Genomic DNA, 115,343 nt, shown 5'->3' on the forward strand with positions numbered 1-115,343 from the left:
CCGCAACCAAAATGGTCCGGTAGTTCAGTTGGTTAGAATGCCTGCCTGTCACGCAGGAGGTCGCGGGTTCGAGTCCCGTCCGGACCGCCATTTTTGATTACATGCAAACGAAAACATATGGTTTCGTTTTTTTTTATGTCTATTTCTTTTGATACAGATTGATCTGTCCTATGAAAAGTCAAATATTTGGCTAAACTGGTCATAAAATCGTGATGGGTTATCACAAGCCGCCTGGTTTTTTAATGCCAGGCTTTCTTTATATCATTTTTAGTTGGAACTGATTCCAACTTCCGATAAACTAATACTAAATGTAATACATAGTAAACGATTGATAGATATTTATTTACATGAAGGGACTGTGTTTGTATGGATGAATTTGACCTCATTCGTCGTATTTCTCCAACTACTTCTCATCATCGGTCATTAACAATGGGTATTGGTGATGATGCCAGTGTGTATCAAACTCATTTGGATAAAGAAGAAATTGTCTGTGTCGATACAATGGTTGAGCATATTCACTTTCGTTTCGATTATTCGACAGCGTATGAGATCGGTTATAAAGCATTGGCTGTGAACATAAGCGATATCGCAGCAATGGGTGGAAAGCCTAAATACTATCTTGTTTCTATTGCCGTTCCACCTCATTGTGATGAGGACATAATCACTTCACTATATAAAGGAATGCGCTCACTAGCTGGAGCTTATCAAATGGATTTGATTGGCGGGGATACTGTATCGACTCGAAGCGATCTAGTCATAACAGTGACGGTCATTGGTGATATTCCAAAGGGAACTGCCTGCTATAGACACACTGCTAGGCCGGGAGATATTGTGTTTGTGACGGGTGAACTAGGTTCATCTGCAGCAGGTTTAGCGCTACTCTCAGGCGAAGTGCAATCAATGAATGGAATTGATGATTCATTCTTTCTCAAGCGTCACAAACTGCCGGAGCCTCATCTTATCGCAGGCCAAATTTGCTCAAGCTTTCAACGAGTTGCCCTCAATGATGTAAGTGATGGATTAGCAAGTGAGCTAAATGAAATTGCTGAATCTAGTAACGTTTCAATCGAAATAGATCGTTTTCTACTTCCAGTCCATCCTGATTTGCCGCGCTTGAGTGAGAATTGGCAACATTGGACATTATTTGGTGGGGAAGACTTTGTTTTGACGGGAACGATTGCAGAACAGGACTGGAAAGCATTTAAACAAGAATGCCAGATGAATCAAATTGAGCTGACTCAGATCGGGATTGTTCAGCATGGTGATTGTGCAGAGGTTATCCTGTTGGAAGGAGAGCAGCGTTCAAAGCTATTAAAGAAAGGATATAATCATTTTAAGAAGTGAGGTGATTAAAGGCTATGATGTTACAATGGAAGACATCTAGTGCTGAAGAAACGAAACGTATCGCTTCAAAGGTCGCTGCACTCGCAAAGCCGGGTGATGTGTTGACACTAGAAGGTGATCTCGGTGCGGGTAAAACGACTTTTACAAAGGGATTTGCTCAGGGATTAGGCATTACACGTATCGTCAACAGTCCTACCTTTACCATTATCAAAGAATATACTGATGGCAGATTGCCTCTCTATCATATGGATGTCTATCGAATGGAAGATGCAGAAGAAGACATTGGTTTAGAGGAATATTTTGAAGGACAAGGTGTGTGCTTGGTAGAATGGGCACATTTAATAGAGCCTCAATTGCCGTCAGCCCATTTGAAAATAGAAATTTTAAGAACTGAACGCGAAGAAGAACGCACGGTTACTTTTTATGCACAAGGCGCTCGTTACGAAAGCCTTTGTAAGGAGATGAAAGATTATGACCATACTCGCAATTGATACATCCAATTATACACTTGGAATTGCTCTTGTCAGAGATGGGGACGTGATTGGAGAAACGATTACTTATTTAAAGAAAAATCATTCTGTACGAGCGATGCCAGCGGTCGAGGCACTATTACAGGAGTGTGATGTAGAAACTGCTGATTTAAGCAAAATTGTTGTAGCAAAAGGTCCGGGCTCTTATACTGGTGTACGGATTGGCGTAACAATTGCTAAAACGCTTGCTTGGTCACTGTCTATCCCAATATCATCTGTATCCAGCTTAGAAGCATTAGCTGCGAATGGGCGTTATTTTAATGGCTACATTTCTCCATTATTTGATGCGAGAAGAGGACAAGTTTATACAGGCTTGTATTCGTATGAGCAGGGAAAATTGCTGGGGATAAAAGAAGATCAAAATTTGTTACTTGTAGATTGGCTCAATGACTTAAAAGAAACGGGGAAACAAGTCTTATTTCTTGGACATGATGTGATCCTCCATCAAGAGACAATTCGCTCTATTTTAGGAGATGCAGCTGTTTTCACACAAGATCCATTGCTTAATCCAAGACCCTCAGAACTTGCTTTTATAGGTGTGGATCGTTCTCCTGAAGAAGTACATCAGCTTGTACCAAACTATATTCGTTTAGCAGAAGCGGAAGTGAAGTGGCTTGAAGGACAGAAATGAGATAGGGTCTGTTAAGGTTAGATCAATGAACGTGGAAGATATCCCAGAGGTTTATACGATTGAAGTTCATTCGTTTACTGCACCTTGGAAAAAGGAATCGTTCATTTATGAGATTCTTCATAATAAATATAGCCATTATTTTATTATTGAAAAGGACCATCAGCCTGTAGGTTATTGTGGTGTATGGATTGTACTTGAAGATGCTCAAATAACCAATATTGCGATCTTACCTGAATATCGTGGAAAAGGCTATGGAGAAGCACTACTTCGGCACGTTATGAATTTTTGCAAAGAAAAAAAGACAGAGCATCTGTCATTAGAGGTTCGGGTTTCGAATTCACCAGCGCAATCACTTTATGAGAAGCTAGGATTCAGACCAGCCTCTGTGAGAAAACATTATTATACGGATAATGGTGAAGATGCATTAGTCATGTGGGTGAATTTAAATGAATGAACAAAAAGAGCTTTTTATACTAGGAATTGAAACAAGCTGTGATGAAACAGCAGCCTCTATTGTAAAAAATGGTAAGGAAATCGTAGCAAATGTCGTGGCTTCGCAAATTGAAAGTCATAAGCGCTTTGGAGGAGTTGTACCAGAAATTGCTTCAAGACATCATGTGGAACAAGTTACCGTTGTTTTGGAGGAAGTGATGGCTCAAGCAAACATGCGCTTTCAAGATATTGATGCAATTGCGGTGACTGAAGGACCAGGATTGGTTGGTGCGTTGTTAATCGGAGTAAATGCTGCAAAGGCACTGAGCTTTGCACATCAAATTCCGATAGTCGGTGTCCACCATATTGCTGGGCATATTTATGCGAACCAGCTAGTTGCTGAATTGGTCTTTCCATGCTTGGCACTAGTCGTATCTGGCGGTCATACAGAACTTGTTTTGATGAAAGAGCATGGCTCCTTTGAAGTGATTGGTGAAACATTAGACGATGCAGCTGGTGAAGCATATGACAAAGTCGCTCGAACAATGGGTCTTCCTTATCCAGGTGGACCACATATAGATCGTTTGGCACAAGAAGGAGAGCCACGTATTAAACTCCCTCGTGCTTGGCTTGAGGAAGGCTCTTATCATTTTAGTTTTAGCGGGTTGAAGTCTGCTGTGATCAATACTCTTCACAATGCATCTCAAAAAGGAGAAACGATTGCTCCTGAGGATTTGTCTGCAAGTTTTCAAGCAAGTGTTGTGGAAGTGCTTGTTGGGAAGACGTTAAAGGCAGCTGCCGCCTATGATGTGAAGCAAGTAGTACTTGCAGGAGGAGTGGCTGCAAATAAAGGTCTCAGAGAAGCTTTACAGCAAGCATTTAAAGAACAACCAAATGTGACGTTAACCATTCCGCCTATATCACTTTGTACAGATAATGCAGCGATGATTGCTGCAGCTGGCACAGTAGCTTATCAAAAAGGAATCCGTGGCAATATGGCGATGAATGGACAGCCAGGTTTACCTCTTGAATCATATTAATTCAGCTCCTGTGGATACACAGGGGTTTTTTATCGTTTAAATGTAAACGGTTTATACACAATTTAATCATAACTATCCACAATTGTTAGAAAGTTTTGAATAAAATTCATGTGATTGTGTATAACTTCATCCTTTCGTGTGGATATGTGATTAAAACTCTGTGGATACTGTGGGTAATTGAGATGAAACTATATTCTATAAAGATAAGACTGTGGATAGTTTTGTTAATAAAAATATCTTGTTACAAATGATGATAGGTTAGGTGCAAAGATTTGAAAAAAAGCACCCATGAGGGCGCTTTCTAAGTTTCTGATAGTTCTTCCCATTCTACAAAAAATGATTCTAGCTCTTTGTTTAATTCTTCATTTTCTGTTTGAATGATCTGTACTTTTTCATGATCTTGGAATATAACAGGCTGACACAATTGCTCTTCATTTTCACTTAGTTGTTGCTCAATGGAGGCAATGCGTTGTTCAATTTCTTCAATTCTTCGTTGCTTTTGTCGCTCTTTCTTTTTGAGTTCTTTCTCCTCTGCATAAGAACGCTTCGTTGAAAGAGAGGCATCATCAGCTTTTGTTTTGACAGCTGTTTCTGACTCTTTAAGTGCGTCAAGCTCCAATTGCTCATTTTTCTTTTCTATAAAGTAATCATAGTCGCCTAGATATTCTTTAGACTCATTTGGAGAGAGTTCAAGTACCTTTGTTGCGAGTCTATTAATAAAATAACGATCATGGGACACAAATAAAATGGTGCCTGGGTAATCAATCAGCGCATTCTCTAAAATTTCTTTGCTGTCTAGGTCTAAGTGGTTGGTCGGCTCATCAAGGATGAGAAAATTTGCTTTTTGAAGCATTAATTTCGCTAGAGCGACACGTGCCTTTTCGCCACCACTTAATGCATGAACTGGTTTAAGCACATCATCTCCTGAAAATAAGAAATTACCTAGGCATGTGCGAATCTCTTTTTCGGTCATATGTGGATATTCATCCCAGAGTTCATCTACTACTCTTTTCGATGAAGTTAGCTTGGCTTGTTCTTGGTCATAGTAACCAATGCTCACATTTGAACCAAAGAGGATTTCACCTTGTACTGGTTTTAATGTATTTATTAACGTTTTAAGCAATGTTGATTTGCCAATACCGTTCGGACCAATAAGTGCCACACTTTCTTCACGATTAATATGGAAAGAAAGAGAGGTGAGAAGCGGTGTTTTGTGATCGTAGCTAATTTCTAAATCACGGACGTGTAAGACATCATTTCCACTTTGTTTGGTGATCTCAAAGTGAAAGTTTGCAGATTTCTCATCACCAAGTGGTTTTTCAATTCGTTCCATCCGCTCTAATTGTTTTCTTCTGCTTTGCGCCCTTTTCGTCGTAGATGCCCTTGCTAGGTTGCGATCTACGAAATCTTGTAGCTTTGAGATTTCACCCTGTTGTTTTTCAAATAGCTTGATGTCTCGCTCTAACTGCTCTGCTTTAAGCTCAAGGTATTTACTATAGTTCCCAGCGAATTTTTTCATAGTTGTTCTTGACACTTCGTATACATGGTTGACCACTTTGTCTAAGAAATAACGGTCATGAGAAACGATTAATATGGCACCTGTGTAGTTTTGCAAATATTGTTCCAGCCATGATAAGGTATCAATATCCAAATGGTTGGTAGGTTCGTCCAATATCAGAAGATCGGGTTTGATTAATAGAAGCTTCCCAAGCGCAAGGCGTGTTTTTTGTCCGCCACTCAAGGATTGTACGGTTGTGTTATCGTCAAATTGACTAAAACCAAGCCCATGAAGGATGGAGCGGACATCTGCTTCATATTGGTAGCCGCCTTTGTCTTTGAAATCTTGTTGGAGTCTATCGTATGTTTTCATGAGTGAATCTAATTCTGTACCAGTAGAAGAAGCCATTTTCTCTTCGATGTCTCTCATGTCTTTTTCCATTCCTTTTAAATGGTCAAAGACGGTTAGCAATTCTTCTTTCAATGTTCTGTCAGATGTGACATCTGTATGTTGAGCTAAATAACCGATGGATAAATCTTTCGGTCTTACAATTTCGCCTTTTTCATAAGACATTTGTCCTGCAATAATCTTCAAAAGCGTTGATTTACCCGCTCCATTTCGCCCAACAATGGCAACGCGATCCTTTGCTTTTACTTCTAATTTTATATTCGTTAAAACAGTATCAGCGCCAAAAGACTTTGAAAGCTGATTCACTTGTAAAATCATCATGTAACTTCACCTCTGCTATAATATGTTTAGTGTAGCTTATCAGCAGAAAACCGGCAAATCTTACATACAATCGTCACTGTCAAATGAAAGACAGATAGGAAAAAATAGTGTATTATTTGAGTAAGGGAGCGTTTTAAGATGAGTGATTTTAGCCACTTTAACGAACAAGGGAGAGCAAGGATGGTGGACATTAGTGATAAGTCATCCACAGTCCGGACTGCGACTGCTACTTCGAGTGTTCGTATGATAAAAGAAGTATTTACCAAAATACAAAATCGTGAAATTGGCAAAGGTGATGTACTGTCAGTTGCCCAAGTTGCGGGCATTATGGCAGCTAAACAAACCTCTGCCATCATTCCAATGTGTCATCCACTTGCACTGAAAGGCGTGGATATCTCCTTTGATTGGGAGGAAGACGGAAATGTGCACATGTTGAAAATTTATGTTCAAGTGAAAACAAAAGGAAGTACAGGTGTAGAGATGGAAGCGCTCACTTCCGCGTCAGTATGTGCGCTGACTGTTTACGATATGTGCAAGGCGATAGATAAAGGCATGATGATTGGCCCGACCTATCTTCTAGAGAAGACTGGCGGGAAAAACGGCGATTTTCACAGAGCATCTGATATTTAAGTTGGAGGATCTTATATGAATATAGACCAGTCAAAAATTCCGCAAGCGACAGCTAAACGTCTGCCGCTTTACTACCGTTTTTTAAAAAATCTGCATGCATCAGGAAAACAACGAGTCTCTTCGGCAGAACTAAGTGATGCCGTCAAAGTAGATTCTGCAACGATTCGTAGAGATTTTTCATACTTTGGGGCTCTTGGAAAAAAGGGATATGGATACAATGTGGATTATCTGCTCACTTTTTTTAGAAAAACACTTGATCAGGATGAAATGACCAATGTTATGCTGATTGGTGTGGGGAATCTGGGAACTGCTTTTCTCCATTATAATTTTATTAAAAACAATAATACAAAAATTTCAATGGCTTTTGACATCAATGAGAGTAAAATAGGAAGTGAGATAGGTGGCGTGCCTGTCTATGATTTGGATAAGCTTGAAGAGCATGTGAAAGAGGTAGGAGATATACCGGTAGCTATTTTAACGGTACCTGCCATTGCAGCTCAACCGATTACAGATCGTTTGATTGCTTTAGGGATTAAAGGAATCCTTAATTTTACGCCGGCTCGATTGAATGTGCCGGAACACATTCGAATTCATCATATAGATTTGGCGGTTGAACTTCAGTCTCTTGTTTATTTCTTAAAGCATTACTCAGTTTCACAAGAAGACTGATGAAAAGGGGTAAAGGGGGTGGAGCAGAATGGGTCCGATCGGTCCTGGAAGTCTTATTTTGATTGCCATTGTTGCGCTCATTATTTTTGGGCCTAAAAAGCTTCCTGAATTGGGAAGAGCAGCAGGAGACACGTTACGTGAATTCAAAAATGCAACAAAGGGTTTAACTGATGATCAGGAAGAAAAAAAGAAAAATGAAGAACAGTAGAATGGGATGAGCTTCATGAATGTGAGAGAAATGCCGCTTATGGAGCATATTGTTGAACTGCGAAAACGTTTAGTGATTGTTGCTTTGTTTTTTGTCATTTTCATGGTGGCAGGCTTCTTTCTAGCCAAGCCGGTTATTATTTATTTGCAAAATACTGATGAAGCAGCAAGCTTAACCCTTAATGCGTTTAGGCTGACTGATCCGCTGTATATTTTTATGCAGTTTGCATTCGTCATCGCTTTGGTTTTAACATGTCCAGTGATTTTATATCAGCTGTGGGCTTTTATCAGCCCTGGCTTATATGAGAAAGAAAGAAGAATTACATTATATTATATTCCAATTGCATTGGTTTTATTTTTTTGTGGTGTGGCTTTCTCCTATTTTATCTTGTTTCCGTTTGTCGTCGATTTCATGATGAGAATGTCTAATGATTTAAATGTGGAGCAAGTGATTGGAATTAATGAGTATTTTACTTTTCTGATGCAGTTAACACTTCCATTTGGGCTACTGTTTCAGATGCCAGTCGTTCTCATGTTCTTTACGAGACTTGGTATGATCACACCAATGTTCTTATCGAAAATTCGTAAGTATGCCTATTTTGCACTCCTTGTCATTGCCGCACTGATTACACCGCCAGAGCTTGTTTCTCATCTTATGGTCACCCTACCGATGCTTGCTTTGTATGAAATAAGCATTGTGATCTCCAGAGTGACTTATCGAAAGATGCAGCATATAGCAGAGGAGAAAAAAAATCATCATGTATCATGAAAAAAGCATCACCATCTGATTAGATGGCGATGCTTTTTTGTGTGTCAAAGTATCTGCTGGATGATATGGAACAGCTGATCGAAGTAAGCAGACTCGTGTGGAACAAAATGACTAGTGTCTGCTTCCTTTAGCTGATCGTGCCTCATGCCATTTTCATCTATCTCAAAACCATGTAGGGTCAAGGTTTCACGTTCACCTGTAAAGAGTCCTATGACTTCATGTAATGGCGCACGATAAAGGCCAGCCACTTCTTCCTTTTGTAAGTGGAAATCATGTTCTTGTGTACGGCTATTATAGAGATACACATGGCAAAATTCTCTGTCGAGGATATTCGCTTGTTTGATTACATCTGGCAAAACCCCTGCATAAGTTAGCTTTTCAAATGGGATGGAAATCCCAAGTTCTTCTTCTAATTCTCTAACGCCATCTTGAGGTGATTCCTCTGCTAAAAGGTGACCTGCTGCGGTGATGTCAAGAAGCGCTGGGAAGTCTTTTTTTGTGTTGCTTCTTAATTGAAAGTGTAGATATGTGATGCCGCTCTTCTCTGTTAAAAGCCAAAAATGGAATGTTTCATGCCATAGCCCTTTTGCATGTACGTCTGATCGTGAGGCGATGCCGATTGATTCATGCCGCTTGTTAAAGATATTCAAGTACTCCTGTTCGATGATGGTTCTCTCCATTCAAAAAACCATTTTCCAATCAAAAAGGAAAATGGTTGTGGTTTTATTTTTGCTGCTTTTTGAGCTTGACTGAGAAGGCAAACATTTTAAAAGCGATATTGATATTATAGGCTGCAAACACCATGAGTAATATGCTATAGAAAGACCACATATCACCAGGATTTTGTATCGCCATATATGTGAAAGCCGCTCCCACGGCAAAATAAATCAATCCCCATACGACAGGGTTTCTCATAAGAAAAAGCCTCCAATAATCATTTGCAATGCTGCAGATTGTTCATCTATTATTTTTTTCACTGGTTCAAACTGACCAAGGATTACGAGCGAGTTCATTAATATGTGTGCACCGATTGGCACGATGATTCGTTTGGTCTTGGCATATAAGAAGGCAAACGAAAAGCCCATGGCTGTATAGAGTAAAAGATGAGCGGAATCATCATGAACAACGGCGAACATCACTGAACTAATGAGAGCGCCGATGAAGAAATTCGTTTTTTCATATATCACACCAAAAATAATTTTCCGAAACACGATTTCTTCTGAAATCGGTCCAAGGACAGATATGACAATCACCAACAAAGGGATTGATTCCATAATAGACAAAATGTTTTTTGTATTCTCTGACTCGCGTCCAATGCCGAATAGTTGTTGTTCAATGGTTGCGGCGAAAGTTTGAGCGAGAATGGATAAGAAAAACCCAGCGATAATCCAAACGATGGCCGAGCGAACCGATACAGGTGTTTCTTGCCGAAGTGATGTTTTCGGTAATGTCCTGAGAATGAGTAAGATAATCACAACACCAATGGGAAAGCTAATGATTGTCCATACGCCTGAAATGTGAGTGAGCTCCTGCTTTGTAAAAGGAGGTTCAAATATCCCTAGCCACTTCATGATCATCACATAAGGAAGTATAGAAAACTGCACCACTATATAGGTTAAAATGATGTACCAATACTGTTTTTTCAAGTAATGAAAACTCCTTTGCTAAACGAACTAGATTTATTGTAACACAAGACGTCTTTTTCGTTGAAAAGGAAAGAATCATCATGAAAAAAAGAAAATGAAAGCGTGAAAAATTTTAATGCGTTTGACTTGAAATTACAGCAGACATTCTTTATTATAGAAAATGTGTTAGCACTCGTTATGGTTGAGTGCTAAAAAAGACTACATATAATAAATTGAGGAGGTTGTTTCTTATGTTAAAGCCATTAGGCGATCGCGTTATCATTGAACTTGTTGAATCTGAGGAAAAAACCGCAAGCGGTATCGTTTTACCGGATTCTGCAAAAGAAAAACCACAAGAAGGTAAAATTGTTGCAGCTGGTTCAGGGCGTGTGCTTGAAAGCGGAGAGCGCATTGCGTTAGAAGTGAAGACAGACGACCGCATTATCTTCTCAAAATATGCAGGCACTGAAGTGAAATATGATGGAAAAGAATATTTAATTCTTCGTGAAAGCGACATTTTAGCTGTTATTGGCTAATCACATAAAAAATAAACAAAAATGGTAAAATAATTGAGGAGGTTTCGTTATTATGGCAAAAGATATTAAATTTAGTGAAGAAGCCCGTCGTGCGATGCTTCGTGGTGTAGATGCACTTGCGGATGCTGTAAAAGTAACTTTAGGACCTAAAGGACGTAACGTGGTTCTTGAGAAAAAATTTGGTTCACCGCTGATTACAAATGATGGTGTGACAATTGCGAAAGAAATTGAATTAGAAGATGCTTTTGAAAACATGGGCGCAAAGCTTGTGGCAGAAGTAGCAAGCAAAACAAATGACGTTGCTGGTGACGGTACAACAACTGCAACAGTTCTTGCTCAGGCTATGATTCGTGAAGGCTTGAAAAACGTGACTGCTGGTGCTAACCCTGTTGGTGTTCGTAAAGGAATTGAAGAAGCTGTAAAAGTAGCACTTGAAGGCTTACAAGAAATTTCTAAACCAATCGAAGGTAAAGAATCGATCGCTCAAGTGGCAGCAATTTCTGCAGCAGATGAAGAAGTAGGAAGCCTGATTGCTGAAGCGATGGAGCGTGTTGGTAACGACGGTGTTATCACAATTGAAGAATCAAAAGGATTCACAACTGAGCTAGAAGTGGTTGAAGGAATGCAATTCGACCGTGGATACGCTTCTCCATACATGGTAACGGATTCTGATAAGATGGAAGCAGTTCTTGAGAACCCTTATATCTTGATCACTGATAAGAAAATCACAAACATTCAAGAGATCTTACCAGTTCTTGAACAAGTGGTACAACAAGGTAAACCACTATTGCTCATCGCAGAAGATGTAGAAGGCGAAGCACTTGCAACACTTGTTGTAAACAAACTTCGTGGTACATTCAACGCTGTAGCAGTGAAAGCACCTGGATTCGGTGACCGTCGTAAAGCGATGCTTGAAGACATCTCTGTTTTAACTGGTGGAGAATTGATTACAGAAGACCTTGGTCTTGACTTGAAATCTACTGAAATTGGTCAACTAGGTCGTGCTTCTAAAGTTGTAGTGACAAAAGAAAATACAACGATCGTTGAAGGTTCAGGTGATTCTGCGAAAATTGCTGCTCGTGTGAATCAAATCCGTGCACAAGTGGAAGACACAACATCTGAATTCGATAAAGAGAAATTACAAGAACGCCTTGCAAAACTGGCTGGCGGCGTAGCTGTCATTAAAGTCGGTGCGGCGACTGAAACAGAATTAAAAGAGCGTAAACTACGTATCGAGGATGCGTTGAACTCAACTCGTGCAGCAGTTGAAGAAGGTATCGTATCTGGTGGTGGTACAGCGCTTGTGAATGTATACAACAAAGTATCATCAATCGAAGCAGATGGTGACGTTCAAACTGGTGTGAACATCGTTCTTCGCTCTCTTGAAGAGCCAATTCGTCAAATCGCTCACAACGCTGGTCTTGAAGGATCTGTCATCGTTGAGCGCTTGAAAAACGAAGAAATCGGCGTAGGCTTCAATGCAGCGACAAACGAGTGGGTAAACATGATTGAAAAAGGTATCGTTGACCCAACAAAAGTAACACGCTCTGCACTTCAAAACGCAGCTTCTGTTGCAGCTATGCTTCTTACAACTGAAGCAGTTGTAGCTGACAAACCAGAAGAAGGCGGCTCAGGCGGCGGAATGCCAGACATGGGCGGCATGGGTGGAATGGGTGGCATGATGTAAGGAAAACTCTAAGCCCTTGATATGTGACAAGGGTTAGAGCACTTCTCATCACACCGTGGTCATTTTATTGGTCATAAGCGCCGAAATCACTCTAAATATGGAGGTCTCTCAGTAATTCAGTGAATTTTTGAGAGGCCTCTTTTTCTAATATATTGGAAGAACTAGAGGAATCGTAACCACATTTATGCCGATTTTGAGCCTGCAAATGGAATACATGCAATCGTAAATGTTAATGGGCTATTTTTGTCGATTGACTATTTGAAAAACAAGTTACACGTGGACACGAAACAAATAAGAGAAGAATGGAAAAAATTAGTAGTTCACAGTACGGCAAAAGAATAACGCTAAAGCAGTAAATTATTTATCAATCACTCATAAAGGGACAATCGTTTCGTATCGTGCAAGTTAGTCCGCAGTTTTTAGAAGAACAGAGCTTCAATTTTTCTAGAAACCATTAGTAAAATAAGGTAGGTTGTAATGTGTATTTATGTAATTTTGTAATTGGCCTATGATGAAGCTAATATTACCAAGGGGTTGGGGAATTACAAAATCAATGACAAAAAACGTTTTATTAAAAAATGACAAATGAAATGTAAGAGGATTACAAGTGAAATGATAACTTGTAATCCTCTTTTTCGTTAGAGTAATAATGTTTATGAGTGGAAATTACAAAATTACAAGTTTTTAATTGTATGCATACAATTATTTTGAAAGAAGTGACATAAAGGAATGGTTCATTTCCTTGTTTAACCTTTTTTCCATTGGTATCATTGTAATAGGTTCTTTGGTTTATTCAATTGTATATACTTTCATTATTAAATATGAAATGGGGACATTTAGTTGATTATATCTAGATTACAAATTAAAGGGTATAGAAATTTAAAAGATATAGATATCGTATTAAACAGATTGTCTATTTTTATAGGTGAAAATAATGGTGGTAAAAGTAATTTGCTGAGAGCTATTACATTGCCATTTTTGAATGATGAGATAGGCACTGTTAGTAAACATTTGGGGTGGCATGATATTAATAATGAATTAAAGCTAGAATACTTTACTTTTATTTCTGCGAATTTAGCTAGATTGAAAAGTGGTGAGGTGGAAGTCGATGAGTTTGTAAAATACATCCCTTCGGTTACCGTGAATGTTACATTTAAGCCAGATGGTGCTGACGAATACTATGTTCATAAGTGGGTTAATTCAATTGTTGAAGAAGATCCGCTATTTAGTATTAGGTACAGATATTGTATTGAGAATCCTCAAGAGTTATTAGCACATATAACTAGCATTTTAACGGACAGGGATGAAGACTCTATAGAAAAAATAAAAATGAATTTACTTCCTATAGAATTATTCAAATATTCAATCGTTGTTCCTTCTACTGATGAAGAAGTAGCTTTTAATGATTTAATAAACTTTAAATATAACGCCTTAGCAGCAGAGCGTGATGATTTCTCAAATAAAAATACACAATTAGGTTCGAAATCATTAGTAAATTTACTTCATAATAAGCTCACTAATGAACAAAAAGTACAGGTAGAGCAATCATATGAAACATTCTTCAAAGATTTAAAAGAGATAAGTGATCTAGAAGGGGTACTCAATTGGCAACAAGATTCAACTCTAGAGAATGCCAAAGATTTTTTTGATCAAATTACACTACTTCCAAACATGCCTAGTATGAATTCTTTATTAAATAATGTGCGTTTAGGTTTTGGGGAAGACTATTTGCAAAATCAAGGGTTGGGGTATAGGAATTTAGTTTATTTACTTGTAATGATGAATTCATTAGAAATTAACAATGAAATTGCTTTAAATATCCTAACTCTTGAAGAGCCAGAGGCCCATCTTTGTGTAAGTAATGAGCGATTATTTGCAAGTTTTATTAATTCAATAATTAATTCAAGTAGTAAGACGCAGTTATTTATTTCTACTCATAGTTCCGAGTTTATAAATAAACTAGAGTTGAAAAATATTACAGTAGTTACAGAAGGAAATGCGTTTTCTTTAATGTCTGTTGCTGAAGAAGAAGAGTTGGATTACTTGGCTAGAAAACCAAACTTAGATTTCCTTAAGTTTTTATTTTCGAGAAATTGTATTTTAGTAGAGGGACCAACTGAAGAAATGTTAATTAAATCTTATTTGAGTTTGCAGAATAATATATTGCATGATATTGAGGTCATTTCATTACATAAGGGCTTCACTAAAATGTTAGATATTTGGTTGAAAGTTAACAATTTGACATCTCATAGAATAGGGATAATTAGAGATTATGACAATGAACCTGCTGCGGAAGAGAGACATTCTGATTATAATTCAAATAGCAATATATACGTTACTACTACTTCCAAATATACTTTAGAACCTGAATTTGTTAGTACAGGTGAGAACTTTGAAAAACTTAAAACTTACTTTGGTAAAATCCATAATTGGCGAGAGGAAGATATAAACTCCCCTCAAGCATTGTCTGATAAATGGAGAAACGCTAAAGCTGTTACAATGCTGAAGTTTTGTCAGGATTTTGGTTCAGGGCATTTAGAAGAGATTGAATTACCAGGACACATTGGTAGAGTGCTAAATTTTTTACAAACGGGCGTTAAAGAATGAAGATAATAATAGCAGGTGCTGGTGCGGGTAAAACTACTTCTATGGCACAAAAGGTATTAGAAAGATACAACACAATTACTGATGGGAAAATAATATACGTAATTACCTATACTAACGTTGCTAGAGATCATATAAGAAAGAAAGTAATTGAATTAAATGGAAGTATTCCTAGAAGAGTTAGAATAGAGACATCACATGTTTTTTTGTTACAAGAAATAATCTTTCCTTTTCATCATCTATTATATGAACAACAGTATAATCAAGTATCCCTTATAAAATTGCCAGAAAATCATGGCTATAGAGCTAATAAGTTAGGAGAACTTCGGGAAAATAATACGATTCATGTACAAGAAGCTACGAAGGTTGCTAAGTGGATAATAAGTGGGAAATCTGATGATAGAAAAATAATAAAAAACAAAAGAGAGAAAATTCTTGCCATAATTCAAAGATATTTAGATTGTGTTTTTATAGATGAAGCCCAAGATATGGACCAATATTTATCAGGAATTATCGAAATGTTGAATAATAAGGAGATTGGGGTAATAGTAGTTGGGGATCCTAAACAAGATTTAAGAGGGAGGAATGAATTAAGAAAATTAATTGAAAAATATTCACATAATGTAGAATATAAAAAAGAAAATCACCGTTGTCCTATTTCGCATGTTAATTTTGCTAATTCTTATATTTCACCGGAGGAGAAACAGGTGTGTCAGCATGAGGAAATGGGAGAGATAAGTCATATCTATGAAAATGACATATCTATCAAGAGCTATGTGGATGAAGGGGATTGGTGTTATTCTTTTATTTTAAAAAAAAATGAGCGATTTGTCACTCAATCTGATGAAATGAATTCGGCAAAAAATAACTTGAGGTACGAATTAAAAGCATTAGTAAGAAAAACTGATATAGAAGATAAGAAAGTTGACCAAAAAGTATATTTAATATTGGAGAAAGTACTACAAGACTTTGATAATACCAATCATTGGGCAATAATTAATAGATTAGGTACGGAACTATCCATAGGGTTAACTCGACAAGATAAGGCAAGATTGTTCGCATCCTTAAAAATGAATGAAGAGAATAATAATGAACAAAACGGGATATTAGTCCAGTCTATTGACAAAATAAAAGGTCTAGAGGGCGAAAATTGTTTATTTATATTAACAACCGATTTGTCAGACTATATTTTCAAGAAAAAAACTGAAATGAATAAAATGATAAATTATTTGTATGTTGCACTTACTAGAGCGAAGAAAAAATTAGTGATTATGGTTACGAGTGAAGTGGAAAATAAATATGGTCGAGCATGGATTGATTGTAAGTTTGAAAGTTTATTTAGTGGTAACAAGCCCGGTGGTGATACATGATGGTGCCAGTATGGACTACTTGCAGGTTGAATCAAAAAATATTGAGAACTTAGATGATATTGAGGTTACTAAGTTACTACCGTCGTGGCTTTATAACGAAGAGAATAAATTTAATCTAGTGAAAAACTCTTTACTTGTAGTATTAAATATTACGGAAGTCATGGTAGTGAGGATGAAGATTTTAAATTGAAAAATGCCTTTGGAAAAACACCTTTAATTCCAAAGTAGAAGCATTATTTGCTCCGTAATCATGGTTACATCCTGTTGTAAACAGTGCTATACTAAAGGCTAGAAAAGCCCATTTAATTACTTTCATTGTTGAGTCTTCCTTAACGATTTGAGTTCCTTCTATACAAGTTGTTCTTCTTTAAACTGTGGTCACACACTTGGTCATTATTTTGGTCAGGAGAGAGTTTGAAATCGTTCGACTGTATTTTCTGATTTTCTTTGAAATGCTGATTTGAATGGGTTTCTATGTAGCTGTTTTCGAGGATTTACGTGGCGAGCTTATGGGCGGAATGATGTAACACCCTCGAAAACCCCTTGAAATATAGGGGTTTTTGTTATGCTTCTTTTAATTGGTCTCCCGCCTACAAACTGAATCTTTAAAGAGAGATCATTTACAAATGAATTGAACTTTTCTGATGTTCTTTCTCTCGCTTTTTTTGTAGTATGCAAATAAACCAATCGAGTAATTTCAACATTTCTATGACCAAGTATTTTTTGGTTTCTTCGAGCGGTACATTTGTTTCGGTAGGGTTTGCATAATACGTTGTACAGTCTTGTGGTTCATTTTTGTAAGAGGGCTGTTATTTTACGATACCCATACGTATATTGATGTGTTTGACAGAGTGATGAAATAAGGTCGATCAACACCTTTTTTTTTGACTGATGACCTCGTTTTTTCCAACGATAAAATGTTGATTTTGCAATCTCAAATATCTGCCAGAATGTGATCACAATGACTTTGTTTTTGACCGTTTCATAAATAGACACTAATGCTTCTTAATATCACAATTTGTTGTTTTAAGTAGCGAATTTCCGTTTTCAATTTCTCATTCTCATCTTGATATTCAGGCCCTTTCCCGTACGAATACTGTTTGCCCACTGGCTGTCTTAAACGATGAATGTCTCCAGATTTATACCATTTCATCCATGTTTTAAGTTGAGTCACATTCCGAATATTTAATTCCTCCAACGCTTTTTTAACTGGTACTCCCGCCAATCGTATTTCAATTGCTTTCATCTTCACTTTAATTGGATAACTAACTTTTGAGCCGATAGAAAAACACCTCCAAATTGGTTTCAGGTATTCTATACCCGATTTTCAACTTAAAGGTGTTTTTTATTTATCTCACTTTATGGGGTCAGTCCCGATTTTGAGGGGCTTTTTTTGCAGATAGAGCCACAGTGCATAATGCTTTCTTGTAGCGATAGGTATAATTGCTGGTATGGCTGCCGTTGTTGATACTGATTATGCTGATGGTTGCTATTACATTAAATTAAAAAGGCCCTCTTTCAAGAGCTCTTAGATTATATAAATTCCAACTTAGCAATTGTTATTCATCACTGTCCATTTCCCATAATTTCTGACCGGTTGCTAAATATACTGCATTTGGTGGCTCTTCATAAAGAGAGATTTCTACTAATGAGCTTTTTCCTTTATTTAACCAATCATATATACTACTTTCATTATGAAAAGGAGGTGTTAAAATTTCTTTTACTCTAAATGCAACTGCATAATATTCTGTGTAATTTACATCATCGTCTTCTAACCTATTATCTGTTTCATAGAGTGTGTCTGGTTTACCCACAATCTTTAATCTATTTTTCCATTCTAATCTCAGTTCTTTTCCCCCATTTTCATCTAATGTTTTTATTAAAGAGTTATATTCCATAGTAATTCATCCTTTTACTTCATTCTATTGGTTTTGCAGGTACTATATGAGCACCGTCTTTTGAATAATGTATTGTTCCTCTTGTAGTCTCTATATATTTCCCGGTTTTCATGTCATAAGCCTTTCCTATTTTTTGACCGAAGTTTACAACTTCTCTTCCGTTTGGTAGTATTTCTCATCTACCAGCATATTTATCAAGCAATTCTTGTGCTTTTTTATTATCTCCATTGAAAATGCTTTTATTTGTACGACCATTTGCAACTTCTTGTTTATAGTTAGGTGCATCAGGATTATGTTTTTCTTGAGCTCCTGATTTTACTTTTGCAGGGAAACCATTTACTTCACGATACGGACCTTTTGGTACGGAGTGTTTGCCGAAGGAAGGTGTTTTTACAATCTTCTTGGCTATTTTGGGATCAAGTCTAAAAAACTAGCTGTTTTAAGAGAAACAAAAATGCCAGCGATTTTGACGGAGAACCTTTTTATTGATCTTAAAGAAGATGCTACGCTGCTAAAACAAAAATCATTTCTTAATCTGTTGGCCGAGGGCCATGTGGAAGGCATTGCAGCAGCCGTCGGTTTGAAAAAGGTATCTTGATTATCTCTAAAACCAGCCCTAAAAAAGAAACTTCACCAAAAGGCGTTAAAATGGCCGTGGTGAAGCCGAATGCCGATGGATCTAAGGGTCTATGATAAGCCCGTGATAGTTAACGGATCGAAAATGTACAAATTGAAATCAGGTCTTTTTATTACAGCTGTCTCAAAATATGTTGAGGTAAAGAAATAAATGAAAAGCCCTTCCAATTTGGAGGGCTTTTCATTGTTATTCATCGCTGTCAAATTCCCATAATTTTTGACCGTCTCCTAAATATACAGCATTAGGTGGATCATCATAAAGGGAAATTTCCACATAAGAATTTCCTTCTTGTATTACCCAATCACATACTCTTCCTTCGTTATGAGTTGGGTGGGCTATAATGTTCTTGACAATAAAGGCAACTGCGTAATATTCTGTGTAATTTATATCATCGTCTTCTAACCCATTGTCTGTTTCATAGAGTGCATCTGGTTTTCCGCTAATCTGTAATCCGTTTTTCCACTCTAATCGCAATTCGTTGGCACCATATTTATTTAATATTTTGATTAAAGAGTTATATTCCAAGAGTATCAATCCTTTTTATGGTATTGGTTTTGTTGGAACTATATGAGCACCATCTTTTGAGTAATGTATTGTTCCTCTATTGGTTTCTATATATTTTCCAGTTTCTAAGTCATATGCTTTACCTATTTTGTGATCAAACTTAACAACTTCTCTTCCTTTTGACGGGACGTGTCCTGTGCCAGCATATTTATCAAGCAATTCTTGGGCTTTTTTATTGTCCCCGTAGAAGATGCTTTTTTTCTTGCCGTTAGCTACCTCCTGTTTATAGTTAGGTGCATCAGGAATATGTTTTTCTTGAGCTCCTGGTTTTACTTTTGCAGGGAAACCATTTACTTCACGATACGGACCTTTTGGTAGGGAGTGTTTGCCGAAGGAAGGTGTTTTTACAATCTTCTTGGCTACTTTCTCTCCTTTCATTTTTTTAAAAACATATTTTCCAACTTTAACGATTTTAGCTCCTGGTATCATGTACAAGCTTGATACTAGACGATCCATGTCAGCGACTTTATCACCTGTTACAGGGTCTCTCCCTGTAATGACTCGAATTGCATCATTTATTCCTGTAAATTCAACCGATGTATTTAAGATTTTTTGAGGTTTGTCGCCTATTTTCACATCAGAAATCGTTGTGATGCTCTCAATCGTTACTTTGTTTTTCTCAAATATTCGTAAGCGATACAGCATTCCATCTCGAATAACTTCAACTGTTTTGGCATTTGCGAAGTCAATTTTTTCATTTGTATTATATACTTTTCCATTTACGAACACGGCGTTTTGATTGATTTTATTAGACGGTTTCCTATTTACAATCGTATCCACATTTGATCGCTCTTTATCATTCAGCTTCTGCAGCATGATTTTCATCGGATTTTCATCAGGATTGGCTACTTTTTTATCCAATTCGTTTAGGTTACTACTGATTCTTTTGTCTTCCTCATCTTTGAGAATGGATCCTTTTTGATAGGTGGTAATTCCGATCTTCGCACCAGTGAACATCGTGCCTAGAGTGTCTATGTATTCCTTCATTGTTTGGATGGAATTCTTGGTTTCATTCAAAGCACTGGCTTGTTCTCTGTCAAAGGCATGGAGCGTTCCGATGGTTTTTGAGATGTTCAGCCATGCTTTTTGGTAGCTGGCTTGAAAAACAGACTCGTCCACACTTGGTAAATGAATGATATGGCTTACCTTGCCGATGGCGCTGCTCACATCTGACACGATATCGGATACGGCTCGTTCGGCATTTTTCAAACCATGATCAAGCTCATGCTCGAGAAATGATTGTGAGATAAAGCCATTTTCATTTGATTCAAATGCATGAAGTGCATTCTGAACCTTTTGGAGTGCGGCGCTGTATTCTCCAATCGTGACTTGAAAGAATTGCAAGAAAGGGATATGGCACTTGTGTAAAACGCTCGGATGGCCTCTCCAGCCTCACCCTTTAGTGCGCCATCCAGTGAAATGATTCGATTGATTTGTATTTCAATGGATTTTATATGTTGTGATTGTTGTTTTAACTGTGTCAGTGTTTGATCAATTGCATGATGCAAAGCCTGAACATCTAAAGTTTTCATGGCATTCTCCTTTAAAGCTTGGTCGCAATCAATAGAGATTTTACCATTATACGGAGAATGATTGGTAAATAAATACTTACATTCCTTGAAAATGAAACGATTGACATAAGTGTTAAAGGCTAGATTTTGAAATAACGAGTTTGGAACAGTCCGAGAATGTGTTCGTTCTCACAAAAGACATAGAAGAAGGGCGGAAGAAATACCGATCTTATGACTAGAATTAAAATTCCCATTCTCTTTTTTTATTATCCCATGTTAACTCTTTTCGAGTAATTAGGTTTTTTACGTTTTAGTAGGTATTTTGTGTTGTGAGTTTATTCATATTCCTTTGTTTGCCGTAAATTACATACTTTATTGCTAAACTCCCCGTTTTACAATCGGTTATTTGTGACTATGGAAATTATTGTATAATTCGAGTTATGCTTGATTTGTATTTAAAGGAGGGTTATTTTTGAAGAAAAAGTTCATAAGAAGAATTTCAATGATCGTGGTTGCTTCAATTGGTATTTCCTGTACTCTTGGGGAGTTTGCGGATGCAAAAGAAAACAACTCAAATGTTCAGTTGGTGACTGAACAAAATACGACAGGGGAATCTTTCATAAAAAATGATCCGGAATTGTATCAAGGTGCTTTAGAGCTTGGTCTTACTGACAAAGACATCTTTACACTTGACAGCCTTTTCTTAGATCGGGTTACGGTACATAACCCAGTCGTTGTTGCTCTGGGCATAATTACTGGCATGGCTGCTGTTGTTGGGACTGGTTACGGTGCTGGTCGCTATATGGCAAATCAACTTTACAAGCGCAAACAGTTAAGCAAATCAACATATAAAAAACACAGATGGACATTTAGAGCCGCACTAGTTCCTGTAATAGGTTTAGCAGCAACATTCGGCTTTGATGACTATTATATGGACATTTAAAATGTTTGAGTATATTTTGATTTTACTCATATTGGCAACGTTGTTATTCACCGTGGTTGAGGTTATAAAGATTAAACGAGAAAATAAATCACTTAGAAGTGAGATAGAAGAGATAAAGAAAAACATTAACAAGTAAACGAATCATGTTGGTCGTCCTTTATGGGGCGGCTTTTCTTATAATGGGGAAAAATCCATTAAAGGAAGGTGTCTTTTTTATATTCCACGGAAGTGAAAACTGAAAAAGAAATTCGTCAGCCTCTGGAAAACACAGCTTTATAAAAAAGAAAACATAGAATGAAGTTTTGCAGATTCAAAACAACTACTGCTGATTAGTGAAAAACAGAACTTGAGTGAGCAAATTCTTTAAACATAAATATTTTTAAAATAAAAAGCTTGTCGAAAAACGTGAGTTTCTCTACAAGCTGAGAATAGATGACTGCTATTTTTAATCTTTTGGTTTATACCCATAGTTTTTGTAAATTTTCTCTAGTCTAGATAGAGAATTTTCAATTGAGCTAATTATAGATGAAGTGGTTACACCCTCAATGCCCGTTTCTAAATTATCTAGCGATATCTTAATGAGTTGATAATAAGTTATAAGTAATCCTTTCTCATTCGATCCGTCATTTGGATCATAGTTCGCATCAACCCAGTCATTAAATTCAGATTGTTTTTCGAAATTTGATTTAATTGCTTTATCAACTTCTTCACCATCTTTTATTGATTTAACTAACGATTTAATTGATTTAAAGTAACCAAAGGATTCTTTAATGTAATCTGGAGAATGACTTTCAACACTTTCAGATGAACAGCCAACAAGAGTAAATAACAAGGTAATCAATATTATGAATGACTTTTTTTGCATAAAATTCCTCCTAGAGGTCATAATATGGGTTTGTAACGTAAAAAAGGAAATGACTTTTATACATCTTATCGTAAAAGTTGAATAAGTCCAATAAGAAAGTCAATTTTCTCCAACATTTGAAATCAATTTAAATGGTAGTCCTAGCGGTTATTGATACAAAAGAAAAACATAAAAAGTTTACATGCTATTTGAGGTTTATATCCAGAATACATCTATCGGAAGAGGCTTATGTCATTTTATGGACATAAGTCTTTTCTTATGGTTACCAAATCATTAAAGATATCTCTCATTGTATGGAAATTTCAGAATCCACATTATCTCCAATTTTAAAACGACTAGAACAACACAAATATGTTGAGACATACTCCCAAGAGCATAACAGTCGATTAAGAAAATACTACCGAATAACGAAAATCGGAAAGGCACATATTTCACAGTTTTTAGATAATTGGAATCAAGTGATGGCTATTTATGATTTTATTTCTGGAGGTAAGGAAAATGAATAAAAATGAGTTTTTGAGTAGCTTAGAGAAGCAATTGCTTTATCTAGGTGAAAAAGATGTTCATATATGAACAGCGTAATCTTTAACTTTGTTTAAAATTACATAAAATCATCCAGATATTCCATAAAAATAAATGTCGCTTCCTTATAATAGATGTATGAGATGAACAAGGAGAGTGAGAGACGTAATGGATCAAATGTTATTGAATACAGGTCAAAAGAGATTTCAAACAAGGGCTGGGACGATAAAGGATTTTGGGGAATGGAATATATCCCCGAATGACATCGGGGCATTATCTAAGGAAACAGTGGAGCGAATTTTACAGGAGCGGAATACGGATCAAATTCATCAAATCATGTATGTTCCTTTGAAAAATACAAAGGATTTAGCTTGGTTGATTCATAGCGTGAGAGATGTGTTAAAAGAAGAGAAGGATGAAGAGGTAGCGTTGGAGTTAGCGGATGTACTATATTTTTTTGTTGTTCCTCATTATAAGAAAACGATTGTGGCGAATGAATCGGTATCTCAAGATGTTGACATCATTTTCAGCATTTTGACCAAGTGGGAACATCCAGGTATTGATGAATTAGTAGAGGACATGAAAGAAGTGTTAAAGAATTAAGTACAAATAAAGCTTGTAGAGAAGACTCTACAAGCTTTTGGCATCCATGCAACCAGCAATTATTGGACAGTATCCCAAGTGATTTTGCTTTCGCTCGTTAATTTTTTTCCTTTGGCTAATGGACGACCATCTTCCTGTTTTACGATGACATTAAGGTCATAGTATGAGTAAAGGGCGCCAAGACTATCATTTTCAGGTTTGGATAAGTTATTGTCTTTATCAGTTGCCGCACCAATTGCCAATGTTTTGGCGAAATTTAAACCAATGACTTCTGCATAATCTTGATTTGTTTTTGATGTGGAAACGACTGTCAGTGTAATGTTTCTTTTCTTTTCGTTAATAGAAATAGTCGTTTCTTTGACTAAGTCTGACTGCTTGATGGTTTGATTTGTTTCGTTTTGGATTTTGTCACTGATTTTTGGTAGTGCGAGTGGTTTTGATGGTTCCTTCGTATTCGAGCAGGCTGTAAGAAACACGAGCACTACAGCCAAACTGATCAAGGCCAATCTGCTTCTTTTCAATGTTCGTTCTCCTTTTTCTTTAGATCAAGGTAGGTCTTTTCTTTTATGTTAACACGAAACAGCTATTTGTATGAAAGAGAAGTGTTGAAAAGCTGTGAATGAGAAAAACAACCATTTCAAGAGTTGTTTTTCATCTATATTGTGATGGAGAAAGTGTTGTGTCTAGTGCAATAGAAAAAAGGAGAATTTTGGGTGTTTGTAAGTAATAGGGCTTTGAAATCGACTTTCTCTTTTGTTGGGTTCTTCTTTATTATACGGATGAGATAGATTAGGCTACTTATCTTGTTCTGGATTTTTTTGGTGAAATTCATGAACGATTTCGGTCATAAAAGTGGTCAACTTGTATCCAAATTGTAATGTCCCTGTAAAATAACTGGGGGCATCTTCATGTATAATAAGTGACAGAAACCAAATACGGAGGATTTTTTTATGAATAAAAAGCTTATAGCGACAATCGTAACAGTAGCTAGTTTATTTTTAGCGTTTAGTTTTTCACATGGAGCAAGTGCTAAAAAGGTAAGTGGCAATATTACTTGGTATAATGGTGTCGGGAAAAAAGGCGCAGATGGAAAAAAACTCGGTCATTGGGATGCAGCGACAAAAATGGGATTTGATGTACCTAAAAAGGGAACAAAACTAAAAGTGACAACAAAAGCGAAACCACATAAAGTGATTACAGTATATAAATATGATGTAGGAAGAATGCCAAACGCTGTTTTAGATGTTAGTCCAAAGGCATTCAAAGCACTTGGCTATTCAACAAGCAAAGGTGTTGTAAAAGGACATTACACCTACTAATACATAGTCAGGAGAAGAAGCGAGAAAAGTTTATTTTCTGGCTTCTTTTCATGTAGAGAGGGACTGAAAGAAATGAAGAAGTCAACATGGTGGATCATCACAGTCATTACAGTAGCAGCGATTGCGGCTATTTTTTTCATGTTAAAAACACAGGAACAAACAAGCGGTGAAAAGGTGAAAACAAAAGATGACGCAAAAGATAAGTTACTCGTGTCCTTTACCGATCAAAAATTAAACAATACGTATTATCTTCATGGTCAAGCGCTTGATACGGAGAAACTAACCGCTTATCCGTCCATTGCATTTGATGCAAAAAAACGCCTCCTTTACTTCACATCAACGGATGAAGCAACACAAAAGGTGAGTATACAGGAGTTACATGTCAAAACAGGCAAAAAAACAACTATTTATACTGGTGAGGACTCTGTCGATAGCATGCGGCTTTCAGCGAATGGAAATGAGATTTATGTTCGTTTTAACAAAGATTCGGGCGAACAATTTTATGTCGCAATGTTTGATTTAAAAAAGAAACGTTTTGACACTTTATATCCTGAAAAAAATAATGATGATGATACAGTGAGTTCGTTTGCTTATGATGTAAAGACAGGCAATATTGCGATTCAGCATTACTCTTTAAAAGAAGATTATCGAAAAACAGATGAGGCGAATGAAAAAGGGGTAATGCCTGAACCAACTACAATGAAGATTACACTACAGGAGAATGGAACATTAAAGGATGTAGCGAAGATTTCTGCTGTGATCAATGACATTTCTCTTTCTCCAGATATGAAACAGCTCGTCTATACAGTAACAGAGGTGCAAAATAATAAAGAAACATCATCAATACAAGTACTAGATTTGGTAACTGGGCAAAAGAAAACCTTGGTGAAAAACCAATCCTCTTATCAGATTATAAGCGCAGCTCAGCCACAGTTCTCATCTGATGGACACTCGATCTATTTTATGGGAATTGCGAAGGGGGCAAAACAGTTGAAGGATGATACAGGACGAAAGGCGAAGGTCCGAACGATTTTTGAATACGATGTGAAAACAAAAGAAGTAGAAGTGGCTTGGGAAAAAAGCGGCGGTATTATTAATAATTTTACGGTCAGTGAATAAGAAAGTGCGTTCAGTTATGTCATGTAACTGAACGTTTTTTAATTTTAAGCGAATGATTTAGTAAAAAGACTAAAATGGAAAGTGGATATGTTGAAAATGGCGATTCAAATGTTAAAGAAAAGTGTTTTTACGTTTGTGACACCTATTTTTGTTTATGATAGGATGTCCTCATCAATAGAAAAAAACGAGAGTACATGATTACTTTCTCGTTTTTAATCTTCATCTAATAAATTTTGAAAAATAAACAGTGCATTAATTGAATGAGGGAGCCCTGCAATTTTCGAGCAATGTTTGAGGACTTCCATGATTTCAATAACAGACAGTCCTATATGAAGTGCTTGTTGAAACTGGGCTCTCAGCTCGTCATCGCAACTTCCTTTTGTAATCAGAGCAGATAGTGTACTGATCGACTTTTGTTTTTCATCTAATATGAGGTGATTGAATTCTTTTTGTTCACTGAGTTCAATTGTAAGTTTTTCAATGTTTGACCGGAAGCCCTCGTTCTCTTGGATAGAAAGCTTTTCTATTTTGCTTGCCATTTCCCTATGTTTTAATTGGCAAGTCTGTTTTTCTTCATTCAAAATTGAACTCCTCCGTTTTTTGTTTCATGCATTTGATCATGTCTATACTCATATGTTTGATGGGTATATAGTAGTATTATCGGTTTGTTACGTCAACTTTTTAATCATATTGAAGTTTCATAGCGTGCTGTAAAATATGTGAAAAACAGCTTGAGATAGGCCTCAAGCTGTTTATAAAGTTTTATTGCATAAAGTTAGTCAGTTGTAACGGGACTATTGGCATGAGATGAGTTTCTTGCTCTTGTCGCTTGATTGATGACATGTAAGTGATGAGAAATGCTTGCTTCAAGCATGCTAGGTGTTCCTTGTCTTTCACTCATCACAAGTAAAAACGCCGTCTTGACGTTAACATCTTTGTACCACCTAAATGCCTTTTTTGCGTTCAACTGTTCAATGGTTTCTACGATCATTGGCAAATCGTGTTGCTTTTCATCTATATACGTGAAGAGCCCGATATCAGGATAATGGATGGCTTTCGGTTTTTTGTAAAGTCGTGTGAGTTCGTCGAATATTTTTACGCAAGCTGAAGTGGGTTCCATATTTCCATTTAACATGAGAAGATGGCTCATCGTTTGCAAGTCATTTCCTTTTTTAAATCCATTCTTTGATAGTTCTTGATAAAATGTTTCAGCAATCACGATGGCATTCTTTTCTGTCGTTTCTTTTAATGCTAGCATTGTTGCAAAGGGATAGTCGTGGGTAGATGTTAAAAAGAAATGATGGTTTCTCATTTCTTGATACATGTGCATAGCTTTATCTATCAATGAATCATGATGAGATGAATCATTTGTCTTTTTATACAGAATAAAAGCAGATAAATAGGTGAAACAGTCTTTTTTAAATCCAGATTGAATCATACGTTGATAAATGGTACGAATACGTTGGAAGGCTTCGTCCGGATTCTGAACATATACGTCTAAAAGTGCAGCTAGAATAAAACGGTGATCTGCATTAAGAGGTGAGAAAAAACCAGTTTGTTTCTTCAGAATGTGCTGAATAGATAGTAATTGGTTTGATTTATAGGGTTTGTTTTGAATGACATAAATAGATGCGATCGCCATTAGCACTTGTGTAGATGAAACCTTCCACTTCAGATTAGATTTTAGCATTTGAAAGTTTGTTTCATATTGATCGACTTTATCCTGTAGTGACTGAGTAAGCATAGTTGGTCACGACCTTTCCGTCTGTTCATCTTTTTACGATTTTTGACGGTAAAGGGTTTCATTTTGTTTTAAATAATGTCCATTGGCCGCATCATGTCATAGTCTTCATGCTCTAGTATATGACAGTGCCATACATATCTGCCGCTGTATGGTGTGAAATGTGCAATGATCCTGATGACCTCACCAGCGTGTGCTTGAATGGTATCTTTATAGCCTTGTTCATGAAGTGGTGGTGCTTCGTTTGGCCCTGTATACACAAGCTCGCCTGTTTCCTCATAAATAGCCATATCAAATGGTCTTCTGTCAATCACTCTAAATTGGACAAGGTGGAGATGGATTGGATGTGTAACTCTTGTCGGATTGATGATCGACCAAACTTCTACACTCCCTAGTTTTGGTGTTTCTGTAACTGGATCATTCCAAAATTGATTGTCTAGTAGTAAGATAGGTCGGCCATATTCATCTTGAGTACCACCGAGCGTAAGAACACGTTCTTTGTCTGCACGGCTAGGTCGTAGCGTCGGGAGCGGTTTAAAAATTGGTCGTAATGTTTTTGGTGCTTTTCCTTTCAATGGACGTGTTACTTTAAACTGCATGATATTTGCATCTGTATCAGGATTGACCTCTTGCCCGCACCCAGCACTATTTTTTAGAATGATCGTTTGATTCTTATACTTTGAAAAATCTATGATCACATCAAAACGTTCAGCAGGTGCAATGCTAAAGGATTGATGTGTGACAGGTCGGGGTAAAAAGCCGCCATCAGAACCTATTTGTAAAATGGGTGCATTGTTCTCTAAGCTGAGCTCGTATGTCCTTGTATTTGATGCATTTAAGATACGAAAGCGATATTTTCGAGGTTCTACTTCTAGATATGGCCACACTTTGCCGTTGACTAAAATGGTATCCCCACAAAAAAATGGGACGATGGATGGGAAAGGAAGATCTCTATTTTCTTCTGCATTATTTGGTTCGCTTGGATAAAATAGCGCTCCATCCTCATCAAAGGATCGGTCCATAATCATGAGTGGAATATCATAATCGTCCTTTGGCAGCTGTAAGGACTTTTCAAAGGAGTCGGAAATCAGATAAAAGCCTGCAAGTCCTGCATATACATTCAATCTCGTAAGTGCCATCGCATGATCGTGATACCATAGTGTACATGCCTGTTGCTTGTTAGGATATTTATAAATTTCCCTCTCGAAAAATGGGCCTGTTGCTTCAAAATCGTGTGAAAACCAGGCCTCTGGGTATCCGTCACTACTTGCAGGAGTTACTCCGCCATGAAGGTGAACAACCGTCTTAACCTCTGGTTCATCATGGTGTTCGGCGTGAATTGTATGATCGACTGGGAGAAAGTGTTTTAAAGGCAATTTGTTCATCCATTTGATATATACTCGTTCATTACGATCAACTTTAAATGTTGGACCGGGCAAGCTCCCGTCATACGTCCACATTTTTGTTGCCGGAAGATCCCTGTGAACGTTTAAAAATACCTCCTTCATGGGAATTTCATAATAGGTTTGTTTTGGATTTTTTTTGACGGGCTTTGCTATTTTTGGGATGGGTAGCTCGTCAACGAATTTTTCAAGGGCCATGTTCATCTTTCCTCTCTTTAAACAACAATTTGATACAGTATAAGTGCGGACATACAAATAGGTGAGTAAAATATAAAAAATCCCACATTCAGCGGGATGAGTTAAGGATGTTTATTTTTTATTGAAGTGCTAGCTGGTATTTTCTTATTAGGTTTAAAGAAAAAATAAGAGGCAATGACGACAAAGGTAATAATGCTCGTCAGAAGAAGCTGTGGTCTCATGGAATCAATAAACAGCATCGACAGAAGGATGACGCAAATTGCAAATATCGTGAAATAGGTTAAGTAAGGGAATAACCACATTTTTATTTTTAATTGTTCTGGGTTTTCTTTTTCTAACTTACGTCTCGTTCTTAATTGAGAGATGGCGATGACCAAATAGACAAGGAGTGCGATTGCACCTGAGGCGTTCACTAAAAATAAGAAGATCGTTGCAGGGTAAAAGTAATTCATCATAACAGCAATATAAGAAAAGAAGGTTCCGGCGACTGTTGCGGCAACTGGAACACCACGCTTATTTAATTTCATAAACCGTTTTGGTGCTTCTCCTCTTTCTGCTAGTGAATATAACATCCTTGAGGTTGTGTATAATCCGGAGTTTAGGCAGGAGAGTACGGCTGTTAAAACAATGACATTCATCACTTGTGCGGCAGCGGGCACGCCAATGTATTCTAAGACCGCCACGAATGGGCTTTTTAAAATGTTAGCGGAATCCCATGGGAGTAGTGTGACGACAACAGCGATTGAGCCAACATAAAACACGATGATACGCCAAACAACAGATCTTGTAGCAGTTGTGACTGATTTGACAGGATTAGCAGACTCTCCAGCGGCAATGGCCACAATTTCAGTTCCCATGAAAGAAAAAATCACGACAACAATGCCTAATAGAACAGAACCAAGACCATTTGGTAAAAAGCCTCCGTGGCTTGTGAGGTTGCCAAAACCTTGTGTATGTTGCCCACCAAATCCAAAAATAAAAGCAAAACCGATTAGTAGGAAAAGAATGATACTCACGACTTTGATTAAAGAGAACCAATATTCGAATTCACCGAAAGATTTAACAGAAAAGATGTTTGTTAAGGTTAAGAGGATTGTGAGGATAAGACTAGTTAGCCATACTGGTGCATCACCATACCAATATTGAATAATGGCAGCGCCAGCAATCGCTTCAATTGCGATGACGATAACCCAGAAGAACCAATAAAGCCAGCCAATTGTAAAGCCTGCCCATGGACCGATTGAATCACTTGCATATTGGGAAAATGATCCGCTTGTTGGATAAGCAGTTGCCATTTCACCAAGCATTCTCATAATAAAGATAACTAAAAGTCCAGCAAACGAGTAGGAGAGTATGGAGCCTGGGCCTGCTGAATGAATAACCGCACCACTACCAACAAATAGACCGGCACCAATCACTCCGGCAATCGAAATCATTGAAATATGTCTCGTTTTTAAATTTTTTTGAAGACCGTTTGTCATATTGGACATTGAATTACCTCCAAACTTTTTTTCAATAGGAACTTTTGTTTTTAGAATATTTTAAATTTTATCACACCAGATGACTCGTAGCATTGGACAGGCTATCAAACCGACATATGTAAGCGCTTAACACGGTGTCAAAAAATACAGAAGATTTGAGAGGTTATATTCCCTCCTTACAACCATTTTCCTTCTATAAAAGAACAAATCCGAAAGAGAAATAATAGATGATCAAAAAAAAAATATTCAGATAATTAACCGATTTTCGCTGCCTCTTCTGTTTCACTCATTTTTCATTTTGAAGAAAATGTTGATATTTGTTGAGTTCTGAGGTCATTTGAACGTGTAAAAATAAGTTGACTTTGGTCAAAACATTTCAATAACTGCTATTTTCCTGACATAAGCGAATCATGTTGCTGTAGACCCACACGGGCTTTGCTCTGTAAGATGAATAATAGAAATGATATGAGTAAGGAGGCTCTCGTGAAGATGGAGCGCTACAATGAATTAAAGCAAGGGGAAACTGGTGCGTGGGTGAGTATTATTGCGTATGTCATTTTGTCAGCTGTGAAGCTGATGATTGGTTATACATTTCATTCAGAAGCTCTTTCGGCTGATGGACTGAATAATACAACTGATATTGTTGCCTCGCTTGCTGTGTTAATCGGGCTTCGTATTTCACAGAAGCCACCTGATGAGGATCACCCGTATGGACACTTCAGAGCAGAGAATATTGCGTCGCTCGTTGCTTCCTTCATCATGATGCTTGTTGGATTGCAGGTACTTGTGAGTGCAGGGAAATCTATGTTCTCTTCAGAGCATCATACGCCTGATTTAATCGCTGCTTGGACAGCGGCAGCAAGTGCTGTCGTCATGTATGGGGTATACATTTACAACCGCAACTTGTCAAAACGAATTAATAGTCAGGCATTATATGCGGCTGCGGCTGATAATAAATCAGATGCTTATGTGAGTATTGGTACGTTTGTTGGGATTATGGCGTCTCAATTACAGCTTGCTTGGATTGACACAGCGGTTGCATTCATCATTGGTCTCATTATCTGTAAAACGGCTTGGGAGATTTTCAGAGATGCTTCCCATTCGTTAACAGATGGGTTTGATATAAAAGATATGTCAAAGTATAAAGAGACGATTGAAACAACGCCTGGTGTCGGTGATTTGAAAGATATTAAAGCACGTTATCTTGGTAGTACAGTTCATGTTGATGTAGTAGTAGAGGTAGAGCCTCATTTGAATATATCAGAAAGCCATGATATTGCAGATGAGATTGAACGTAGAATGAAAGAAGAGCATGACATTTTACATTCGCATGTCCATATGGAGCCAGCAGAGGGTTCCAAGGAGAAAAAGAAGTCTTTTCCGTCGTGAAAAGGCTTCTTTTCATATGTAATGAGTAGTTTGTTGTTTTATGCTTTTGTGCGTTGTATGGTAAAGTTAGACTATATGAAAATCGAGAGAAACGTGTTAGGAGGATCAGAATGGCATTTGAAGAACCTTTGCACTCCGATTTACAAAAAATCGTAGACAATATTAATAAAGTAATGGTTGGGAAAAAAGACATTGCGGTTTTAAGCCTCGTGGCCATTTTGGCGAAAGGTCATGTTCTACTTGAGGATGTACCAGGTGTTGGAAAGACGATGATGGTTCGTTCTTTGGCTAAATCCATTGGCTGTGACTTCAAGCGGATACAGTTTACGCCAGACCTTTTGCCTTCAGATGTAACAGGTGTTTCCATTTATAATAAAAAGACGAATGAATTTGAATTTCGCAAAGGGCCCATTATGGGGAATATTATTTTAGCAGATGAGATCAATCGTACGTCACCGAAAACACAATCTGCGCTTCTTGAAGCAATGGAAGAAGGAAGTGTAACGGTTGATGGCGAGACGATGACATTGTCTGATCCCTTCTTTGTTATGGCAACACAAAACCCTGTGGAATACGAAGGGACTTATCCTCTTCCTGAGGCACAAATGGATCGTTTTTTGTTCAAGCTTCAGATGGGGTATCCGACGATGCTAGAGGAGCTTGAAGTATTAAACTTGCAAGAGAAGCACTCACCCATTGAGGCGCTTGCTGCTGTGATGACGAAGGAAGATGTACATCAGCTTCAACAAGCGGTACAAACTGTTCATGTAGATGTATCAATGAAGGAATATATTGTTGAGATTGCGCAAATGACAAGAAATCATCCAGCGATCTATTTAGGGGTGAGTCCTCGTGGTTCGATCGCTTTGATGAAGGCAGCGCAGGCCTATGCGCTCTTGAATAATCGTGATTATGTGATCCCCGATGATATTCAATATTTGGCACCATATACACTTCCGCATCGTATGCTCCTAAAATCAGAAGCTATTTATGAAGGGAAGAAGGCAGAAGAACTGCTCTTAAATATGCTTGATCATATTCAAGTTCCTGTTCAAAAGTCGATGAGTCAATGATGAGAAATAAACGCATTTCCTTTTCATTCTGGTTTCGCATGTTCGTGTTGCTGTTGCTCTGTGTCGCTTCATTTGGCTATGCCATGTTTCAAGGCGGGTTTGTGAGTTGGTTCCTTTTTTATGCATTCTTACCGTTTGTTGTGTATGCACTCCTGCTTGCATGTATACCACTTCGTTTAACAGTTGAACGAAACCTGAGCCAAGAGCGTTTCAGTGCTGGAAATTCTTTATCTAGTGACATCATCATCAAGCGAGATATTCCTTTTCCGCTTTTTTATGTAGTTGTTGAGGATGAAGCACCAGAGACCTTTCATCTAAAAGAGCGAGTGGAGATGAAACAGCTTATATTTCCTTGGTTTCGGAAGACGTGGCGTTTTGCTTATGAACTGAAGGACGTTGCGAGAGGAGAGCACCATTTAACGGCTGTTCGTGTGAAAACGGGTGACTTCTTTGGTTTTATTGAAAAAGAAGTGGTCATTCCTTTAGAAAGAAAAATATTAGTATACCCACGCATCATGGATATTTCTTTGCAAACGAAGAAATCGGTCAATGAAAATGGCACGAGGGCTATTCATTCTTTTTTGAATGAACCAACGAATGTGTCCGCAGGTGTCAGAGAATATCAGCAAGGTGACCGTTTTGCTTGGGTTGATTGGAAAACAACAGCTAGAAGAGGTCAGCTCATGACAAAAGAATTCGAGCAGAATCAAACGCAGGATCTCATTGTTTTTTTAGACCATCACAATCCAGTCACTTTTGAATTAGTGATTTCGTTAACAGCTTCTGTGCTACAAGCGGCAATGAAACGTGGTATTCCTGTAGGACTGATTCCGCTTGGCGATCATTCACACGCTTTTAAGGTGGGGGAAGGTGAATCTCATTTGCATGAGATCCTCTATTATTTGGCTAGGATGTCATTGAAGCAGGCTGCTCATCCTTCTGTCGAACTGATGGCAAAGAGTGAATATATGCATACGAGTAAATATGTTGTGACAGGGCACTTACATGAAGGGCTTGTGTCTAGCCTTCAAAAAACAGGGAATCGAAAGAATATTTCTGTTCTTGTTGCCAAACCAAATGTGGACCATTTAACGACGAAAGAAAAACAGCTAGTAGACCGCCTCAAATCTTTAGGGATATGGGTCACTGTGATATTTGAGGATCGGCTGCATGACGTGACTGTGAGGTGATGACAAGACATGTTAGATACTCATCAGCGGCAAAGCCGATTTGAGTTGTTGACCTATTATATTGTGGCTTTTCTCCTGCTTTGGGAATGGCTTCGTCCACTACAGGATTTTACAGAGACGAGCCACACTTCTTATTTTCTGATCTTTATCGGCTTGACTTGTTTGTTTATTTTTTTCCGTATTCAGTGGTATGTGACGTTTCCGGTGGGGATAGGTTTAGTCCTGTTTGCCTTATATCTCATTTTTTATCAATCAGAGCCTCATTTTTTCATAGCGCTCCTTTCTGACTTACAGGACAATTTCACATTGATTCGATTAGGTATGTGGAGTGAGATGTACCCTTCGTTTCGCACCTTATTGTTTTACATCCTGCTTTGGCTATTGGTGTATTTACTGCACTATTGGGTCGTTTATCAGCAAAGAATCTTTTTCTTTCTGCTGATGACCATTATTTATGTCGCGATCTTGGACACGTTTACTCCTTATGATGCAACGTTTGCGATTGTTAGAATTATGATATTTGGCTTTTTGCTTTTGGGTCTGCTTTATTTTGATCGCTTGAGATCAACGGAAGGGATCAGGTTAGATAAAAAGGCGCGTTTCAAATGGATGCTGCCGATGATGGCTATCATTCTTGTTTCTGCAACGATAGGGGCTACATTGCCAAAATCGGACCCGAATTGGCCAGACCCTGTGCCGTTTCTTAAAGCTGTCACGAATCAGGATGGAAAGTCGGGGCAAAATAAGGTTGGTTATAGTACAGATGATTCTTCTCTTGGCGGTCCGTTTAGTGAAGATCGTACGCCAGTGTTCAAATGGAGCGGTAAAGAGTCTTCGTACTTCCGTGTCGAGACGAAAAGTATTTATACCGGCAAGGGCTGGGAGGATGCTTCGAATGATACGAAATCTGTGAAATTGGAAGGTCATCGTGTCGGTAATCAATGGTTTACCGATAGTGTGGACACAAAGACATATGAAACGAGGGTAGAGATTGAAGAGGACTACCAGTTTTCACATGCGCTATATCCAATCGGAACAAGTGATATTTTGTTAGCTGATCAGGTTCCGCTACAAATGCTAGGAAAAACAGAGAAAATTGTACCAGCTGTTGAGGAGCCGCCTCGGAATTTAGGGAGCTATCAGGTTAGGTTTCAGTCACCTACTTTTATACTTGAGGATTTAAGACGAATTCAAGTTCCTTCAAGTCAGCAGGTAGAACGTCAAGTTGGTGGTGAATATTTACAGATTCCACCCTCATTGCCTGAACGTGTTAAAAACCTAGCCAATAGCCTAACAGAGACAAAGGATAATATGTATGACAAAGCGAAAGCGATTGAAGATTACTTAGGGTCATCCAAGTTCTCCTATGAAACACAAAATGTTGCTGTTCCCGCTCAAAATCAGGATTACGTCGATCAATTTTTATTCGATACAATGCTTGGTTACTGCGACAACTTTTCAACGGCAATGATTGTCCTGCTTCGTTCGGCAGGAATTCCTGCAAGATGGGTCAAGGGATATACGTCAGGTCAATTTTATGAGGCGGAGACTGGTGGAAATCATGTTTATCAGGTGACAAACAACAATGCGCATTCATGGGTGGAAATTTATTTCCCGAACCGTGGATGGGTCACCTTTGAACCGACAAAAGGCTTCACGAATCCTACTGAATTCTCTAACGAAGAAGCTGACGTGAATCAAAATGGTCAACAGAATGAAGAGGAAGAGAAGACATCTTCTGACGAAGCAGATGAGCAAACACCTCAGCAAGAAGAAGTAGAACAGCCAAAACAACAAGAGGAGCAGGCTGCACAAGCAAGCAATGCTGATTCGAAGAATGTGGGAGCAGTATGGGGCTGGATGGCGGCAGTGATGATGGTTCTGTTAGCCACTTGCGTCCTTCTTTATCGAATGAGAGCGAGATGGCTTCCGTTTGTGATTGTCCGAAGCGTGAGAAAGCGTGCAGATGATGAAGTGTTTTTCTTCGCATATGAAGCTCTTCTAAAACAACTAGCAAGACGAGGAATGAAGAGAGGGACAGGTGTGACCTTACGAGAGTTTGCCGTTTTTGTGGACGAGCAGCATGGTGACGATCAAATGAAGGAGCTTACTCTTTTATATGAGCGTGCATTGTATCGAAAAGAGAATGCTGTGGGCCTTTGGAGTCAAGCAGAGAAGTTATGGGAAAATTTAATTAAAAGGAGATAGTCTTGACCACTTACCGTCCTGTTGTTAGAATAGGTGAATACTAAAAACCTTCTATAATACATGAAATGAAGCGTTCGGATATACGTCTGGGCGCTTCAAAAGCGTTACTTCATTCTGAGAGCAGAGATATGATGCATCAGATAAACCTTCTCCTCTCATTTTTTCTGCGCGTTTATAAAAAAATATATAGGACATAGAGGTGACACCATGACGAATTTAGTAAATGAAATGATTTTGGTTCTCGATTTCGGCAGTCAATACAACCAGTTGATTACGCGCCGTATTCGTGAATTTGGTGTGTACAGTGAGCTTCATCCACACACTTTAACTGCTGAAGAAATTAAAAAAATGGCGCCAAAAGGAATTATTCTTTCTGGTGGACCAAACAGCGTTTACGATGAAGGCTCTTTCCGCTGTGACGAAAAAATCTTTGATTTAGGTATTCCTGTCCTTGGTATTTGTTACGGCATGCAGCTGATGACACACTATCTTGGTGGAAAAGTAGAAGCAGCAAGCCAACGTGAATATGGGAAAGCGGATATTCAAATCAATGGAACACCTGCGCTATTTAAAGACCTTCCAAGCGAGCAAGTGGTTTGGATGAGCCATGGTGACCTTGTGGTTGAAGTGCCAGAAGGCTTCACAGTTGATGCAACAAGTACACATTGTCCAAACTCAGCCATGAGTCTGCCAGCGAAAAATTTCTATGGCGTTCAATTCCACCCAGAGGTTCGTCATTCAGAGTATGGAAATGATCTATTGAAGAACTTCGTATTTGGTGTGTGTGAATGCGATGGCAAATGGTCAATGGAGAACTTTATTGAAATTGAAATGCAAAAAATCCGTGAAACTGTAGGCGACAAGCAAGTGCTTTGCGCACTTAGTGGCGGTGTTGACTCATCGGTAGTTGCAGTATTGATCCATAAAGCAATTGGCGATCAGCTCACATGTATTTTTGTTGATCATGGTCTTCTTCGTAAAGGCGAAGCAGAAGGGGTCATGAAGACATTTAGCGAAGGTTTCAACATGAACGTCATTAAAGTAGATGCGAAAGATCGTTTCTTAAACAAGCTAAAAGGTGTGTCTGATCCCGAGCAAAAACGTAAAATCATTGGAAACGAGTTTATCTATGTATTTGATGATGAATCGGACAAGCTAAAAGGAATCGACTATTTAGCACAAGGAACACTTTATACAGATATTATCGAAAGTGGTACAGCAACGGCACAAACAATCAAGTCACACCACAATGTTGGCGGACTACCAGAAGACATGCAATTTGAATTGATCGAACCACTGAATACACTGTTCAAGGATGAGGTCCGTGCACTTGGTTCAGAGCTTGGCATTCCTGATGACATCGTATGGAGACAGCCATTCCCAGGTCCAGGACTAGGCATCCGTGTACTAGGTGAAATTTCAGAAGATAAGCTTGAAATTGTCCGTGAATCCGATGCAATTCTTCGTGAAGAAATTGCAAACTTTGGTCTAGACCGCGACATTTGGCAATACTTCACTGTCCTACCTGATATCCGCAGTGTTGGTGTCATGGGTGACGCAAGAACATATGACCACACAATCGGTATCCGCGCTGTCACATCCATTGATGGCATGACAAGCGACTGGGCAAGAATCCCTTGGGATGTACTTGAAAAAATCTCAACACGTATTGTGAATGAAGTGAAGCACGTTAACCGTGTTGTGTATGATATTACGAGTAAGCCACCTAGTACGATTGAGTGGGAATAGTAAAAAGAAAGCCTCAAACTCTTATTTAAAAGGGTTTGAGGCTCTTTTTTAAGCGTGTGCAAACAAAAAATTCATTTTAATCATTATAATTTGTTACAATTTGATTGATGTTATCTAATAAAGGTCTAAAGTTTTCGAAATTTATATCCTCATAGTTCTTCCATACATATTTGGAAAAAGCTCTTTTTCCATAGTTTTCAGAGGGATTATACTTTTTTTCACATCGTTCAAATGTTTTCCCGTTAAGTTCTGTTTTTAAGATATCTAATTCGAATAAATCTTCTATTTCACATTCTTTTAGTTCGTTAACCAATGGATTAGTAACGATATAAAGGTTCGAAGTAATCTTTAAATAATTTTTATCGCATAACTCATCAATTTTTCCTTCTTTTAAATTCATATAGTTTGTTAGAGTTTTTAATGGTTTCTCTTTATTATTAACTTCATTATCTAGTATAAATATACAGGGATTTTTAGAATTCACATTCATGTTTTTGAAAATTTCACTATAGTTTGGACAATCTTTTTTCTCTTTATTAGAAACATAGAAATTATAGATTTGTTTCATGGTATCCGCACCATCTTTCTCTAACCCAAAGAAGTATTGCAATTTTGATGTCTTCTTTCCTTTTATTTTTTTGTTTGCTTTTGATGCTTTTGAATCTTCGCCTCTCTTCAAAAAGGAAATTTTGAATATAAAATCATCATTTACTTTTTTAATTAAATTTGGATAATCTGTATAGAGATTTTTGAGGGCACTCTTTAAGTAAATAATATCTGTAGGGCCTTCTGTTAAAATACAAGGTTTTTCATTATTGAAGAAATATTTATAAAACAGAAATTTTTGATATTCTTTTTCTTGTCCATTTAAAAGTCTGAAACTTAATTTCAAATTTTTATCATTTTTTTTCTTTTCTTTATTATTCTCTTTGTTTATATGATTTATAAATGAAAAACGACCTTCGAGCTGTTTGAAACTACCCTCTACCCCATTTATAGTGAATGATCCATTTTTATATAAAGAGTTTGCCATTGCCCGAGTGTTTTTATAAAAGTTTCTGGGCACATTCACTTTTTTATTTACGACTAGCCCCGTTACAACTTGTCTAGATTGCTTATATTGAAGTCGAGTTTTTTTTTGATTAATTTTAAAGCCAGATTGTTTAATAATGATTTCTAATTGACTTATAAATTCTTCTGACTTTTCATCGAAACTTTTATAGTTTGTTGAAAAAGTTAAATCGTCAGCATATCTTGTGTAATCTAATTTATATTTTTTTGCAATTTTTAATAATTTCATATCTAAAATATTGCAAATTAAATTAGTTATTATAGGGGAGGAAGGAGCACCTTGCGGTAAAGAACCGTTATAGCAAGTTAATTGAGCTAATACTGTTGCTATATTTTTGGGAAACAAATAATTTTTGTTTTTTTCAAAGTAACCTTGTACTCTTCCAAAATGAAAACTTTCAAAGAAATTTTCTAAATCTATATTAAGAACAAAACGTTTGTTTTTATGTATTTTAGCGTTTGTTATAATGCTTTTTTCTTTGGTAAAAGCATGAGCAATGTTCGTCTTAATCTTATTTTGATAATTGAATATTTTTTGTTGATTTAATAACATATTCACAATACTTCTTTGAATATCCTTTAAATCTTTAGATGGAGCATTAATAATTCTCTGGCCACCACTTTTTTTGGGAATTTGGAAAGTTGTATATGAATTTTGAATTTTCTTAATATATAACATGTAAGTTAACTTTTTTTTCGGTGTTCTTAAAATATTTGAGAGATTATCTATTGATGTTATGTCTTCAAAAGTGATCATAGTTTGCCTCCAAAAAAAATAGAACGTGTGGTTACTCATTACGTTCTATTAGGAATAGATACTATACGATACCATTATACGAATAATAAGGAACAAATCTCCCTACCATTTTTGTCAAAACTTGCGAAACACAAGTTAAGAATCTAACCACACGTTCTTAATCATTATAATACTATATGTCTAATAATAAAAGTTTATATATTTCTTTTTACGTACTGGTTTGAAACCATCTTTCTATCCGCAATTTGATTATGTTGCACGTTGATAACATTTTTAAGTCTATTAGCAACTTCACGATTCATATTAGGATATAAATGTCCGTAAGTTCCTAATGTTGTTTGTATGTCCTCATGTCCTAATCTATCACGTATAAAAAGTCGATAGCATCTGCACTAAACTCAAATGGTTGAATCCGTTCGAGTGACTTGATATTATCCTCTGCCCATAGATACCAATTGTTAAGAATTTTTTTGGCTGTAATTTCAGCTATATTACTACCCATTACTTGTTTAAGCTCCCTAACAAAAGCATAAAACGAGCTATCATATTTAACACCTTTCATAATGTCCCAATTCTTTCTTTGAAAGTATCTAATCCTTGATTTGTCTATAAAAGGTATTCCATGAAGGCTATGTTCTACTTGTCGAATGATTTGTATCATTTCTTGTGCTCTCATATAAATCGCTCCTAATCAATATTAATTAGCAAAAATCAGCTTGTTATTACCTTTAATAAAAACTAATTCAACAATTTTGAGTTACCACCCCCTAAATTTAAAACGTGTTGTAGAACAACTATACAATATGAAAGGAGAATGCCATATATAATATGACATAATTATTAATTATTTGAGGTTACTTCAGAAAGATAAGCATAGACAACTAATTTAATTACAAAACTAAGTTTTAAAGGTCTCTTGCCAATTCTTTCACGATCTAATGTCATGAATCTTTTTCGGTATTCTTCTAAACCTTCCATAACATCAATATCCATATAAAGTCGAGGCGTTACCGAAGAGGTGTTTTGAATTAAATTTTTAGCTCGTGATAAGCTTTCCAATTCCCTTAACTTTTCTAACCACTGTTCATTAGATAAATTTCTTGTATTTCTATATGCCTCTTCTATAACGCTCCCATTTGAAACTTTTAAAACAACATTAAATGAAACGCCGTTTAATTTATCTGTGTGTCGCTCGAATAAATCATCTTCTAAACGTGTTACTAATCCATCTTTAATATCAGATTGTAAAAGAAGCTCCCTTCGTTCTATTAGTTGATCGATCCAATCTTTTGCTTCTGCAGATAAGCGTACTGTTTTATACTCTCTAACCATAAAGAAAAGAATCTCCCTTCCAAATATATTGTGATGTTGTTTTAACACACAATATCATAACTACAAACATTTTGCAAACAACAGTTATAAATTCATGTTCCATGAAGTATATTTAAATGATTTAAAAGCTTTTAAGACTGACAATTAACTTTAAATGAATTTGCAAAATCATCGAGTGGGAATAATAGAAAAAAGAGCCGAAAACCCTTTGATGAAAAGGGTTTCGGCTCTTTTTTCTATTGTCATTGCATTTGAATTCTGATGTAATTTTTATGTTTTTCGAGATCCATAGTTAATTTTTTTAGTTTAACATCAAGCGACTAGTTGATATTTTCGTCATCATTCTAACGATTGCCACTATTTCTACGATAATCATTAGTAGGATTAAGAAAATATTATCTAAATATACGATTGAAATAATTACTGGGATAGTCATCATACTTATAATGGCGGTAATGATGATTGCTTTGCTTTGTTTGACTACTTCTATATCATTACTCCATGTATAGGAAGGGAATTTTAAATTGACTAAAAAACCAGCAAGGCTAATGAGGACCAACGTTGAGAACATGAATGCAGTCATTGTTATTAAGTAAGAGATGCTTACATGAAATACCACATAAAATACGATTACAGTTAAAGCCATACCGGGTAAAAATAAGAGTATATTGACTAAAATTTTCGCTAATGCGATTTTGGTGATACGAACAGGAGCTACTAACATGATCCAGATACTTCGTCCTTCAAATGAAAGACTGCAAGAGGTTGTTGTTGTAAGTATTAGAAATATGAACGTTAACATGATGAATATATGTTGAGCTGTTATCGTAAATCCTATTAAATCATAAGAAAGAGAATGGATATTTGGTATGACCCCAATTAAAAGACATATATTCAAGACGACCATTGCAAGAGGAGTTAACATCGTATTACTTACGTATACGAGTGAAGAAAAATATAATTTAAATTCCTTCATTAATAATGCACTAAGGGGTGTATACAAAGCCCAAGTTGAATTCGTATTTCTACTCTTTAGCTGTTTGTTTTTTTGATTTCTAAGGAACTGGTGAAAATAATTTAATGCAAATGTTGTGATCAAGGTGGTAACAATCGCAAAAATAATTAACAAAATGAGATTCAATAAAAAGTGAAATTTTGTTATGTCATAAAGTGAATATCGCAAAATAGAAGCGTTTATCAACCATTCTTTATAACCGATGGATCCTGAGTTATATATAAAATAAATTAACGGTGCTATAAAAAGTCCTAAAGAAAGGATAGATTCTGTTACATTGTTACGAAACTTAATAAACGTGAGTAAATTTCGTGCGAACATTGAAATGAAAAAAGCCAAATTGATTGATAGTAACGGAATGATGAAACTTAATAAAACCACAAGCAAAAGTATGGTTAAAAAGTGAATATTAAAAAAATAAAGCGTTAACATATATCCAAACATCAACACAGTAAAGGATATGAAAATATGAATGATATATTTACTAAATAAGGGTAGCAGTTTGGCTTGCCAGCTTTTTATCGGCAGGCTGAAAATGAAATCACTGTCACTACTTTCTATCAGATCATCAGATCCGCTGAGAATATTCCAGATTCCAAAAGCCCAAAACAACATAGAGGATATGATGACAAAAAAAGCTTGTATGTTATGATTGATGTTTAAGTCTATAGAGATAAAAAAAACATAACCTAAAAACATTAAAAAAGCTGCAATGTAAAACGAAATAGTGTAAATAGTATGTTTTCGTACTTCTTTGTTAGAGCTATCCAAATTTGAAAGCTTCATTTGATTTTTTAAACGAAATAAAAATAATAACTTGAGATTATACAATTGATGTCACACCCCTAAATATTTCACCTAACGATGCTTCTTTTATAATATTTTGCATGGTATCATTTACAACCACTTCTCCTTTATTTAAAATCACCAATTTATTACAAACCTTCTCGGCGACTTCGAGAACGTGGGTAGAATACAAAATGATCACACCTTCTTTTGCCCTATTTTTCATTTCATTGATCAAAAAGTGAGTAGCGTTGGGATCTAAACCGATAAATGGTTCATCTAAAATAATCAGTTTTGGATTATGCATGAATAACGAAATGAGAACCAGTTTTTGTTTCATTCCGTGTGAATAACTTGATATCAACTCATGAACAGAACTTTTGAAATCTAATTCTTTTAGTAAGTATGCTAAGTTTTTATCTCGTTCACCTTCATCCATTTTATAAAGGGAAGCAATTAATTCAATATAGGCTTTTCCTGTCATGTTATTATATAAAGTGGGTGTATCAGGAGAATAGCCGATCATAGCCTTAAACTGTTCTGGATCATCTTCTAGCTTTGTATCAAATAATGTTACTTCACCATTGTCAAACGGGTGTATGCCAACAATTGATTTAATTGTTGTCGTTTTTCCTGCGCCGTTTGCCCCAATAAATGCACAGATATCTCCTTGATGCAATTCTATTGATAAGTTTTTCACCCCTTTATTAGAACCTTTATATGTTTTACTTAAATTTTTAATTGATAACATTCTCTATTCCTCCTAAACTTGATTGATGAAAAGCTTTGCTGTATAAACATTGATAATAATGTATACGATTGGTGCAATGATGAGTAGGAAGTTGGCACTGTTCGTTTGGAGAAGTAGGTTTTCTGCTAATGTAAGTACACCGCTTGGTAAGAATAAGGAAAATGTTTCATTGATATTTCCTAACATTAGCAAAACAATTGATAATAAAATCGTTGTCACACCAATAAACAACGAACTCTTTATGATCGTACTAAATAATATGACTAAACTTATGATGAAAAGAATCCATAAGCTATAAAATACAAGGAATAATAAGAAATCAGTGATAGAATAATATCCAAAAAGATAAATGGTGTAAAAATAGGAAACGAATGAACCGATTGAAATACATACCATGCTGATAAACCAGTTTCCAAAAAGTTTGGAACTAATATATTCTAAACTAGTTACGGGTCTTGTGAAGATAAAGCCTTGAACGCCACTGTTTTTTTCATTGGCTATCATCCCCATAAAACTAATGATTAGTACGATTAGTCCGATTTGATTAAACTGACCTGAAAAAGTAGCGAGGATCACTTCATTGGCTTGAGGTTCAGGGGCGTTTGGATCGATCATTATCCCCTCGATACCCCCAAAATTTTTAATAATGACTTCCATGTATTTATCAATTAATGGCTGTGTTACGCCAAGAATGGTAAAAAACAATGTTAACCAGATAAATTTAATATTCCTTACAGCCTCTAACAGTTCGACTTTTAATAGGATTGATATATTCCTCATACTTCCGACACCAACTCTAAAAATATTTTTTCTAAATTCTTTTTTTCATATGCCAGAGAATTTATCTGGATGTTATGTTGATCTAATTCTTTTATCAGATTAGAGAAAATGATGGGTTCCTTACTAGTGACTAAAAATTCCCCGGGCTTTATACATTGCAATTCGTATGGTTTATTTAGTTTCATGGTTGATGCAGTGGAATCGTCTATATTAACTTGGAAATATACATGTTTCTTATTGACCGTTTCATCTTGATTGGTTATGTTTCCAATGATTTCGCCGCTTTTTATAATCATGTATCGATCACAGAACTCACTTGCATCATCTAAGATATGAGTAGATATTAGAATTGTCGTATATGCTTTCAACTTTTTGATTAAGTTCTTGATTTCATTTCTGCCAACTGGGTCAAGCGCGGACACTGGCTCATCTAAGATTAATAGCTTTGGGCGATGTAAAATGGCTTGTGCTATTCCTAACCTTTGTTTCATCCCTCCAGATAATTCTTCCACTTTGTATTTGTTTTTGTCTTTTAACCCGACGTCTGTCAAAATGACATTTATATTGTCATTAAGGTATTCTTTGCTTAGGCCAGATAAGCTTCCAAAAAATCGTAAAGATTCTTCACAAGTCATCCACTGTTTAAAATCTGTGTCTTGTGACAAGTAACCAATATCGTTCTTAAAGTTTAAAATGTCTTTGCCGTGAAAAGTAATATCGCCGCTATTATATTGTATGATTCCAGTGATACATTTAATCAAAGTGGTTTTACCAGCACCATTTGGTCCTAATAATCCGATACACTCACCTTCTGCAATATCAAAAGTGATGTCCTTTAATATTTGTCTGCCTCTAAAAGACTTATTCACCTTATGAATGTTGATCATTTTTTAACAGCCTCCTTCCAACAATGAGATAAATAATAGGACCAGCAGTGTTTAATAATATAATGACGATTAACCAAATGACGGGATGATGAATAATATCTTTTCGACGATACAAATCAAATAAAGCAACAGCTAAAAGTAACAAGTGTAAAATGATAATCGGTATGACTAAAGGTAAAATAGTGCCCCAATCCAAATCCAATAAGAAGCTAATATCGGTATTCAAAACAATTCCCTCCTCAAATTGTTATCATTATTGATAATGATAATATTACTGTACTTTTCCATAAAAAACAAGTACTATTAAGATAAAGAAATGGTGGTGAGCAATTTGGAATTCAAAATATTTAAAAATCAAATACGTTTTAAAATAGCTTTAGAGTTAATTGATAAAGAAGAAGGCTTATCGATTAGACAATTAAATCAATTATTGGAGGACGTGCCACAGGCCACGTTATATAGACATATGAATTCCATGTTTGAAGATAAATTGGTGAAAGTTGTAAAAACAAAGAAAACACGTTCAGGTGAAGAAAAATTTTACGCGATAAACGCAGAAACGTATAAGATTGATGAGGAAGAATGGAACCAGGCAAAGTATGATGATAAGGTAAATTTTGTCACTTTTTATTTCATGTACATTTTACAGTCCTATCAGAATTACCACGAGACCATTAATGAAAAAGAAGATAAATCTACTTTTTCCATTTCAAAGTTTCATTTGGATGAGTCTAAATTTGAAGATTTCCAGTCAGAACTTAATGATTTATTTAATAAATATTATCATGAATCGCAAAATAGTAATGGTAGAGAGAAAACAGTTTCGCTGGTTATTATACCGTGAGAATCAGTTAAATCGCTTCAGCTTTTTAACTGATTAATTAGTCCCTGAAAAGCCTTTAAAATCAACGGTTTTGTTTAATATTCAGAACCCTAAAAGGGGAATGAACAAAAAGCCAAAAATCCTTTACATGGTTTTTTGGCTTTTTTTATGTTAAGAGAAAAGACGCTCATGTTTGAACGTCTCATACTTGTTTTAATCGTTTCCACTTACGAATTTGGCGGAAATTTTTAAAAGGGGCAACGGTATTCACGTGAATAAATTTATAAACTGGCCAAACAGCCTTTGCTGTAGCGTTATCTGCCCACTTTCGTTGGTGAGGTTCAAATACTTCTTCTTCACTCATATGATCCAACATATCACAAATAGCTAAAACATTCTGTTTGAGCTGACCTCTTAATCCGGCGAGTGATTGGCAGGCATATTCCTCATTGAAAAGAGAGTATAGCGCGCCGAGCTGATTCCATTTAAAACCTTCTGCTGGGGTATGAACAATTTTTCCTTCCGTTTCGTCTTGATCCCATTGGAGTAACAAAGTTGTCCAACCAACTTGATAGGCTAAATTTTCTGCAGGAGTTCGACTCACATCCTCTATTCGGTCATCTTTCATTTCTTCTGGAATGATATCAAATTCTTGATCGTATTGATTGTACGTCTTCTTTATTGCTTCTTTTAAAATGTTTTTTGACTCATAGGTTGTCATCATTTTCACCTCTAGTTCTTTTTCTGTAACAAATTGATTGATTACCAATATTTATGTATAGTCTACTTGGAACATATGTAACCAATGCTACAAATCTATTGAAGATCATGCTATGGGTTATTTTTATTGCCTCATGTTTCACTGTCTATACTACAATCAAACGCTTAATCAGGTAAAAAAGCAATGATATGCTCTGACTATTTTAGATTAAACAGAATGAACGTTAACTGGAGGTTCGTGTTTTGGGGATTTTTCTTATCATAGGTCGCTTGTATACTCAAAAAAAGATCACGTTAAAAACAATGATTAAAAGTATTTCGTTTATGGTTGCTTTGGCACTCATTTTTGTTGTTCTATTGACAAATTTCCACTCGGTGTCACTAAAAAATGAATCCATACGCCATTTAAGTATTAATCAAAAACTATCGAACCATCAAGCATTTAAGAAAGATGACCGGTTCTCTCATAAAAATGAAGTGGTATTCTCACTAAAAGGGAATGATGATGATTTATTTGTAACTGTTGACCAAAATGATCAGATTAAGTCTATTTCTAACCACTCCAAACAAGCGAATAATCAAACATCTAAGGGGATCAACATTGGGGATTCTGTTGAAGATGTCGTCAAGACCTATGGAAATCAGTATAAGAAACTTTGGTTTGTAGAAGGATATGAAACTGGTATTCAATATCAAGATAAAAAGAATCAACTTGTATTAGAGTTCTATTTTAACGATGATCAGGTGTATCTTATTGAGCTTCGTCAGCGTTGAGCTGTTACCCTAATGATACAAAAAAGCTTGTAGACAAAGTCTACAAGCTGAACACCGTTGTCAACAGGTGATGAAGCGCTCTTATTCTTGTTTTTGTGCTGTGGCATGTAGCCGAAAAGAATATTGAATAGAGATAAACGCCAAAATGATGAATAATCCACCAATCCAGCTCAAGTGTGAAATGTTTGTATATTGGATGACGAGACCTCCTAAAGCAGCACCGATCATCATGCCTACATTCATGAATGCTGTGTTAAAGCTTAAAATGATCTCAGAGAATTGTGGTTTCAATGAAATCAAATAGTATTGTTTTGCGGGGGTTGTGGTCCAAGTGGCTGCTCCCCAAATGATGATGGTGATGAATACACCGATTGTTGAATGACTGGTAAATGTGAAACATAGTAACGCTATAGCATGTATGAACAAACTAATGGAGATCGTTCGATTTGGTCCCCATTTATCTACCGCATAACCTCCGAAGCGTGAACCGATAAAGGCAGAAGTACCTAATACAAATAAGACGGCACTGATCATTCCAATTGACATATTGGCTGATGTACTTAAAAGAGGAGAGATATAGGCAAAGACCATTGTATATCCAAATATCCATAAAATTGTTGTAATAAATCCTAATATTAATGGTGTATCCTTTAACAATTGCATCTGTAGATGAAAGGGTAATGGTGATTGTCCTTTCATATTGGGTAATAATCGATATAAGAAAATGAAGAGAATCATTGTAACAAATGCAATGATAAGGAAAATATAATGCCAATCCACATAAGTCGCCAAAAGGGTTCCTATGGGTACCCCTAATACCAATGAGACTGTAAAACCGGTAATGACTGTTGCGATGGCGGCCCCACTTTCCCCTTTTTTTGCGATTTTAGCTGCGTAGTTTGTTGCAACAACGATGTATAAACCTCCACTTAACGCCATCACAATTCTTGAGATCATGAGGTACAAAGATTGATGGCTAACAAATGCGATCAGATTTCCTACAATAAACATGAACACCGCATATAATAAGATTTTTTTGCGTTCGAACTTTGCAGTGAGTAACACTAATATGAATGCACCAATGGCATAGCATAACGAATATATGGTGATAAATTGTCCTGCTAAAGCAATGGATATTTGCAAATCCATCGAAATGATTTCTAAAATGCCAGAAACCACAAATTCTGCTGTGCCTGTCACAAATGCACCTAAAGCTAATAAAATGATGGTCAATTGATTTTTCATGCGCATCTCCTTCATAATTGTTTCAATTGCTTTCATTTTAAAGGCTGTGATAACATGAGTAAAATTGATCTTTTTCATATAGGAGATGAGTAAATACTCATGAGCTTTGTTCGTTATGAGATTACCTTGAAAGTCATAGAGCTAGGAAGCTTTACAAAAGCAGCAGAATCTTTAAACATGACACAATCTGCAGTCAGCCATGCGATCTCTAATCTTGAGTCCGAATTAGGTGTTCAATTATTGATTCGTGATCGTAAAAAGGACATTGCTTTGACAGAAGTAGGACAAAGGGTTATTCCGCATATGCGAGAAGTGTTAAGCAGAGTGGAGAAAATCAATCAAGAAGCGGCGTTGGCTATTCATTTAGAAGTTGGGACAATTCGTATTGGAACGTTTGCTAGTGCATCTTCCTGTTTGTTGCCAAAGATTCTATCGAAGTTTCAAAAAAAGCACCCAGCCATCGAATTTACATTGTACGAAGGAACTTATGAAGAAATTATTGAATGGCTCAAATCAGGTGTAATTGATATTGGATTTGTTGTAAATGGGGACGAAAATCCAGGATTTGAACTTGTTTCCTTAATTAAGGATCAAATGGTCGTTGCTCTTCACTCAGAGCATCATCTTCTCGCTCAAGATACGATTGAAGTAAAGGATTTAGAAAAAGAGCCTTTCATTATGCCAACAGGAATGTATCAATCACTAGTTGAACAACTATTTGAGAAGGCGCAAGTGCGTCCATCCATCCGATTTAAGGTGCGTGATTGCAGCACGATTGCGAATATGGTTCAGGAAGGTCTTGGAGTGACCATAGGTCCTGAATTGTTTTTAAACACACAGTCCAATGTTCAAATACGAAAGTTGAATGTCACAAATCATCGTGAAGTGGCATTAGCTTGTCAATCAATTGCCGACGCAGGGCCAGCAGTAAAGGAATTTCTCACCATTGCTAAACAAGTTTTCCCTTTAGATTCAGTCATTAAAAAAGGCCATCAAACATTATGATGGCCTTTTCTATCATCTAAGTGACTTCAATCGAGTTGAAGGCAAGAAGAAACTCAATAGGGTACAAGTGATAAATCCTCCTGTGCCAAATAGATAGGCTGCGCGATACGTGTCAAAATAATCAATGAGAAAACCGGATACACCAGGACCAGCCATTTGTCCTATTCCGTAAAAAATGGAGATAAAGCTGATGGCTAAAGGCACATATTGCGGTTTGACGAGTTTGGCAACTTGAAGTTGGATTAAGACGAGGGTTCCGCCTAAAGATGTTCCCCAAAAGAAAGACGAGAATGTAAAGAATACGGTGTCCGTCAGAATTACAGGGATGATGTTTCCGAAAGCAGAGAGCGTGATGACGGTAATTAAAGCTTTCTTTATGCCAATACGATCAGCAATCCATCCCCAAAGCGGTGGCCCGAAAATCGAAACAAAGCCGGCAAACGAATAGATGGAGCCAGCGAGGGATTCGCTTACGCCTAAATCAATGAGATAACTTGTTTGATAGAGTGTGGGAATTAAGTAGACAAAGCCGATCAAAAAATAAATAATCCCAAGTAAATAAAGGGACGGTGAGCGCCAAGCCTGATTTGAAACTTCATGCTGAACGGAAGTTGTCCTATTCGGTGCGTCTTTTAAAAAGAAAAAGGTGAATAAAAGAAATACCAAAGTGAGGAATGCAAATATCCCCCAAACATGACGCCAAGCTTCAACAGGAAATACATGCATGATAAGAGGAACGATAAATCCGCTAAGTAGCATTCCAATTCCGGCACCGCTCATTAAAAAGCCCATAACCGTTCCGCGATGCTGCGGAAAGAAAATGATCACTAATGACATGAGTGGTGTAAAGACTAGTGCGCTCCCTAGCCCTAATAAAAATACGCTGACTACAGCAAATCCATAACTGTTTACAAAGATAAGACAACTAAGACCAATGAATACAGACATATTTCCAATTAACACAGTCAGTTTCGGACCTAATTTTTTAGTGAGAATGCCAGATAAGCCAACCGTTACTAAGTACCCTAGAAATAAATAGGTGCCGAGCATCCCTGCTTCAGTTGTTGTAAAAGAGAGATCAGCCTGCATGAAGGGGAGGACGACTCCGTATGCTAATCTTCCGAAACCAGTTGTTGTGATCAGTAAACCCATTCCGAGAAAAATAAAGAGATACATAGATCGTTTGTTTGTTTTGACTTGAACATGTTCCATTAGAAACAACACCTTCTTTTATGGAGCGGAGCCCCGTTTCTTTCGTTGCTAAGATAAATGATATCGATTATCATTTAGATGGACTACTCCATTCTGATCAACATAATCCATTCAATTTACAAAAAATCAGAGAAGGTGCTGTTTCATTTGACGATTGATATTTTAACTCGAAGCTATGAATTTTTATCGCCAGCTTATCTTGAAAAAAGATCCGACATGTGGCTAGGTGAAATATATGAGTATGCTGCTCATTGTGGTGAGGGAACCATTGAACGGTACAGCATTGAACCGGGAATTGAACTTGCCATTATGCGTCACTGCACACACGAAAGGCTGGCTGAGTCGCTTCCTTATCATCAACAAAATATGGTTGAGATAACTGCTCTTTCAAAAGGGGCGTTGTATGTGAGATATGCGCCTGATGCAGAGTGGATTTGTTGTGACAGACAGGAGTTGCACTACTTTAGCTGGTCAGACCCAATTTCTTATTATGATTATCGGTGTGAACAAGCGAGTGGAATTTCTCTTTATTTAAATATGGATTTGTTGCCAGCAGGAAAAGCACTGCACCAGAAGTGGGCAACGCTACTGCAAAGGTTATTTGATTCAAACAAGAGGATGTTTAAAGTGAAAAACTTGCCTGTTCATCGTTCCATGACAGCCCAGCTCATGGGGAATTTTGAAGAAAACGTGGGTGACCATTTCCTATTTAAATCGAGGGTGCTAGCCTTATTATCACATTGTGTGAATGATCTGATGGTTGACGAATTGACAGTATCTCCCCATATTCGAATCCGCAAAGTGAAAGAAAAAATAGACATAAGCTATGATCGACCATTGCAAGTCAATAAATTAGCAAAACAGTTCGATGTACCAATAGCTGTTTTACAGCATCAATTTAAACAGAGCTATGGTGTGACAGTATACCAATATATTCAGAAGAGAAGAATCGAAGCTGCAATCGAAACGTTAATGAATACAACGCAAAGTGTTACAGATATTGCGATCAAAGTTGGTTACGAAAACCCAAGTAAATTTGCAGCGGTGTTTAAAAAGCATTATGGCATGCCACCGATGCAATATCGAAAAGTACATCATGTAGTAGTAGAAAAGCGTCAATCCTAAAAAGGAGATTTATTTTCATTTGGTTTTTTTGTGTGTTATTTGCGTTACAGATGACCGGGTTAGGATTAATAAACCAAAACTGAGGCAATAAATAGCGATGAGTTGTGTCAATAATGTATGATGAATGCCTCTGGAAATTCAACTTCACATGATTTTATATGGTTGTGTGGGAGGACAAATAAAAAAATCCCGAACCCTTGTTCAAAAAGGTTTTAGGACTTTTAGTAGGGATGATGACTTTATGTACTAACTTGGAAGAGAGAATTTTCTATATAAATTAGCGAATCCTATAATCTCTATTTAATATAGAATACATATAAACATCATCGATTTCCCTTTTCCATATTCGTACTCTCTTAATAATCCCTCTTTCATAAAATCGAAGTTTTCTAATAACTTAATTGAAGATACGTTTTTAGGATCAATGAGAGCTTCGATTCTATTAAGATTTATTTCTTGAAATCCATATTGCAAAATAGCTGCTAGTGCTTCTTTCATCAGACCTTTTCGCCAGTAATGGTGGTGTAACTCATATCCAATTTCAGTGCGACGATGCTGCTTCTTCATATTGAGAAATCCACAGCTTCCAATGATGTTGGGTTCATCTTTCAAAGAAATTCCCCATCTGATGCCTGTTTGTTCTTTGAAAATATTGTTATACCATTGAACTTCTTCTTTGGTCTCCTCGATAGATTCATGGGCTTGGATCCCCATGTACTGACTAACTGTTTCATTAGATAAATAAACATGCATATCAGCAGCATCTGAAACCGTAGCTTGTTTCAATATTAATCTTTTAGTGTGAATAACAGGAAATGATTCAGGAAATGTAACCTTGTTTTTCGTCATTTTGCCCTCCAAAAGATTTTTTTCACTTTATTTCCCTACCCAAGACACTCTTTACAATAAAACTTACTACTTTCCCAAGCTAAGCGAGCAGTATCATGTTCTTATGTTCATACGTCTCCACATGAAGAGCGCAATCATCAATAAAATAAGGCATTGAATGAACAGAATGGGCATATGATGTGTGTCCGTAGTGACTTGATCAATCACATTGTGCATCACATGCCACACGATGACCCATTGAAGGCTTTTCGTTAGTGCGACAATTTCGGCTGCAACGAAACCAAATAGGAAGGCAAACACAATTTGTGAGACGGTCATTACCATGCTTTCTCCGCTAAGCAGGTTTGCTGCATGTCCGATGCCGAAAAGGACAGCGCTTCCCCAAATGGCAATTTTTACATTGAATGTTTTGAGATATTGAAAGATCAAACCTCGAAATAGGCTTTCTTCAAAAAAACCGACACACCCCATAAAGAAAAAGAGGGTGACAATGTATTCAATAGATATTTCACGTTGAATGCCTGAGATAAAAGGGATGAGCTCAATGAGCAGAAGGGGATATATCCAAATGCCAATTGAACCTTTTTGAAAACCAACTTCTTTTATTCGGAAGGGGCTTTTTTTAATGAACAGTTGTAGTAAAAAAAAGCCGAATAGCATCGCACAGCCATTGACGATATTGATCATGACTGGATCGTTTATTTCTTTTATTGATAAATAGACACCTGCTATCGTTGGAATGATTAATGAAAAAATAAGTAATAAGCCAACTTTTAAAATGGTTGTCATGGGCTTGAAGTGTTTTGTCATTGTGATTCCTCCTCTGAGACAAGAGTAGTAGAATCAACGAGATGTTCCAATGAAATTTGCCTAAGATGTATTTTTTCAAGCCTAAGATGCAGAAATTATGAGTTTGATTGTGAACGTTGCTTGATTCGTTCATTGATTTCAATTGCTGTTTTTTGATCTTTTTGATAAAGGAGCCACTTGATGCCAACGAATAAGGCAATCACCGTCAATAAATTGATGCCAATTGACCAAATACTGATTTCTAGATCTAAGATAAAACTTATAAAAAGAATGATACACATGACTATGAAGACATAAATGAACTGTTGGAATAGGATACGCCGATGGCTATGCGTTGATTTCGGATATAACAGAAAAGTAAACAAACTAGAGAAAAACGAGCTACATAAAATGGCTTTTAAAATATGGGCAGGCATGTCCCCAAATGTGGCAAAGTAAATTAAGACCAAAGCGGTGAATAGTATACAAAAAATGAAGACAATCTGATTTGCGTACGATTTCATGCTGTTCATTTCCTCCGTATTCCTAACTTTTCTTTTAGCTTTTTGACATAAAATCGTGAGATCATGACGGATTCACCGTTGTTAAGGGTTGCTCGAAAACGCCCGCTTGTCGTTGCAGCAATTGCCTGGATTTTATCTAAATTCAAAATCATAGACTTTGAGACCCTTACATAATCAAAATCTTTCAGCAAATCTTCAAGCTCAAACAGCTTTTCTTTTAATAAAAACACACCTTCATCTGTATATAAAAAAGTGCGCTTATCAACACTTTCTATATAGAGAATATCTTTGAAAAAGACTTTATGCATGCTCTCTTTCACAGGATCTTTGGCTAACACAAAGAGAGTTGATTGTTCGATTTGCTGGACAAGCCTTTCAATTTGCTCATTTAGCTCATGGATGTGAAAAGAAACATATTCAAGTTGTTGCCTATCTATCAATTCGATTTTTGTTTTCATTTATTTTCCTTTAACTGGTCATTTTAGTTAGTTGCACGTATCTGCTTTTGGTCTGTTTTCTATACAATTTTTACAATAAAACACGCCTTCAGTCCTAAGCCGAGCTTTCACTTCTGACATGTCTCGTCTTTTTGGATAGATGAGTTTTACATATATCTCTTCTTCACCTTCAATTTTCTTTTGACATTTTCTTCATTTCGGTTCTTCATTTAAAAACAAGCGGCATTCTCCTTTTCTGTGATGCTTCAATATCTCACATTATATCAATATGGGGTATTTTTGTATGTTGATTTAACCGATCTCAATCGTTTAACGAAGCAAGAAGATATACTTGTCACAATTCCAGTCAAAAAAGAAAAAGAAAAATCAAATGTGAAATCCTAATTACCAAATTAGTGTAATAAGACGAATGAAGCGAACATTTTTGAAAGAAATGTTCGCTTTTTGTATTGTGTTTTAAAAATGAAGTTGGTACAATAGACACAGAAATCAAATTGATAGAAGTCGTATAATAGCGGGGATATGGCCCGCAAGTTTCTACCAGGCTACCGTAAAGAGCTTGACTACGTCAATTCACACTCGTTTGATATAAATCATGTATTGTTCTTGTTTTATGTCATGCTCTGAGTTCAATTGTAGTCAAGCGTCCCAAACATGTTGGGACGTTTTTTATTTGACTTGATCTTGGGCAGACTATTGAGAAGAACACGAAGGGAGTCAGTTGGCTTGAAACAGTTTTTTCAGTTTGATGAATTAGGTACAAATTATCGTAGAGAGATCGTTGGTGGTTTGACAACATTTTTGGCAATGGCTTATATTTTGTTTGTTAATCCGATTACATTGGCATTAGTTGCTGTACCGGATTTTCCAGATAAACTTCGTATTGATCAAGGGGCTGTTTTTACAGCAACGGCGCTTGCATCTGCCGCAGGTTGTTTCTTGATGGGATTGATTGCTAGATACCCAATTGCCATCGCACCGGGAATGGGATTAAATGCGTTTTTTGCCTTTTCTGTTGTGTTAGGTATGGGAATTTCTTGGGAAGCGGCTTTATCAGGTGTGTTTGTCTCTGGTTTGATTTTCGTTGCGCTTTCGTTAACAGGCTTTCGGGAAAAAATCATCAATGCCATTCCAGCTGAGCTGAAGCTAGCCGTTGGGGCAGGAATTGGTTTGTTCATTACCTTTGTTGGTTTGCAAGGCTCTGGCATTATTGCAAACAGTGATGCTACGCTCGTGACAGTTGGGAATATTCATAGCGGTCCTGTGCTTTTAACAGTATTCGGTATTGTTGTGACAGTCATATTAATGGTGCTTCGCGTAAATGCAGGTGTGTTTATTGGCATGCTTGTGACAGCAATAGTGGGAATGATTTTTGGACTTGTTCCTGTTCCATCTCAGATCATTGACAGTATTCCTAGTTTATCGCCAACCTTTGGACAAGCAATCATTCATTTGCCGGAAATTTTCTCATTACAAATGCTTGTTGTCATTTTGACGTTCTTATTCGTTGGCTTCTTTGATACAGCAGGTACACTTGTCGCTGTTGCTACGCAAGCTGGGTTAATGAAAAATAATGAGCTTCCTCGCGCAGGAAGAGCATTACTTGCGGATTCTTCTTCTATCGTTGTCGGTTCTGTACTTGGAACTTCTACAACAACGTCTTATGTTGAATCAAGCTCAGGTGTAGCAGCAGGTGCGCGTTCTGGATTTGCAGCGGTTGTTACAGGGGTCTTCTTCCTGCTCGCGATGTTCTTCTCACCGCTTCTATCGGTTGTGACACCAAATGTAACAGCACCTGCTCTTATTATTGTTGGTGCACTGATGGTGGCACCTCTTGGGAAAATCGCATGGGATCGTTTTGAAATTGCGGTACCAGCTTTCTTGACAATGATTATGATGCCGCTCACGTACAGTATTGCAACAGGGATTGCGATCGGCTTTATCTTCTATCCGATTACGATGATCTTCAAAGGAAAGGCGAAAGAGGTTCATCCGATTATGTACGGATTGTTTGTCATCTTTATCCTGTACTTTGCTTTCCTAAATCATTAATGTTTGATGAAACAGTAGCTCTCTATAGCTACTGTTTTTTGATTGAAAAAATCCTAAAAACTCAATTAAGTTGTAGGAATAATATGTTTATGGTAAGAAGAAATAATTCGCTGATTGGAAAACCTAAGGCGCTTTGAATCCCTTTAATGAAGGATCAAAGTGTTTTTTCTTGAAAATAATCGGAAAAGCCACAAAGAGTCAATCACCGTTAGACATGAGAAGAGAGATGTTTGCATCATTTTTAGTAAAGGGTTAAATAATGTAAACGTGCATGTAAGCTCAAGCTAAGTAGGACGCTTTCGCTAGAAAAATATGGCGATGCAGGTCAGGTTATTAAAGCGGTTCTTGTGATCTGTTCCTTTTTCTATTTGTATTTATGGTAAATTTGATCATTTGTGTTTTTTCGCACCTTTTTAAAACCTCTTGATCCTTCGAAGCGTCTAATGAGCGTATCATTAGAATGATTTCTTGACTGACGAAAAAGACTTCGCTACTTTATATAGGAGTCTTCTGGCATTTCATCAGGTCGGGATGAAGATGTACGGCAGTCTTGGATAGGAGTTGGCTTTATATGCTAAATGAAGAGAAAGATCAAAAACAATCGAAATTAGCAAGGGAAGAAACACCCATAGATCAAGAAACAAGACAATCTCGATTAAGCCGAAGCGCAAGTAGGCAAGCGAGAAAACCGAAAAAAACACAAGCCTCAGATGATCATAAATCGACATTTCGCCGTATGGCAACAAGTGTAGGTCAAGCATTTAAACGATATGGCACGTATGCTCTTGCGATGCTAAAATCACCTGCTAAAGCAATTGAACGTTCAGATCAGTTACGAATGAAGTATGCATGGATCTCGATTGTCCTGTTTAGTGTGTTTTTTGCACTCGGCAATTATTTTCAATTAAAAGCTTCAAAGGATCGGCTATTAGGATTTGGTGTGAGTTTTCCTTTTGCAGAAGCTTTCTTTACAGTAGGTCTTTTTACATTTGTGCTTGTGATTATATTGATGCTTACAGCTTGGTTTATTGGAAAGTACATGCTGAAAGGTCCAATGTCGCTCAAGGAGATCGTCATGACATTTGGTGCGGCACTTGTTCCTGTCATGGTCTTATCAATACTGTGGTTCACTTTTGCAATCATCAATGTTCCTTATGTGACTGTGATGATCTCTATTATGATGTTTTTTGGTCTTCATTTGATTGTATTTCTTTTATTTCGCGCCATTCAGGCGAAGGCGGAAGAGCCACGCGGAGATTTGATGTATGCGATTTGGCTTGTTCTTCTCATTGAGCTTGCACTGGTTGCGGCTCTATGGAGTGTGATTGGTCCATTTGTGATTCCATCACTTATTCCGGTTCACTTTGGATGAATTTTTACACTCTCCACCTGTATTCATAGCCTCCTTTTATGATAAGGGAGGCTTTTTCATGTTGAGAAAATGAGAAAAAGGGGTAAACTCTTTGTAGCAAACATCACTAGAATTGCTTGAAAATTTTTATGCGATTCTTCACATAAGCTAGATTGTATCAGCGTTTGTTCTTTAGTAGAATATGGAGTGCTTTATTTGATTTCAAGTGCGGGGGGTCCTAAATGTGTTTCAACAACTTTTATCCAATGCTTTCACAATGGTTTTAATTATTTTAGTCATTAACATCATCTATGTCTCGTTTTCAACTATGCGGTTAATTTTAACAATGAAGGGCAGACGTTACTCGGCGGCTTTTGCCGGAACCATTGAAATGATTATCTATGTCATTGGACTGAGTATTGTACTTGATAACTTGGATCAGATACAAAATATCATGGCCTATGCCCTTGGTTATGGTATTGGGATTATTGTCGGGATGAAAATTGAAGAAAAGCTGGCCCTTGGCTATATTACAGTGAACGTCATTACAAAAGAACTGGACCTTGACCTTCCAAGACAGCTAAGGGAAAAAGGCTACGGGGTAACCAATTGGGTAGCAGGAGGTCTTGAAGGAGATCGTTCAGCGATGCAAATTTTAACACCGAGAAAATACGAACTACAATTATATGAAACGATTAAGACACTTGATTCAAAAGCGTTTATCATTTCTTATGAACCGAAATCCATTCATGGAGGCTTCTGGGTCAAGGCTGTAAAGAAAAGGAGAATTAAAGAATGACGGCAAAGCCAAAGAAAAAGAAATTCCACGTAGAAGAGAATATGACAATCGATCAAGTTTTGTCGCAAATGACCAAGGAAGGCTACATGCCAGTCCGCAGAATGGAGGAGCCTATTTTTCAGGAAAAGAAGGAAAATGGTGCGATTCAGATCATTCCGATTGGGAAAAAAATCGTATTCGAGGGGAAATTAGTCTAAATCCGAACATTAAATGGACGTCATCGTAGATTGTTCGATAATATCGTTGACATCATGATCGTCCGTTGTTAAGATAAACATGAAATAAAAACACGACCTCATATAATCTTGGGAATAAGGCCCATAAGTTTCTACCCAGTGACCGTAAATGACTGGACTATGCAGGAAAGTGGACAAAAAACTGACATGGACGAAAAAAAAAGCGAACAGCGCTTACCATGGCCCGGTTTGTGTTGCTTCCTAAACAATGCAATGCGAACCGGGCTATTTTGTTCGGCGTTTGACAAGCTACATGGTTTGGGAAGCATGTCAAATGATTCAAAATCGAATATTAGCTTAAAGGTGGGGACAAAATGAAGCCGCTTGTAGGTGTCATCATGGGAAGTACATCTGATTGGGAAACAATGAAAAATGCGTGTGACATCTTGGAGGAATTAGACATTCCGTATGAAAAACAAGTTGTTTCTGCACATCGTACACCTGATTTGATGTTTGAATACGCAAGCTCAGCAAGAGAAAAAGGCTTGAAGGTAATTATTGCTGGAGCTGGGGGCGCAGCTCACTTACCAGGAATGGTTGCAGCAAAAACAACCTTGCCAGTCATAGGCGTACCTGTTCAATCAAAAGCGCTGAATGGACTAGATTCTCTTTTATCAATCGTACAAATGCCAGGCGGTGTTCCAGTAGCCACAGTTGCCATTGGGAAGGCAGGGGCAACCAATGCAGGTTTACTTGCAGCTCAAATGATCTCAGCCTTTGATGAAAAGGTGACAGCTCGTCTTGAGCAAAGAAGAGAACAAACAAAACAAACGGTATTAGAAAGCAGTGGTCAGCTTGGCTAAGCAAACAATTTTTCCAAATGCAACGATAGGAATAATCGGCGGTGGACAGCTTGGCAGATATATGGCTGTTAGTGCGAAACAAATGGGGTATCGCGTGGCTGTGGTTGATCCTATAGTGCAATCACCCTGTGGACAAGTTGCCGATGTTGAGATTACTGCTGCCTATAGTGATCACGATGCAATTCGCAAGCTCGCACAAGTGAGTGATATCGTCACATATGAATTTGAAAACATTGATTACGATGCACTGAATCAGTTAAAAGAAGCCGCTTATTTACCGCAAGAAAGCGACCTTTTAATGATGACGCAAAACCGTGAAACAGAAAAAAAGGGCATTGAAGAAGCTGACTGTGAAGTTGCGCCATACCGTATTGTTCATGACAAAGCTGAATTAACGGAAGCGGCCCTCATACTTGGCTTGCCAGCGGTGCTCAAAACATGCCGAGGCGGCTATGATGGAAAAGGACAGTATGTCATACAGGAAAAAGATCAGCTCGATGAAGCGGCAAATCTCCTTGCACATGGTACATGTATTTTAGAAAGCTGGGTTCCTTTTCAAATGGAGCTGTCAGTCATCGTGACGCGTTCTGTCCGTGGGGAAGTTGCAGTATTCCCAGTCGCAGAAAACATTCATAAGCAGAACATCTTGTTTCAAAGCATTGTTCCGGCAAGAGTTGATAAGCGTATCCAAGAGGAAGCGAAAGAGCTTGCAGTGAAGCTTGCTGAAAAGCTAGAGCTTGTTGGTACACTTGCAGTCGAACTATTTCTCACGAAAGAAGGGAAATTGCTGGTGAATGAGCTAGCGCCACGACCGCATAATTCAGGGCACTATACAATGGATTTATGTGAAACAAGCCAATTCGAACAGCACATTCGTGCCATTTGTGGATTGCCGCTTGGTGGAACAGCTCTGCTATCTGAAGGAATGATGGTCAACCTGCTAGGGGATGAAATCTTGATTCCAAAGGAGCACCCCGAGCTCTTAAAAGACGCGAAGCTGTATTTGTACGGTAAGCATGAGGTAAAAGCCGGACGCAAGATGGGGCATATGACCTTCCTGAAAAAAAACGATGAAAAATGGATCACAGACATAACAAAGATTTGGACTGAAAGAGATGGAGGAAACGGGAAATGATCGAACGTTACGCTAGACCAGAGATGTCAGCAATCTGGACAGAGGAAAACAAATTTAAAGCATGGCTTGAAGTAGAAATTTTAGCTTGTGAGGCTTGGGCAGATCTTGGTGTTATTCCGAAAGATGATGTTGTCACAATGCGCAAGAATGCTAGCTTTGATATCGGACGTATCTTAGAGATTGAACAAGACACGCGCCATGACGTGGTTGCCTTCACGCGTGCTGTTTCTGAATCTCTTGGAGAGGAAAGAAAGTGGGTACATTACGGGTTAACTTCAACTGACGTGGTTGATACGGCGCTTTCATACTTATTAAAACAGGCAAACGATATCATACTCAAGGACATTGAGAGATTTGTTGACATACTAAAAGAAAAAGCAAAAGAGCATAAATATACGGTGATGATGGGGCGTACACATGGAGTCCACGCAGAACCGACGACATTTGGCTTGAAGCTTGCTCTTTGGTATGAAGAAATGAAGCGTAACCTAGAGCGTTTCAAACAAGCGAAAGCTGGCATCGAATATGGAAAAATTTCTGGTGCTGTCGGTACGTATGCGAACATTGATCCATTTGTTGAACAATATGTGTGTGAAAAACTAGGCATCAAAGCTGCACCAATTTCTACCCAAACCTTGCAGCGTGATCGTCATGCTGACTACATGGCAACACTTGCTTTAATCGCAACAAGCGTTGAGAAATTCGCTGTTGAAATTCGTGGTCTGCAAAAAAGTGAAACACGTGAAGTGGAAGAATTCTTTGCAAAAGGACAAAAAGGATCTTCTGCAATGCCGCACAAACGTAATCCAATTGGCTCTGAAAATATGACAGGGATTGCCCGTGTTATTCGTGGTTATATGCTGACTGCATATGAAAATGTTCCACTTTGGCATGAGCGTGACATTTCTCATTCTTCAGCAGAACGTATCATTTTACCGGATGCGACCATTGCACTGAATTACATGCTGAACCGTTTCTCAAATATCGTCAAAAACTTAACGGTATTCCCAAAAAACATGAAACGTAACATGGATCGTACGCTTGGTTTAATCTATTCTCAACGCGTTCTTCTTGCCTTGATTGATACAGGCATGGCACGTGAGGAAGCCTATGATACTGTTCAGCCAAAAGCGATGGAAGCCTGGGACAAACAAGTTCAATTCCGTACACTTGTCGAAAACGAGGAGAAGATCACATCTCGTCTGACACCTGAACAAATTGCGGATTGTTTTGATTACAACTATCACCTTAAAAATGTTGATATGATCTTTGAACGTCTAGGTCTAGTGTAAGAAATGGGCAGCCTGCTTGTCGGGCTGTCAAACCTTGAAAATTGCCAACATTCAAATTAGGAGGCCTATCTTCATGACAGCGAAACAAGAACTTCTCTATGAAGGCAAAGCGAAAAAAATTTATCAGACTGAGGACGAACATATTTTATATGTGGAATACAAGGACTCTGCGACAGCATTTAATGGTGAAAAGAAAGCTGAGATTGAGGGAAAAGGTAGACTTAACAACGAAATTTCAAGCCTCATTTTTCAAATGCTCCACGAAAAGGGTGTACGCAACCATTTTGTGAAACGCATCTCTGAAACAGAGCAGCTCATTCAAAAAGTGCAAATCGTTCCACTAGAAGTCGTCGTGCGAAATGTTGTCGCAGGCAGCATGTCAAAGCGTCTTGGCATTCCAGAAGGCACGAAGCTTGAATCGCCACTCGTCGAATTTTATTACAAGGATGATGCGCTCGGTGATCCACTCATTACCGAAGATCACATTCAGATATTAAAGGCAGCTACGAGAGAGCAAGTTGAAGAAATCAAAGTGATTACACGACAAGTGAACGAAGAGCTAAAGCAAATCTTTTCAGACTGTCATGTAAATTTAATAGATTTTAAGCTTGAATTCGGCTTAGATCATGAAAATCGTATTTTACTAGCAGATGAGATTTCACCTGATACGTGCAGGCTATGGGACAAAGAAACAAATGAAAAGCTTGATAAAGACGTGTTCAGACGAAACTTGGGCGGCTTAACGAATGCATACGAAGAAATTTTCAAAAGACTTGGAGGCAAATAAACATGTATAAAGTGAAGATTTTTGTCAGCTTAAAAGAGAGCGTTCTTGATCCACAAGGAAGTGCCGTTCAGCACGCCTTGCACAGCATGTCTTATCAAGAAGTGAAAGATGTCCGTATCGGGAAATATATGGAGCTTGTCATTGAAAAATCAGAGCGTGACTTAGACACAGTTATCAAAGAAATGTGTGAAAAGTTGCTTTCCAATACAGTCATTGAAGATTATCGATACGAAGTTGAGGAGGTTGTCGCACAGTGAAGTTTGCAGTAATCGTTTTGCCTGGATCTAACTGTGATATTGACATGTACCATGCGATTCAAGATGAGCTAGGTGAACAAGTTGAATATGTATGGCACGACGAAACAAGCCTTGACGGATTTGACGGAGTATTAGTACCGGGCGGCTTCTCCTACGGCGATTATTTAAGATGTGGTGCGATTGCCCGTTTCTCAAACATCATGCCCGCTGTGAAAAAGGCAGCAGAAGAAGGCAAACCTGTACTTGGAGTATGTAACGGGTTCCAAATTCTTCAGGAGCTCGGCGTTCTTCCTGGCGCGATGAGACGCAATAAAGATTTGAAGTTTATCTGTCGCCCAGTTGAACTCATTGTAGAAAACAACGAAACACAATTTACGAGCGGTTACGATAAAGGTGAATCGATTACGATTCCTGTCGCACATGGAGAAGGTAACTTCTACTGTGATGAAGAGACATTAGCGAAGCTGATTGAGCGCAACCAAATTGCCTTCACTTACGGGAATGATATTAACGGTAGTGTCAATCGAATTGCTGGGGTAACGAACGAACAGGGCAATGTACTCGGCATGATGCCACATCCTGAGCGCGCGGTTGATTCATTACTAGGCAGCGCAGACGGACTTAAATTGTTTCAATCTATCGTGAAAAATTGGAGGGACACTCATGTCACTACTGCTTGAACCAAGTCACAAGCAAATTAAAGAAGAGAAATTGTATCAGCAAATGGGATTGAGTGATGAAGAATTCGCTTTAATCGAGTCAATTATCGGCAGACTGCCAAACTACACGGAAATAGGCATTTTTTCTGTCATGTGGTCTGAGCATTGTAGCTATAAAAACTCTAAGCCGGTCCTAAGCAAATTCCCGACTAAAGGAGAACATGTTCTTCAAGGTCCTGGAGAAGGAGCTGGAATTGTTGATATTGGAGACAATCAGGCGGTTGTATTTAAGATCGAATCACACAACCATCCATCTGCGATTGAACCATACCAAGGAGCAGCAACAGGTGTTGGCGGGATCATTCGTGATGTGTTCTCAATGGGAGCTCGTCCGATCGCTGTCTTAAACTCTCTTCGTTTTGGTGAACTGACTTCACCACGAGTGAAGTACTTGTTTGAAGAAGTAGTGGCTGGGATTGCAGGCTATGGAAACTGTATTGGGATTCCAACAGTCGGCGGAGAAGTACACTTTGATCATAGCTATGAAGGCAACCCGCTTGTCAATGCGATGTGTGTCGGCTTGATCAACCATGAAGACATTAAGAAAGGCCTAGCAAAAGGTGTAGGCAATACAGTCATGTACGTAGGGGCAAAAACAGGTCGTGACGGTATTCATGGTGCTACATTCGCTTCAGAAGAATTTTCTGATGAATCTGAAGAAAAGCGTTCAGCAGTGCAAGTTGGAGATCCATTCATGGAAAAGTTATTGCTTGAAGCGTGTCTTGAAGTGATTAAAAATGATGCCCTTGTCGGAATTCAAGATATGGGTGCTGCTGGTTTAACAAGCTCAAGTGCAGAAATGGCAAGTAAAGCAGGTTCAGGTATTGAGATGAATCTTGATCTGATTCCTCAACGCGAAACAGGCATGACAGCATATGAAATGATGCTTTCTGAATCACAAGAGAGAATGCTACTTGTCATTGAAAAAGGCCGTGAGCAAGAAATCATTGATATCTTTGAAAAATATGATCTTGAAGCAGTCTCTGTAGGTCACGTAACAGATGATAAAATGCTGCGTCTAACACATCAAGGCGAAGTTGTTTGTGAACTTCCAGTAGATGCGCTTGCAGAGGAAGCACCGGTTTACCACAAGCCATCAGCTGAGCCAGCATACTATCGTGAATTCCTTGAAATGAAGGTAGACGCACCTGAAATGACGGATGTAGCAGCAACACTCAAGCAGCTTCTCAAACAGCCGACCATTGCGAGCAAGGAATGGGTCTATGATCAATACGACTACATGGTTCGGACAAATACAGTCGTTGCACCAGGATCAGATGCAGGTGTACTCAGAATCAGAGGCACAAAAAAGGCACTTGCGATGACAACAGATTGTAATGCACGCTATCTTTACCTCGACCCAGAAGTGGGCGGTAAAATTGCTGTAGCAGAAGCAGCACGAAACATCGTTTGCTCTGGTGCTCGTCCACTCGCAGTAACAGATAACTTAAACTTCGGTAACCCAGAAAAACCAGAAATCTTCTGGCAAATTGAAAAGTCTGCTGATGGAATTAGCGAAGCATGTCGTAAGTTAAGCACACCAGTTATTGGCGGAAACGTGTCTTTATACAATGAATCAAATGGAACAGCGATTTATCCAACACCAGTCATTGGGATGGTTGGACTCATTGAAGATACAGATCATATTACGACACAGTCCTTCAAGCAAGCAGGTGATATCATTTTCGTCATCGGTGAGACGAAAGAAGAATATGCAGGAAGCGAACTTCAAAAAATGACAGAAGGCCGTATTTACGGAAAAGCACCTGCAATTGATCTAGATGTTGAGCTTGCTCGTCAAGAAGCATTACTAGCTGCAATTCATAGTGGATTTGTTCAATCCGCACATGACGTATCAGAAGGCGGTCTTGGGGTTGCGCTTGCAGAAAGTACATTTGGTACAAACGGTCTTGGCGCTCATGTACAGGTAGACTTTAGCGAAGCGGCTGCATTATTCAGTGAGACTCAATCGCGCTTTGTGATCACAGTAAAACCAGAACATCGCACGGCATTTGCTGAAACTGTAAAAGATGCGAAAGAAGTCGGCGAAGTCACAAATAACGGTACATTAACTGTTAAAGGACATGACGGACAACAATGGATTCATGCGTCAGTTGAAGAGCTTGAAAGCGCATGGAAAGGAGCGATCCCATGCTTGCTGAAATCAGAGGCTTAAACGAAGAATGTGGTGTCTTTGGAATTTGGGGGCATGACGAATCGCCTCAAATCACCTATTACGGTCTGCATAGCCTTCAGCATCGTGGTCAAGAAGGGGCGGGAATCATCGCAACCGATGGTGACAAGCTCACTGCTCACAAAGGCCTTGGTCTCATTACCGAAGTATTTCAAAACGGTCAGCTCAAGCATTTGAAGGGAAGAGGCGCAATCGGGCATGTACGTTATGCAACTGCAGGTGGTGGCGGCTTTGAAAATGTTCAGCCTCTTTTATTCCGTTCTCAAAACAATGGAAGCCTAGCACTTGCCCATAATGGAAACTTGGTGAATGCCTCACAGCTGAAACAGCAGCTTGAGAACCAAGGAAGTATTTTTCAAACAACCTCTGATACTGAGGTGCTCGCGCACTTAATTAAGCGTAGTGGTCATCTTGAATTAAAGGATCAGATCAAAAATGCGCTTTCTATGCTAAAAGGTGCTTATGCCTTCTTAATCATGACTGAGACTGAAATGATCGTTGCGCTTGATCCAAATGGACTGAGACCTTTATCGCTTGGCATGCTAGGAGATGCATATGTGGTGGCTTCAGAAACCTGTGCATTTGATGTTGTCGGTGCTTCTTATTTAAGAGATGTTGAACCAGGCGAGATGCTCATTATCAATGACGAAGGCTTAAAGTCTGAACGTTTCTCTTTAAACATTAACCGCAGTATGTGCAGCATGGAGTATATTTATTTCTCAAGACCAGACAGCAATATTAATGGGATCAATGTTCATAGCGCTAGAAAGAATCTCGGCAAGAAGCTAGCAGAGGAAGCGCATGTAGAAGCAGATGTTGTCACTGGTGTACCTGATTCAAGTATTTCTGCTGCCATCGGCTATGCAGAAGCAACGGGAATACCGTATGAACTTGGATTAATTAAAAACCGTTATGTCGGTCGTACATTCATTCAGCCGTCCCAGTCCTTACGTGAACAAGGTGTTCGCATGAAGCTATCTGCTGTTCGTGGTGTGGTCGAAGGCAAACGTGTAGTGATGGTTGATGACTCGATTGTACGTGGTACAACGAGCAGGCGGATTGTGACGATGCTCAGAGAAGCAGGTGCGACAGAAGTACATGTACGCATTAGTTCACCGCCAATTGCGCATCCGTGTTTTTATGGAATTGATACATCCACACATGAAGAACTCATTGCCTCCTCTCATTCGGTAGAAGAGATTAGACAAGAAATTGGTGCAGATACGATCGCATTTTTATCTGTAGACGGTTTAATGGATGGTATCGGTAGAAAGTATGACGACCCGCAGCGTGGTCAATGCCTTGCATGCTTTACTGGAAAATACCCGACAGAGATATATGATGATACTGTACTCCCTCATGTGAAGGAAACAGTGCTGACGAAATAATAGAATACAGGAGCAGCAGTCAACATGCATTGATATGCTGCTCTTTCATTCTGCCAAAAATAGGACGAAGAGAAGCGGATAAAAGGAGTGAATGGGATGTCAGAAGCATACAGAAACGCAGGAGTCGACATCGAAGCAGGCTATGAAGCGGTAAAACGCATGAAAAAACACGTAGCGCGTACAAAACGAGCAGGTGTAATGGGTGCACTTGGCGGCTTTGGCGGTATGTTTGATTTATCAGAATTACCTTATCAAAAGCCTGTTCTAGTCTCTGGAACAGACGGAGTCGGAACGAAATTGAAGCTGGCATTTATGATGGATAAGCATGATACGATCGGCGTAGACGCAGTTGCAATGTGTGTCAATGATGTCCTTGCACAAGGTGCAGAGCCATTATTTTTCTTAGATTACCTAGCAGTTGGAAAAGCAAACCCAGTGAAAATCGAAGCCATTGTCAAAGGTGTTGCAGACGGTTGTGAGCAATCAGGCTCTGCACTTGTTGGCGGAGAGACAGCTGAGATGCCAGGTCTTTATACAGAAGATGAATACGATATTGCTGGTTTTTCCGTTGGTGTTGTGGAAAAAGACGAAATCGTAACAGGTAACAGCATCAAAGAAGGTCATTTGCTGATCGGCTTAAGCTCTAGCGGTATTCACAGCAATGGCTACTCACTCGTTCGTAAAGTATTGCTTGAAGATGCGGGTCTTGACTTGCATCAAACGTATGAGCCATTTGCTCGACCACTAGGGGAAGAATTGCTTGAACCAACTAAAATCTATGTGAAGCCTGTTCTTAAACAAGTGAAAGCAGGTAAAGTCGACGGCATGGCACATGTGACAGGCGGCGGCTTTATTGAGAATCTCCCTCGTATGCTTCCTGAAGGTCTTGGGGTTGAGATTGACAATGGCTCTTGGCCAGTTCCGCAAATCTTCTCTTTCATTCAAGAAAAAGGCGAGTTGAAAGCAGAAGAGATGTTCAATGTATTTAACATGGGGATTGGTTTTGTTCTTGCTGTCAAAGAAGAACATTTACATGATGTGATCAAAGGTCTTGAAGGAGACGGTGAGAAAGCATACTTAATTGGACGTGTTCAAAAAGGAGAAGGTGTCACTTTCGGTGGTGGTAACCTCTCATGAAGAAATTTGCTATCTTCGCATCTGGGAGCGGAACAAATTTTCAAGCCATTGTGGATAGTTTGAAACAAGAGAAATGGCAGGCGCAGGTTGCACTCGTAATTTGTGATAAACCAGGTGCGAAAGTGCTTGAACGAGCAGAGAAGGAAGGGATTCCTTCCTTTGCCTTTGAACCGAAATCATTTGAACATAAAGCAGCCTTTGAAAAAATGATCATCGAACAACTAAAGCTACATGAGGTCGAGTGGATCTTTCTCGCAGGCTATATGAGGCTGATTGGGCCAACATTACTTGAAGCGTACCGTGGGAAGATTGTGAATATCCATCCTTCATTATTGCCTGCATTTCCTGGGCTAGATGCCATCGGACAAGCCTACAAAGCGGGTGTAAAGGTGGCTGGCATTACCGTTCATTTTGTTGACGAAGGAATGGATACAGGACCTATTATTGATCAAGCAGCGATTCATATTGAACAAGGGGAAGACCTTGAAGCCATTGAACAAAGAATGCATGAACTTGAACATACACTATATCCAAAAGTGATCAAATCACTTTTAGAATTATCTTAATGAGGTGACGAAGGCATGACGATCAAACGCGCACTAATCAGTGTTTCCGATAAAACGAATATTGTACCTTTTGTGAAAGAACTAACAGAACTTGGCGTGGAAGTGATCTCAACGGGAGGTACACACAAACTCCTTCAAGAAAACGGCATTGATGTTATTGGTATTTCTGAAGTGACTGGATTCCCAGAAATCATGGATGGACGACTCAAAACACTTCATCCAAACATTCACGGTGGACTATTAGCTGTTAGAGGAAATGACAAGCATATGGCACAAATTGAAGAACACGGCATTCAGCCAATTGATCTTGTCGTTGTCAACTTATACCCATTTAAAGAAACGATTTCTAAAGAAGATGTCACATATGAAGAAGCAATTGAGAACATTGATATTGGCGGACCAGGCATGCTACGAGCGGCCTCTAAAAACCATCAAGATGTCACAGTGATCGTGGATCCAAGTGACTATGACACAGTCATCCAACAATTAAAAGAAGGCAGCGGCGTTTCATTAGAGAAAAAACGTGAGCTTGCGGCGAAGGTATTTCGCCATACGGCTGCGTACGACGCGCTGATCGCTGACTACTTAACAACCTTTGTTGGCGAAAGTGAGCCAGAGCAATTCACTGTAACATTTGAGAAAAAACAATCCCTTCGTTATGGTGAAAACCCTCATCAGGCGGCAACCTTCTATCAAAACGCATTGCCAAGTAAAGGATCTTTAGCAACTGCGAAACAATTGCATGGGAAAGAGCTTTCGTATAACAATATCAAAGATGCAGATGCGGCGTTGCAAATTGTGCGTGAGTTCTCAGAGCCTGCTGCTGTAGCAGTCAAGCATATGAACCCATGCGGGGTTGGAACAGGAGAGACGATTGCAGAAGCATTTGATCGTGCGTTTAAAGCAGATGAAACATCTATTTTTGGCGGAATTGTTGCACTGAATAGAGAAGTCGATAAGCAGACAGCTGAAGTCCTGCACACCATCTTCTTAGAAATTGTGATCGCACCATCCTTTAGTCAAGAAGCGCTTGATATTTTAACAACGAAAAAGAACATCCGTCTGTTAACACTAGATGTACAAGTAGATGTAAACAAAAAAGACAAGCAATTAACAAGCGTACATGGCGGATTGCTCATTCAAGATATTGATACGTATGGTTTAGAAGAAGCAGACATTTCGATTCCGACAAAAAGAGAGCCGTCTGAACAAGAATGGAAGGATTTGAAGCTTGCTTGGAAAGTCGTAAAGCATGTGAAATCCAATGCAATCGTTCTTACAAAAGACAACATGACAGCAGGTATTGGTGCGGGTCAAATGAACCGTGTTGGCTCAGCGAAAATTGCTATCGAACAAGCGGGTGAAAAGGCAAAAGGAAGTGCACTCGGTTCAGATGCATTCTTCCCAATGGCTGATACAGTGGAAGCTGCTGCAAAAGCAGGTGTGACAGCGATCATTCAACCAGGTGGTTCTATTCGTGATGAGGAATCTATTCAAAAAGCAGATGAATACGGTATCGCCATGGTCTTCACTGGCGTTAGACATTTCAAACATTAAGGGGATGACAGTGTGAACGTATTAATTATCGGCAGAGGCGGAAGAGAGCATACCATTGCATGGAAAGTGAAGCAAAGTACACTTGTCGAGCAAGTATTTGTCGCACCCGGCAATGACGGAATGACAGATTCTGCTACGCTTGTGCCAATTGATGAAGGCAATCACGGGGAACTCGTCAGTTTTGCAAAAGAGAACAAGGTGGAACTCACCATTATTGGTCCTGAGGTACCACTCATTGCAGGGATTGTGGATGCATTTGAAAAAGAAGGTATGCGTGTGTTTGGGCCAAATGCGAATGCCGCTATCATCGAAGGCTCAAAAGAATTTGCAAAAGACTTAATGAAAAAGTACCACATCCCAACAGCTGAATATGCAACTTTCACCTCGTTTAATGAAGCGAAGGCGTATGTAGAAGAAAAAGGAGCACCCATTGTCATCAAAGCAGACGGTCTTGCCGCTGGTAAAGGGGTAACGGTTGCGATGACGTTAGAAGAAGCCATAGACTGCCTACATGACTTTTTAGAAGATGCGAAGTTCGGAGAGGCTAGTGCATCTGTTGTTATCGAAGAGTTTTTAACAGGTGAAGAATTTTCATTAATGGCGTTCGTAAGTGGTGACAAAGTGTATCCAATGGTCATTGCGCAAGACCATAAGCGTGCGTTTGACGATGACAAAGGGCCGAATACTGGTGGAATGGGTGCATACTCCCCAGTGCCACAAATTTCTGAAGAGACAGTTGAAAAGGCTGTACAAGACATTCTGAAACCGACAGCTCGTGCGATGGTTCAAGAGGATCGCTCATTTACAGGGATCTTATATGCAGGATTAATACTTACAACGCAAGGCGCGAAAGTCATTGAATTTAATGCACGCTTCGGTGATCCAGAAACACAGGTCGTCCTTCCTCGCTTGGAATCAGACCTTGTGAAGGTGCTAGTTGATTTACTTGCTGGCAAAGAGATTGAACTAAAGTGGACAAATACGGCGGCTGTTAGTGTTGTTCTGGCATCAGAAGGTTATCCTGAAAGCTATGCAAAAGGCACGCCTATCGGTCAGCTTCATACAACGGTTCCACAAGTGGTGACATTCCATGCAGGGACAAAGAGAGAAAACGATCAATTTGTCACAAATGGCGGACGTGTCGCCAACGTTACCGCATTTGATGACACGTTCGAAGCGGCAAGAACGAGAGTGTATCAAGCCGTGGAGGAAATTGTTCAACCTGGTCTTTTCTATCGACGTGATATTGGCGCGCGTGCATTAAAAGCAGCAGGAAAAGTTAGTGAATAAACCGTGCTTGATTGGTAGTTGAAATTTCTTTAATAGAGTGGAGAAAATAAAAAACACCTTTAGGTTGTCATTTGGATCGTTGTTATCTAAATCAACTTGGAGGTGTTTTTTTCAATTTTGGGAGGTACATGAATCTCTCTTTCCATAAGAAGTGTAGACTATTCACACGTTACGGTCTGATGCCTTATTTTCTTTGGGCTCTTTGAAGTTTATCCAAAATTTGAAGCATTAATCTAATCCCCTTTGGACCATATCCAAAATGATTTAAGGACCCTATGATATACGCATCTGTCACAGGATGATAAAACATGAACGAACCGGTAGAACCAGCATTCCCCCAAGAGTTAAATTTTGCTGGCATTAAGACAGGAACCGTTTTAATATTCATCATTCCATATCCATAATCAATCCCTAAAGTGAACCTACCTGTATCGCTTTTCATTCGTTCAATGGTCTCTTTCTTTAAAAGTTGATGATGCACGAGTGCCTTTAGGAACTTTAACAAGTCACCTGTAGTGGAGACTATACCACCTCCAGCAAACACAATACTCATACTCTGATGATTCGTAATCTCAGTATCCCGAGCATACAATTTGGCTACATCAAATGGACTTTTTTCTAATGGTTCCGTACGATTGAAGTGTGAATGTTTCATCCCTAAAGGTTCGAAAATATTTTTTTTGAGCAGTTCATGATAAGGAAAACCAGTGATTTTTTCAATCATTAATCCTAATAGATGATATCCCGTATCGGAATAATGGAACCCCTTTTCGGGAGGGAAATGTGTTTTCATATTCTCCTTGGCCCAATGGATCACTTCTAGTGGGGTCCATGTTCTATTTGGCTCATCTAATATAAGTTCTATCATGGACTTTCCCTTTAATGGTTTATCCTCTAAGAAATCATGTAAACCCGAAGTGTTATTTAATAAATGTTTGATTTTAATTTCGTTTGTATAGTCTTTTTCTTTGTAGATATGCAGATTTGTCAAAATATCTGCATGTAAGTAACGTGAGATATTGTCATCGTATGAACAGACCCCCTGCTCAATTAATTGTCCAAAAAGAACAGCGGTAAACAGTTTACTAACACTTGCGATATAATAAGGTTGTTGGGCAGATATAGCTTCTTTTCCAGTAGCCAGCTTGATGTCAAAATCATGTTTGGCTGAATGCACAAGTAAGTAAGCATTATGAATGTTCGAGTCCTTTTTCACTTTCTTTTTGAAAAATTGTTCAATATCCCTTTGTGCTTTTATCTTATCCATTCCACTACCTCCCTCTATTTCTTTTCGTTTTCTCGTAAAAGTGCAGCAGTGATCACATCTTTACCTGTGTTTTCAAGCAGTTGAATCATTGCTTCTTCATCAAAGTTCTCTGGAAGCATGTCATTCATATCCATGACGGAGAGTCCTAATTGAAAAACTTGCATTTTAAACAAAATCCCTTGTAATTCTTCGTCAGATAAATTGTTTAAAGAGGATGAATGTTTCATTTTTTCAAGTAAATGAATGCTTAAAGGTTGAATGCGGTCTAAATAACGATTGCTGTTCAGAATGAGATCTTTAAACAAGACACTATACTCTCTAGCAAATTTAAGATTCGCAATCCCAATATTTAAGAATGGATCAGAACTGTAGGGTGTCGTAAGCATTTGCTGTGCGATATCTTGAATTTTTGCTAGGATCACGTGTTTTAACTCATCTACATCTGTAAAATTCAAATAGATAGGGGCGATAGAGCTTCCTAATTTATCTGCGACCTTTCGAACAGAAATACGATCAATCCCTTCTGTCTTCGCTATATCAAAGGCGGCTTCAATAATAGCTTCCTTTGTAAATTTTGTTTTTGGTGGTATAAAAATCACTCCATTATTTTAATAAATAACAACTGTTATATATCATACATTATATTATACTTTTTTGTAAATGATGTCATATCTGCCAAATAACTAGATGAATTTTATTCCAGCAACCATATTCTCTATCATGATAATTGGGATATATTGATTGTAGAACAAAAGATTAGGAGGAATGAAAGGATGGCACAAATACAAAAGTATGCTACGAACCAATTTACTGCAACGTTTCTCATTGACCCTTTCAACAAACGCATTCGTTTAGACGACTATAGTGGTAATGTACGTGAAGTCATTGTGGCACTACTACAGGAGGCAAAGAACAGTGACGCTTCTAAAATCATTGTGAAGGCGAGAAGTGAGCATTGGCTCCTTTTTTTAGAGAAAGGCTTCCGACTTGAAGGGGTATTTTCCCATTATTTTCGTGGAAGTGATGCGTTTGGGATGTCGCTCTTTTTAACAGAGAAACGAATGACTAGTCCTTTTTGGCTAAAGGAAGATGAGATGATCGCATCCATTCAAGAAAAACCAATCAAACGTGAATCAGAAAAATGGCATGATGATTATGTGATGAGGAGAGCGGATACAAGTGATGCTCGAATGCTTGCTCAGCTCTATGATACGGTGTTTGAAACGTATCCAACTCCAATGAATGATGCCGCTTACATACGAAAGGTTATGGAGGAAGGAACCATTTTTTACGTGGTTGAGCATAATGGTCACATTGTGAGTGCGGCGTCTGCTGAGATCAATGAAACGTATGAAAATGCTGAATTGACGGATTGTGCAACCCTTCCAACCTATCGGAAACTAGGATTCATGCATCATTTGATTCTTGCATTGGAGAAAGAGCTTCAATCCATGCATATCTATGTCTTTTACTCACTTGCACGTGCACTGTCATATGGCATGAATCAAGTGTTTTATCAGCTAGGCTACACGTATACAGGGCGTTTTCAAAACAATTGTTATATTTTTGATAAGATCGAAGACATGAATATATGGGTGAAAACGCCAAATTAAACCTTAAATCGTCCTCATCTGATCAAGCAGTCCAGACAAGCGATATGCCATGATGCTTAGTTGGAGCTTCATTCGATCATCGGTTGATTTGAGACTGCAACCTGTTTTTGTTTCAATTTGTTTGAGGCGATAGCTTAATGTATGTCGATGAATAAATAATTCACCCGCAGACTTTTGAATATTTTCATTATGTGCTAAATACACTTCGAGTGTATGAATGAGATCCGCACCTTGTTTTTTTGTATAGAGCAAGGGACTAAGTAGCTCAACGTAAAAATCGTGTAAATTCATACCAGCTTCATTCATTTCAAGTAGCATTCCATATAAGCCCAAATGCTGATAGTGAATGATAGAGTCGTCTGTTTTTAGTAGTGGGAGAAGCCTTGCTGCATACTGGGCTTCCTTTGCGCTTTTAGCAAATAGACTCATATGGTCATAGGCTTTCCCTATTCCAATGACAATGGGATGGATGGGGAAAAAGTACGACCACATCTTCCGACACTCCTCTGCCGCGTCATACCACTCTGTCTCTTGAACCGCCTTTTGACCTGCATGAGTTAACACAAAAATGGAATCAAGCCTTGCTTTGAGTAAAAATGGAATCTGTCTTCGTTCGTAAATAGAGGACAATAGTTGAGACAGTCGTTGAACCATGTGGTGATCAAGCTGTGTGTGCTGATGCTGGAATTGAAAGTAAATCACCACTTGTTCACCTTTCATTTCATAGTGAAGCTTTGTTGCCTGTTCCATGACATAGCTTTCTTCTGTGTATTGCTGTTGTAAAATATCATCCAATAAATGACCTTGCATTTGATTTTGTGTATCCTGTACGGCTTTTTGCTTTAACCATTCAATGGCATAAACGGCACCGGCATGCTCAATGGCAATCGCATCAAGGCTAAGCCATTCCTTCTTTTTTTTCAAAGATACAATAAAACCGAACACATCTCCCATTGCTAGCACAGGGCATGCGGCCAACACATATTCCCCACAATGTTCATATACAAGGAGCCCTTTTTCCTCGGCTCGTTTGAGTAATGAATTCATGTGAATGGTTTCTTTGTCTGTGATGAAGCCTTCTGCTGGAGAGTAGGTGACTTCATTTTTGTTCAAATGTGCCGCGGTTTGATTCAAAAAAACATCCAATACTACAATATTCGCAGACGTTAACTGTGCCAGTTCGTCTGTAATTTGTTTCACATTTTTGTTACTCACATTTAAATGTGTGAGCCGTCGATGAATAGCAGCGGAGTATTTCAACTGGTGCAGTTGACTATTGACGATCTGCTCCAAGATGGCTTTTGTAAGATCTGAGAAGTTTAAATGGGCAGGAATTTCGATGAGTGGGGTGCCGCTCTCGTTTGCTACTGTAATGAGTGCGTCTGGAATGTGCTTCAAATAAAAGTCTTTATAAATGGCAACAGCGGACAGGCGACATGATCTTATTAAGTGCGCGAACTGTTCAAGTTTTTGTTTGTTTTCTGCTAATCCAAAGCCCGTCGTCACAAGCAATTCACCTTCAGACAATCTTGAAGTATCTTCAATGATTTCTACGATGGTTACCCACTGAATTTCTCGATGTAAACCACTTTGACCGGCAATGAGTGTTGTTTCCTTCATGATATCGAGCGAGAGAGCATCTTTGACAAGAATCGCCATGTGTTTTTCCTCCTTTTTGAACGGACTTATACATGATGTATAAAAAACTCCTTTGAATTTCGGGCGTATGGCGAATGGAGGATGGCTGCCCTCTTGATTAAACTATTCATATAACAAGTATACAAAATTTTCTTTCGATTCATGTGAAAAGTTGACAGCCCGCCGCGTAAAGAAAAGGAGGAATGACAGAATGGACAACCGAGATTATTTAATCAAGCCGATGTTGCATAAAAAATACCCTATTGCCGTGAAAGGAGAGGGGATTTACTTATATGATTTGGACGGAAAAAAATATATAGACGGTTCATCAGGTGCGGTGACAGCAAGTATTGGGCATGGGCTGTCCGAAGTGATTGAGGCAATGACAGAGCAAGCGAGAAAGGTGAGCTTCACCTATCGCTCTCAATTTACAAATGAACCAGCAGAAGAGCTTGCTTATGAGCTGAGCACCCTTTGTCCTGGTGAAATCAATTGGTCATTTTTTGTTGGAAGTGGCTCAGAAGCAACCGAAACGGCGATGAAAATTGCCATACAGCATTGGCAGGAGCAAGGAAAAAGCGAAAAGAATCATATCATATCGAGATGGATGAGCTATCATGGCATCACTCTTGGCGCTCTTTCGATGTCGGGACATTTGGTAAGGAGAGAACGCTTTGAAGCGTTGTTAGAAAATAATCCAGCACTTTCTGCACCATATGCTTATCGATCATTGCTTCCTAAAGAGGAAGATAAAGCGGTCGAATGGTATGTCAGTGAATTTAAAACAGAGATTCAGCGGATCGGGAAAGAACGAATTGCTGCCTTTATTGCAGAGCCAATTGTTGGCGCGTCAGGAGCTGCACTTGTACCGCCAGATGGATATTTTGAAGCGATGAAGGAAGTGTGTAAGCAGCACGAGATTTTATTTATCGCGGATGAAGTGATGACAGGATTTGGACGAACGGGGAAGATGTTCGCAATGGAGCATTGGGGAGTGGAGCCAGATATAATGGTGCTCGGAAAAGGGATGAGCGCTGGTTATACACCGATTGCGGCAGCAGCTATTGCTGATCATGTGATTACGCCTATTTTACAAGGATCAGGTGTCGTCATGGCTGGACACACGTACAGTGCCAACCCGCTTTCTGCCGCTGTGTCTCTTGCCGTTATCCGATATATCAAAAAACATCAGCTTGCCGATCGTGCTGCGATGTCAGGTCGCTATTTAATGAAAGCACTTGAAAATATACAAACGAACAGTTTAATGATCGGTGATGTGAGGGGGAGAGGCTTATTAATCGGGGTTGAATTTGTCGCAGATCGTTTTACAAAAACACCATTCCCAGAGCATGCTGGTATTACGGAATTAGTGGTTGACACTGCTAAACAAAATGGATTGCTTGTCTATCCGGCAAATGCTGGCGAGCAAGGCGTGGGAGGAGCTGCGATTATTATCGCCCCACCGCTTTCAATCACTCAGAACGAAATTGATGAACTAATTGATGTATTCCAAGTAACGATGAATCAAGTGGAGCAGGAAGTGATGAAGCGAGGGCTTTTTCCATCTGCAATGTAAGGAGGAATGATGATGAAGAAAACCTCTACATTAGATGAAGTGATGACAGTCTTTCAGGACGGGATGTCTCTCATGTTTGGCGGGTTTGGAGGTGTCGGGACACCGCCCACTTTAATTGAAGCCATACTTGACGCAAATATCCACGACTTAGTCTTAATTGGAAATGATGCCGGCTTCCCACATATTGGTGTAGGGAGACTGATTTCAGAGAACAGGGTGAAGAAAATAATAGCTTCTCACATCGGCTCAAATCCTGTCGCAGGTAAAAAGATGCAGGAAGGTACTCTTGAGGTTATGTTTTATCCACAAGGTATCTTAGCAGAAAAAATAAGAGCAGGCGGGATGGGGCTTGCAGCCATTGTCACTGACATAGGAATGGATAGCACGCGACTTGAAGATAAACAATTGGTGCAGTTAAGGGGAAAAGATTATATTCTTGAACCTGCGTTAACCGCTGATCTAGCGATTGTGAGTGCACTCAAAGCCGATGAAGCCGGCAATCTCATTTTTGATAAAAGCGCTCGAAATACAAACCCAATAGTTGCGATGGCAGGCGATTTGACCATTGCAGAAGCTGAAGAGATTGTGCCAATCGGTGGTCTTCATCCTGAAGAGATTGTCACACCGGGTGTATTTGTGGATAAAGTCGTGCAATCAAAAGGAGTGAACTGGACATGGGCATGGGAGAAGTCGATGTAAGACATCGCATTGCGAAAAGAGCCGCGCAGGAGATTCAAGATGGGATGATTGTCAATTTAGGTATTGGCATCCCTACACTTGCGGCGGAGTATATTCCAGAACACCTCAATGTGTGGCTTCATGCAGAAAATGGCATCATGGGGGCAGGATCTTCCCCGCAGATTGGTGAAGAAGATCCTCATTTATGTAATGCTGGAGGTTTTCCGATTACCTTGAATAAAGGTGGTTCTTATATGGATAGTACAACGGCATTTGGTATTATTCGTAAAGGTTTGCTGGATATGACGATTTTAGGCGCACTTGAAGTAAGCAGTCAGGGTGATTTAGCCAATTGGATTGTTCCAGGAAAAAGAGTGCCAGGTATGGGCGGGGCGATCGAATTAGCTCAAAAAGCGAAGAAGGTCATTGTTGTCATGAGCCATCTCGATAAATACGGTCAATCTAAGGTGAAATCCACATGTACCCTTCCATTGACTGCTAAAGCATGTGTCAATCTCATCATTACAGATATGGCGGTAATAGAAGTCGAGTCAAATATTCTTACTTTGCGAGAAGTGATGCCACCATTTCAACCAGAAGACGTGATCCGATCAACTGAAGCACCCCTTATCGTATCCCCTGATGTGAAATTGGTTGTCTGAGAAAGGATGAAAACGATGGAAGAAATCAGTCGAATCAGGCAGTGGATAAGGGAGCATCGAGAAGATGCTGTTTGGCTACTGCAAAAGCTCGTTCAGTGCGACAGTGTTCAAGGGAGTGAGAAAAAGGTTCAGCATATTGTCGCTGAAAAGTTGAAATCAATCGGTTTTGAAACAGAAATGTGGGAGCCAGATGGCGAGGAGCTAATCAAGCATCCGTTCTTTTATTCTCCCAGGCAATCATTTGAAGGAAGCCCCAATGTAGCAGGAAGACGAAGAGGCAAAGGGAAAGGTAAATCTATTCTGTTAAATGGCCATGTGGATGTCGTGCCTGAGGGAGATCATAAGCAATGGACATATCCGCCATACAGTGGTCATATAGTAAACGGGAGACTTTATGGTCGTGGGGCAACCGATATGAAGGGTGGTAATGTCTCCTTACTGCTTGCGCTTGAAGCCTTTCACGCACTTGATATTACACTAAAAGGTGATGTCATATTTCATAGTGTGGTCGAAGAGGAGAGCGGAGGAGCAGGGACACTATCAGCCATTTTAAAAGGGTATACAGCAGATGCAGCCATCATTCCAGAGCCAAGTCATATGAAGATTTTTCCGATTCAGCAAGGCTCAAAATGGTTTAGGCTTCATGTAAAAGGGCGAGCGGCGCATGGTGGAACAAGATATCATGGGGTATCAGCCATTGAAAAAAGCCATGTTGTGTTATCACATGTTGCAGAACTTGAAGCATTAAGAAACGAACGAATCACAGAACCACTTTTCAAGGATATTCCGATCCCAGTACCAATTAATATAGGAAAAATAGAAGGAGGCGACTGGCCATCCTCGGTGGCAGATCTTGTGTTGTTAGAAGGTAGACTAGGGATTATGCCAGGGGAAACGGTTCAACAGGCAGAAGAGGAATTTGAAAAATATATAGCGACGCTTGATCAAAAAGATGATTGGTTTAAAAAGCACCAAGTAGAGGTCGAGTGGTTTGGCGCACGATGGCTACCGAGTTCGATTGAAACGAATCACCCGCTTGTAGAACTACTCATGGAACAGTATGCAGAAGTGGCGGGTCAACCGCCAAAAATTGAGGCGGCACCTTGGGGAACCGATGGAGGACTACTCTCACATGTCGCAAATATCCCAGTCATTGTGTTTGGACCTGGTACAACAGAACTTGCTCACTACCCAAATGAATCTATTGACCTTCAACATGTGATGGAAGCAGCAGAAATGATTGCTGGAACGATTGTGAAATGGTGTGAAATTGCGGAGGGAGAGTAAGTATATATTTTCTGATTCACGAAATAAAGTCGATAACATCAACCCTTTGATGTTATCGACGCTGAGAGGCTGTTGGACTATTCAGCCTTTTCTTTATGTGTTTGGCTGTCTTGATTTTCGCACATAAAGGTCACTGGACAAAAACGAAGTATACCAGAAGCTGTCTTTAAGCCGCCGATAAAGATGCTAAGGAGAAGCATTTTGCACCAAGGTTTTCTTGTGAAGGCTGAACCAGCCACTGTTAGTATCGTGAGACCACACGCAATTCTGATGACAGCTTCCATTAATCCAAGGTTAGGTTTCATGAGTTTATCTCCTTTTTTAATTTTTTAAAACGTGATTTCAAGAAATTGTAACGTTTCATTAATGCGTAACTTGATTCGGTATGTTACGATAGTGCTAATACAAATGAAGGAGAGTATGTGAATGTCCGAACGTACTTTTAATTGGAGAAACAATGACATCCGCACACAAATCGATGTAGTCGACTCAAAATTAGTTCCAACACTCCTTTTAATGAATGGACTAGTGCTAAACCCATTTCTCAAGCAATGGGTGAAGGCGAATATTTGGATACATGATGATCGAATTGTTTATGTCGGAGCAGAGTTTCCTCAAAATAAATCAGCAAAACGTGTAATTGATTGTGAAGGAAAATACATTGTACCAGGGTATATTGAACCTCATGCACACCCTTTTCATATTTATAATCCCCAATCTCTTGCAGAATATGTGTCTCAATTTGGCACAACAACGATGGTTAGTGATAACTTATTTCTTCTCTTGCAGAGCAATGAAAAGAAAGCGCTTTCCACTTTGTGCGAATTAAAAAAACAGCCATTCCACTATTTTTGGTGGTCCAGATATGATCTTCAAACAGAAGTGAGATATGAAGATGAAATGCTACCCATTAATTATCGAAAAGAATGGATTGATCATCCCGATGTTCTTCAGGGTGGTGAATTGACAAGCTGGCCAAGGTTGATGGACGGCGATGATCTCATTTTATATTGCATGCAGGAAACAAAAAAGCAGCGTAAACGAATTGAAGGCCATTTCCCTGGCGCTTCTGAGAAAACGCTAACAAAAATGAAACTCTTTGGAGCAGACAGTGATCATGAAGCCATGAATGCAGACGATGTGTTAAAGCGTCTATCATTAGGCTACTATGTGTCATTACGTCATTCTTCCATTCGACCGGATTTAGCACAAATCCTAAAAGAGCTTCACGAACGTGATTTTAGACAATATGATCATTTCTTCTATACAACAGATGGCGCTGCCCCGCATTTTTATAAAGATGGAATGATTAATCGACTGATCTCTATCGCTCTTGAAGAAGGGGTGCCTGTCATTGATGCTTACAACATGGCGACCTTTAATATTGCAAAATACTATCAAATCGATGATCTGTTAGGGGTTGTTGGACCTGGTAGATTGGCCACCTTAAATATTTTAAATGATCCAATGGATCCAAATCCTGAGACTGTTCTATCGAAAGGGAAGTTGCTGAAGCTAGATGGTGAGAATCAGCATCAATTCCAGCAAACAAAATGGGAAAATGGCGGTCTTGTTCCACTAGATCTTTGCTATGATTTAACAATGAGTGACTTGCAATTTTCAATGCCGCTCGGTGTGAAAATGAGAAACTCCGTCATCATGGAGCCGTATACTGTGGAAATTGACAACTCTGTTAATCAGCTCACATGTGATCATGATGAGAGCTTTTTTAGCCTGATTGACCGCAAAGGAGAATGGCGAGTTAACACGATGCTTAAAGGGTTTGCTAGTAAGGTACAAGGCTTTGTCAGTTCATTTTCGACAACAGGTGATATTTTAGTCATTGGAAAAAACAAAGAAGATATGATGCTCGCGCACAAGCGAATGAAGGAAATAGGTGGTGGGATTGTCCTAACGGAGAATGGCAAAGTTCTTCATGAAATCCCGTTACAGTTATCAGGCTGTGCATCTGCCGAACCATTTGACACCGTCCTTGAACAAGAGATGAAGCTACGTGAGCTTCTCATTGAACGAGGGTATCCATTTGATGATCCGATTGATACATTGCTCTTTTTCCAAAGCACGCATCTACCGTACATTCGAGTGACACCAAGAGGAATATTTGATGTCATGAAAAAAACTGTACTCTTTCCGTCTATAATGCGTTAAAATATAACAGAGTAGAGCTGTATCATGAAATGCGTTTTTTCTTCTACCTGTTACAGGACAGTATTTGAAAAGACGTCCAATGCTCCTCTCTTATTGTAAGGCAAAATTTTTTGCCTTGCATGAGTCAGGCTGTTTAGCCGGAAAAGCCAAAAGAAAAGGGTTTGACAGTCCATTTTGTTGACGACCGAAGTGCCCTAATGGAAACATATGAAAAACAATCGGTTGACGCTGGCCGATCATGTCAATTTGACATATAAAGCAAGGAGCCTAGCGAGGCAGAGATTTGTCTCGCTAAGTTCTCACTCATACTATAATCTACAATAAGGGCAGATCAGGAAAAGGCTGAGCAGATTCATATTGCAATGAAGCAAGTTTGTCAGATTTTCATACAAGAAATAGGACAAAACTTGTTGAAACTGTTTACGATAAAGATACTTCGGCAGACGAAAGAAACCTGACCGCGTTTCAGCGTTAGAACAAAAACATGAGTCGAGAGCCGGCTCGCAGCCTCGGAAATAGACAGGCATCATGCCAACTTTCGGATTGAATTGAAGCGGCGTGCCAATAGTAAAGGAGAAGATGTATAAAGATGCAAATTGATAAATTAAGGGGCAAAAGCTTAGATCAGTTATTTAACTCCATTTTATCCCTTAAAGACCTAGAAGAATGCTATCGATTCTTTGATGATTTGTGCACAATCAACGAAATCCAATCTTTATCACAGCGTCTTGAAGTAGCACGAATGCTTCGTGAGGGAAATACGTATCATAAAATTGAGACGGAGACAGGTGCAAGCACCGCAACGATCTCACGTGTCAAACGATGCTTGAACTACGGAAACGATGCTTATATTATGACGCTTGACCGCGTAGCGGAACAACAATCAAAAGAAGAAACAAAATAGCGGCTATTAAGACTGTAGACAAATGCTCCTTTGAGAGAGCTTAGTTTACAGTCTTTTTAATTTAATGGGAAAGAACGAAGCCCATTGAACACATCAAACGTTTAGATTTTGATCTGCAGGGTAAGATACAACCAAGAACAAAAGGGGAGGGAACACACATGAATGTACGTCCAGTGAATGCTTATGTTCTTGCAGGGATCGGAATTGGAAGTGCTGTATATTTGGCATTAAAAAACAAACAACATCTAAAAAGATGGGCGGGCATGCTTCAGTCAAATAAGAAAGTGCCAGAGAAAGCCGGAAACCCTGATCCTTTGGATATTCCAGATAATAAAATGGTCGATGAAGGGGCTTTGACATCGATTCATTATTTTAATGAAAATAGACAATCATGATAAACACGCCGTTTTGACATTGGTCAAAGCGGTTTTTTTAATGTCTCCTGAATGACAGTTTCATGACGTGGTGTTTTCAAAAGAATGAAACTTTTATATGAAATGGGTTGACCCGTTTTTTGCGGTCACTGATTTTGGTATAATATTTAAATGGAAAGAAACGAATGGAGGAACGTTTTTCATGTATGATGTTACCGAGTGGAAGCATGTCTTTAAACTCGATCCAAATAAAGAAATAACAGATGAACAGCTTGAGGCGATCTGTGAATCTGGTACAGATGCAATTCTCATCGGTGGAAGTGACAATGTGACAGAGGACAATGTCCTGCATTTGATGTCAAAAGTGCGCCGCTTCCTTGTGCCATGTGTGCTTGAGGTCTCAGTTCATGAGTTGATTGTACCTGGCTTTGATCTTTACTTCATTCCGACCGTGTTAAACAGCACTCATCCTGATTGGATTGTTGGTCTTCACAAGGACGCAATGAAAGAGTATGGAGATTTGATGTCAATGGAAGAGCTTGTGCCAGAAGGATATGTCATCTTAAACCCAGATTGCAAGGCGGCAAAGCTTACAGAAGCCAATACAGCACTTGATATTGACGACGTTCGCGCATACGCTAGAGTGGCAGAGCACCTAATGAAACTGCCCATTTTTTATGTAGAATACAGCGGAGCCCTTGGCGATATTGAGCTTGTAAAAGAGACAAAAGCAGTGCTTGAGCATACCGTCCTTTTTTATGGTGGTGGAATCAAAACAGCAGAACAAGCAGCCGAATTTAAGCAGTATGCAGATGTTGTCGTTATAGGCAATGTCATTTATGAAGATTTTAAAGAAGCTTTGCGCACAGTTCAGGCTGTAAAAAAGTAGTCAAACCGAAAGAAACGGTTTAAAATAGAACATAAGTTCGAAATGGCGGTGAATGAAATGAATTACATATCAAATCAGCTTTTAAATGGGCTGAATCAGGCGCAGCAGGAAGCAGTTAAGGCGACAGATGGTCCGTTATTACTCATGGCAGGAGCGGGAAGCGGAAAGACACGTGTGCTCACGCACCGTATTGCGTATTTAATGGCAGAGAAGCATGTCGCGCCTTGGAACATCTTAGCGATTACCTTTACGAATAAAGCAGCACGGGAAATGCGTGACCGTGTACAGGCAATTTTAGGGCCTGGTGCAGATGATATTTGGATCTCAACGTTTCACAGTATGTGTGTCCGTATTTTAAGAAGAGATATAGATCGCATCGGGGTAAATCGTAATTTTTCAATTTTAGATACATCAGATCAGCTTTCGGTCATCAAGAACATTTTAAAGGAACGGAATATTGATCCGAAAAAATTTGATCCACGTAGCATCCTAGGCTCCATTAGCAGTGCAAAAAACGAACTGATTGATGCAGAGGAATATGCAAAAACAGCAGGTGACTATTTTGATCAAGTCGTAAGTGATGTATATACAGACTATCAAAAACGCTTGCTCAAAAACCAGTCGCTTGATTTCGATGATTTAATCATGATGACCATCAGGCTGTTTCAGCGAGTACCGGAAGTGTTAGAGCATTATCAGCGTAAATTCCAATATATCCATGTCGACGAATATCAGGATACAAACAGGGCGCAATACATGCTCGTCAAATTACTCGCACAGCGCTTCCAAAATATTTGTGTTGTCGGTGATTCAGATCAGTCGATTTACCGTTGGCGTGGTGCTGATATTACCAACATTCTGTCCTTTGAAAAAGACTATCCGTCTGCTGAGGTCATTCTTCTTGAGCAAAACTACCGATCATCGAAGCGAATTTTACATGCAGCGAATGCAGTGATCCAAAACAATGCAAACCGTAAACCGAAAAATCTTTGGACAGAAAATGATGAAGGGGCAAAAATCTCTTATTATCGTGCTGACAATGAATTCGGAGAAGGTCAATTTGTAGCAGGAAAGATTCGTCAGCTTGTAGGAAGTGGGAGCGGCAACCGCAAGCTATCTGATATGGCGATATTATACCGGACCAATGCCCAGTCGCGTGTCATTGAGGAAACACTGTTGAAGGCAAACATTCAATATCAGATCGTGGGCGGAACAAAGTTCTATGACAGAAAAGAAATCAAGGACATCCTTGCCTATTTAAGACTTGTCGCCAATCCAGATGACGATATTAGCTTTGCACGGATTGTCAATGTTCCAAAACGTGGGGTTGGTGCAACCACTTTGGATAAAATTGCTGCTTATGCTGAAATAAATGATCTTTCAATGTTTGAAGCCCTCGGACAAGTGGATTTCATTGGGGTGAGTGCAAGAGCTGCAAATGCCCTTGACGGCTTTAAGCAACTCATTGAACAATTAACGAACATGCAAGACTACTTATCTGTTACTGAATTAACAGATGAAATATTAGAAAAGACAGAGTATCGTGAGGCACTTAAAGCAGAAAAAACGATTGAAGCACAGAGCCGCCTTGAAAACATTGATGAGTTCCTATCGGTTACCAAAAATTTCGAAGCACAAAGTGAAGATAAATCGCTTGTTACCTTCCTGACGGATCTAGCGCTTGTTGCAGATATTGATAAATTGGATGAAGATGAAGCCCAAGAGCAAGATGCAGTGACCTTAATGACACTCCATGCGGCCAAAGGGCTTGAATTCCCTATCGTATTCTTAATGGGCATGGAAGAAGGTGTCTTTCCACATAGCCGTTCGTTAATGGAAGATGCAGAGATGGAAGAAGAAAGACGACTAGCCTATGTTGGGATCACCCGTGCTGAAGAAGAATTATACTTATCCGGAGCGCAAATGCGGACATTATTTGGTCGAACCAATATGAATCCTGAATCAAGATTTATAAGGGAAATACCAGAGGAATTATTGGACAACCTAAATGAAAAGAAAGACGTCAGAACGCCATTTGGTCAGCAAAGACAGCGACCTGAACGAAGAGGACCTGTTTCACGTCCTCAGGTGCAGACCATCCAGCAAACAGGTGCCAGCGGTCTTTCGTGGGCAGTTGGAGATAAGGCAGCACATAAAAAATGGGGTGTTGGTACGGTTGTCAGTGTGAAAGGAAGTGGAGACAGCACAGAGCTTGATATCGCATTCCCGAGCCCAACAGGCATTAAACGATTGCTTGCCGCGTTTGCCCCAATTGAAAAACAATAAATCTTCATGTTGAAAAAATGGATGAATTGAAAGGAAGAAGCAGATGGATAAAGAAACAGCGAAACGCCGAATTGAGGAACTGCACAAGATTCTGAATCAATACAACTACGAATACCACACACTTGATCTTCCAAGTGTTCCTGACGCTGAATATGATGAGCGTATGCATGAGCTGATCTCTTTGGAGGAAGAGCATGCCGATTTGAAATCGTCTGATTCCCCTTCACAACGGGTCGGAGGCGCTGTTTTAGAAGCCTTTCAAAAGGTGCGACATGGCACACCAATGCTCAGCCTTGGCAATGCGTTTAACGAACAAGACCTGCTTGATTTTGATCGACGTGTCCGTCAAGCGGTTGGTGATGATATCGCGTACAATGTCGAGTTGAAAATTGATGGGCTTGCCGTATCTCTTCGATATGAAAATGGTATTTTTGTCAGAGGCGCCACTAGAGGTGACGGATCAATCGGTGAAGATATTACTGAGAATCTAAAGACCATTCGCTCCATTCCGCTCAAAATCAATCGTCCGCTTTCTATTGAAGTAAGAGGCGAAGCATTTATGCCAAAGCACTCGTTTGAAGCCTTAAATGAAAAAAGATTACAAGATGAAGAAGAACCGTTTGCAAACCCAAGAAATGCGGCTGCCGGCTCACTTCGACAGCTAGATACAAAAATCGCAGCGAAACGAAATCTCGATATATTCGTCTACAGTATAGCGGAGCTAGATGAGATAGGTGTCGAATCGCAAAGCGAAGGTCTTGCGCTTTTGGATGAATTAGGCTTTAAAACAAACAAAGAAAGACGTACCTGCCAATCGATTGAGGAAGTCATTAAGCTGATTGAAGACTTGCAGCAAAAACGTGCAGATTTCCCCTATGAAATTGATGGAATCGTCATTAAAGTTGATGCTCTCGCTCAACAAGAAGAACTAGGCTTTACAGCGAAGAGTCCGAGGTGGGCAGTGGCTTATAAATTTCCGGCAGAGGAAGTCATAACAAAGCTACTTTCTATTGAATTGAATGTCGGACGTACAGGCGTGATTACCCCAACGGCTGTTTTAGAACCAGTGAAGGTTGCGGGCACAACTGTACAGCGAGCATCCCTTCATAATGAAGACTTAATCAAAGAGAAAGACATTCGTATCTATGATAAAGTGGTTATAAAGAAGGCAGGGGACATCATTCCAGAAGTCGTCAATGTCCTTGTAGATCAGCGTACTGGCGAAGAAGAAGAATTCAAGATGCCTGATGAATGTCCAGAGTGTCAAAGTGAGCTTGTCAGAATTGAAGGAGAAGTGGCATTGCGCTGTATAAACCCTGAATGTCCAGCTCAAATTCGTGAGGGACTCATTCATTTTGTTTCTCGGAATGCCATGAACATTGATGGACTTGGAGAACGTGTGATTACACAGCTCTTTAAAGAAAATCTCGTACATCGTGTATCAGATTTATATCAATTGACGAGAGAGCAACTCATTCAGCTAGAGCGTATGGGTGAGAAATCAACAGACAATTTACTTCGTTCAATTGAACAATCGAAAGAAAACTCTCTAGAACGATTATTGTTTGGTCTAGGCATCAGATTTATCGGATCGAAAGCTGCCAAAACATTAGCGATGCATTTTGAAAGCATTGATCAATTGAAACAGGCGACAAAGGAAGAATTGCTTGAAGTCGATGAGATCGGTGAAAAAATGGCTGACGCTGTCGTCACATACTTTAAAAAAGAAGAAATTCTTGATTTGTTAGAAGAATTGAGAAAACTCGGTGTCAATATGAATTACACTGGGCCAAAGAAAGTGAAAGCAGAAGAAAGTGACTCTTACTTTGCTGGGAAAACGATCGTCCTTACAGGAAAACTAGAACAACTTTCTCGAAATGATGCAAAAGCAGAAATCGAAGCTTTAGGCGGTAAGTTAACAGGAAGTGTGAGTAAGAAAACAGATTTAGTCATTGCTGGGGAAGCGGCTGGAAGTAAGCTAACGAAGGCAGAGGAGCTAAATATCGAAATATGGGACGAGGCAAGAATGATTGAGGAGCTAAAGAAATAAGAGGAGTGTTTTCTATTGAAAAAGTTGTTAATGCTACTGACAATGCTCACACTTGTATTGTCAGGATGCGCACCTTTTGGGGGAAAAGATGAAGAAGAGGTGACGCAAAAAACGGATGAAACGAAGGAAACCGCGATCATCCCGATGTATAATATCTCGGATTCTTACTACAAAATGGTGCTTCCGTTTAAACAAGGTGCAGCACGAGGACTGACTGCGGAGCGTTTAAACACACGCTTAGATATTGATGAATTTGAAACAGGCCTCATGCGTCTTGCAACTGAATCCTTTAATACAAACGACTACCTTTTCCAAGAAGGACAGTACTTGGATGAGGATACAGTATTGAGCTGGTTGGCACGTAAGAAAACAGGCAGTGACTTAAAAAAAGCAGAAAAAGAAGATAAAGACTTTAAAAATATAGGACTAAATCCTGCGTTGCCAAGCTCAGGGTCAACAAAGTCTAAAAATGAAAACAGCCCGATTTATCTCGCTTCAATGCTAGAACACAATTACTTAATCCGTAAAGACAAAAACAGTTTGCAGCTTGGCGGTGTCGTCATCGGTCTTGCACTAAACTCCGTCTATTACTATCGAGAGAACATTGGAGACCCACAGCAGGAGGTCACCATCGACTCGTCCAAAGACTCGAAGAAGCTGTTAACAGAAGGTGAAAAAATCGCAGCACAAGTCATCAAACGAATTCGTCAAATGGATGGCTTACAAAAGGTTCCTGTGACCATTGCTCTCTACAAGCAAGCGCCCAAATCTTCAATCGTTCCAGGAAACTTCATTGCCAAAACAGATGTGAAAGCTGGTTCAACTGATATTGGCAAATGGGATACTTTAAAAGAAGAGAATATCTTCTTCCCTTCAAATGATGCAAAAGCGAGTTTTAAAGATGACTCAGAACGATTTGATCGCTTCAAAACAAAAGTTGAAGATTATTTTCCGAACTACACGGGTGTTGTAGGTAAAGGCTTCTATAAAAACGGGAATTTGCAAAAAATGAAAATTGAGATTCCGATGCAATTTTACGGAAAAACAGAAGTTGTTGCCTTTACCCAGTACTTAACGGGTGAAGTGATGGATTATTATAAGAGTACCAATATTGAAATCAACATCACCTCTTCTGATCAACAAGAAGCACTGATTACAAAAAATGCTGAAGATAAAGAACCAACTGTGCATATATATGACTAACAAAAAACCGCCAAAAGGCGGTTTTTTAAATTGGTAAAAATGTATCAAATATAGAGATAAGTGTTGCCTGAAATAGAAGCGTGGGAAATTATGGAGGAGGAAATGGAGATCAATATAAAAAATAAATCATTTTTATTATGGGATCAAACCCTAGCGAACTTTGGAGATTCTCTATATGTCCTTGTTCTAATATCCTGACATATCAATTAACAAATTCTACTCTTATTGCTTCAATGGTCGCTGTCTCACAGTTTGTTGGACAAGCACTTGGTATATTATGCATGTCTCAATTTAGACTAAAAAAACTCATTGTCTACTTATAAATATGTCAAATTACTTTCTTTGGATGCTTGATTTTGAGCTACAGTCTACACTTTTCATTTCGATTTAGGAGGAAATTCATCCCTTGCTGTCAAAATGGAAGTAGAGATAGAAAAGAAGGGTTGGTATGTTGATGATTTGAATTTTGCTGAAAAACACATCATTCGCGAATTAGCAAAATATATGAAGAGGGAGAATCAGCATGCATAAAGATGTAAAAGCCATTTATGAAGAATCGAACATTTTAGATGAGGCGACTCATTTATACGGGGTCCAACGAAGTGACATCCATTTCATCGCAGATGCCGAAAACTATGTGTATGAAATGACAAAAGACGGGGAGTCTTTTATCTTGAAAATCACACATACCATTCGCAGATCGCCTGACTATATTTTAGGTGAAATGGAGTGGCTGCATCATTTAGCGAAGGGCGGTCTTTCAGTTGCGAAACCGATTGCTTCATTAAATGGCCGTGATATTGAGCAAGTAGAAGACGGTCAAGGCGGCGCATTTTTACTTCGGGTGTATGAGAAAGCCCCTGGTAGAAAAGTCGAAGAGGCGGATTGGAACGATGAGTTATTTTATGCACTTGGGCAATATACAGGACGTATGCACCAGCTCACAAAAAGCTATCAACTATCAGACTCTCGTTACAAAAGACAAGAATGGGATGAAGAAGAGCAGCTAAAATTACGAAAATATGTTCCAGCGGATCAGACCTTTGTGTTTGAACAAGCGGATCGGCTCATGCAAAAGCTCGCAAAACTTCCGAAAAATCAGGATACCTACGGATTGGTTCATGCTGATCTACATCACGGAAACTTCCACTGGGATCATGGGAAAATCACGACCTTTGATTTCGATGATATTGGATACAACTGGTTTATCAACGACATTAGCATATTGCTATATAATGTCTTGTGGTATCCAGTGATTCCATACGAAGACAAAGCCGCTTTTGCACGGAACTTTATGAAGCAGTTCTTGAAAGGCTATCGTGAAGAGAATGAGCTTGAGGATGAGTGGCTCGTTTACATTTCTGATTTCCTTCGCTTACGCCACATGCTCATTTACGGTCTGCTGCATCAAGCATTTGATTTAGCAACTATCGGAGAAGAAGAGAAAGCCATGCTCGCCGGCTTCCGATCAGATATCGAGCAAGCGACACCAATTACGACGTTTGATTTTACAAAACTCAATCAATCATAAAAAATGCCCCGCCTTTTCTTTCAGGCGGGGTTTCTTATTTATGGGCGATAAGATGATGATGATTACGATCTAATAAAGTATTCAGAACATATTTGATCAGCGCTCTTTCTTGGGCTGGACAACCTTTGTTCATACAGGAGAGGATGTCGGGTTTTAGGTCCCGTTTAAACGTACGATAGGCTTTGATGACTGGCATCCCCATCCCATCGCCAACGACAAATATGATATTCTTTGGAGTAATTGTTTGTTTTTTGTCTGCTGCATTCGTTGATGTGGGAGAGACGTAGTGTGAGGAAATGACAGCCAGCAATAGAACTGTAAGAAGAACGGTGAATAAAAGTCTGCGATTTTTACTATCCATATAACCCATTGAAAATTCCTTTTGATCATGTATTTTATTTAAATGAGATAATTGGATCAACCCCTTATCTCATAAAAAAAGCGATGAGACCTTTGTCTCATCACTTTTTACACCGTATCACACTTCACACCAACAACACCTTCTAAATCTTTAATATCATAATACACGTCTGTTGTATAACGATCCTTGTGCACGCGAACGCGCACTTCCATGATTGGATATTCTTTTTCCTTTAAATCATCAATTCGTACAGAATGAATGCGAATATTCAGTGCCTTCATTTCTTTTAAAATGTCCGTCATCCGGTGTCTGTCTGAAAGAGACATTCTGATGCGGATTTCTTTTTCCTGTAAGCGAATCGGACCGATCCTTTGGAAAAGCCATGGTAAGAATTCTACACTGACAAGAATAAAGAAAAGACTGAGGAAGGCTTCTTTATAAAAACCTGCACCTGTTGCAACACCAAGTCCTGCCGCTCCCCAAATCATGGCGGAAGTCGTCAGTCCCGAGATCACATCATTGCTTTTACGAAGAATCACACCTGCTCCAATAAAACCAACACCAGATATAATTTGCGCCGGTAACCTAAGCGGGTCCATTTGGAGCTTAGGAACTCTAGGGAAATTGTAGGCTGCATCAATGCTGATGATGGTTAATACACAGGAGCTGACAGCAATGACAATACACGTTTTTAAGCCGAGCGGCTTTTTCTTGAGCTCACGTTCAAGACCGATGATCAGACCAATTAAGGTGGCCACGGCTAATTTTAAGACAGTATCCCATTCAATTGTCCAAGACATGCGTATCGCTCCTTTCACTTCATTTACGTTTCACAACATGTATATGATCTTCTCACAGCCCATATGGCTGCACAACTTCTATTTTATTCAGAATCGGAAGAAAGAAAAGCTTTTTATATTAAATTGAAAATAGAGTCATCCGCATAGCACAGATGACTCATAAAAAAGGGGTTATCTTGTTTCTTCCTCAAGATGATTCTCCATCTTGTGAAACAGCTGTTTTGATGCTTTTGACGGCTTTCTTGTCAATAAGCTTACAATGATGGCTGATAGTCCGCTTAAAATAAAGCCAGGAATCATTTCATATACGCCAGTTGAATGATTCAAACCAGTTGTGATCCATGTGAGAACAACAACTGCACCAACAATCATCCCAACAAGTGCACCTTGGTGATTCATTCGTTTCCAGTAGAGACATAATAAGATCACGGGACCGAAGGAAGAGCCAAATCCTGCCCAAGCATAACCAACAAGATCAAGAATGGTGTCACTTGGATTGAGTGAAAGACAAAGTGCAATCACGGCTACAACCAATACAGACATACGCCCAATCATGACAAGCTCTTTGTCAGAAGCCTTTTTTCTAAAGAATGTACGGTATAAATCCTCTGTCAATGCACTTGCTGTGACAAGCAGCTGAGAAGAAATCGAACTCATAATCGCAGCTAAAATGGCTGAGAGTAAGAATCCAGTAATATATGGATGGAACAGCACTTTAGAAAAGACGATAAAAATGGTTTCAGGGTCGGCAAGATTCATCCCAGTTTCATGAACATATGCCACACCGACTAAACCGACTGATAGTGAACCAATCACTGAAATAATCATCCAGCTCATCCCAATTCGGCGTGCTGGTTTTAAATCCTTTACTGACGTAATAGCCATAAAGCGCACAATAATATGCGGTTGTCCAAAGTAACCCAGTCCCCACGCGAGAAAGGAAATAATGCCAATGACGCTCGTTCCTCTAAAAATATCAAGCAATTTAGGGTCAATCTGTTGAATATCTTGGAATGTGGCAACAGGTCCACCTAATTGTGTAAAGGCAACGATCGGCACGAGCACTAATGCTAAAAACATAATAGCGCCTTGAACAAAGTCCGTTAAACTCACTGCCAAAAATCCGCCAAACAATGTATACAAAATGACGATACTTGAAGTCAAAATGAGTCCAAACATGTAATGAGCACCAAATGCTGACTCAAATAAACGTCCACCTGATACCATCCCAGACGAAGTATACAGGGTAAAGAAAATTAATATGATAATGGCTGAAACAGCTTTTAATAAGGATGATGAGCCCTTAAATCGTTTATCAAAGAAATCAGGAATGGTAATTGCATCATCAGCTATTTCTGTATAAGAACGTAAACGAGGTGCAAGAATTAAATAGTTCAAGTAAGCACCGACAATTAAACCAATTGCAAGCCAGGTTGTCGATAAACCGGTTTTATACATTTCACCTGGAACACCCATCAGCATCCAACCACTCATATCCGCAGCACCTGCTGAAAGTGCCGTAACGAATGGACCAAGGCCCCGTCCGCCAAGCATATAATCATTTAAAGTATGTGTTTTCCTAAACGCATACCAACCGATAGCAAGCATCCCAATAAAATAAATGGTTAAGGAAATCGTAACTTCAATATTCATTTTGCTTTCTCACCTTTTTCGTATTAATTTGACATCACCTCATTCGAAATATACAGGAGTGTTGGTGGCATATCCGCTTGGACTGCCTGCACACTGCTATGGTTACTTAACCTACCAGAGTATTCCCAAGTGATCAACCTTCTTAAACCTCTTGATTTTTAAGAAAAATGCGCGGATCGGTGATAATCATCCGCATGTAAACGATTACAAAAACAAAATAAAGTAAAAATTTTCTGAAAAATAAAAAGCCAAAGACGTGTAAAGTAAAATACGCTGTACCCATGCCTTGGTAAAGTTGCTTTAGAACAGTAAAATTTGATATGATAAAGTGTATGTGGCTTATGATCATGACCATCAACACGCATCAATTTTGGAGGTGAACCTGCATGTCAAGAATTTCAATAGAAGAGGTAAAGCACGTGGCGCATTTAGCAAGACTTGCGATTACAGAAGAAGAAGCTGAGATGTTTACAGAACAGCTTGATAGCATCATTTCATTTGCAGAGCAGTTAAACGAGGTTGATACGGAAAACGTTGAACCAACAACACACGTATTAAAAATGAAAAACGTCATGAGAGAAGATGTTCCGAATAAAGGTCTTTCAATTGAGGCAGTTATGAAAAATGCGCCTGATCATAAAGACGGCTATATTCGTGTGCCATCTATTTTGGACTAAAGGAGGCCGGAGACATGTCACTGTTTGATCACAAAATTTCTGAATTAAAAGAGCTTTTACATAAAAAGGAACTGTCTGTTTCTGATTTAGTGGACGAGTCTTATAAACGAATCAATGAAGTAGACGAGAAAGTACAAGCATTCCTTGCACTGGACGAAGAAAAAGCACGTGCGTATGCAAAGGAATTAGACGAGGCTGTTGGGGAAAAAGACGAGCTTGGTCTGCTGTTCGGTATGCCGATTGGTGTAAAAGATAACATTGTGACAAAGGATTTACGTACAACAGCATCAAGCAAAATTTTACAAAACTTTGATCCTATTTATGATGCAACCGTTGTGAACCGTTTAAGAGATGCGCAAGCTGTCACAATTGGTAAATTAAACATGGACGAGTTTGCAATGGGTTCTTCTACTGAGAATTCGGGCTATCAAACAACAAAAAACCCATGGAATTTGAATACAGTTCCAGGGGGATCTAGCGGTGGATCCGCAGCATCTGTTGCAGCAGGTGAGGTTCCGTTTTCACTTGGATCTGACACAGGCGGTTCGATCCGTCAGCCGGCATCATTCTGTGGTGTCGTTGGTCTTAAACCAACGTATGGCCGTGTATCAAGATACGGTTTAATCGCATTTGCTTCATCTTTAGATCAAATTGGGCCGATTACTCGGACTGTAGAGGACAACGCATATGTTCTTCAAGCGATTTCAGGCGTTGATCAAATGGACGCAACAAGTGCGAATGTCGATGTGCCTGATTTTCTTTCTTCATTAACTGGCGACATCAAAGGCTTAAAGATTGCTGTGCCAAAAGAATACCTTGGAGAAGGCGTTGGCGAAGAAGCAAGAGAATCCGTTCTTCAAGCGCTCAAAGTATTAGAAGGACTTGGTGCAACATGGGAAGAAGTATCTCTTCCGCATTCTAAATATGCACTTGCAACATATTACTTGCTGTCTTCTTCAGAAGCTTCCGCGAACCTTGCTCGTTTTGATGGGATTCGCTATGGTTATCGCTCAGACAATGCAGAAAATCTGATTGATTTGTACAAACAAACACGTTCTGAAGGCTTCGGAAATGAAGTCAAACGCAGAATCATGCTTGGGACGTTTGCCTTAAGCTCAGGTTATTATGATGCTTATTATATAAAAGCACAAAAAGTACGTACTCTGATCAAAAAAGATTTTGAAGATGTATTTGAAAAATATGATGTCATCGTTGGGCCAACAACACCAACGCCTGCATTTAAAATTGGTGAGAAGACAAGCGATCCACTCACAATGTATGCAAACGACATTTTAACCATCCCTGTGAACCTTGCCGGTGTCCCAGGAATTAGCGTACCTTGTGGCTTTGCAAATGGCCTGCCATTAGGTCTTCAAATTATCGGAAAGCACTTTGATGAAGGAACGGTTTATCGCGTGGCTCATGCATATGAGCAAGCAACGGACCATCATAAAGCAAAACCTGAACTGTAAGGGGTGAACAGAATGAACTTTGAAACGGTAATCGGACTTGAAGTCCACGTAGAGCTAAAAACACAATCAAAAATCTTCTCAAGCTCGCCGACACCTTTTGGGGCAGCTGCCAACACACAAACAAGTGTCATTGACCTTGGCTACCCTGGTGTTCTGCCAGTTATAAACAAAGAAGCAGTGAACTTTGCAATGAAAGCGGCAATGGCGCTTAACTGTGAAATCGCAACTGAAACGAAGTTTGACCGCAAGAACTACTTCTATCCAGATAACCCGAAGGCATACCAAATCTCGCAATTTGATAAGCCAATCGGTGAAAATGGCTGGATTGAAATCGAAGTCGAGGGCAAAACAAAACGTATCGGCATTACACGTCTTCACTTAGAGGAAGATGCAGGGAAGCTGACACATACAGGTGATGGTTATTCACTAGTCGATTTCAACCGTCAAGGGACTCCTCTTGTTGAAATCGTATCTGAGCCAGATATTCGTACACCTGAAGAAGCGTATGCATACTTAGAAAAGCTAAAATCCATCATTCAATATACAGGAGTATCAGACTGTAAGATGGAAGAAGGCTCACTTCGTTGTGATGCAAACATCTCGCTACGTCCGATTGGACAAGAGCCATTCGGGACAAAAACTGAATTGAAAAACTTGAACTCTTTTGCGTTTGTTCAAAAGGGACTTGAATTTGAAGAAAAACGTCAAGAACAAGTTTTACTTTCAGGTGGCGTCATTCAACAGGAGACACGTCGCTACGACGAAGCAACGAAGAAAACACTCTTAATGCGTGTGAAAGAAGGCTCAGACGACTATCGTTATTTCCCAGAGCCTGATTTAGTGGAGCTATACATTGATGATGAGTGGAAAGAGCACGTGAGAGCATCGATTCCTGAGCTTCCAGATGAACGTCGCAAGCGTTACATTGATGAGCTTGGCCTACCTGCATACGATGCAATGGTACTAACGCTAACCAAAGAAATGTCCGATTTCTTTGAAGCAACCATTACAGAAGGTGCTGAAGCAAAGCAAGCCTCTAACTGGCTCATGGGTGAGGTTTCTGCTTACTTGAATTCTGCTCAAAAAGAGCTGGAAGATACGAAACTGACACCACAGGGACTTGCAGGCATGATCAAGCTAATTGAAAAAGGCACCATTTCCTCTAAAATTGCGAAAAAGGTGTTCAAAGAGCTGATCGAAAACGGCGGAGATGCTGAAAAAATCGTGAAAGAAAAAGGCTTAGTCCAAATTTCTGACGAAGGCGCATTGTTGAAGCTTGTCACAGAAGCACTGGACAACAACCCGCAATCTATTGAAGACTTTAAAAACGGAAAAGATCGTGCGATTGGTTTCTTAGTTGGTCAAATTATGAAAGCATCGAAGGGACAAGCAAACCCACCGATGGTCAATAAGATCCTACTTGAAGAAATCAAAAAACGATAGATACACAAAAAACCGCCTGCTATAAAAGCAAGGCGGTTTTTTCGCGCGCCAAAAGATGGAGGTCTTATGATATATTCAGACCACCGCCGTATATCTTTTGAAGCATCTTTTTCTTATAATAAAGCAGAGCAATGAGCGCATCCAAAAATAAAAAAGGTGAACGAAACGCTTCCCTGATTGTTTGATCAATCAAGGAACAGTTTCATCCGTTCAGCAACTATCAGCACAGCAGGTTCATCACTACTTAGTAAATTGGAGAGCATCCCTTGAATGACAGGTTTTCTTGGTAAGTCTTTTGCTAGTTCCTCTTCAATCACTTCGATCGAAATGACAGTATCATCGGAGAGCACGTTTTCCAACTTTAACAGTCTCAGTTCTTCCAAAAGAGCTACTTTTGGTGGTGGTTGTTCCTCCCAAATGTACTTATCAAGTATAGGAGGCGTTTCTGAACGAAGAAGACCATGTACCAAATCATCAAATCGTTCAATGATAAATGAGGCAAGCTCGTCAAAAGACAAATCGGCTTTATCCTGTAAAAGCAGCACTTGGGCGTACGAATGAACGATTCCTTGAATCATGACTGACAGGTCAGTTACATAAGGTTCGATGCTTGATCCATAGGTAGATAAAATGGAAATTTGAGTTTGTTCGTTTAATTGCTTCTTTACTTTTTTAGAATATTCCTTAATTTGCTGGTTTTCAGGAATAATGTTTTCACTTAAGACCAAAATGATAAAATCTTTGTTTTCTGCAAACTGCTGAAATTGGTAAGTGATTTGTTTTTTAAAGATGTCTCTTGGAGGTAGCTCGTGATATATCTCTCTTACTTTTGCAAGACCTTGCATGGAATTTTCTATGTAATATTCAAAGGCACTGTTTAAGAGCTGTTCTTTTGATTTAAAATGCAGATAAAATGCACCCTTAGAAATTCCGCACTCATCTGCTATTTCCTGAATGGTCGTGGAAGAAAAACCTTTTTTCGCAAACAATTGGATGCTTACTTTAATGATTTTTTCCTTTTTTTCGTTCATTAAATGAGGCCCCTTCAGCTTTAAAATGTTTTGCCAAACGTACGTAAAATGGTTGACGACATTGTATATCAACGTTTATTATGATATAGAATGACCAGTCAGTCAATACATAAAAGAAAATGGAGGACACGATGAATTCGATTATTAATTTTGTATTAAAGAATAAGTTCGCTGTATGGCTCATGACAATTATCGTAACAGTTGCTGGTCTATATGCCGGATTGAATATGAAACAAGAATCAATCCCAAATATCAACACCCCAGTGATTATGGTCTCTACAACGTATCCTGGCGCTACGCCGGACGAAGTATCAGATAAGGTGACCGATCCAATTGAAAAAACGATCCAAAACCTAAATGGAGTGAATGTCGTCACTTCAAATTCATATGAAAATGCGTCATCCATTCAAATTGAATATGACTATAGCAAAGACATGGATGAGGCGAAAAAAGAAATTGAAGATGCGATTGGCAATATCAACTTCCCAGAAAATGCAGAACAACCAAAAATCGCACGTTTCAGCATTAACGCCATTCCAATTTTAGCACTCAGTGTGTCTGGCGATAAAGAATCCTTACAGGAATTAACTGAAAAAGTTGAAAATGATTTGATCCCTGCACTCAAAGGTCTGAGTGGTGTCTCATCTGTAGAAGCATCTGGTCAACAAATCAAAGAAGTGCAATTCTCATTTAAACAAAAGAAACTCGAAGAATATGGTTTAGATGAAGAAACCGTTCAAAACATCATCAAAGGTTCCGATGTAAACTTGCCACTTGGCTTATACACATTTGGCAACAAGCAAAAATCGGTTGTCGTGGACGGTAACATTTTAAGCGTGAAAGACTTGAAAAATATGCGTATTCCTGTGACAGGAGGGGCCGGTAATGCCTCTGGCGGAATAGGAAATACAGGTGCAGGTGCAGGTGGAAGTGCTGAGCAACAAGCAGCAGCAGGCAGTCAGTCTGTAGAACTTCCAACAGTGAAGTTATCTGAAATAGCCAATATCAAAGTAGTAAAAGAAGCAGAATCAATCTCAAGAACTAACGGTAAAAATAGTATCGGACTTCAAATTATGAAGGGCTCTGATGCAAACACAGTCAGTGTTGCAGAAGAAGTCACAAAAGAACTAGACAAATTTAAAAAAGACAACGATGGAATGAACATAAGTTCAACTTATGATCAGGCAGAGCCAATCAAAGAATCTGTCAGCACAATGCTGAATAAAGCAATCATTGGTGCCATCTTTGCAATTATTATTATTCTCTTGTTCCTTCGTGACATCAGATCAACATTGATCTCGGTCATCTCGATCCCATTATCACTGTTAATTGCTATCTTAATTTTAAATCAGCTTGATATTACGCTGAACATTATGACCCTTGGCGCGATGACCGTTGCAATTGGTCGTGTCGTGGATGACTCCATTGTCGTCATAGAAAACATATACAGACGGATGGCACTCAAAGATGAACCGTTACGAGGAAAAGCCCTTGTACGAGAAGCAACGAAAGAAATGTTCTTGCCAATTATGTCTTCAACGATAGTCACAATTGCTGTGTTCTTGCCATTAGCACTTGTTGGTGGCATGATCGGTGAATTATTTATCCCATTTGCATTAACAATTGTGTTTGCTTTACTTGCATCACTTCTTATTGCCGTTACGATCGTTCCAATGATGGCACATAGCTTGTTTAAGAAAAACTTGTATGGCAATAGAAAAGAGCTCAAAGAACACAAACCAAGTAAGCTAGCACTTGGCTACAGACGTGTGTTGAACTGGACATTAAATCATAAATGGATTACGTCTGGAATTGCCGTTCTTATGCTTGTCGGAAGCTTATTCTTAGCACCACTTGTTGGCGTTAGCTTCTTGCCACAGGAAAGTGAAAAAACAGCAATAATCACGTACACACCTGAGCCTGGACAAACAAGAGAACAGGCTGAAAATGAAGCGAAGAAAGCAGAAGAATACTTAATGGAACGTGAGCATGTCGATACAGTTCAATATTCATTAGGTACGTCAAATGCTCTGATAGAAAATGCTGGCGGAACTTCAAATGGTGCTCTCTTCTTTGTCAAATATGAAGATGACACACCGAAATTTGAAAAAGAAAAAGAAAAAATTAGCAAAGATCTTCAAAAAAATGCATCTCAAGGTGAATGGAAGTTACAAGATTTCTCATCTGGCGGTGCGAGCAATTCTGTCACTTACTATGTGTATGGCGATACAGCAAGTGACATTGAGGGCACAGTAAACGATGTAGAAAAGATTTTAAAAGACGAGAAGAATTTGAAAAACGTGAGCACAAGCTTGGCTGATAAATATGCTGAATACACATTTAATGCAGACCAAGAGAAGCTTGCTAAACTAGGCCTTACAGCTTCACAAATTGCACAAGAGATTGCACCTCAAAGCAGCGAAATCACTTTAACGAAGGTGACAGAGGGCGGCACAGAAATTGATGTGAAGCTTCAAACAGATAAAGACGAATACAAGAGTAAGAAAGATTTAGAAGACAAAAAAATCACGACACCTACAGGGCAAGAAATCCGAATTGGAGATGTCGTGAAGGTCAAAGAAGGAACAACGGCAAATACAATCACGAAACGTGACAGTAAAATCTACGCTGAAGTATCCGGAGATATGACAACGGACAACGTAGCGAGTGTCACACAAGACGTACAGAAAAAGGTCGACAAGCTTGACTTGAAATCTGGTGTAACTATTGATTCAGGCGGTGTGAGCGCAGATATTCAGGAATCCTTCACGCAATTAGGGATTGCGATGCTAGCTGCCATTGCCATTGTGTATCTGGTATTAGTTATCACATTCGGTGGAGGGCTTGCACCATTTGCGATCCTGTTCTCACTACCGTTCACAGTCATTGGTGCCTTGGTCGGATTGTTTGTAGCGAAAGAAACGATCAGCTTAAACGCAATGATTGGCTTGCTGATGCTGATAGGAATCGTCGTAACAAATGCCGTTGTCTTAATTGACCGAGTCATTAATAAAGAGAAAGAAGGACTCTCAACAAGAGAGGCATTACTGGAAGCTGGTACAATAAGAGTACGCCCAATCTTAATGACGGCGCTTGCGACAATTGGGGCACTTCTTCCATTAGCATTAGGATTTGAAGGCGGAAGCCAAATTGTTTCAAAAGGCCTTGGCGTCACAGTCATTGGTGGTCTGGCAAGTTCAACATTGCTGACATTGGTTATCGTACCAATCGTATATGAAGTGTTAAGCAAATTTAAACGCAAAAAGAAATACGTAGAAGAAGATTGAGATGGAGCCCCGCTTTGATGGCGGGGCTTTTCTATGAGGAAATTTGGCAAATTGCTCTCTTCATGAGCTTTTCAAAGGCATGAAAGAAAGCATCCCGTTCAACATAATTGATGACATTGATCATTTTTCCATCTAAGTGTTCTTCCGTTCTTCCTTGTGAAGGAGTCTCTGTATGGACAATAGCATTTACTTCCTTTGAACGAATAAATTGAGTAGATTCAAGGGTCATCGTTGTTAACACGTCCCATAAATAATAGGTGGAATTGGTTTCGTGATGAATGAGCGGTGGACAGAGAGCATAGCATTGACCAATAAAATCAATTCCAATAAAGGAACGAAGAGCTGCCCAGCGCTGACGAATATCAGGTGTAAGTGGGACTTGATTTGTACTTTCAAGAGCAACCATTTCAATAGGGAAGTGCTCTTGAAATACAGTGCTGACTGCATAAGGGTCCCAAAATGCATTCCATTCAGCCGTTCCATCATGCTCTGGCTCTTCTACATTGCCTTTTTCAAGAAACGTACCGCCCATCCAGATTAGTTTTTCGATTTTATTTGAAATAGAAGGGTCCTCTTTTAACGCACGAGCAAGGTCAGTGAGTGGTCCAGTAAACAACAGGGTAACTGGCTGTTTTGATTTTTTGATTGATTCGATTAAATGGAGATGAGCAGGAAGCTTGGACAACCTTGTCTCAACCGAGCCCTTTTCATTTAAGATCGGAAGGGCATCGACATAGAAAGCGTGCATACGCCATTCTTTAGGAAAGGGATTGACTCCTCTAGAGTTGGAAGCCGCTGTTTCCATTTCATAAGGGCTGAAACGATCAATGATTTTTTGAGAAGCGCTAAGTGCAGGCTCTAAATAGCAATCAGCAGGAATGACAGAAACACCGATCACTTCAATATGCTCCATTTGAAGTAAAAGAAATAAGGAAACGAGGTCATCTACACCACCGTCATGATTAAAATAAACAGGTTTCTTCATGAATATCACCCTTTGTATCATTTTTTTCATTTTATCAGAAAATTGGCTGTTTTTATGAATAGGACCATATCATTTCAAATATTAGGCGGCTGTTCTGTTGCCATTTTTAAATCTCATAGTATAATTAAAGGTTGTTAGTGGTGAAAATAGTTTGCATAATGAATATAGGATGATGATGAATGAAACGTGCTCGAATTATATATAATCCGACATCAGGACGAGAAATTTTTAAAAAGAATTTACCTCAAGTCTTACAAAAATTTGAACAAGCAGGCTATGAAACATCTTGTCATGCAACGACGTGTGCTGGTGATGCAACACAAGCGGCCGAGCAAGCCGCACTCAGGGAATTTGATCTCATTGTTGCAGCAGGTGGTGACGGCACGATTAATGAAGTCGTGAATGGACTGGCTCCTCTTGAAAATCGACCGAAACTTGGAATTATTCCTGTTGGAACAACCAATGATTTTGCGAGAGCACTTGGAATTCCAAGAGAGGATGTTCTAAAAGCAACCGACGCAATCATTGAAGGCGTTCCAAAACCGCTGGATATTGGTAGAGTCAATGGACATTTCTTTATTAATATTGCTGGTGGTGGACGTTTGACTGAGCTCACCTATGAAGTGCCAAGCAAGCTGAAAACAATGCTCGGACAACTGGCATATTACTTAAAAGGGATGGAAATGCTCCCATCAATTCGTCCAACTGAAGTCGAGATTGAATATGACGGCAAATTGTTTCATGGGGAAATCATGCTGTTTCTTGTTTCACTGACAAACTCTGTAGGAGGCTTTGAAAAATTAGCCCCTGATTCCATATTAGATGATGGAATGTTTGACTTAATTATTTTGAAAAAAGTAAACTTAGCAGAAGCAATTAGAGTTGCGAGCCTCGCCTTAAGAGGTGAACACATAAATGATAATAATGTCATCTACACAAAAGCGAATCGCGTCAAAGTAGATGTGAAAGATAAAATGCAATTGAATTTAGATGGTGAATATGGCGGTATGCTACCAGGTGAATTCGAAAACCTGTATCGTCACATTGAATTTATTATTCCGAAAGAAAAAGCAGAAAAAATGGGGTAGAAACGTAACTTGGTCTCTCAGGACGACCAAGTTTTTCTATGCAAATGAGGTGATTAAATTGGTGAAAATGAAACCACCGGTTCAAAAGAACGAATACTACGATGTTGCCTTTGAGGACTTAACGCATGAAGGGGCAGGCGTAGCTAAAATTGAAGGATTCCCGATCTTTGTACCAAATGCCCTTCCAGACGAACAAGGTAAAATCAAAGTCACTCGTGTTAAAAAAGGATTTGCTTTTGGACGACTCATGGAATTAACAAAGGAAAGCAAGCACAGGCAGGAAGCACCATGTCCAATTTATAATCAATGTGGCGGATGCCAAATCCAACATATGAGCTATGAAGGACAGTTGTTTTTTAAACAAAAGCAAGTAAAAGACGTGCTAGAGCGTATTGGAAAGCTTGATATGAGCCGTGTAAAAGTTCATCCTGTACTTGGTATGGATGACCCGTGGAACTACCGTAATAAAGCGCAAGTACCGATAGGAGAGCATGAAGGCGGATTAGTTGCAGGATTTTATCAGCAGCGTACCCATGAAATCATTGATATGGAAAAATGTCTGATCCAGCAGTCAGAAAATGATGAAGTGGTACAGGCGGTGAAAGACACATGCAATGCGTTTGGCATAAAAGCATACAACGAAGAGCGCCACAAAGGCTGGCTTCGTCATGTCATGGTTCGCTACGGTATCACAACAGGTGAAATGATGGTCGTCTTTGTCACAAGAACGGCTGATTTTCCTCACAAGCAACAAATCATTTACCAGATTATAGCACGCTTCCCACACGTACGGTCAATTGTGCAAAACGTGAATTCTAAGAAAACAAATGTCATTTTCGGCGATGAAACGACCGTTTTGTGGGGGGAAGAATACATTTATGACACGATTGGCGACATCAAATTCGCTATATCAGCTCGTTCATTTTATCAGGTCAATCCTAAGCAAACAAAGGTTCTTTATGACAAAGCACTTGAATACGCCGAGCTTCAAGGTGAAGAAACCGTCATTGACGCGTATTGCGGCATCGGAACGATTTCACTATTTCTCGCACAAAAAGCAGGCAAAGTATATGGCGTTGAAATCGTGCCAGAAGCGATTGAAGATGCAAAAAGAAACGCAGAACTGAACGGTATCGACAATGTTGAATTTGCTGTCGGCGAAGCAGAAACCATCATTCCGAATTGGTACAAAGAAGGTATTAAAGCAGATACGCTTGTCGTAGACCCACCAAGAAAAGGCTGTGATGAAGCCCTTCTTGAAACGATCCTCAAAATGAAACCGAACCGCGTTGTCTACGTGTCCTGTAATCCAGGTACACTTGCTCGTGATTTGCGTATTCTTGAAGATGGTGGGTATGTGACGGAGGAAGTGCAGCCTGTGGATATGTTCCCGCATACGAGTCATGTTGAGGTGATAGTGAAGCTTGTTTTAAAAGGTACAGTCGAATAAACTGTACCTAATTAAGAAGAAAGTGAGTGGGAAAGGTTGCAATGTATTTTAACCTTTCCTTCTTTATAAATCTCTATCTTGTTAATGAGCCTTTGGAGAACTTGCTTTAATACCTGTTCACCATCAATGGCAAGGTTAGCAAAACGTTCTACTTCTTTTTTAAAGAACTGTCATTCTTCTGTAGTATCTTTTCTATTTGCTAATGCGGATTGTAATTCAGCCTTTTATCTGCGATATCTTAAAGCTTTTCTAGTTTAAGATTATCTTTAATTAGTTCCCTGAGGTCATCTTTAACAGTATGTAAGAGAATGCCTTCCTCAATGATATGTGAAGAGCAATGAGCAGTTGTGAACTTTACATAGCCCCCACAAACTACGTCTATTGGTTTAAAGTGCATTCCGCTTCCATAGTCTGTGCATTTAGTGATATGTGTAAACAAACTCTCTTTTCCATTGCTCTTCATTAGTTCTTGAATCGCTATAAGATCTTCTTCCGAAGTAAGAGGGGAATGAGCGTTTTTTATAAGGACTTGTTTTTCAAGGTCAACTTTCAGAGTCATTTAAAAACTTTGTAGTCTCTTCTTTGGGTGTGGACTAGACTTCCTGTTTGAGCAGGGGTGTTGTACTACAACTCTACCATGTGGAGTGCTGTGTGTTGATGAAAAGAATGAAAGCATAAACAAAAAAGCCGAAAAAAACATGATCGGAGCTCCATTAATCGTATTGCCTGTCGAATATACTAACTGATCATCTAATTGATGTTTGAATAATCGAAGTAAAAACTTAAAAATATTAAAGTTCAGAAAACAGAAACTCAAAATAGTTTCTGTTTTTTTTTGAGCTAAAGATATTTTATTTGCATGGTAATGAAAAAAATAATATCTTGAAACTTTTATTAGGTCTAGAGTCCACTAATAGGTGAAGGGGGGATAATTGATGGAAGTAGAAATCCACCGATTAGTTAAAAAAGCAATCAGAGGTAACAAAAATGCATTTGAACAATTGGTTCAACATCACTATGAAAGAATCTATCGGACAGCTTATCTTTATGTACATAACGAAGCAGATGCATTGGACGTAGTACAGGAGGCAACTTATCAAGCCTATAAATCCATCAACTCGTTAAGAAATCCAGAGTATTTTACGACCTGGTTCACTAGAATTGTAATTCGATGTTCTGGACATCTGATAAAGAAAAGGGACAATGTCATTTCATTGGGTGATGAATTATTAACAAACTTGCCGGATGAATCGAATGCAAACATTGAAGAGTCTTCAGAGCTTCTTCATGCGGTTCAACAGCTTAGACTGAATTATCGTACAGCCATTCTATTATTCTACTATCACGATTACTCTATCAAAACAATTAGTCATGTGATGGGAATTCCAGAGAATACCGTCAAAACATATTTAAGCAGAGGAAAAGCAGAGGAAAAGCAGAGTTAAGAAAGGTTTATAAAAGTGAGGAGGATAAATGTCATGGATAACAAAGAATTCAATAATGTAATGGAAGAGATACCTGTACCAAAAGAAAAAGTATTTAACGCCATTTCTAAAGGAATAAACATGGATGTGGATCGAGGATTTGGGAAGAAAAAGAAGATTCTTATTGTTGTTGCGACCACTGCTGCTATTCTTGGAATCACCATGGCCTCAGGATTTATTAACCCTACTATGAATAAGGTACTGGCTAATGCCCCTGTAATAGGCGCAATCTTTCAAGGATTTGATGATTCAACAGGTGTTGATTTAGCTTATCAAAATGCTGTTACTGAACTAAATCAAACCATTACAAGAAATGGAGTAACTGTCAAATTGACTAGCGCGTACGTTGATGGTGGCGTAGTGTCAATTACGGGCATTGTAGACGAAACAGTTGAAAATGGGATAAACGAAAAAGGCGAAATCAGTTTTGACGTTAACTTTGAACATTATAAAGGCGATCATGATCCTTGGTTAAAGGGTATGTCAAAGGACATAAAGAAAGTAGAAAATGGATATCATTTTCAATGGAAAATGGTATATCCATTTAAATCATTGAATGAGAATTTCACACTTCCGATCAAGATTCATACGATTAATGGCATCAAAGGTGAATGGAATTTTAATATACCCATTCAACAAGAAAAAAATAGGACAATTGCACTCAATTATGATAAAGAGTATCCGGACGATGAAATCAAAATCCGTCTTAAAGAAATTCTGACAGCTAAAGCCTCGTCTTCACTTGTTTATGAGACTGTGAAAAAATTTAAGGGTGATGGTATTTATATTTTAAAAGCTATTGATAATAAAGGAACTGTATATCATTTTGGAAATGATATAGATTACGAGGATTCTAAACAAGAAAATGGATATTATAATACCGTTCGGACAAGTATGCCGAAGCTAAATGTCGACACTACATCTCTCACTTTTTATCCGAGCTTAGATATAGCAGATCCAACAGTAGAGCAGCGATTGGTTAAAAAATCATTTACTTTAAAAAGCCAGCGCTTTAATCTAGGCCTGCAGGTAAATGATGTTACCCAAAATGGTGAGAAACTGGTAGTAGATTATCAACTTACAGGACTTACAAAAAACTTGAGTCATGATCTTATTCATCATAACCTTGAATATGCATTTTCGTTAGTGGATGATAAATATAGATCAAGAATTGACTCTGAAAATTCGTGGCCTCCTAAAAACCACTCAATTTCATTGAATAAAGTAAAAATAATTGATAAAGCAACAGCACACTATCAATCTACATTTGAATTAAACGGGAATGAAAAAATAAAGAACTTTAAGATGGAAAACACTGTTTTACTATTCAACTTTTCAAGCTTTGTCTCTGCTAAAGATTTAAAACCATTTACTGTTCATCTTCCGGTCGGAGAAGATGAAACAGTTAAGTAGATCATTTAGGGTCGGCAGACGAGTGCGATGATTGCGGTGAATCATTAGTAGAATTGGGCGGTGACTTATGTAAGTCACCGTCTTTTTTGTATAAGTAAGATGTTTTATGAAATAGCACTTAGACTATAGAATGCATTATAAAAATAATCACTTAAACTACTGTATGAAGCTTCCCCATTCAATGAAAAATACCCAAAATAACGCTAATTTCTATTTTCTCTTATCGTTATTGGACCAAAAAACGACTTTCCGATGGGAAATTGTTTTTTAACCTTGCATTTCATCATCAAATGAGCTTTTTTGCAATTTTGCCTAGTTCATATTAAAGTATATAATGATGAAAATTGACGATCACTTTATAAGCTGACTTGCTTTTATAGTGTGTCATGTCAAGAGAGGAATTGGATGAAAGATGAGTAAAAATTTCTGGCGTGATTTACCACGACCATTTTTTATATTAGCACCAATGGAAGAAGTGACGGATGTTGTTTTTCGTCATGTAGTGAGTGAAGCAGCGAGACCTGATGTATTTTTCACAGAGTTCACAAACAGTGAAAGCTATTGCCACCCTGAGGGCATTCAGAGTGTCAAAGGGCGTTTGACGTTTACTGATGATGAGCAACCAATTGTCGCCCATATATGGGGGGACAAGCCCGAAAACTTTAGACAAATGAGCATTGGAATGGCGGAATTAGGGTTTCAGGGGATTGATATCAATATGGGCTGTCCTGTACCAAATGTGACGCAGAATGGGAAGGGAAGCGGATTGATTCTTCGTCCAGACGTTGCCGCAGAGTTGATACAAGCCGCAAAAGCAGGAGGTTTACCTGTCAGTGTGAAGACAAGGCTTGGTTTTACGGAGGTAGAAGAATGGCATGAATGGTTGAGACACATATTGGAGCAGGACATTGCGAATCTATCTATTCATCTGCGTACAAGGAAGGAAATGAGCCAAGTTGATGCGCATTGGGAGCTGATTCCAGAGATTAAGAAACTTCGTGACGAGGTGGCACCAAATACCCTTCTGACAATCAATGGGGATATTCCTGACCGTCAAACTGGCCTGAAGCTCGCTGATCAATATGGTGTGGATGGGGTGATGATTGGACGTGGAATTTTCCATAATCCATTCGCCTTTGAAAAAGAACAGAAGGATCATAGCAGTCAGGAGTTTCTTGATCTCTTAAGATTACATCTTGATCTCCATGACCAATACTCAACATTAGGCCTGCGTCCGTTCAAGGCGCTTCATCGCTTTTTTAAGATTTATGTCAAAGGATTTCGAGGAGCTAGCCATTTAAGAAATCAATTAATGAGCACAGCATCAACAAATGAAGTGCGTGCGATGCTTGATGATTTTGAGGCGAAGAATAAAGAACAATAATGATTGAAAAGAGGAGGGATGAGTCCCTTCTCTTTTTTTCTTCTATCTTAAATTAGGACTATAAAACCAGTTCAGGCAAAGGGTTTTATTAGATAGAAATGATAATTTAGGGGTACGTTGATTGAAACCATCTTGGGAGAAAGATAGTGAAGATTATCCTACTTTTAAAAAAATCAATGAGAAACAAATGACGAAGGCTGAAAAGAAACTAGGCGTCACTTTGCCAGATACATATAAGGAATTCATTCTTGAACAGAATGGGGGATATACAATCAATGCGTTTCCGACAGATCACCCTAATTCAATGGCAAAAAATCATATACAAAAGGATAGTATTTTTTTAGCTAAAAAAGTGTTCGCACTCTATGTATTTTTCACTTGTAGTACTCACATAGAGTGCGACATCCATTTCTTCCCTAATCATATCATTTTTCGATATTTCTTTCCCAATAACACGATATTTAAAGGAGAAAAGGATTTTTCTCATCAATTCAGCTTCGTGTCGAACTAGATTTTGTCGAAGAATCCTTTAGGGGTTTTATGTGCGTCTCACATTCGCACCACAGATATCATCAAGTTACGCTACCCTTGATTTTTACTTTTAAAAAAAATCCCCTGTTTTAGCCACAGGGGATCCATTCAAAACTACTCCGCACTCTCCACAACCTCACGGCTATCTTCAGTTTCACCAATGTAAATTGGGCCATTTGCATGGTCGATTCGGATTGGCCATTCGTAAGGGACTTGTAGGCGTCTGGCGATGGTTCTCCAGAACTTTACGGCATCGAATTCTAATTCTTGGAAGTCTTTGAGTAATTCTTTATAGGAAGAACCGTCAAACTGAATGTATGAGTCCTGCAGACGCATAAATGCGTAATGCCTTACTTCTAATGCGGCGGCTGCCTCCATTTCTTCTTCAGTTGCTTCTCCTATGATGGTGCCTGCGGGCGGGAGCATCTCGTATACATTAAATTCCTCTTCTTCTTCGTGTGCTGCATTGTTTGGTTGATCAGACATTTCCTTCACTCCTTCTTTTATTATGATAGATGTATAAGTGCTACACTTCTATTATCGGAAAAAATTTCTAAATGTGGAATTTTCTAAATAAGTGTGTTCAATTCAATCTCTTGCAGTTTTTGCCGTCAAACTCAAGAGAAAAGTATTAGGAGTTGTTTAAAAGGTATTATTTTTCACCGTAACACAAACTCTTGTTATCTAAAAGACAATCAAGTGTTTTATAGTTAAGCTAGATAAAGTAATTCATTAATAAGTTTTTTTAGCCAAAAGTTTATTTGAATTATTAAGTTTTTTTATTGTCAATTATAATTATGTATATTTAAAAATCAAATATGATTGGAATGTATTTATGATTGTTTCACAATTCATTTATTTTGTTTTTATGAATAATTAGTCTTTAATATTAAAGTGATTTATTTTGATTTTAATGTAATAGTTGACATTAAAGGATCGTTATGTAAGAATAAAGTCCGTAATTTAATATTAAATTAGGATTTATCATGGAAAAGAAAATTTTAGTTGGAATTTTAGGGATAACATTAATGCTACCTCTAGGAGCTGAAGCAGCTTATAAAAGTTATAGTGGTTATGTTTTAGGTGGAGGTTCAAAAAATAATAATACTTGTTACCATTCTAAACAAACTTTGAATCAACATATTATCAATACTGTAAAGAACTTTCAAAATGATACTACAGCTAACTTCTAGGCTCAAAGAGATGGTTCTAAGAAGGTTTCTTCAAAATACGCTCAAAAAAAGGTAACACCACTCAAATTACATTTAATGAGAAGGTAACTGAAGGGCAAAAGGTAAGAATGGCTATGGAAAATGAAAAATATTGGAGTCAGAAAGCATTTGTTTCTGGCAGAGTTGATTTTAGATGAATTATATAAATCGTAAAGCACTTTTTTATAAAGGTGCTTTTTGATATATTCGAACTTCGAAGTTTAGAAGGAAGGAAGTTGTAAATGAGAAGAATAAAATATGAATTTGAAAATTGTTTAAAAAGAAGTGAAATACATTTTACATTCAACTTTTTAGTAATTTTATCTCTATTAGGTTTTTGTATGGAGTGTTTTGCAATCTACGGTGGGAAAATGTCTAGTGTTAGATCTTCAGCAGAATCTAGCATGATACAAGGGACGTACTCTATATCAATTTTAATGATGATCTTAATCTTGTTTCCTATTATAAGTGGAGTAGTTTTCTCTGACTCTCTTTATACAGAATATAACTCCGGTGTTTATAAAAATATTCTGACAAAAATACATAAAAAAACGTATGTGTTATCTAAGGCAGTTGTAGTTTTTTTCACTACATTCTTAGTGGTGTTAATTCCTCTTGTTTTAAATCAGTTATTGTGTTTTATGTTTTTTCCATCAGAAGGATTTGATAATAAGTATTCCCTTCCACCATTTGATATAGGAGTGCAAAATTTCCATAAGGAGTACTTATTTGATTTTATAAGAATACAGTCCCCTCAATTATATATTTTTGTTCAAATTTTTGTGATTAGTCTATTTGCTAGTGCAATATCAATTTTAACATTTTCAGTCTACTTTTTCTTTTTGGATAAGAATCGAATTGTAGGTGTAATTGTAGTATTTGGATTATATGTTTCGTCTATTATCGTATTCAATGTAGTAGGACTCACTGGTTATTCACTTTATGATCAGCTTAGTCCAGAGCACATAGGGAGTTTTACTGTAATGATAATCTGGTTCCTCTTTATCTTAATATTGTCCTTAATTCTAACGATCATTAGTGGCATAAAAAAGGAATGGGAAATATAAGTTGGGGGATTTCAAATGAATGCATTCACCAAGCAGATTATAATGGACATGTTAAAGACAAGAAAAAATATGATCTTTATATTAATAGTTTTTATTTTACAAATATATAGCCTTGTAAAATTAGTCAAAGGATTTAATAATGTTGAGGAATCTCTAGTTTTGGTACACCATTATTTCTTTAATACAGCACTCATTCCTTATTTTGTTATTCCTTTTTTTATTTTTTGTGTTGGGGATTTACTTGAAAAACTGAATAAGCTTGTGGTGTTTACGAGATTAAATTCAAAAAAGCGGAGGATTCAAAAGAATGTAATCATCATATCAATGGCTATCTTTTATACACTACTACTAAATTCGGGATTTTTCATCTACATATCTTTAGTGGGGATTAATCATTATAATAATCTGATTGAAGGGATTATAGTCTTTCTTGGATTGATTTTATCTGTTTTAGGGATGTACTTAATCGGTAAGATATCGATTCTAATAGGATTTATCATGATGAATAAATTTTTATCTTTTTTGTGTATCTACTTACTGTTGATACTACCAGAGTTCATAAAAGGAGTTTTTTATTCGCCTATCTACAGTTATATTGACTACATCTTTTATATGAATTTAAATCATCAGTCAATATTTATGGATATGTTCTTTATAATATTTACAATATGTGCCGGCATAATTTTTGCAGAAATTTCA

The 115,343-nt window shown here is 38.6% G+C and carries 107 protein-coding genes, 1 tRNA gene, 6 pseudogenes and 2 riboswitches (1 of these 116 running past the window's edge); of the genes and pseudogenes, 71 read left to right on the forward strand and 43 right to left on the reverse strand.

All coding sequences use genetic code 11. From position 1 onward, the window contains the following. The first annotated feature begins 13 nt into the window (after positions 1-13). From ACQKEZ_RS14570 to tsaD, 6 genes are all read left to right on the forward strand, one after another. Positions 14-90: transfer RNA gene (locus tag ACQKEZ_RS14570), tRNA-Asp, on the forward strand. Positions 91-366: 276 nt separating this feature from the next. Next, entirely contained in the window at positions 367-1,344 is a 978-nt protein-coding gene (gene thiL, locus ACQKEZ_RS14575; RefSeq protein WP_427301980.1) for a thiamine-phosphate kinase, read from the forward strand. Positions 1,345-1,358: 14 nt separating this feature from the next. After that, on the forward strand, positions 1,359-1,835 hold the full coding sequence (gene tsaE, locus ACQKEZ_RS14580) for a tRNA (adenosine(37)-N6)-threonylcarbamoyltransferase complex ATPase subunit type 1 TsaE (RefSeq protein WP_427301981.1): 477 nt from the start codon (positions 1,359-1,361) through the stop codon (positions 1,833-1,835). Next, positions 1,816-2,505, forward strand: coding sequence for a tRNA (adenosine(37)-N6)-threonylcarbamoyltransferase complex dimerization subunit type 1 TsaB (tsaB, locus tag ACQKEZ_RS14585; RefSeq protein WP_427301983.1), 690 nt, complete (start codon positions 1,816-1,818; stop codon positions 2,503-2,505). The genes tsaE and tsaB overlap by 20 nt, the downstream gene beginning before the upstream one ends. A 25-nt stretch (positions 2,506-2,530) precedes the next feature. Continuing rightward, positions 2,531-2,959, forward strand: a complete 429-nt coding sequence (rimI, locus tag ACQKEZ_RS14590; RefSeq protein WP_427301985.1) for a ribosomal protein S18-alanine N-acetyltransferase — start codon at positions 2,531-2,533, stop codon at positions 2,957-2,959. Beyond that, complete coding sequence (gene tsaD / locus ACQKEZ_RS14595; RefSeq protein WP_427301987.1) at positions 2,952-3,977, forward strand: tRNA (adenosine(37)-N6)-threonylcarbamoyltransferase complex transferase subunit TsaD; 1,026 nt, start codon at positions 2,952-2,954, stop codon at positions 3,975-3,977. Before rimI ends, tsaD begins: the two co-directional genes overlap by 8 nt. A gap of 301 nt (positions 3,978-4,278) precedes the next feature. Here the strand turns inward: tsaD and ACQKEZ_RS14600 are convergent, their stop codons facing one another. Continuing rightward, positions 4,279-6,204, reverse strand: coding sequence for an ABC-F family ATP-binding cassette domain-containing protein (locus ACQKEZ_RS14600; protein WP_427301989.1), 1,926 nt, complete (start codon positions 6,202-6,204; stop codon positions 4,279-4,281). A gap of 138 nt (positions 6,205-6,342) precedes the next feature. Between ACQKEZ_RS14600 and moaC the strand changes: the two genes are divergently transcribed. From moaC to tatC, 4 genes are read left to right on the forward strand one after another with little or no spacing between them, the layout of a single operon-like run. Then, positions 6,343-6,834 carry a cyclic pyranopterin monophosphate synthase MoaC gene (gene moaC / locus ACQKEZ_RS14605; protein ID WP_427301991.1) on the forward strand — a complete coding sequence of 164 codons (492 nt, stop codon included), beginning with the start codon at positions 6,343-6,345 and terminating at the stop codon, positions 6,832-6,834. Positions 6,835-6,849: 15 nt separating this feature from the next. Next, complete coding sequence (locus ACQKEZ_RS14610; RefSeq protein ID WP_427301993.1) at positions 6,850-7,503, forward strand: redox-sensing transcriptional repressor Rex; 654 nt, start codon at positions 6,850-6,852, stop codon at positions 7,501-7,503. A 28-nt stretch (positions 7,504-7,531) separates the two neighbouring features. Continuing rightward, positions 7,532-7,711 (forward strand): twin-arginine translocase TatA/TatE family subunit, encoded by a 180-nt coding sequence (locus tag ACQKEZ_RS14615; protein WP_427301995.1) that lies wholly within the window; start codon positions 7,532-7,534, stop codon positions 7,709-7,711. A 15-nt stretch (positions 7,712-7,726) separates the two neighbouring features. Then, entirely contained in the window at positions 7,727-8,479 is a 753-nt protein-coding gene (gene tatC, locus ACQKEZ_RS14620) for a twin-arginine translocase subunit TatC (protein ID WP_427301997.1), read from the forward strand. Between the two features lie 44 nt (positions 8,480-8,523). Here tatC and ACQKEZ_RS14625 read toward each other — a convergent pair whose 3' ends face one another. From ACQKEZ_RS14625 to ACQKEZ_RS14635, 3 genes are read right to left on the reverse strand one after another with little or no spacing between them, the layout of a single operon-like run. Next, positions 8,524-9,159 carry an NUDIX hydrolase gene (locus ACQKEZ_RS14625; protein ID WP_427301999.1) on the reverse strand — a complete coding sequence of 212 codons (636 nt, stop codon included), beginning with the start codon at positions 9,157-9,159 and terminating at the stop codon, positions 8,524-8,526. A gap of 43 nt (positions 9,160-9,202) precedes the next feature. Next, complete coding sequence (locus ACQKEZ_RS14630; RefSeq protein ID WP_427302001.1) at positions 9,203-9,394, reverse strand: YdiK family protein; 192 nt, start codon at positions 9,392-9,394, stop codon at positions 9,203-9,205. Beyond that, positions 9,391-10,125, reverse strand: coding sequence for a CPBP family intramembrane glutamic endopeptidase (locus tag ACQKEZ_RS14635; RefSeq protein WP_427302003.1), 735 nt, complete (start codon positions 10,123-10,125; stop codon positions 9,391-9,393). Before ACQKEZ_RS14635 ends, ACQKEZ_RS14630 begins: the two co-directional genes overlap by 4 nt. 230 nt (positions 10,126-10,355) lie before the next feature. Here ACQKEZ_RS14635 and groES point away from each other — a divergent pair, with 230 nt between their 5' ends. From groES to ACQKEZ_RS14655, 4 genes are all read left to right on the forward strand, one after another. After that, positions 10,356-10,640 (forward strand): co-chaperone GroES, encoded by a 285-nt coding sequence (gene groES, locus ACQKEZ_RS14640; RefSeq protein ID WP_427302004.1) that lies wholly within the window; start codon positions 10,356-10,358, stop codon positions 10,638-10,640. A gap of 52 nt (positions 10,641-10,692) precedes the next feature. After that, on the forward strand, positions 10,693-12,327 hold the full coding sequence (gene groL, locus ACQKEZ_RS14645) for a chaperonin GroEL (protein WP_427302006.1): 1,635 nt from the start codon (positions 10,693-10,695) through the stop codon (positions 12,325-12,327). 840 nt (positions 12,328-13,167) lie between these two features. After that, entirely contained in the window at positions 13,168-14,934 is a 1,767-nt protein-coding gene (locus ACQKEZ_RS14650; RefSeq protein ID WP_427302008.1) for an AAA family ATPase, read from the forward strand. Then, positions 14,931-16,301, forward strand: coding sequence for a UvrD-helicase domain-containing protein (locus ACQKEZ_RS14655; protein WP_427302010.1), 1,371 nt, complete (start codon positions 14,931-14,933; stop codon positions 16,299-16,301). The genes ACQKEZ_RS14650 and ACQKEZ_RS14655 overlap by 4 nt, the downstream gene beginning before the upstream one ends. A gap of 181 nt (positions 16,302-16,482) precedes the next feature. Here ACQKEZ_RS14655 and ACQKEZ_RS14660 read toward each other — a convergent pair whose 3' ends face one another. The 4 genes and pseudogenes from ACQKEZ_RS14660 to ACQKEZ_RS14675 all read right to left on the reverse strand — a co-directional run. After that, entirely contained in the window at positions 16,483-16,617 is a 135-nt protein-coding gene (locus ACQKEZ_RS14660) for a hypothetical protein (protein ID WP_427302012.1), read from the reverse strand. A gap of 666 nt (positions 16,618-17,283) precedes the next feature. Then, entirely contained in the window at positions 17,284-17,547 is a 264-nt protein-coding gene (locus ACQKEZ_RS14665) for a hypothetical protein (RefSeq protein WP_427302013.1), read from the reverse strand. 313 nt (positions 17,548-17,860) lie between these two features. Beyond that, positions 17,861-18,199, reverse strand: a complete 339-nt coding sequence (locus ACQKEZ_RS14670) for a hypothetical protein (RefSeq protein ID WP_427302015.1) — start codon at positions 18,197-18,199, stop codon at positions 17,861-17,863. 19 nt (positions 18,200-18,218) lie between these two features. Then, positions 18,219-18,599 (reverse strand): annotated as a pseudogene (locus tag ACQKEZ_RS14675) (polymorphic toxin type 50 domain-containing protein); the annotation flags it as partial. On the opposite strand from ACQKEZ_RS14675, the gene ACQKEZ_RS14680 reads away from it, so the two are divergent. After that, positions 18,567-18,797: an N-acetylmuramoyl-L-alanine amidase gene (locus tag ACQKEZ_RS14680; protein ID WP_427302017.1), complete on the forward strand. Its 231-nt coding sequence runs from the start codon at positions 18,567-18,569 to the stop codon at positions 18,795-18,797. The pseudogene ACQKEZ_RS14675 and the gene ACQKEZ_RS14680 overlap by 33 nt on opposite strands. A gap of 225 nt (positions 18,798-19,022) precedes the next feature. Here the strand turns inward: ACQKEZ_RS14680 and ACQKEZ_RS14685 are convergent, their stop codons facing one another. The 3 genes and pseudogenes from ACQKEZ_RS14685 to ACQKEZ_RS14695 all read right to left on the reverse strand — a co-directional run. Continuing rightward, positions 19,023-19,361 carry a hypothetical protein gene (locus ACQKEZ_RS14685; protein ID WP_427302018.1) on the reverse strand — a complete coding sequence of 113 codons (339 nt, stop codon included), beginning with the start codon at positions 19,359-19,361 and terminating at the stop codon, positions 19,023-19,025. 15 nt (positions 19,362-19,376) lie between these two features. Then, positions 19,377-20,387, reverse strand: coding sequence for a polymorphic toxin type 50 domain-containing protein (locus tag ACQKEZ_RS14690; RefSeq protein WP_427302402.1), 1,011 nt, complete (start codon positions 20,385-20,387; stop codon positions 19,377-19,379). Further along, positions 20,388-20,932: pseudogene (locus ACQKEZ_RS14695) on the reverse strand (T7SS effector LXG polymorphic toxin); the annotation flags it as partial. It lies immediately after the preceding gene. Positions 20,933-21,383: 451 nt separating this feature from the next. On the opposite strand from ACQKEZ_RS14695, the gene ACQKEZ_RS14700 reads away from it, so the two are divergent. Then, positions 21,384-21,854 carry a hypothetical protein gene (locus ACQKEZ_RS14700; protein WP_427302020.1) on the forward strand — a complete coding sequence of 157 codons (471 nt, stop codon included), beginning with the start codon at positions 21,384-21,386 and terminating at the stop codon, positions 21,852-21,854. 445 nt (positions 21,855-22,299) lie between these two features. Here the strand turns inward: ACQKEZ_RS14700 and ACQKEZ_RS14705 are convergent, their stop codons facing one another. Next, a complete protein-coding gene (locus tag ACQKEZ_RS14705; protein ID WP_427302022.1) occupies positions 22,300-22,719 on the reverse strand; it encodes a hypothetical protein in 420 nt (139 codons plus the stop codon). A 266-nt stretch (positions 22,720-22,985) separates the two neighbouring features. Here ACQKEZ_RS14705 and ACQKEZ_RS14710 point away from each other — a divergent pair. Together ACQKEZ_RS14710 and ACQKEZ_RS14715 are read left to right on the forward strand one after the other, a co-directional pair. Continuing rightward, positions 22,986-23,225, forward strand: a pseudogene (locus tag ACQKEZ_RS14710) (PadR family transcriptional regulator); the annotation flags it as partial. 184 nt (positions 23,226-23,409) lie between these two features. Further along, on the forward strand, positions 23,410-23,844 hold the full coding sequence (locus tag ACQKEZ_RS14715; RefSeq protein WP_427302024.1) for a hypothetical protein: 435 nt from the start codon (positions 23,410-23,412) through the stop codon (positions 23,842-23,844). A gap of 59 nt (positions 23,845-23,903) precedes the next feature. Here the strand turns inward: ACQKEZ_RS14715 and ACQKEZ_RS14720 are convergent, their stop codons facing one another. After that, positions 23,904-24,365, reverse strand: a complete 462-nt coding sequence (locus ACQKEZ_RS14720) for a hypothetical protein (RefSeq protein WP_427302026.1) — start codon at positions 24,363-24,365, stop codon at positions 23,904-23,906. A 429-nt stretch (positions 24,366-24,794) separates the two neighbouring features. Between ACQKEZ_RS14720 and ACQKEZ_RS14725 the strand changes: the two genes are divergently transcribed. Together ACQKEZ_RS14725 and ACQKEZ_RS14730 are read left to right on the forward strand one after the other, a co-directional pair. Next, positions 24,795-25,163 carry an RlpA-like double-psi beta-barrel domain-containing protein gene (locus ACQKEZ_RS14725; protein WP_427302028.1) on the forward strand — a complete coding sequence of 123 codons (369 nt, stop codon included), beginning with the start codon at positions 24,795-24,797 and terminating at the stop codon, positions 25,161-25,163. A gap of 72 nt (positions 25,164-25,235) precedes the next feature. Further along, positions 25,236-26,282 (forward strand): hypothetical protein, encoded by a 1,047-nt coding sequence (locus tag ACQKEZ_RS14730; protein WP_427302030.1) that lies wholly within the window; start codon positions 25,236-25,238, stop codon positions 26,280-26,282. A 212-nt stretch (positions 26,283-26,494) separates the two neighbouring features. On the opposite strand, the gene ACQKEZ_RS14735 is transcribed toward ACQKEZ_RS14730, so the two are convergent. The 4 genes from ACQKEZ_RS14735 to gabP all read right to left on the reverse strand — a co-directional run bounded on the left by ACQKEZ_RS14735 (position 26,495) and on the right by gabP (position 31,114). Then, positions 26,495-26,863 carry a carboxymuconolactone decarboxylase family protein gene (locus ACQKEZ_RS14735; protein WP_427302032.1) on the reverse strand — a complete coding sequence of 123 codons (369 nt, stop codon included), beginning with the start codon at positions 26,861-26,863 and terminating at the stop codon, positions 26,495-26,497. A gap of 194 nt (positions 26,864-27,057) precedes the next feature. Beyond that, the gene (locus ACQKEZ_RS14740; protein WP_427302034.1) at positions 27,058-28,026 is read right to left on the reverse strand and encodes a DUF4003 family protein; all 969 of its coding nucleotides are present in this window, start codon (positions 28,024-28,026) and stop codon (positions 27,058-27,060) included. 68 nt (positions 28,027-28,094) lie between these two features. Next, positions 28,095-29,624 carry a multicopper oxidase family protein gene (locus ACQKEZ_RS14745; protein ID WP_427302404.1) on the reverse strand — a complete coding sequence of 510 codons (1,530 nt, stop codon included), beginning with the start codon at positions 29,622-29,624 and terminating at the stop codon, positions 28,095-28,097. A gap of 101 nt (positions 29,625-29,725) precedes the next feature. Further along, positions 29,726-31,114, reverse strand: a complete 1,389-nt coding sequence (gene gabP, locus ACQKEZ_RS14750) for a GABA permease (protein WP_427302036.1) — start codon at positions 31,112-31,114, stop codon at positions 29,726-29,728. Between the two features lie 480 nt (positions 31,115-31,594). Between gabP and ACQKEZ_RS14755 the strand changes: the two genes are divergently transcribed. From ACQKEZ_RS14755 to guaA, 5 genes are all read left to right on the forward strand, one after another. Beyond that, the gene (locus ACQKEZ_RS14755; RefSeq protein WP_427302406.1) at positions 31,595-32,494 is read left to right on the forward strand and encodes a cation diffusion facilitator family transporter; all 900 of its coding nucleotides are present in this window, start codon (positions 31,595-31,597) and stop codon (positions 32,492-32,494) included. 110 nt (positions 32,495-32,604) lie between these two features. Then, positions 32,605-33,567, forward strand: a complete 963-nt coding sequence (locus ACQKEZ_RS14760; RefSeq protein ID WP_427302038.1) for an AAA family ATPase — start codon at positions 32,605-32,607, stop codon at positions 33,565-33,567. Then, the gene (locus ACQKEZ_RS14765) at positions 33,564-34,757 is read left to right on the forward strand and encodes a DUF58 domain-containing protein (protein ID WP_427302040.1); all 1,194 of its coding nucleotides are present in this window, start codon (positions 33,564-33,566) and stop codon (positions 34,755-34,757) included. The genes ACQKEZ_RS14760 and ACQKEZ_RS14765 overlap by 4 nt, the downstream gene beginning before the upstream one ends. A 9-nt stretch (positions 34,758-34,766) precedes the next feature. Next, positions 34,767-36,965 (forward strand): transglutaminaseTgpA domain-containing protein, encoded by a 2,199-nt coding sequence (locus tag ACQKEZ_RS14770; RefSeq protein WP_427302042.1) that lies wholly within the window; start codon positions 34,767-34,769, stop codon positions 36,963-36,965. A 207-nt stretch (positions 36,966-37,172) separates the two neighbouring features. Further along, a complete protein-coding gene (guaA, locus tag ACQKEZ_RS14775; RefSeq protein WP_427302044.1) occupies positions 37,173-38,714 on the forward strand; it encodes a glutamine-hydrolyzing GMP synthase in 1,542 nt (513 codons plus the stop codon). 76 nt (positions 38,715-38,790) lie between these two features. Here the strand turns inward: guaA and ACQKEZ_RS14780 are convergent, their stop codons facing one another. The 9 genes and pseudogenes from ACQKEZ_RS14780 to ACQKEZ_RS14820 form a co-directional block, all read right to left on the reverse strand. Further along, on the reverse strand, positions 38,791-40,542 hold the full coding sequence (locus tag ACQKEZ_RS14780) for a retron Ec67 family RNA-directed DNA polymerase/endonuclease (protein WP_427302046.1): 1,752 nt from the start codon (positions 40,540-40,542) through the stop codon (positions 38,791-38,793). Between the two features lie 194 nt (positions 40,543-40,736). Then, a pseudogene (locus ACQKEZ_RS14785) lies at positions 40,737-40,919 on the reverse strand (site-specific integrase); the annotation flags it as partial. After that, positions 40,898-41,218: a hypothetical protein gene (locus ACQKEZ_RS14790; protein ID WP_427302048.1), complete on the reverse strand. Its 321-nt coding sequence runs from the start codon at positions 41,216-41,218 to the stop codon at positions 40,898-40,900. The gene ACQKEZ_RS14790 and the pseudogene ACQKEZ_RS14785, both read right to left, overlap by 22 nt. A 164-nt stretch (positions 41,219-41,382) precedes the next feature. Further along, positions 41,383-41,874, reverse strand: a complete 492-nt coding sequence (locus tag ACQKEZ_RS14795) for a hypothetical protein (protein WP_427302050.1) — start codon at positions 41,872-41,874, stop codon at positions 41,383-41,385. A 301-nt stretch (positions 41,875-42,175) separates the two neighbouring features. Next, positions 42,176-43,720 (reverse strand): hypothetical protein, encoded by a 1,545-nt coding sequence (locus ACQKEZ_RS14800; protein WP_427302052.1) that lies wholly within the window; start codon positions 43,718-43,720, stop codon positions 42,176-42,178. Then, positions 43,713-44,426, reverse strand: coding sequence for an ABC transporter ATP-binding protein (locus ACQKEZ_RS14805; protein WP_427302053.1), 714 nt, complete (start codon positions 44,424-44,426; stop codon positions 43,713-43,715). The genes ACQKEZ_RS14800 and ACQKEZ_RS14805 overlap by 8 nt, the downstream gene beginning before the upstream one ends. A 12-nt stretch (positions 44,427-44,438) precedes the next feature. Further along, on the reverse strand, positions 44,439-45,206 hold the full coding sequence (locus tag ACQKEZ_RS14810) for an ABC transporter permease (protein WP_427302055.1): 768 nt from the start codon (positions 45,204-45,206) through the stop codon (positions 44,439-44,441). Beyond that, positions 45,203-46,093, reverse strand: a complete 891-nt coding sequence (locus tag ACQKEZ_RS14815) for an ABC transporter ATP-binding protein (protein ID WP_427302057.1) — start codon at positions 46,091-46,093, stop codon at positions 45,203-45,205. Before ACQKEZ_RS14815 ends, ACQKEZ_RS14810 begins: the two co-directional genes overlap by 4 nt. Next, positions 46,077-46,319: a DUF5652 family protein gene (locus ACQKEZ_RS14820; RefSeq protein WP_427302059.1), complete on the reverse strand. Its 243-nt coding sequence runs from the start codon at positions 46,317-46,319 to the stop codon at positions 46,077-46,079. Before ACQKEZ_RS14820 ends, ACQKEZ_RS14815 begins: the two co-directional genes overlap by 17 nt. Before the next feature lie 96 nt (positions 46,320-46,415). Between ACQKEZ_RS14820 and ACQKEZ_RS14825 the strand changes: the two genes are divergently transcribed. Next, the gene (locus ACQKEZ_RS14825; protein ID WP_427302061.1) at positions 46,416-46,937 is read left to right on the forward strand and encodes a transcriptional regulator; all 522 of its coding nucleotides are present in this window, start codon (positions 46,416-46,418) and stop codon (positions 46,935-46,937) included. A 181-nt stretch (positions 46,938-47,118) separates the two neighbouring features. Here ACQKEZ_RS14825 and ACQKEZ_RS14830 read toward each other — a convergent pair whose 3' ends face one another. Beyond that, a complete protein-coding gene (locus ACQKEZ_RS14830; RefSeq protein ID WP_427302063.1) occupies positions 47,119-47,640 on the reverse strand; it encodes a ClbS/DfsB family four-helix bundle protein in 522 nt (173 codons plus the stop codon). Between the two features lie 239 nt (positions 47,641-47,879). On the opposite strand from ACQKEZ_RS14830, the gene ACQKEZ_RS14835 reads away from it, so the two are divergent. Then, the gene (locus tag ACQKEZ_RS14835; RefSeq protein WP_427302065.1) at positions 47,880-48,410 is read left to right on the forward strand and encodes a hypothetical protein; all 531 of its coding nucleotides are present in this window, start codon (positions 47,880-47,882) and stop codon (positions 48,408-48,410) included. Between the two features lie 81 nt (positions 48,411-48,491). Here ACQKEZ_RS14835 and ACQKEZ_RS14840 read toward each other — a convergent pair whose 3' ends face one another. Next, positions 48,492-49,655, reverse strand: a complete 1,164-nt coding sequence (locus ACQKEZ_RS14840; RefSeq protein WP_427302067.1) for an MFS transporter — start codon at positions 49,653-49,655, stop codon at positions 48,492-48,494. A 99-nt stretch (positions 49,656-49,754) separates the two neighbouring features. Here ACQKEZ_RS14840 and ACQKEZ_RS14845 point away from each other — a divergent pair, with 99 nt between their 5' ends. Then, complete coding sequence (locus tag ACQKEZ_RS14845) at positions 49,755-50,660, forward strand: LysR family transcriptional regulator (protein ID WP_427302069.1); 906 nt, start codon at positions 49,755-49,757, stop codon at positions 50,658-50,660. 12 nt (positions 50,661-50,672) lie between these two features. Here ACQKEZ_RS14845 and ACQKEZ_RS14850 read toward each other — a convergent pair whose 3' ends face one another. After that, positions 50,673-51,872: an MFS transporter gene (locus tag ACQKEZ_RS14850; RefSeq protein WP_427302071.1), complete on the reverse strand. Its 1,200-nt coding sequence runs from the start codon at positions 51,870-51,872 to the stop codon at positions 50,673-50,675. A gap of 147 nt (positions 51,873-52,019) precedes the next feature. Between ACQKEZ_RS14850 and ACQKEZ_RS14855 the strand changes: the two genes are divergently transcribed. Further along, entirely contained in the window at positions 52,020-52,997 is a 978-nt protein-coding gene (locus ACQKEZ_RS14855; protein ID WP_427302073.1) for a helix-turn-helix transcriptional regulator, read from the forward strand. 277 nt (positions 52,998-53,274) lie between these two features. Here ACQKEZ_RS14855 and ACQKEZ_RS14860 read toward each other — a convergent pair. The 4 genes and pseudogenes from ACQKEZ_RS14860 to ACQKEZ_RS14875 form a co-directional block, all read right to left on the reverse strand. Beyond that, positions 53,275-53,846: pseudogene (locus tag ACQKEZ_RS14860) on the reverse strand (GNAT family N-acetyltransferase). Positions 53,847-53,939: 93 nt separating this feature from the next. After that, entirely contained in the window at positions 53,940-54,656 is a 717-nt protein-coding gene (locus tag ACQKEZ_RS14865) for a CPBP family intramembrane glutamic endopeptidase (RefSeq protein ID WP_427302075.1), read from the reverse strand. Between the two features lie 95 nt (positions 54,657-54,751). Further along, complete coding sequence (locus ACQKEZ_RS14870) at positions 54,752-55,159, reverse strand: cadmium resistance transporter (protein ID WP_427302077.1); 408 nt, start codon at positions 55,157-55,159, stop codon at positions 54,752-54,754. Positions 55,160-55,164: 5 nt separating this feature from the next. Beyond that, positions 55,165-55,617 carry a LytTR family DNA-binding domain-containing protein gene (locus tag ACQKEZ_RS14875; RefSeq protein WP_427302079.1) on the reverse strand — a complete coding sequence of 151 codons (453 nt, stop codon included), beginning with the start codon at positions 55,615-55,617 and terminating at the stop codon, positions 55,165-55,167. A 484-nt stretch (positions 55,618-56,101) separates the two neighbouring features. After that, positions 56,102-56,203: riboswitch (purine riboswitch) on the forward strand. 140 nt (positions 56,204-56,343) lie between these two features. Here ACQKEZ_RS14875 and ACQKEZ_RS14880 point away from each other — a divergent pair. The 16 genes from ACQKEZ_RS14880 (at position 56,344) to purD (ending at position 73,180) form a co-directional block, all read left to right on the forward strand. Further along, positions 56,344-57,669: an NCS2 family permease gene (locus tag ACQKEZ_RS14880; protein WP_427302081.1), complete on the forward strand. Its 1,326-nt coding sequence runs from the start codon at positions 56,344-56,346 to the stop codon at positions 57,667-57,669. 571 nt (positions 57,670-58,240) lie between these two features. Continuing rightward, a complete protein-coding gene (locus ACQKEZ_RS14885; protein WP_427302083.1) occupies positions 58,241-59,041 on the forward strand; it encodes a hypothetical protein in 801 nt (266 codons plus the stop codon). A 223-nt stretch (positions 59,042-59,264) separates the two neighbouring features. Further along, positions 59,265-59,819 carry a DUF2179 domain-containing protein gene (locus ACQKEZ_RS14890; protein ID WP_427302085.1) on the forward strand — a complete coding sequence of 185 codons (555 nt, stop codon included), beginning with the start codon at positions 59,265-59,267 and terminating at the stop codon, positions 59,817-59,819. Continuing rightward, the gene (locus ACQKEZ_RS14895; RefSeq protein WP_427302087.1) at positions 59,816-60,016 is read left to right on the forward strand and encodes an NETI motif-containing protein; all 201 of its coding nucleotides are present in this window, start codon (positions 59,816-59,818) and stop codon (positions 60,014-60,016) included. Before ACQKEZ_RS14890 ends, ACQKEZ_RS14895 begins: the two co-directional genes overlap by 4 nt. A gap of 78 nt (positions 60,017-60,094) precedes the next feature. Next, a riboswitch (purine riboswitch) is annotated at positions 60,095-60,196 on the forward strand. A gap of 173 nt (positions 60,197-60,369) precedes the next feature. Then, on the forward strand, positions 60,370-60,858 hold the full coding sequence (gene purE, locus ACQKEZ_RS14900; protein ID WP_427302089.1) for a 5-(carboxyamino)imidazole ribonucleotide mutase: 489 nt from the start codon (positions 60,370-60,372) through the stop codon (positions 60,856-60,858). Further along, complete coding sequence (gene purK, locus ACQKEZ_RS14905) at positions 60,851-61,993, forward strand: 5-(carboxyamino)imidazole ribonucleotide synthase (RefSeq protein ID WP_427302091.1); 1,143 nt, start codon at positions 60,851-60,853, stop codon at positions 61,991-61,993. The genes purE and purK overlap by 8 nt, the downstream gene beginning before the upstream one ends. Next, on the forward strand, positions 61,990-63,285 hold the full coding sequence (gene purB, locus ACQKEZ_RS14910) for an adenylosuccinate lyase (protein ID WP_427302093.1): 1,296 nt from the start codon (positions 61,990-61,992) through the stop codon (positions 63,283-63,285). The genes purK and purB overlap by 4 nt, the downstream gene beginning before the upstream one ends. Positions 63,286-63,358: 73 nt before the next feature. Further along, a complete protein-coding gene (purC, locus tag ACQKEZ_RS14915) occupies positions 63,359-64,072 on the forward strand; it encodes a phosphoribosylaminoimidazolesuccinocarboxamide synthase (RefSeq protein ID WP_427302095.1) in 714 nt (237 codons plus the stop codon). 2 nt (positions 64,073-64,074) lie between these two features. Next, positions 64,075-64,329 carry a phosphoribosylformylglycinamidine synthase subunit PurS gene (purS, locus tag ACQKEZ_RS14920; RefSeq protein WP_427302097.1) on the forward strand — a complete coding sequence of 85 codons (255 nt, stop codon included), beginning with the start codon at positions 64,075-64,077 and terminating at the stop codon, positions 64,327-64,329. Next, complete coding sequence (gene purQ, locus ACQKEZ_RS14925; RefSeq protein ID WP_427302099.1) at positions 64,326-65,009, forward strand: phosphoribosylformylglycinamidine synthase subunit PurQ; 684 nt, start codon at positions 64,326-64,328, stop codon at positions 65,007-65,009. The genes purS and purQ overlap by 4 nt, the downstream gene beginning before the upstream one ends. Then, positions 64,993-67,224, forward strand: coding sequence for a phosphoribosylformylglycinamidine synthase subunit PurL (gene purL, locus ACQKEZ_RS14930; RefSeq protein ID WP_427302101.1), 2,232 nt, complete (start codon positions 64,993-64,995; stop codon positions 67,222-67,224). Before purQ ends, purL begins: the two co-directional genes overlap by 17 nt. Beyond that, the gene (purF, locus tag ACQKEZ_RS14935; RefSeq protein ID WP_427302103.1) at positions 67,200-68,630 is read left to right on the forward strand and encodes an amidophosphoribosyltransferase; all 1,431 of its coding nucleotides are present in this window, start codon (positions 67,200-67,202) and stop codon (positions 68,628-68,630) included. Before purL ends, purF begins: the two co-directional genes overlap by 25 nt. Positions 68,631-68,726: 96 nt before the next feature. Continuing rightward, positions 68,727-69,767 (forward strand): phosphoribosylformylglycinamidine cyclo-ligase, encoded by a 1,041-nt coding sequence (purM, locus tag ACQKEZ_RS14940; protein ID WP_427302104.1) that lies wholly within the window; start codon positions 68,727-68,729, stop codon positions 69,765-69,767. Then, complete coding sequence (purN, locus tag ACQKEZ_RS14945; protein ID WP_427302106.1) at positions 69,764-70,333, forward strand: phosphoribosylglycinamide formyltransferase; 570 nt, start codon at positions 69,764-69,766, stop codon at positions 70,331-70,333. Before purM ends, purN begins: the two co-directional genes overlap by 4 nt. 15 nt (positions 70,334-70,348) lie before the next feature. Then, a complete protein-coding gene (purH, locus tag ACQKEZ_RS14950) occupies positions 70,349-71,890 on the forward strand; it encodes a bifunctional phosphoribosylaminoimidazolecarboxamide formyltransferase/IMP cyclohydrolase (RefSeq protein ID WP_427302108.1) in 1,542 nt (513 codons plus the stop codon). A gap of 12 nt (positions 71,891-71,902) precedes the next feature. Further along, positions 71,903-73,180, forward strand: coding sequence for a phosphoribosylamine--glycine ligase (gene purD, locus ACQKEZ_RS14955; protein WP_427302110.1), 1,278 nt, complete (start codon positions 71,903-71,905; stop codon positions 73,178-73,180). Between the two features lie 184 nt (positions 73,181-73,364). On the opposite strand, the gene ACQKEZ_RS14960 is transcribed toward purD, so the two are convergent. Both ACQKEZ_RS14960 and ACQKEZ_RS14965 read right to left on the reverse strand, forming a co-directional pair. Further along, the gene (locus tag ACQKEZ_RS14960) at positions 73,365-74,447 is read right to left on the reverse strand and encodes a serine hydrolase domain-containing protein (protein ID WP_427302112.1); all 1,083 of its coding nucleotides are present in this window, start codon (positions 74,445-74,447) and stop codon (positions 73,365-73,367) included. A 14-nt stretch (positions 74,448-74,461) separates the two neighbouring features. Next, on the reverse strand, positions 74,462-75,046 hold the full coding sequence (locus tag ACQKEZ_RS14965; RefSeq protein WP_427302114.1) for a TetR/AcrR family transcriptional regulator: 585 nt from the start codon (positions 75,044-75,046) through the stop codon (positions 74,462-74,464). 174 nt (positions 75,047-75,220) lie between these two features. Here ACQKEZ_RS14965 and ablB point away from each other — a divergent pair, with 174 nt between their 5' ends. Then, a complete protein-coding gene (gene ablB, locus ACQKEZ_RS14970; protein WP_427302116.1) occupies positions 75,221-76,060 on the forward strand; it encodes a putative beta-lysine N-acetyltransferase in 840 nt (279 codons plus the stop codon). Positions 76,061-76,063: 3 nt separating this feature from the next. Here the strand turns inward: ablB and ACQKEZ_RS14975 are convergent, their stop codons facing one another. Beyond that, a complete protein-coding gene (locus ACQKEZ_RS14975) occupies positions 76,064-77,719 on the reverse strand; it encodes a PucR family transcriptional regulator (RefSeq protein WP_427302118.1) in 1,656 nt (551 codons plus the stop codon). 190 nt (positions 77,720-77,909) lie between these two features. On the opposite strand from ACQKEZ_RS14975, the gene ACQKEZ_RS14980 reads away from it, so the two are divergent. Genes ACQKEZ_RS14980 through ACQKEZ_RS14995 form a run of 4 tightly spaced genes read left to right on the forward strand, consistent with a single transcriptional unit; the run spans position 77,910 to position 81,901 of the window. Further along, a complete protein-coding gene (locus ACQKEZ_RS14980; protein WP_427302120.1) occupies positions 77,910-79,274 on the forward strand; it encodes an aspartate aminotransferase family protein in 1,365 nt (454 codons plus the stop codon). 12 nt (positions 79,275-79,286) lie between these two features. Further along, positions 79,287-79,973: a CoA transferase subunit A gene (locus ACQKEZ_RS14985; RefSeq protein ID WP_427302408.1), complete on the forward strand. Its 687-nt coding sequence runs from the start codon at positions 79,287-79,289 to the stop codon at positions 79,971-79,973. Next, positions 79,949-80,614, forward strand: coding sequence for a 3-oxoacid CoA-transferase subunit B (locus ACQKEZ_RS14990; protein ID WP_427302122.1), 666 nt, complete (start codon positions 79,949-79,951; stop codon positions 80,612-80,614). Before ACQKEZ_RS14985 ends, ACQKEZ_RS14990 begins: the two co-directional genes overlap by 25 nt. Positions 80,615-80,629: 15 nt before the next feature. Beyond that, complete coding sequence (locus ACQKEZ_RS14995; protein WP_427302124.1) at positions 80,630-81,901, forward strand: peptidase; 1,272 nt, start codon at positions 80,630-80,632, stop codon at positions 81,899-81,901. 77 nt (positions 81,902-81,978) lie between these two features. Here the strand turns inward: ACQKEZ_RS14995 and ACQKEZ_RS15000 are convergent, their stop codons facing one another. Continuing rightward, a complete protein-coding gene (locus ACQKEZ_RS15000; protein WP_427302125.1) occupies positions 81,979-82,206 on the reverse strand; it encodes a YgaP family membrane protein in 228 nt (75 codons plus the stop codon). A 121-nt stretch (positions 82,207-82,327) separates the two neighbouring features. On the opposite strand from ACQKEZ_RS15000, the gene ACQKEZ_RS15005 reads away from it, so the two are divergent. The 8 genes from ACQKEZ_RS15005 to ACQKEZ_RS15040 all read left to right on the forward strand — a co-directional run bounded on the left by ACQKEZ_RS15005 (position 82,328) and on the right by ACQKEZ_RS15040 (position 93,307). After that, complete coding sequence (locus tag ACQKEZ_RS15005) at positions 82,328-84,070, forward strand: adenine deaminase C-terminal domain-containing protein (protein ID WP_427302127.1); 1,743 nt, start codon at positions 82,328-82,330, stop codon at positions 84,068-84,070. Positions 84,071-84,659: 589 nt separating this feature from the next. Beyond that, complete coding sequence (locus ACQKEZ_RS15010) at positions 84,660-84,974, forward strand: YerC/YecD family TrpR-related protein (protein ID WP_427302129.1); 315 nt, start codon at positions 84,660-84,662, stop codon at positions 84,972-84,974. Between the two features lie 158 nt (positions 84,975-85,132). After that, complete coding sequence (locus ACQKEZ_RS15015; RefSeq protein WP_427302131.1) at positions 85,133-85,369, forward strand: hypothetical protein; 237 nt, start codon at positions 85,133-85,135, stop codon at positions 85,367-85,369. Between the two features lie 181 nt (positions 85,370-85,550). Beyond that, positions 85,551-86,237, forward strand: coding sequence for a heptaprenylglyceryl phosphate synthase (locus ACQKEZ_RS15020; RefSeq protein WP_427302133.1), 687 nt, complete (start codon positions 85,551-85,553; stop codon positions 86,235-86,237). 57 nt (positions 86,238-86,294) lie between these two features. Continuing rightward, the gene (gene pcrA / locus ACQKEZ_RS15025) at positions 86,295-88,523 is read left to right on the forward strand and encodes a DNA helicase PcrA (RefSeq protein ID WP_427302135.1); all 2,229 of its coding nucleotides are present in this window, start codon (positions 86,295-86,297) and stop codon (positions 88,521-88,523) included. 43 nt (positions 88,524-88,566) lie between these two features. Continuing rightward, positions 88,567-90,573: an NAD-dependent DNA ligase LigA gene (gene ligA / locus ACQKEZ_RS15030; RefSeq protein ID WP_427302137.1), complete on the forward strand. Its 2,007-nt coding sequence runs from the start codon at positions 88,567-88,569 to the stop codon at positions 90,571-90,573. Between the two features lie 30 nt (positions 90,574-90,603). Continuing rightward, positions 90,604-91,776: a CamS family sex pheromone protein gene (locus tag ACQKEZ_RS15035; protein WP_427302410.1), complete on the forward strand. Its 1,173-nt coding sequence runs from the start codon at positions 90,604-90,606 to the stop codon at positions 91,774-91,776. Positions 91,777-92,299: 523 nt separating this feature from the next. Beyond that, on the forward strand, positions 92,300-93,307 hold the full coding sequence (locus tag ACQKEZ_RS15040) for a phosphotransferase enzyme family protein (protein ID WP_427302138.1): 1,008 nt from the start codon (positions 92,300-92,302) through the stop codon (positions 93,305-93,307). A 34-nt stretch (positions 93,308-93,341) separates the two neighbouring features. Here the strand turns inward: ACQKEZ_RS15040 and ACQKEZ_RS15045 are convergent, their stop codons facing one another. From ACQKEZ_RS15045 to putP, 3 genes are all read right to left on the reverse strand, one after another. Then, positions 93,342-93,728: a hypothetical protein gene (locus tag ACQKEZ_RS15045; protein WP_427302140.1), complete on the reverse strand. Its 387-nt coding sequence runs from the start codon at positions 93,726-93,728 to the stop codon at positions 93,342-93,344. 47 nt (positions 93,729-93,775) lie between these two features. Beyond that, entirely contained in the window at positions 93,776-94,474 is a 699-nt protein-coding gene (locus ACQKEZ_RS15050) for an MgtC/SapB family protein (protein ID WP_427302412.1), read from the reverse strand. A gap of 165 nt (positions 94,475-94,639) precedes the next feature. Then, positions 94,640-96,121 carry a sodium/proline symporter PutP gene (gene putP, locus ACQKEZ_RS15055; RefSeq protein ID WP_427302142.1) on the reverse strand — a complete coding sequence of 494 codons (1,482 nt, stop codon included), beginning with the start codon at positions 96,119-96,121 and terminating at the stop codon, positions 94,640-94,642. 386 nt (positions 96,122-96,507) lie between these two features. On the opposite strand from putP, the gene gatC reads away from it, so the two are divergent. The 3 genes from gatC to gatB are packed head-to-tail and all read left to right on the forward strand — an operon-like array spanning position 96,508 to position 99,713. After that, positions 96,508-96,798 (forward strand): Asp-tRNA(Asn)/Glu-tRNA(Gln) amidotransferase subunit GatC, encoded by a 291-nt coding sequence (gene gatC / locus ACQKEZ_RS15060; RefSeq protein WP_191097643.1) that lies wholly within the window; start codon positions 96,508-96,510, stop codon positions 96,796-96,798. Positions 96,799-96,812: 14 nt separating this feature from the next. After that, on the forward strand, positions 96,813-98,270 hold the full coding sequence (gene gatA / locus ACQKEZ_RS15065; protein WP_427302145.1) for an Asp-tRNA(Asn)/Glu-tRNA(Gln) amidotransferase subunit GatA: 1,458 nt from the start codon (positions 96,813-96,815) through the stop codon (positions 98,268-98,270). Between the two features lie 12 nt (positions 98,271-98,282). Next, positions 98,283-99,713, forward strand: a complete 1,431-nt coding sequence (gatB, locus tag ACQKEZ_RS15070) for an Asp-tRNA(Asn)/Glu-tRNA(Gln) amidotransferase subunit GatB (protein ID WP_427302147.1) — start codon at positions 98,283-98,285, stop codon at positions 99,711-99,713. A gap of 185 nt (positions 99,714-99,898) precedes the next feature. On the opposite strand, the gene ACQKEZ_RS15075 is transcribed toward gatB, so the two are convergent. Then, on the reverse strand, positions 99,899-100,744 hold the full coding sequence (locus ACQKEZ_RS15075; protein WP_427302149.1) for a TetR/AcrR family transcriptional regulator: 846 nt from the start codon (positions 100,742-100,744) through the stop codon (positions 99,899-99,901). Between the two features lie 131 nt (positions 100,745-100,875). Between ACQKEZ_RS15075 and ACQKEZ_RS15080 the strand changes: the two genes are divergently transcribed. Then, the gene (locus tag ACQKEZ_RS15080; RefSeq protein WP_427302151.1) at positions 100,876-104,031 is read left to right on the forward strand and encodes an efflux RND transporter permease subunit; all 3,156 of its coding nucleotides are present in this window, start codon (positions 100,876-100,878) and stop codon (positions 104,029-104,031) included. Positions 104,032-104,062: 31 nt separating this feature from the next. Here ACQKEZ_RS15080 and ACQKEZ_RS15085 read toward each other — a convergent pair whose 3' ends face one another. Then, a complete protein-coding gene (locus ACQKEZ_RS15085; RefSeq protein WP_427302153.1) occupies positions 104,063-105,016 on the reverse strand; it encodes a nucleoside hydrolase in 954 nt (317 codons plus the stop codon). A 179-nt stretch (positions 105,017-105,195) separates the two neighbouring features. Between ACQKEZ_RS15085 and ACQKEZ_RS15090 the strand changes: the two genes are divergently transcribed. The 6 genes and pseudogenes from ACQKEZ_RS15090 to ACQKEZ_RS15115 all read left to right on the forward strand — a co-directional run. Next, on the forward strand, positions 105,196-106,104 hold the full coding sequence (locus ACQKEZ_RS15090) for a diacylglycerol kinase (protein ID WP_427302155.1): 909 nt from the start codon (positions 105,196-105,198) through the stop codon (positions 106,102-106,104). Positions 106,105-106,165: 61 nt separating this feature from the next. Continuing rightward, the gene (gene rlmD / locus ACQKEZ_RS15095; protein ID WP_427302157.1) at positions 106,166-107,554 is read left to right on the forward strand and encodes a 23S rRNA (uracil(1939)-C(5))-methyltransferase RlmD; all 1,389 of its coding nucleotides are present in this window, start codon (positions 106,166-106,168) and stop codon (positions 107,552-107,554) included. Between the two features lie 935 nt (positions 107,555-108,489). Continuing rightward, complete coding sequence (locus ACQKEZ_RS15100; RefSeq protein WP_427302158.1) at positions 108,490-108,999, forward strand: sigma-70 family RNA polymerase sigma factor; 510 nt, start codon at positions 108,490-108,492, stop codon at positions 108,997-108,999. A gap of 33 nt (positions 109,000-109,032) precedes the next feature. Further along, entirely contained in the window at positions 109,033-110,451 is a 1,419-nt protein-coding gene (locus tag ACQKEZ_RS15105; protein WP_427302160.1) for a DUF4179 domain-containing protein, read from the forward strand. A gap of 412 nt (positions 110,452-110,863) precedes the next feature. Next, on the forward strand, positions 110,864-111,835 hold the full coding sequence (locus tag ACQKEZ_RS15110; protein WP_427302162.1) for a tRNA dihydrouridine synthase: 972 nt from the start codon (positions 110,864-110,866) through the stop codon (positions 111,833-111,835). A 121-nt stretch (positions 111,836-111,956) separates the two neighbouring features. Further along, positions 111,957-112,160 (forward strand): annotated as a pseudogene (locus tag ACQKEZ_RS15115) (SMI1/KNR4 family protein); the annotation flags it as partial. A 320-nt stretch (positions 112,161-112,480) separates the two neighbouring features. Here ACQKEZ_RS15115 and ACQKEZ_RS15120 read toward each other — a convergent pair. After that, on the reverse strand, positions 112,481-112,852 hold the full coding sequence (locus ACQKEZ_RS15120; RefSeq protein WP_427302164.1) for a hypothetical protein: 372 nt from the start codon (positions 112,850-112,852) through the stop codon (positions 112,481-112,483). Between the two features lie 500 nt (positions 112,853-113,352). Here ACQKEZ_RS15120 and ACQKEZ_RS15125 point away from each other — a divergent pair, with 500 nt between their 5' ends. The 3 genes from ACQKEZ_RS15125 to ACQKEZ_RS15135 all read left to right on the forward strand — a co-directional run. Then, complete coding sequence (locus ACQKEZ_RS15125; RefSeq protein WP_427302166.1) at positions 113,353-113,559, forward strand: hypothetical protein; 207 nt, start codon at positions 113,353-113,355, stop codon at positions 113,557-113,559. Between the two features lie 260 nt (positions 113,560-113,819). Further along, the gene (locus ACQKEZ_RS15130; protein WP_427302168.1) at positions 113,820-114,644 is read left to right on the forward strand and encodes an ABC transporter permease; all 825 of its coding nucleotides are present in this window, start codon (positions 113,820-113,822) and stop codon (positions 114,642-114,644) included. Positions 114,645-114,659: 15 nt separating this feature from the next. Further along, positions 114,660-115,343: the 5' portion of a hypothetical protein gene (locus ACQKEZ_RS15135; protein WP_427302169.1), read on the forward strand. Its footprint extends 51 nt past the window's final position; 684 of the gene's 735 nt are visible here — the first part of the coding sequence; it begins with the start codon at positions 114,660-114,662; its stop codon lies off the right edge, out of view.

Source organism: Bacillus sp. NPDC077027 (assembly GCF_050269555.1).
Classification (GTDB): Bacteria; Bacillota; Bacilli; order Bacillales; family Bacillaceae; genus Bacillus.

What these genes read in the sequence shown, in the direction of transcription:
- thiL (WP_427301980.1), top strand. Translation starts at nt 367, where the DNA reads ATGGATGAATTTGACCTCATTCGTCGTATTTCTCCAACTACTTCTCAT.
- tsaE (WP_427301981.1), top strand. Translation starts at nt 1,359, where the DNA reads ATGATGTTACAATGGAAGACATCTAGTGCTGAAGAAACGAAACGTATC.
- tsaB (WP_427301983.1), top strand. Translation starts at nt 1,816, where the DNA reads ATGACCATACTCGCAATTGATACATCCAATTATACACTTGGAATTGCT.
- rimI (WP_427301985.1), top strand. Translation starts at nt 2,531, where the DNA reads ATGAACGTGGAAGATATCCCAGAGGTTTATACGATTGAAGTTCATTCG.
- tsaD (WP_427301987.1), top strand. Translation starts at nt 2,952, where the DNA reads ATGAATGAACAAAAAGAGCTTTTTATACTAGGAATTGAAACAAGCTGT.
- ACQKEZ_RS14600 (WP_427301989.1), bottom strand. Translation starts at nt 6,204, where the DNA reads ATGATGATTTTACAAGTGAATCAGCTTTCAAAGTCTTTTGGCGCTGAT.
- moaC (WP_427301991.1), top strand. Translation starts at nt 6,343, where the DNA reads ATGAGTGATTTTAGCCACTTTAACGAACAAGGGAGAGCAAGGATGGTG.
- ACQKEZ_RS14610 (WP_427301993.1), top strand. Translation starts at nt 6,850, where the DNA reads ATGAATATAGACCAGTCAAAAATTCCGCAAGCGACAGCTAAACGTCTG.
- ACQKEZ_RS14615 (WP_427301995.1), top strand. Translation starts at nt 7,532, where the DNA reads ATGGGTCCGATCGGTCCTGGAAGTCTTATTTTGATTGCCATTGTTGCG.
- tatC (WP_427301997.1), top strand. Translation starts at nt 7,727, where the DNA reads ATGAATGTGAGAGAAATGCCGCTTATGGAGCATATTGTTGAACTGCGA.
- ACQKEZ_RS14625 (WP_427301999.1), bottom strand. Translation starts at nt 9,159, where the DNA reads ATGGAGAGAACCATCATCGAACAGGAGTACTTGAATATCTTTAACAAG.
- ACQKEZ_RS14630 (WP_427302001.1), bottom strand. Translation starts at nt 9,394, where the DNA reads ATGAGAAACCCTGTCGTATGGGGATTGATTTATTTTGCCGTGGGAGCG.
- groES (WP_427302004.1), top strand. Translation starts at nt 10,356, where the DNA reads ATGTTAAAGCCATTAGGCGATCGCGTTATCATTGAACTTGTTGAATCT.
- groL (WP_427302006.1), top strand. Translation starts at nt 10,693, where the DNA reads ATGGCAAAAGATATTAAATTTAGTGAAGAAGCCCGTCGTGCGATGCTT.
- ACQKEZ_RS14655 (WP_427302010.1), top strand. Translation starts at nt 14,931, where the DNA reads ATGAAGATAATAATAGCAGGTGCTGGTGCGGGTAAAACTACTTCTATG.
- ACQKEZ_RS14660 (WP_427302012.1), bottom strand. Translation starts at nt 16,617, where the DNA reads ATGAAAGTAATTAAATGGGCTTTTCTAGCCTTTAGTATAGCACTGTTT.
- ACQKEZ_RS14665 (WP_427302013.1), bottom strand. Translation starts at nt 17,547, where the DNA reads ATGAAAGCAATTGAAATACGATTGGCGGGAGTACCAGTTAAAAAAGCG.
- ACQKEZ_RS14670 (WP_427302015.1), bottom strand. Translation starts at nt 18,199, where the DNA reads ATGGAATATAACTCTTTAATAAAAACATTAGATGAAAATGGGGGAAAA.
- ACQKEZ_RS14690 (WP_427302402.1), bottom strand. Translation starts at nt 20,387, where the DNA reads ATGAAGGAATACATAGACACTCTAGGCACGATGTTCACTGGTGCGAAG.
- ACQKEZ_RS14705 (WP_427302022.1), bottom strand. Translation starts at nt 22,719, where the DNA reads ATGCAAAAAAAGTCATTCATAATATTGATTACCTTGTTATTTACTCTT.
- ACQKEZ_RS14715 (WP_427302024.1), top strand. Translation starts at nt 23,410, where the DNA reads ATGGATCAAATGTTATTGAATACAGGTCAAAAGAGATTTCAAACAAGG.
- ACQKEZ_RS14725 (WP_427302028.1), top strand. Translation starts at nt 24,795, where the DNA reads ATGAATAAAAAGCTTATAGCGACAATCGTAACAGTAGCTAGTTTATTT.
- ACQKEZ_RS14730 (WP_427302030.1), top strand. Translation starts at nt 25,236, where the DNA reads ATGAAGAAGTCAACATGGTGGATCATCACAGTCATTACAGTAGCAGCG.
- ACQKEZ_RS14740 (WP_427302034.1), bottom strand. Translation starts at nt 28,026, where the DNA reads ATGCTTACTCAGTCACTACAGGATAAAGTCGATCAATATGAAACAAAC.
- ACQKEZ_RS14745 (WP_427302404.1), bottom strand. Translation starts at nt 29,624, where the DNA reads ATGGCCCTTGAAAAATTCGTTGACGAGCTACCCATCCCAAAAATAGCA.
- gabP (WP_427302036.1), bottom strand. Translation starts at nt 31,114, where the DNA reads ATGTCCAATATGACAAACGGTCTTCAAAAAAATTTAAAAACGAGACAT.
- ACQKEZ_RS14755 (WP_427302406.1), top strand. Translation starts at nt 31,595, where the DNA reads ATGGAGCGCTACAATGAATTAAAGCAAGGGGAAACTGGTGCGTGGGTG.
- ACQKEZ_RS14760 (WP_427302038.1), top strand. Translation starts at nt 32,605, where the DNA reads ATGGCATTTGAAGAACCTTTGCACTCCGATTTACAAAAAATCGTAGAC.
- ACQKEZ_RS14765 (WP_427302040.1), top strand. Translation starts at nt 33,564, where the DNA reads ATGATGAGAAATAAACGCATTTCCTTTTCATTCTGGTTTCGCATGTTC.
- ACQKEZ_RS14770 (WP_427302042.1), top strand. Translation starts at nt 34,767, where the DNA reads ATGTTAGATACTCATCAGCGGCAAAGCCGATTTGAGTTGTTGACCTAT.
- guaA (WP_427302044.1), top strand. Translation starts at nt 37,173, where the DNA reads ATGACGAATTTAGTAAATGAAATGATTTTGGTTCTCGATTTCGGCAGT.
- ACQKEZ_RS14780 (WP_427302046.1), bottom strand. Translation starts at nt 40,542, where the DNA reads ATGATCACTTTTGAAGACATAACATCAATAGATAATCTCTCAAATATT.
- ACQKEZ_RS14790 (WP_427302048.1), bottom strand. Translation starts at nt 41,218, where the DNA reads ATGAGAGCACAAGAAATGATACAAATCATTCGACAAGTAGAACATAGC.
- ACQKEZ_RS14795 (WP_427302050.1), bottom strand. Translation starts at nt 41,874, where the DNA reads ATGGTTAGAGAGTATAAAACAGTACGCTTATCTGCAGAAGCAAAAGAT.
- ACQKEZ_RS14805 (WP_427302053.1), bottom strand. Translation starts at nt 44,426, where the DNA reads ATGTTATCAATTAAAAATTTAAGTAAAACATATAAAGGTTCTAATAAA.
- ACQKEZ_RS14810 (WP_427302055.1), bottom strand. Translation starts at nt 45,206, where the DNA reads ATGAGGAATATATCAATCCTATTAAAAGTCGAACTGTTAGAGGCTGTA.
- ACQKEZ_RS14815 (WP_427302057.1), bottom strand. Translation starts at nt 46,093, where the DNA reads ATGATCAACATTCATAAGGTGAATAAGTCTTTTAGAGGCAGACAAATA.
- ACQKEZ_RS14830 (WP_427302063.1), bottom strand. Translation starts at nt 47,640, where the DNA reads ATGATGACAACCTATGAGTCAAAAAACATTTTAAAAGAAGCAATAAAG.
- ACQKEZ_RS14840 (WP_427302067.1), bottom strand. Translation starts at nt 49,655, where the DNA reads ATGAAAAATCAATTGACCATCATTTTATTAGCTTTAGGTGCATTTGTG.
- ACQKEZ_RS14845 (WP_427302069.1), top strand. Translation starts at nt 49,755, where the DNA reads ATGAGCTTTGTTCGTTATGAGATTACCTTGAAAGTCATAGAGCTAGGA.
- ACQKEZ_RS14850 (WP_427302071.1), bottom strand. Translation starts at nt 51,872, where the DNA reads ATGGAACATGTTCAAGTCAAAACAAACAAACGATCTATGTATCTCTTT.
- ACQKEZ_RS14865 (WP_427302075.1), bottom strand. Translation starts at nt 54,656, where the DNA reads ATGACAAAACACTTCAAGCCCATGACAACCATTTTAAAAGTTGGCTTA.
- ACQKEZ_RS14870 (WP_427302077.1), bottom strand. Translation starts at nt 55,159, where the DNA reads ATGAAATCGTACGCAAATCAGATTGTCTTCATTTTTTGTATACTATTC.
- ACQKEZ_RS14875 (WP_427302079.1), bottom strand. Translation starts at nt 55,617, where the DNA reads ATGAAAACAAAAATCGAATTGATAGATAGGCAACAACTTGAATATGTT.
- ACQKEZ_RS14885 (WP_427302083.1), top strand. Translation starts at nt 58,241, where the DNA reads ATGCTAAATGAAGAGAAAGATCAAAAACAATCGAAATTAGCAAGGGAA.
- ACQKEZ_RS14895 (WP_427302087.1), top strand. Translation starts at nt 59,816, where the DNA reads ATGACGGCAAAGCCAAAGAAAAAGAAATTCCACGTAGAAGAGAATATG.
- purE (WP_427302089.1), top strand. Translation starts at nt 60,370, where the DNA reads ATGAAGCCGCTTGTAGGTGTCATCATGGGAAGTACATCTGATTGGGAA.
- purB (WP_427302093.1), top strand. Translation starts at nt 61,990, where the DNA reads ATGATCGAACGTTACGCTAGACCAGAGATGTCAGCAATCTGGACAGAG.
- purC (WP_427302095.1), top strand. Translation starts at nt 63,359, where the DNA reads ATGACAGCGAAACAAGAACTTCTCTATGAAGGCAAAGCGAAAAAAATT.
- purS (WP_427302097.1), top strand. Translation starts at nt 64,075, where the DNA reads ATGTATAAAGTGAAGATTTTTGTCAGCTTAAAAGAGAGCGTTCTTGAT.
- purL (WP_427302101.1), top strand. Translation starts at nt 64,993, where the DNA reads ATGTCACTACTGCTTGAACCAAGTCACAAGCAAATTAAAGAAGAGAAA.
- purF (WP_427302103.1), top strand. Translation starts at nt 67,200, where the DNA reads ATGCTTGCTGAAATCAGAGGCTTAAACGAAGAATGTGGTGTCTTTGGA.
- purM (WP_427302104.1), top strand. Translation starts at nt 68,727, where the DNA reads ATGTCAGAAGCATACAGAAACGCAGGAGTCGACATCGAAGCAGGCTAT.
- purN (WP_427302106.1), top strand. Translation starts at nt 69,764, where the DNA reads ATGAAGAAATTTGCTATCTTCGCATCTGGGAGCGGAACAAATTTTCAA.
- purH (WP_427302108.1), top strand. Translation starts at nt 70,349, where the DNA reads ATGACGATCAAACGCGCACTAATCAGTGTTTCCGATAAAACGAATATT.
- ACQKEZ_RS14960 (WP_427302112.1), bottom strand. Translation starts at nt 74,447, where the DNA reads ATGGATAAGATAAAAGCACAAAGGGATATTGAACAATTTTTCAAAAAG.
- ablB (WP_427302116.1), top strand. Translation starts at nt 75,221, where the DNA reads ATGGCACAAATACAAAAGTATGCTACGAACCAATTTACTGCAACGTTT.
- ACQKEZ_RS14975 (WP_427302118.1), bottom strand. Translation starts at nt 77,719, where the DNA reads ATGGCGATTCTTGTCAAAGATGCTCTCTCGCTCGATATCATGAAGGAA.
- ACQKEZ_RS14980 (WP_427302120.1), top strand. Translation starts at nt 77,910, where the DNA reads ATGGACAACCGAGATTATTTAATCAAGCCGATGTTGCATAAAAAATAC.
- ACQKEZ_RS14985 (WP_427302408.1), top strand. Translation starts at nt 79,287, where the DNA reads ATGAAGAAAACCTCTACATTAGATGAAGTGATGACAGTCTTTCAGGAC.
- ACQKEZ_RS14990 (WP_427302122.1), top strand. Translation starts at nt 79,949, where the DNA reads ATGGGCATGGGAGAAGTCGATGTAAGACATCGCATTGCGAAAAGAGCC.
- ACQKEZ_RS14995 (WP_427302124.1), top strand. Translation starts at nt 80,630, where the DNA reads ATGGAAGAAATCAGTCGAATCAGGCAGTGGATAAGGGAGCATCGAGAA.
- ACQKEZ_RS15000 (WP_427302125.1), bottom strand. Translation starts at nt 82,206, where the DNA reads ATGAAACCTAACCTTGGATTAATGGAAGCTGTCATCAGAATTGCGTGT.
- ACQKEZ_RS15005 (WP_427302127.1), top strand. Translation starts at nt 82,328, where the DNA reads ATGTCCGAACGTACTTTTAATTGGAGAAACAATGACATCCGCACACAA.
- ACQKEZ_RS15010 (WP_427302129.1), top strand. Translation starts at nt 84,660, where the DNA reads ATGCAAATTGATAAATTAAGGGGCAAAAGCTTAGATCAGTTATTTAAC.
- ACQKEZ_RS15015 (WP_427302131.1), top strand. Translation starts at nt 85,133, where the DNA reads ATGAATGTACGTCCAGTGAATGCTTATGTTCTTGCAGGGATCGGAATT.
- ACQKEZ_RS15020 (WP_427302133.1), top strand. Translation starts at nt 85,551, where the DNA reads ATGTATGATGTTACCGAGTGGAAGCATGTCTTTAAACTCGATCCAAAT.
- pcrA (WP_427302135.1), top strand. Translation starts at nt 86,295, where the DNA reads ATGAATTACATATCAAATCAGCTTTTAAATGGGCTGAATCAGGCGCAG.
- ligA (WP_427302137.1), top strand. Translation starts at nt 88,567, where the DNA reads ATGGATAAAGAAACAGCGAAACGCCGAATTGAGGAACTGCACAAGATT.
- ACQKEZ_RS15035 (WP_427302410.1), top strand. Translation starts at nt 90,604, where the DNA reads ATGCTACTGACAATGCTCACACTTGTATTGTCAGGATGCGCACCTTTT.
- ACQKEZ_RS15040 (WP_427302138.1), top strand. Translation starts at nt 92,300, where the DNA reads ATGCATAAAGATGTAAAAGCCATTTATGAAGAATCGAACATTTTAGAT.
- putP (WP_427302142.1), bottom strand. Translation starts at nt 96,121, where the DNA reads ATGAATATTGAAGTTACGATTTCCTTAACCATTTATTTTATTGGGATG.
- gatC (WP_191097643.1), top strand. Translation starts at nt 96,508, where the DNA reads ATGTCAAGAATTTCAATAGAAGAGGTAAAGCACGTGGCGCATTTAGCA.
- gatA (WP_427302145.1), top strand. Translation starts at nt 96,813, where the DNA reads ATGTCACTGTTTGATCACAAAATTTCTGAATTAAAAGAGCTTTTACAT.
- gatB (WP_427302147.1), top strand. Translation starts at nt 98,283, where the DNA reads ATGAACTTTGAAACGGTAATCGGACTTGAAGTCCACGTAGAGCTAAAA.
- ACQKEZ_RS15075 (WP_427302149.1), bottom strand. Translation starts at nt 100,744, where the DNA reads ATGAACGAAAAAAAGGAAAAAATCATTAAAGTAAGCATCCAATTGTTT.
- ACQKEZ_RS15080 (WP_427302151.1), top strand. Translation starts at nt 100,876, where the DNA reads ATGAATTCGATTATTAATTTTGTATTAAAGAATAAGTTCGCTGTATGG.
- ACQKEZ_RS15085 (WP_427302153.1), bottom strand. Translation starts at nt 105,016, where the DNA reads ATGAAGAAACCTGTTTATTTTAATCATGACGGTGGTGTAGATGACCTC.
- ACQKEZ_RS15090 (WP_427302155.1), top strand. Translation starts at nt 105,196, where the DNA reads ATGAAACGTGCTCGAATTATATATAATCCGACATCAGGACGAGAAATT.
- ACQKEZ_RS15100 (WP_427302158.1), top strand. Translation starts at nt 108,490, where the DNA reads ATGGAAGTAGAAATCCACCGATTAGTTAAAAAAGCAATCAGAGGTAAC.
- ACQKEZ_RS15105 (WP_427302160.1), top strand. Translation starts at nt 109,033, where the DNA reads ATGGATAACAAAGAATTCAATAATGTAATGGAAGAGATACCTGTACCA.
- ACQKEZ_RS15110 (WP_427302162.1), top strand. Translation starts at nt 110,864, where the DNA reads ATGAGTAAAAATTTCTGGCGTGATTTACCACGACCATTTTTTATATTA.
- ACQKEZ_RS15120 (WP_427302164.1), bottom strand. Translation starts at nt 112,852, where the DNA reads ATGTCTGATCAACCAAACAATGCAGCACACGAAGAAGAAGAGGAATTT.
- ACQKEZ_RS15125 (WP_427302166.1), top strand. Translation starts at nt 113,353, where the DNA reads ATGGAAAAGAAAATTTTAGTTGGAATTTTAGGGATAACATTAATGCTA.
- ACQKEZ_RS15130 (WP_427302168.1), top strand. Translation starts at nt 113,820, where the DNA reads ATGAGAAGAATAAAATATGAATTTGAAAATTGTTTAAAAAGAAGTGAA.